This window comes from Phreatobacter sp., assembly GCF_027532945.1.
Lineage (GTDB): Bacteria > Pseudomonadota > Alphaproteobacteria > Rhizobiales > Phreatobacteraceae > Phreatobacter.
Map to the genome: position 1 here is coordinate 52,677 of NZ_JAPZTZ010000005.1, position 110,886 is coordinate 163,562.

Annotated in this window: 112 protein-coding genes, 1 tRNA gene and 1 pseudogene (2 of these 114 running past the window's edge); 44 read left to right on the forward strand and 70 right to left on the reverse strand. The window is 68.9% G+C overall.

Features of this window, described 5'->3' with window-relative positions:
- Positions 1–74: the 5' end (the start) of a beta-ketoacyl-ACP reductase gene (locus O9344_RS04710; protein WP_298473445.1), read on the reverse strand. It extends 652 nt beyond the left edge of the window; only the first 74 of its 726 coding nucleotides appear in the window; its start codon is at positions 72–74; its stop codon lies off the left edge, out of view.
- Positions 75–267: 193 nt separating this feature from the next.
- Positions 268–1,443 carry an acetyl-CoA C-acetyltransferase gene (locus O9344_RS04715; RefSeq protein WP_298473448.1) on the reverse strand — a complete coding sequence of 392 codons (1,176 nt, stop codon included), beginning with the start codon at positions 1,441–1,443 and terminating at the stop codon, positions 268–270.
- A gap of 230 nt (positions 1,444–1,673) precedes the next feature.
- Between O9344_RS04715 and phaR the strand changes: the two genes are divergently transcribed.
- Entirely contained in the window at positions 1,674–2,279 is a 606-nt protein-coding gene (gene phaR / locus O9344_RS04720; RefSeq protein WP_298473451.1) for a polyhydroxyalkanoate synthesis repressor PhaR, read from the forward strand.
- Positions 2,280–2,297: 18 nt separating this feature from the next.
- Here phaR and O9344_RS04725 read toward each other — a convergent pair whose 3' ends face one another.
- Positions 2,298–4,061, reverse strand: coding sequence for an EAL domain-containing protein (locus O9344_RS04725; protein WP_298473456.1), 1,764 nt, complete (start codon positions 4,059–4,061; stop codon positions 2,298–2,300).
- Positions 4,062–4,258: 197 nt separating this feature from the next.
- Here O9344_RS04725 and O9344_RS04730 point away from each other — a divergent pair, with 197 nt between their 5' ends.
- Entirely contained in the window at positions 4,259–4,600 is a 342-nt protein-coding gene (locus O9344_RS04730) for a hypothetical protein (RefSeq protein WP_298473459.1), read from the forward strand.
- A gap of 19 nt (positions 4,601–4,619) precedes the next feature.
- Here the strand turns inward: O9344_RS04730 and ggt are convergent, their stop codons facing one another.
- Entirely contained in the window at positions 4,620–6,209 is a 1,590-nt protein-coding gene (gene ggt, locus O9344_RS04735) for a gamma-glutamyltransferase (RefSeq protein ID WP_363321920.1), read from the reverse strand.
- Positions 6,210–6,431: 222 nt separating this feature from the next.
- On the opposite strand from ggt, the gene O9344_RS04740 reads away from it, so the two are divergent.
- Positions 6,432–6,863: a heme-binding protein gene (locus O9344_RS04740; RefSeq protein WP_298473462.1), complete on the forward strand. Its 432-nt coding sequence runs from the start codon at positions 6,432–6,434 to the stop codon at positions 6,861–6,863.
- A 91-nt stretch (positions 6,864–6,954) separates the two neighbouring features.
- Here O9344_RS04740 and rpmF read toward each other — a convergent pair whose 3' ends face one another.
- The 6 genes from rpmF to O9344_RS04770 form a co-directional block, all read right to left on the reverse strand.
- Entirely contained in the window at positions 6,955–7,146 is a 192-nt protein-coding gene (gene rpmF / locus O9344_RS04745; RefSeq protein WP_106750512.1) for a 50S ribosomal protein L32, read from the reverse strand.
- Positions 7,147–7,288: 142 nt separating this feature from the next.
- Entirely contained in the window at positions 7,289–8,320 is a 1,032-nt protein-coding gene (locus O9344_RS04750) for an esterase-like activity of phytase family protein (RefSeq protein ID WP_298473465.1), read from the reverse strand.
- Positions 8,320–10,218, reverse strand: coding sequence for a cobaltochelatase subunit CobT (gene cobT / locus O9344_RS04755; RefSeq protein WP_298473472.1), 1,899 nt, complete (start codon positions 10,216–10,218; stop codon positions 8,320–8,322). The genes O9344_RS04750 and cobT overlap by 1 nt, the downstream gene beginning before the upstream one ends.
- On the reverse strand, positions 10,215–10,658 hold the full coding sequence (locus tag O9344_RS04760; RefSeq protein ID WP_298473474.1) for a GNAT family N-acetyltransferase: 444 nt from the start codon (positions 10,656–10,658) through the stop codon (positions 10,215–10,217). Before O9344_RS04760 ends, cobT begins: the two co-directional genes overlap by 4 nt.
- A gap of 20 nt (positions 10,659–10,678) precedes the next feature.
- Positions 10,679–11,668, reverse strand: coding sequence for a cobaltochelatase subunit CobS (gene cobS / locus O9344_RS04765; RefSeq protein ID WP_108178884.1), 990 nt, complete (start codon positions 11,666–11,668; stop codon positions 10,679–10,681).
- Between the two features lie 151 nt (positions 11,669–11,819).
- Complete coding sequence (locus O9344_RS04770) at positions 11,820–12,470, reverse strand: DnaJ domain-containing protein (RefSeq protein WP_298473480.1); 651 nt, start codon at positions 12,468–12,470, stop codon at positions 11,820–11,822.
- Between the two features lie 157 nt (positions 12,471–12,627).
- On the opposite strand from O9344_RS04770, the gene O9344_RS04775 reads away from it, so the two are divergent.
- Positions 12,628–13,236: a glutathione S-transferase N-terminal domain-containing protein gene (locus tag O9344_RS04775; protein WP_298473484.1), complete on the forward strand. Its 609-nt coding sequence runs from the start codon at positions 12,628–12,630 to the stop codon at positions 13,234–13,236.
- Between the two features lie 35 nt (positions 13,237–13,271).
- Here O9344_RS04775 and ccmB read toward each other — a convergent pair whose 3' ends face one another.
- A complete protein-coding gene (ccmB, locus tag O9344_RS04780; RefSeq protein WP_298473487.1) occupies positions 13,272–13,943 on the reverse strand; it encodes a heme exporter protein CcmB in 672 nt (223 codons plus the stop codon).
- Entirely contained in the window at positions 13,940–14,566 is a 627-nt protein-coding gene (gene ccmA, locus O9344_RS04785) for a heme ABC exporter ATP-binding protein CcmA (protein ID WP_298473490.1), read from the reverse strand. Before ccmA ends, ccmB begins: the two co-directional genes overlap by 4 nt.
- 178 nt (positions 14,567–14,744) lie before the next feature.
- Here ccmA and acnA point away from each other — a divergent pair, with 178 nt between their 5' ends.
- Positions 14,745–17,465 carry an aconitate hydratase AcnA gene (acnA, locus tag O9344_RS04790; RefSeq protein WP_298473491.1) on the forward strand — a complete coding sequence of 907 codons (2,721 nt, stop codon included), beginning with the start codon at positions 14,745–14,747 and terminating at the stop codon, positions 17,463–17,465.
- A gap of 185 nt (positions 17,466–17,650) precedes the next feature.
- The gene (locus tag O9344_RS04795) at positions 17,651–18,418 is read left to right on the forward strand and encodes a DUF1223 domain-containing protein (RefSeq protein ID WP_298473495.1); all 768 of its coding nucleotides are present in this window, start codon (positions 17,651–17,653) and stop codon (positions 18,416–18,418) included.
- A gap of 48 nt (positions 18,419–18,466) precedes the next feature.
- Here the strand turns inward: O9344_RS04795 and O9344_RS04800 are convergent, their stop codons facing one another.
- Positions 18,467–18,805, reverse strand: coding sequence for a hypothetical protein (locus O9344_RS04800; RefSeq protein ID WP_298473499.1), 339 nt, complete (start codon positions 18,803–18,805; stop codon positions 18,467–18,469).
- Positions 18,806–18,861: 56 nt separating this feature from the next.
- On the opposite strand from O9344_RS04800, the gene O9344_RS04805 reads away from it, so the two are divergent.
- Entirely contained in the window at positions 18,862–19,410 is a 549-nt protein-coding gene (locus O9344_RS04805; protein ID WP_298473502.1) for a CAP domain-containing protein, read from the forward strand.
- A gap of 6 nt (positions 19,411–19,416) precedes the next feature.
- Here the strand turns inward: O9344_RS04805 and O9344_RS04810 are convergent, their stop codons facing one another.
- From O9344_RS04810 to O9344_RS04845, 8 genes are all read right to left on the reverse strand, one after another.
- Positions 19,417–20,193, reverse strand: coding sequence for an SDR family oxidoreductase (locus tag O9344_RS04810; RefSeq protein ID WP_298473505.1), 777 nt, complete (start codon positions 20,191–20,193; stop codon positions 19,417–19,419).
- Between the two features lie 96 nt (positions 20,194–20,289).
- Positions 20,290–21,069 (reverse strand): ABC transporter ATP-binding protein, encoded by a 780-nt coding sequence (locus tag O9344_RS04815; RefSeq protein WP_298473507.1) that lies wholly within the window; start codon positions 21,067–21,069, stop codon positions 20,290–20,292.
- The gene (locus O9344_RS04820; RefSeq protein WP_298473510.1) at positions 21,062–21,913 is read right to left on the reverse strand and encodes an ABC transporter permease; all 852 of its coding nucleotides are present in this window, start codon (positions 21,911–21,913) and stop codon (positions 21,062–21,064) included. The genes O9344_RS04815 and O9344_RS04820 overlap by 8 nt, the downstream gene beginning before the upstream one ends.
- Positions 21,914–21,980: 67 nt before the next feature.
- Entirely contained in the window at positions 21,981–22,937 is a 957-nt protein-coding gene (locus tag O9344_RS04825; protein WP_298473513.1) for an NrtA/SsuA/CpmA family ABC transporter substrate-binding protein, read from the reverse strand.
- Between the two features lie 85 nt (positions 22,938–23,022).
- Positions 23,023–23,433 carry a hypothetical protein gene (locus tag O9344_RS04830; RefSeq protein ID WP_298473516.1) on the reverse strand — a complete coding sequence of 137 codons (411 nt, stop codon included), beginning with the start codon at positions 23,431–23,433 and terminating at the stop codon, positions 23,023–23,025.
- A 40-nt stretch (positions 23,434–23,473) separates the two neighbouring features.
- On the reverse strand, positions 23,474–24,853 hold the full coding sequence (gene atzF, locus O9344_RS04835; RefSeq protein WP_298473519.1) for an allophanate hydrolase: 1,380 nt from the start codon (positions 24,851–24,853) through the stop codon (positions 23,474–23,476).
- A 228-nt stretch (positions 24,854–25,081) separates the two neighbouring features.
- The gene (locus O9344_RS04840; RefSeq protein ID WP_298473522.1) at positions 25,082–25,777 is read right to left on the reverse strand and encodes a GntR family transcriptional regulator; all 696 of its coding nucleotides are present in this window, start codon (positions 25,775–25,777) and stop codon (positions 25,082–25,084) included.
- Between the two features lie 8 nt (positions 25,778–25,785).
- Positions 25,786–26,775: a DUF2125 domain-containing protein gene (locus O9344_RS04845; RefSeq protein WP_298473525.1), complete on the reverse strand. Its 990-nt coding sequence runs from the start codon at positions 26,773–26,775 to the stop codon at positions 25,786–25,788.
- Between the two features lie 84 nt (positions 26,776–26,859).
- Between O9344_RS04845 and O9344_RS04850 the strand changes: the two genes are divergently transcribed.
- The gene (locus O9344_RS04850) at positions 26,860–27,393 is read left to right on the forward strand and encodes a gamma-glutamylcyclotransferase (protein ID WP_298473528.1); all 534 of its coding nucleotides are present in this window, start codon (positions 26,860–26,862) and stop codon (positions 27,391–27,393) included.
- Here the strand turns inward: O9344_RS04850 and O9344_RS04855 are convergent, their stop codons facing one another.
- From O9344_RS04855 to ubiG, 3 genes are all read right to left on the reverse strand, one after another.
- Positions 27,394–28,632, reverse strand: a complete 1,239-nt coding sequence (locus O9344_RS04855; RefSeq protein ID WP_298473530.1) for a ubiquinone biosynthesis hydroxylase — start codon at positions 28,630–28,632, stop codon at positions 27,394–27,396.
- A gap of 219 nt (positions 28,633–28,851) precedes the next feature.
- On the reverse strand, positions 28,852–29,067 hold the full coding sequence (locus O9344_RS04860; protein ID WP_108178899.1) for a cold-shock protein: 216 nt from the start codon (positions 29,065–29,067) through the stop codon (positions 28,852–28,854).
- Positions 29,068–29,627: 560 nt separating this feature from the next.
- Positions 29,628–30,443 carry a bifunctional 2-polyprenyl-6-hydroxyphenol methylase/3-demethylubiquinol 3-O-methyltransferase UbiG gene (gene ubiG / locus O9344_RS04865; protein ID WP_298473533.1) on the reverse strand — a complete coding sequence of 272 codons (816 nt, stop codon included), beginning with the start codon at positions 30,441–30,443 and terminating at the stop codon, positions 29,628–29,630.
- Between the two features lie 126 nt (positions 30,444–30,569).
- Between ubiG and O9344_RS04870 the strand changes: the two genes are divergently transcribed.
- The 4 genes from O9344_RS04870 (at position 30,570) to prmC (ending at position 36,169) form a co-directional block, all read left to right on the forward strand.
- Positions 30,570–31,808, forward strand: a complete 1,239-nt coding sequence (locus tag O9344_RS04870; protein WP_298473536.1) for an aspartate kinase — start codon at positions 30,570–30,572, stop codon at positions 31,806–31,808.
- Between the two features lie 169 nt (positions 31,809–31,977).
- Positions 31,978–34,242 (forward strand): phosphoenolpyruvate--protein phosphotransferase, encoded by a 2,265-nt coding sequence (ptsP, locus tag O9344_RS04875; protein ID WP_298473539.1) that lies wholly within the window; start codon positions 31,978–31,980, stop codon positions 34,240–34,242.
- Positions 34,242–35,315 (forward strand): peptide chain release factor 1, encoded by a 1,074-nt coding sequence (gene prfA, locus O9344_RS04880; protein WP_298473542.1) that lies wholly within the window; start codon positions 34,242–34,244, stop codon positions 35,313–35,315. The genes ptsP and prfA overlap by 1 nt, the downstream gene beginning before the upstream one ends.
- Entirely contained in the window at positions 35,312–36,169 is an 858-nt protein-coding gene (gene prmC / locus O9344_RS04885; protein ID WP_298473545.1) for a peptide chain release factor N(5)-glutamine methyltransferase, read from the forward strand. The genes prfA and prmC overlap by 4 nt, the downstream gene beginning before the upstream one ends.
- 89 nt (positions 36,170–36,258) lie before the next feature.
- Here the strand turns inward: prmC and O9344_RS04890 are convergent, their stop codons facing one another.
- The 3 genes from O9344_RS04890 to O9344_RS04900 all read right to left on the reverse strand — a co-directional run bounded on the left by O9344_RS04890 (position 36,259) and on the right by O9344_RS04900 (position 40,579).
- Entirely contained in the window at positions 36,259–37,104 is an 846-nt protein-coding gene (locus O9344_RS04890; protein WP_298473547.1) for a Bax inhibitor-1/YccA family protein, read from the reverse strand.
- A 176-nt stretch (positions 37,105–37,280) separates the two neighbouring features.
- Positions 37,281–39,860, reverse strand: coding sequence for an FtsX-like permease family protein (locus O9344_RS04895; protein ID WP_298473549.1), 2,580 nt, complete (start codon positions 39,858–39,860; stop codon positions 37,281–37,283).
- Positions 39,857–40,579 (reverse strand): ABC transporter ATP-binding protein, encoded by a 723-nt coding sequence (locus O9344_RS04900; RefSeq protein WP_298473552.1) that lies wholly within the window; start codon positions 40,577–40,579, stop codon positions 39,857–39,859. Before O9344_RS04900 ends, O9344_RS04895 begins: the two co-directional genes overlap by 4 nt.
- Positions 40,580–40,730: 151 nt before the next feature.
- Between O9344_RS04900 and O9344_RS04905 the strand changes: the two genes are divergently transcribed.
- From O9344_RS04905 to leuB, 4 genes are all read left to right on the forward strand, one after another.
- Entirely contained in the window at positions 40,731–41,327 is a 597-nt protein-coding gene (locus O9344_RS04905; protein ID WP_298473888.1) for an arylesterase, read from the forward strand.
- Positions 41,328–41,380: 53 nt separating this feature from the next.
- A complete protein-coding gene (locus tag O9344_RS04910; protein WP_298473555.1) occupies positions 41,381–42,436 on the forward strand; it encodes an aldo/keto reductase in 1,056 nt (351 codons plus the stop codon).
- 381 nt (positions 42,437–42,817) lie between these two features.
- Complete coding sequence (locus O9344_RS04915; protein ID WP_298473558.1) at positions 42,818–43,915, forward strand: DUF4167 domain-containing protein; 1,098 nt, start codon at positions 42,818–42,820, stop codon at positions 43,913–43,915.
- Positions 43,916–44,037: 122 nt separating this feature from the next.
- A complete protein-coding gene (gene leuB, locus O9344_RS04920) occupies positions 44,038–45,150 on the forward strand; it encodes a 3-isopropylmalate dehydrogenase (protein ID WP_298473561.1) in 1,113 nt (370 codons plus the stop codon).
- Positions 45,151–45,193: 43 nt separating this feature from the next.
- Here the strand turns inward: leuB and O9344_RS04925 are convergent, their stop codons facing one another.
- On the reverse strand, positions 45,194–45,451 hold the full coding sequence (locus O9344_RS04925) for a hypothetical protein (protein WP_298473564.1): 258 nt from the start codon (positions 45,449–45,451) through the stop codon (positions 45,194–45,196).
- A gap of 103 nt (positions 45,452–45,554) precedes the next feature.
- A complete protein-coding gene (locus tag O9344_RS04930; protein ID WP_298473567.1) occupies positions 45,555–46,367 on the reverse strand; it encodes a hypothetical protein in 813 nt (270 codons plus the stop codon).
- Positions 46,368–46,662: 295 nt separating this feature from the next.
- Between O9344_RS04930 and O9344_RS04935 the strand changes: the two genes are divergently transcribed.
- Positions 46,663–47,193 (forward strand): L,D-transpeptidase, encoded by a 531-nt coding sequence (locus tag O9344_RS04935; RefSeq protein WP_298473570.1) that lies wholly within the window; start codon positions 46,663–46,665, stop codon positions 47,191–47,193.
- 55 nt (positions 47,194–47,248) lie between these two features.
- Here the strand turns inward: O9344_RS04935 and O9344_RS04940 are convergent, their stop codons facing one another.
- The 3 genes from O9344_RS04940 to O9344_RS04950 form a co-directional block, all read right to left on the reverse strand.
- Positions 47,249–47,845, reverse strand: coding sequence for an alpha/beta hydrolase (locus tag O9344_RS04940; RefSeq protein WP_298473891.1), 597 nt, complete (start codon positions 47,843–47,845; stop codon positions 47,249–47,251).
- Between the two features lie 72 nt (positions 47,846–47,917).
- A complete protein-coding gene (locus tag O9344_RS04945) occupies positions 47,918–48,847 on the reverse strand; it encodes a ring-cleaving dioxygenase (RefSeq protein WP_298473573.1) in 930 nt (309 codons plus the stop codon).
- Between the two features lie 109 nt (positions 48,848–48,956).
- Positions 48,957–49,988, reverse strand: coding sequence for a LysR family transcriptional regulator (locus O9344_RS04950; RefSeq protein WP_298473576.1), 1,032 nt, complete (start codon positions 49,986–49,988; stop codon positions 48,957–48,959).
- A gap of 198 nt (positions 49,989–50,186) precedes the next feature.
- Here O9344_RS04950 and O9344_RS04955 point away from each other — a divergent pair, with 198 nt between their 5' ends.
- Positions 50,187–51,242, forward strand: a complete 1,056-nt coding sequence (locus O9344_RS04955) for a GNAT family N-acetyltransferase (RefSeq protein ID WP_298473578.1) — start codon at positions 50,187–50,189, stop codon at positions 51,240–51,242.
- Positions 51,239–51,475, forward strand: a complete 237-nt coding sequence (locus tag O9344_RS04960) for a hypothetical protein (RefSeq protein WP_298473581.1) — start codon at positions 51,239–51,241, stop codon at positions 51,473–51,475. The genes O9344_RS04955 and O9344_RS04960 overlap by 4 nt, the downstream gene beginning before the upstream one ends.
- Positions 51,476–51,531: 56 nt before the next feature.
- Here the strand turns inward: O9344_RS04960 and O9344_RS04965 are convergent, their stop codons facing one another.
- Positions 51,532–52,386 carry a GyrI-like domain-containing protein gene (locus O9344_RS04965; protein ID WP_298473584.1) on the reverse strand — a complete coding sequence of 285 codons (855 nt, stop codon included), beginning with the start codon at positions 52,384–52,386 and terminating at the stop codon, positions 51,532–51,534.
- A gap of 129 nt (positions 52,387–52,515) precedes the next feature.
- Between O9344_RS04965 and dapF the strand changes: the two genes are divergently transcribed.
- The gene (gene dapF, locus O9344_RS04970) at positions 52,516–53,382 is read left to right on the forward strand and encodes a diaminopimelate epimerase (RefSeq protein WP_298473587.1); all 867 of its coding nucleotides are present in this window, start codon (positions 52,516–52,518) and stop codon (positions 53,380–53,382) included.
- Positions 53,383–53,387: 5 nt separating this feature from the next.
- Positions 53,388–54,677, forward strand: coding sequence for a tRNA (N(6)-L-threonylcarbamoyladenosine(37)-C(2))-methylthiotransferase MtaB (gene mtaB / locus O9344_RS04975; protein ID WP_298473590.1), 1,290 nt, complete (start codon positions 53,388–53,390; stop codon positions 54,675–54,677).
- Positions 54,678–54,865: 188 nt separating this feature from the next.
- On the opposite strand, the gene O9344_RS04980 is transcribed toward mtaB, so the two are convergent.
- The 6 genes from O9344_RS04980 to O9344_RS05005 all read right to left on the reverse strand — a co-directional run bounded on the left by O9344_RS04980 (position 54,866) and on the right by O9344_RS05005 (position 58,541).
- Positions 54,866–55,060 carry a hypothetical protein gene (locus O9344_RS04980; RefSeq protein WP_298473593.1) on the reverse strand — a complete coding sequence of 65 codons (195 nt, stop codon included), beginning with the start codon at positions 55,058–55,060 and terminating at the stop codon, positions 54,866–54,868.
- Positions 55,057–56,091 carry a DUF4118 domain-containing protein gene (locus O9344_RS04985; protein WP_298473596.1) on the reverse strand — a complete coding sequence of 345 codons (1,035 nt, stop codon included), beginning with the start codon at positions 56,089–56,091 and terminating at the stop codon, positions 55,057–55,059. The genes O9344_RS04980 and O9344_RS04985 overlap by 4 nt, the downstream gene beginning before the upstream one ends.
- Before the next feature lie 116 nt (positions 56,092–56,207).
- On the reverse strand, positions 56,208–56,381 hold the full coding sequence (locus tag O9344_RS04990) for a DUF1328 domain-containing protein (protein WP_298473599.1): 174 nt from the start codon (positions 56,379–56,381) through the stop codon (positions 56,208–56,210).
- Positions 56,382–56,605: 224 nt separating this feature from the next.
- Positions 56,606–57,232: a PRC-barrel domain-containing protein gene (locus O9344_RS04995; protein ID WP_298473602.1), complete on the reverse strand. Its 627-nt coding sequence runs from the start codon at positions 57,230–57,232 to the stop codon at positions 56,606–56,608.
- A gap of 126 nt (positions 57,233–57,358) precedes the next feature.
- A complete protein-coding gene (locus O9344_RS05000) occupies positions 57,359–58,255 on the reverse strand; it encodes a transglutaminase family protein (RefSeq protein WP_298473605.1) in 897 nt (298 codons plus the stop codon).
- 100 nt (positions 58,256–58,355) lie between these two features.
- Positions 58,356–58,541, reverse strand: a complete 186-nt coding sequence (locus O9344_RS05005) for a hypothetical protein (RefSeq protein WP_298473608.1) — start codon at positions 58,539–58,541, stop codon at positions 58,356–58,358.
- Positions 58,542–58,698: 157 nt separating this feature from the next.
- Here O9344_RS05005 and O9344_RS05010 point away from each other — a divergent pair, with 157 nt between their 5' ends.
- Together O9344_RS05010 and O9344_RS05015 are read left to right on the forward strand one after the other, a co-directional pair.
- Entirely contained in the window at positions 58,699–60,528 is a 1,830-nt protein-coding gene (locus O9344_RS05010; protein ID WP_298473611.1) for an ABC transporter ATP-binding protein/permease, read from the forward strand.
- Between the two features lie 182 nt (positions 60,529–60,710).
- Positions 60,711–61,589 carry a transglutaminase family protein gene (locus O9344_RS05015; RefSeq protein ID WP_298473613.1) on the forward strand — a complete coding sequence of 293 codons (879 nt, stop codon included), beginning with the start codon at positions 60,711–60,713 and terminating at the stop codon, positions 61,587–61,589.
- Between the two features lie 9 nt (positions 61,590–61,598).
- On the opposite strand, the gene O9344_RS05020 is transcribed toward O9344_RS05015, so the two are convergent.
- The 3 genes from O9344_RS05020 to O9344_RS05030 are packed head-to-tail and all read right to left on the reverse strand — an operon-like array spanning position 61,599 to position 63,997.
- Positions 61,599–63,245: a sensor histidine kinase gene (locus tag O9344_RS05020; RefSeq protein ID WP_298473616.1), complete on the reverse strand. Its 1,647-nt coding sequence runs from the start codon at positions 63,243–63,245 to the stop codon at positions 61,599–61,601.
- Between the two features lie 4 nt (positions 63,246–63,249).
- On the reverse strand, positions 63,250–63,810 hold the full coding sequence (locus O9344_RS05025; protein WP_298473619.1) for a sigma-70 family RNA polymerase sigma factor: 561 nt from the start codon (positions 63,808–63,810) through the stop codon (positions 63,250–63,252).
- Entirely contained in the window at positions 63,800–63,997 is a 198-nt protein-coding gene (locus O9344_RS05030; protein WP_298473622.1) for a NepR family anti-sigma factor, read from the reverse strand. Before O9344_RS05030 ends, O9344_RS05025 begins: the two co-directional genes overlap by 11 nt.
- A gap of 152 nt (positions 63,998–64,149) precedes the next feature.
- Here O9344_RS05030 and O9344_RS05035 point away from each other — a divergent pair, with 152 nt between their 5' ends.
- From O9344_RS05035 to O9344_RS05045, 3 genes are all read left to right on the forward strand, one after another.
- Positions 64,150–64,947 (forward strand): response regulator, encoded by a 798-nt coding sequence (locus O9344_RS05035; protein ID WP_298473624.1) that lies wholly within the window; start codon positions 64,150–64,152, stop codon positions 64,945–64,947.
- 113 nt (positions 64,948–65,060) lie between these two features.
- Complete coding sequence (locus O9344_RS05040) at positions 65,061–65,219, forward strand: hypothetical protein (RefSeq protein WP_298473626.1); 159 nt, start codon at positions 65,061–65,063, stop codon at positions 65,217–65,219.
- Positions 65,220–65,367: 148 nt separating this feature from the next.
- Positions 65,368–65,754 (forward strand): response regulator, encoded by a 387-nt coding sequence (locus O9344_RS05045; RefSeq protein ID WP_298473629.1) that lies wholly within the window; start codon positions 65,368–65,370, stop codon positions 65,752–65,754.
- 18 nt (positions 65,755–65,772) lie between these two features.
- On the opposite strand, the gene O9344_RS05050 is transcribed toward O9344_RS05045, so the two are convergent.
- Entirely contained in the window at positions 65,773–66,432 is a 660-nt protein-coding gene (locus tag O9344_RS05050; RefSeq protein WP_298473632.1) for an aspartate/glutamate racemase family protein, read from the reverse strand.
- A 5-nt stretch (positions 66,433–66,437) separates the two neighbouring features.
- Complete coding sequence (locus O9344_RS05055) at positions 66,438–67,379, reverse strand: polysaccharide deacetylase family protein (protein WP_298473635.1); 942 nt, start codon at positions 67,377–67,379, stop codon at positions 66,438–66,440.
- A gap of 332 nt (positions 67,380–67,711) precedes the next feature.
- Between O9344_RS05055 and O9344_RS05060 the strand changes: the two genes are divergently transcribed.
- The 7 genes from O9344_RS05060 to O9344_RS05090 all read left to right on the forward strand — a co-directional run bounded on the left by O9344_RS05060 (position 67,712) and on the right by O9344_RS05090 (position 73,508).
- On the forward strand, positions 67,712–68,815 hold the full coding sequence (locus O9344_RS05060) for an ABC transporter ATP-binding protein (protein ID WP_298473638.1): 1,104 nt from the start codon (positions 67,712–67,714) through the stop codon (positions 68,813–68,815).
- Positions 68,816–68,837: 22 nt separating this feature from the next.
- Complete coding sequence (locus O9344_RS05065) at positions 68,838–69,866, forward strand: extracellular solute-binding protein (RefSeq protein WP_298473641.1); 1,029 nt, start codon at positions 68,838–68,840, stop codon at positions 69,864–69,866.
- Between the two features lie 10 nt (positions 69,867–69,876).
- A complete protein-coding gene (locus O9344_RS05070; RefSeq protein ID WP_298473644.1) occupies positions 69,877–70,743 on the forward strand; it encodes an ABC transporter permease in 867 nt (288 codons plus the stop codon).
- A gap of 8 nt (positions 70,744–70,751) precedes the next feature.
- A complete protein-coding gene (locus O9344_RS05075) occupies positions 70,752–71,573 on the forward strand; it encodes an ABC transporter permease (protein ID WP_298473647.1) in 822 nt (273 codons plus the stop codon).
- A 21-nt stretch (positions 71,574–71,594) separates the two neighbouring features.
- Positions 71,595–72,506: an allantoinase PuuE gene (locus O9344_RS05080; protein WP_298473650.1), complete on the forward strand. Its 912-nt coding sequence runs from the start codon at positions 71,595–71,597 to the stop codon at positions 72,504–72,506.
- A 24-nt stretch (positions 72,507–72,530) separates the two neighbouring features.
- A complete protein-coding gene (locus O9344_RS05085) occupies positions 72,531–73,379 on the forward strand; it encodes a hypothetical protein (RefSeq protein ID WP_298473653.1) in 849 nt (282 codons plus the stop codon).
- Positions 73,380–73,432: 53 nt separating this feature from the next.
- Positions 73,433–73,508 (forward strand) — tRNA-Thr (locus O9344_RS05090).
- Between the two features lie 35 nt (positions 73,509–73,543).
- On the opposite strand, the gene O9344_RS05095 is transcribed toward O9344_RS05090, so the two are convergent.
- The 8 genes from O9344_RS05095 to O9344_RS05130 form a co-directional block, all read right to left on the reverse strand.
- On the reverse strand, positions 73,544–74,464 hold the full coding sequence (locus O9344_RS05095) for an MBL fold metallo-hydrolase (protein ID WP_298473656.1): 921 nt from the start codon (positions 74,462–74,464) through the stop codon (positions 73,544–73,546).
- A 76-nt stretch (positions 74,465–74,540) separates the two neighbouring features.
- Positions 74,541–75,470: a dihydrodipicolinate synthase family protein gene (locus tag O9344_RS05100; protein ID WP_298473659.1), complete on the reverse strand. Its 930-nt coding sequence runs from the start codon at positions 75,468–75,470 to the stop codon at positions 74,541–74,543.
- A complete protein-coding gene (locus tag O9344_RS05105) occupies positions 75,467–76,591 on the reverse strand; it encodes an FAD-binding oxidoreductase (protein ID WP_298473661.1) in 1,125 nt (374 codons plus the stop codon). The genes O9344_RS05100 and O9344_RS05105 overlap by 4 nt, the downstream gene beginning before the upstream one ends.
- Positions 76,588–78,000: an FAD-dependent oxidoreductase gene (locus O9344_RS05110; protein ID WP_298473663.1), complete on the reverse strand. Its 1,413-nt coding sequence runs from the start codon at positions 77,998–78,000 to the stop codon at positions 76,588–76,590. The genes O9344_RS05105 and O9344_RS05110 overlap by 4 nt, the downstream gene beginning before the upstream one ends.
- Complete coding sequence (locus O9344_RS05115; RefSeq protein ID WP_298473665.1) at positions 77,997–78,275, reverse strand: (2Fe-2S)-binding protein; 279 nt, start codon at positions 78,273–78,275, stop codon at positions 77,997–77,999. The genes O9344_RS05110 and O9344_RS05115 overlap by 4 nt, the downstream gene beginning before the upstream one ends.
- Positions 78,272–78,991, reverse strand: a complete 720-nt coding sequence (locus O9344_RS05120; protein ID WP_298473668.1) for an amino acid ABC transporter permease — start codon at positions 78,989–78,991, stop codon at positions 78,272–78,274. The genes O9344_RS05115 and O9344_RS05120 overlap by 4 nt, the downstream gene beginning before the upstream one ends.
- Entirely contained in the window at positions 78,991–79,659 is a 669-nt protein-coding gene (locus O9344_RS05125) for an amino acid ABC transporter permease (protein ID WP_298473670.1), read from the reverse strand. The genes O9344_RS05120 and O9344_RS05125 overlap by 1 nt, the downstream gene beginning before the upstream one ends.
- An 89-nt stretch (positions 79,660–79,748) precedes the next feature.
- Complete coding sequence (locus O9344_RS05130) at positions 79,749–80,606, reverse strand: transporter substrate-binding domain-containing protein (RefSeq protein WP_298473673.1); 858 nt, start codon at positions 80,604–80,606, stop codon at positions 79,749–79,751.
- A 103-nt stretch (positions 80,607–80,709) separates the two neighbouring features.
- Here O9344_RS05130 and O9344_RS05135 point away from each other — a divergent pair, with 103 nt between their 5' ends.
- Both O9344_RS05135 and O9344_RS05140 read left to right on the forward strand, forming a co-directional pair.
- Positions 80,710–81,447 (forward strand): amino acid ABC transporter ATP-binding protein, encoded by a 738-nt coding sequence (locus O9344_RS05135; protein ID WP_298473676.1) that lies wholly within the window; start codon positions 80,710–80,712, stop codon positions 81,445–81,447.
- Between the two features lie 30 nt (positions 81,448–81,477).
- Positions 81,478–82,410 (forward strand): DUF6282 family protein, encoded by a 933-nt coding sequence (locus O9344_RS05140; RefSeq protein WP_298473679.1) that lies wholly within the window; start codon positions 81,478–81,480, stop codon positions 82,408–82,410.
- Here the strand turns inward: O9344_RS05140 and O9344_RS05145 are convergent.
- From O9344_RS05145 to O9344_RS05155, 3 genes are all read right to left on the reverse strand, one after another.
- Positions 82,379–83,062: a GntR family transcriptional regulator gene (locus O9344_RS05145; protein ID WP_298473683.1), complete on the reverse strand. Its 684-nt coding sequence runs from the start codon at positions 83,060–83,062 to the stop codon at positions 82,379–82,381. The two genes, O9344_RS05140 and O9344_RS05145, sit on opposite strands and share 32 nt — an antisense overlap.
- Before the next feature lie 21 nt (positions 83,063–83,083).
- The gene (locus O9344_RS05150; RefSeq protein ID WP_298473685.1) at positions 83,084–83,791 is read right to left on the reverse strand and encodes an amino acid ABC transporter permease; all 708 of its coding nucleotides are present in this window, start codon (positions 83,789–83,791) and stop codon (positions 83,084–83,086) included.
- 67 nt (positions 83,792–83,858) lie between these two features.
- Positions 83,859–84,719, reverse strand: a complete 861-nt coding sequence (locus tag O9344_RS05155; protein ID WP_298473688.1) for an ABC transporter substrate-binding protein — start codon at positions 84,717–84,719, stop codon at positions 83,859–83,861.
- Between the two features lie 186 nt (positions 84,720–84,905).
- On the opposite strand from O9344_RS05155, the gene O9344_RS05160 reads away from it, so the two are divergent.
- Positions 84,906–85,922 carry a hypothetical protein gene (locus tag O9344_RS05160; RefSeq protein WP_298473693.1) on the forward strand — a complete coding sequence of 339 codons (1,017 nt, stop codon included), beginning with the start codon at positions 84,906–84,908 and terminating at the stop codon, positions 85,920–85,922.
- Here O9344_RS05160 and dapA read toward each other — a convergent pair whose 3' ends face one another.
- Positions 85,923–86,828 carry a 4-hydroxy-tetrahydrodipicolinate synthase gene (gene dapA / locus O9344_RS05165; RefSeq protein WP_298473696.1) on the reverse strand — a complete coding sequence of 302 codons (906 nt, stop codon included), beginning with the start codon at positions 86,826–86,828 and terminating at the stop codon, positions 85,923–85,925.
- A gap of 73 nt (positions 86,829–86,901) precedes the next feature.
- On the opposite strand from dapA, the gene O9344_RS05170 reads away from it, so the two are divergent.
- On the forward strand, positions 86,902–89,808 hold the full coding sequence (locus tag O9344_RS05170; protein ID WP_298473699.1) for an FAD-dependent oxidoreductase: 2,907 nt from the start codon (positions 86,902–86,904) through the stop codon (positions 89,806–89,808).
- Here O9344_RS05170 and O9344_RS05175 read toward each other — a convergent pair.
- The 5 genes from O9344_RS05175 to O9344_RS05195 all read right to left on the reverse strand — a co-directional run bounded on the left by O9344_RS05175 (position 89,805) and on the right by O9344_RS05195 (position 95,483).
- A complete protein-coding gene (locus O9344_RS05175) occupies positions 89,805–91,064 on the reverse strand; it encodes a M20/M25/M40 family metallo-hydrolase (protein WP_298473702.1) in 1,260 nt (419 codons plus the stop codon). The genes O9344_RS05170 and O9344_RS05175 overlap by 4 nt on opposite strands.
- A gap of 7 nt (positions 91,065–91,071) precedes the next feature.
- Entirely contained in the window at positions 91,072–92,019 is a 948-nt protein-coding gene (locus O9344_RS05180) for a hypothetical protein (protein ID WP_298473705.1), read from the reverse strand.
- A 77-nt stretch (positions 92,020–92,096) separates the two neighbouring features.
- On the reverse strand, positions 92,097–93,821 hold the full coding sequence (gene araD / locus O9344_RS05185) for an L-arabinonate dehydratase (RefSeq protein ID WP_298473707.1): 1,725 nt from the start codon (positions 93,819–93,821) through the stop codon (positions 92,097–92,099).
- A 47-nt stretch (positions 93,822–93,868) separates the two neighbouring features.
- Positions 93,869–94,789: a dihydrodipicolinate synthase family protein gene (locus tag O9344_RS05190; protein WP_298473710.1), complete on the reverse strand. Its 921-nt coding sequence runs from the start codon at positions 94,787–94,789 to the stop codon at positions 93,869–93,871.
- Complete coding sequence (locus O9344_RS05195) at positions 94,776–95,483, reverse strand: GntR family transcriptional regulator (RefSeq protein WP_298473713.1); 708 nt, start codon at positions 95,481–95,483, stop codon at positions 94,776–94,778. The genes O9344_RS05190 and O9344_RS05195 overlap by 14 nt, the downstream gene beginning before the upstream one ends.
- A gap of 146 nt (positions 95,484–95,629) precedes the next feature.
- Between O9344_RS05195 and O9344_RS05200 the strand changes: the two genes are divergently transcribed.
- Positions 95,630–96,361, forward strand: coding sequence for a ribonuclease activity regulator RraA (locus tag O9344_RS05200; RefSeq protein ID WP_298473716.1), 732 nt, complete (start codon positions 95,630–95,632; stop codon positions 96,359–96,361).
- 18 nt (positions 96,362–96,379) lie between these two features.
- On the opposite strand, the gene O9344_RS05205 is transcribed toward O9344_RS05200, so the two are convergent.
- Together O9344_RS05205 and O9344_RS05210 are read right to left on the reverse strand one after the other, a co-directional pair.
- Positions 96,380–97,945 (reverse strand): DHA2 family efflux MFS transporter permease subunit, encoded by a 1,566-nt coding sequence (locus O9344_RS05205; RefSeq protein ID WP_298473894.1) that lies wholly within the window; start codon positions 97,943–97,945, stop codon positions 96,380–96,382.
- A 17-nt stretch (positions 97,946–97,962) separates the two neighbouring features.
- On the reverse strand, positions 97,963–99,147 hold the full coding sequence (locus O9344_RS05210) for an HlyD family secretion protein (protein WP_298473719.1): 1,185 nt from the start codon (positions 99,145–99,147) through the stop codon (positions 97,963–97,965).
- A gap of 107 nt (positions 99,148–99,254) precedes the next feature.
- Here O9344_RS05210 and O9344_RS05215 point away from each other — a divergent pair, with 107 nt between their 5' ends.
- Both O9344_RS05215 and denD read left to right on the forward strand, forming a co-directional pair.
- Positions 99,255–99,911: a TetR/AcrR family transcriptional regulator gene (locus tag O9344_RS05215; protein ID WP_298473722.1), complete on the forward strand. Its 657-nt coding sequence runs from the start codon at positions 99,255–99,257 to the stop codon at positions 99,909–99,911.
- A 120-nt stretch (positions 99,912–100,031) separates the two neighbouring features.
- Complete coding sequence (denD, locus tag O9344_RS05220; RefSeq protein WP_298473725.1) at positions 100,032–101,018, forward strand: D-erythronate dehydrogenase; 987 nt, start codon at positions 100,032–100,034, stop codon at positions 101,016–101,018.
- Here the strand turns inward: denD and O9344_RS05225 are convergent, their stop codons facing one another.
- A complete protein-coding gene (locus O9344_RS05225; protein ID WP_298473728.1) occupies positions 101,019–101,798 on the reverse strand; it encodes a hypothetical protein in 780 nt (259 codons plus the stop codon).
- 62 nt (positions 101,799–101,860) lie between these two features.
- Here O9344_RS05225 and sfsA point away from each other — a divergent pair, with 62 nt between their 5' ends.
- Positions 101,861–102,574, forward strand: a complete 714-nt coding sequence (gene sfsA, locus O9344_RS05230) for a DNA/RNA nuclease SfsA (RefSeq protein WP_298473731.1) — start codon at positions 101,861–101,863, stop codon at positions 102,572–102,574.
- Positions 102,575–102,648: 74 nt separating this feature from the next.
- Positions 102,649–103,152: a MaoC family dehydratase gene (locus O9344_RS05235; protein ID WP_298473734.1), complete on the forward strand. Its 504-nt coding sequence runs from the start codon at positions 102,649–102,651 to the stop codon at positions 103,150–103,152.
- A 12-nt stretch (positions 103,153–103,164) separates the two neighbouring features.
- Here O9344_RS05235 and O9344_RS05240 read toward each other — a convergent pair whose 3' ends face one another.
- Together O9344_RS05240 and O9344_RS05245 are read right to left on the reverse strand one after the other, a co-directional pair.
- Positions 103,165–103,377: an alkylphosphonate utilization protein gene (locus O9344_RS05240; protein WP_298473737.1), complete on the reverse strand. Its 213-nt coding sequence runs from the start codon at positions 103,375–103,377 to the stop codon at positions 103,165–103,167.
- A 3-nt stretch (positions 103,378–103,380) separates the two neighbouring features.
- Positions 103,381–104,466 carry a lysine-2,3-aminomutase-like protein gene (locus tag O9344_RS05245; protein ID WP_298473740.1) on the reverse strand — a complete coding sequence of 362 codons (1,086 nt, stop codon included), beginning with the start codon at positions 104,464–104,466 and terminating at the stop codon, positions 103,381–103,383.
- A gap of 260 nt (positions 104,467–104,726) precedes the next feature.
- Between O9344_RS05245 and O9344_RS05250 the strand changes: the two genes are divergently transcribed.
- Entirely contained in the window at positions 104,727–106,340 is a 1,614-nt protein-coding gene (locus O9344_RS05250) for a phosphoenolpyruvate carboxykinase (RefSeq protein WP_108178977.1), read from the forward strand.
- Between the two features lie 154 nt (positions 106,341–106,494).
- Here O9344_RS05250 and O9344_RS05255 read toward each other — a convergent pair whose 3' ends face one another.
- Entirely contained in the window at positions 106,495–107,340 is an 846-nt protein-coding gene (locus O9344_RS05255) for a tetratricopeptide repeat protein (RefSeq protein ID WP_298473746.1), read from the reverse strand.
- A gap of 72 nt (positions 107,341–107,412) precedes the next feature.
- Positions 107,413–108,753 carry an NAD(P)/FAD-dependent oxidoreductase gene (locus O9344_RS05260; RefSeq protein ID WP_298473749.1) on the reverse strand — a complete coding sequence of 447 codons (1,341 nt, stop codon included), beginning with the start codon at positions 108,751–108,753 and terminating at the stop codon, positions 107,413–107,415.
- A gap of 166 nt (positions 108,754–108,919) precedes the next feature.
- Between O9344_RS05260 and O9344_RS05265 the strand changes: the two are divergent.
- Positions 108,920–109,696: pseudogene (locus O9344_RS05265) on the forward strand (YiiX/YebB-like N1pC/P60 family cysteine hydrolase); the annotation flags it as partial.
- Between the two features lie 40 nt (positions 109,697–109,736).
- On the opposite strand, the gene O9344_RS05270 reads toward O9344_RS05265, so the two are convergent.
- Positions 109,737–110,399, reverse strand: coding sequence for an RraA family protein (locus O9344_RS05270; RefSeq protein WP_298473752.1), 663 nt, complete (start codon positions 110,397–110,399; stop codon positions 109,737–109,739).
- A gap of 50 nt (positions 110,400–110,449) precedes the next feature.
- A protein-coding gene (locus tag O9344_RS05275) for an enoyl-CoA hydratase-related protein (RefSeq protein ID WP_298473754.1) crosses the window boundary here: on the reverse strand, positions 110,450–110,886 show its 3' portion. It continues 340 nt past the right edge of the window; only the last 437 of its 777 coding nucleotides appear in the window; the start codon falls outside the window, past its right edge — the gene reads right to left on this strand; the stop codon is at positions 110,450–110,452.

Sequence of the window (110,886 nt, forward strand, 5' to 3'; positions counted from 1 at the left end):
GCATCCTTCAGCGCCTTCGAGATCGCCGCGCCAATGCCGCGCGTGCCCCCCGTGACCAACGCCACCCTCGCCATCATCATGCTCCTTGCTCTGCGTTCCCGTGGATAGACGATTCTCGTGTCCCGGCCTCTTGTGTGCCAGGTTGTATGATCACTTCATCGCGGGGGGAGATGAAGCCCCCGCCGGGAATGTCGGCCATTCCCGGCGAAGCGCATGTCGCAGTGGCGCCGGTCCCGGCGCCAGGCGTGAACTCCGTCGAACGCCGGCTCAGCGCTCGATGCACATGGCGACGCCCATGCCGCCGCCGATGCAGAGGGTGGCGAGGCCCTTCTTGGCGTCGCGCTTCTGCATCTCGTGCAGCAGGGTGACGAGGACGCGGGCGCCCGAGGCACCAATCGGGTGGCCGATGGCGATAGCGCCGCCATTGACGTTCACCTTGGACGTGTCCCAGCCCATGTCCTTGTTGACGGCGATGGCCTGGGCGGCGAAGGCCTCATTGGCCTCGATCAGGTCGAGATCCTTTGGCGTCCAGCCGGCCTTTTCCAGCGCCTTGCGCGAGGCCGGGATGGGGCCGGTGCCCATGATCGCCGGATCGACGCCGGCGGTCGCCCAGGAGCGGATGGTGGCGAGCGGCTTCAGGCCGCGCTTCTCCGCCTCCGAGCGCGTCATCAGCACGATGGCGGCGGCGCCGTCATTGATGCCTGAGGCATTGCCGGCGGTCACCGTGCCGTCCTTCTTGAAGGCCGGCTTCAGCTTGCCCATGGCGTCGATCGTCGCGCCGTCGCGGATATACTCGTCGGTGTCGACGACGATGTCGCCCTTGCGGGTGCTGATCGTCACCGGGACGATCTCGTCCTTGAAGCGACCGGCCTTCTTCGCGGCCTCTGCCTTGTTCTGCGAGGCGACGGCGAACTGGTCCTGCTCGTCCTTGGTGATCTGCCACTTCTCGGCGACGTTCTCGGCGGTGATGCCCATGTGGTAACCGTGGAAGGCGTCGATCAGGCCGTCCTTGAGCATGGTGTCGACCATCTCGAGCGAGCCCATCTTGGTGCCGTTGCGCAGATGCGCCACGTGCTGCGCCTGGCTCATGCTCTCCTGGCCGCCGGCGACGATGATCTTGGCGTCGCCATTGGCGATCTGCTGCATTCCGACCGCGACGGTGCGCAGGCCCGAGCCGCAGAGCTGGTTCAGCGCCCACGCGGTCTTCTCGGCGGGAATGCCGGCCTTCATCGCGGCCTGGCGGGCAGAGTTCTGCCCCTGGCCGGCAGTGAGGATCTGGCCGAAGACAACCTCGTCGACATCGGCGGGATCAACCTTGGCGCGCGACAGCGCCTCCTTGATTGCGATGGCCCCGAGATCATGAGCCGGCAGAGAGGCCAGGGCTCCGTTGAACGAACCGACCGGCGTACGGGCGGCACCGACGATGACGACGTCCTCGGACATGAATTCCTCCTGGTGGATGGCGCCGGAACCTCGCCCGGCCGGGTCGCGGCTGACCTTGTGCGGGGCAGGGAGCCCATGTCAACCGCGCCCATTTGCTGATGCCGCGGGCTTTCGCCGGTAAAGGCAGAGCGGCATTGCACAAAAGCTTGGCAGCAGCTGCAAAATACTCCTATCGTGACAGTCTCATGGCGTCGCGGGGAGACGGCGCCGGCAAGGGACCAGGGGGAACGATGGCCAAGAAAGATCCGGTCACCATCAAGAAATACGCGAACCGCCGGCTCTACAACACGGGGACATCCACCTACGTGACGCTGGAGGACCTCGCATCGATGGTGAAGGCGGGCGACGACTTCCTCGTCTATGACGCCAAGACGGGCGACGACATCACCCGCTCCGTCCTGACCCAGATCATCTTCGAGCAGGAGAACAAGGACGGGCAGAACCTCCTGCCGGTGTCGTTCCTGCGCCAGCTGATCCGCTTCTACGGCGATTCCATGCAGCTGCTCGTGCCGCGCTACCTGGAACTCTCGATCGACACGCTGTCACGCGAGCAGGACAAGCTGCGCAACCAGCTCTCCTCGGCCCTCGGGGTCAATCCGCTGGTGGCCCCCTTCGAGCAGCACATCCGCCGCAACATGGACCTGTTCGAGAAGGCCTTCGCCATGTTCTCGCCCTTTGCCCGGCGCGAGGACGGCGAGCCCGTCACCGATGTGAAGCCTGCGGGCGACACTCCGGTCCCGGTTCCCGCCGCGGCTCCGGCAGCCGGCGATCTCGACGAGCTGAAGACCCAGCTCGCGGCGATGCAGAAGAAGATCGACAGCCTGTCGCGCAAGTGACCGCGGTCTGAAGCCGGCTCAGGCGCTCTTCGCCAGGGCCGGCGCAACCGTGACCCAGGGCCGCTCCTCGCTGGCCGGGCCGGTATGGTCGCCCTGCAGATAGTGGCAGCCGAGATCGGCCAGCACCTGGGCCACCGACTCGCTCGGCACCCACTCCGCGATGGTCGTCAGCTCCATGTGCCCGGCGAGATCCAGCAGCGTCTGGACGAAATGGCGATCGTCGGCGCTCGACTGGAAGGTCGCAACGAAGGCGCCGTCGATCTTCACGCAATCGATGCCGAGCTTGCGCAAGTTGCGGAACGACGTGTGGCCGGCACCGAAATCGTCAATGGCGACGCGGCAGCCGAGGCTCTGCACCCGCGCCACGAAGCGGCGCGTGTCCTCCACGTCGGCGATGGCCGAGGTCTCGGTGATCTCCACCATGAGCCGCTCGACCGCCCCGGCATGGGTGCGCTGATAGGCTTCCAGCGTGCGCAGCCAGCTCAGATCCATGGTGGTCGCCGGAGACACGTTCACCGACAGCCTGAGATCCGGCGCGGCGATGAGCTCGGCCATGGTGAGTTCCAGCACGCGCACGTCCACGAGGCGGACGAGACCGAGCTTCTCGGCGAGTGGCACCACGGCGCTGGCCGGCAGGAGGGAGCCGTCGGCGCGGCGGATGCGCAACAGGCACTCGTAATAGGCCGTGCGCCGCTCCGGTCCGGCCGTGACGATGGGCTGGAAGGCGAGGCTGATCCGCCGGTCGTTCAGGGCGGAGACGATCTCGTCGGTGATGCGCAGGTTCTCGCGGCGGGCGCGTTCGCGCTCGAGGCTCGGCGCATAGATCTGGAAGGCCCCGCGGCGGCGCGCTTTGATGCTGTCCAGCGCCTCCTGGGCACGGCCCATCATCGCCGGCAGCGTCTCGGCATGGCGCGGGGCGACGATGCCGCCGAGGGTCACGGTGATCGCCACCGGTCCCGCGCGGGTGAGGAAGATGTCGTCGCGCACGGCGGTCAGGATGCGCTCGGCGGCGGTCTCCATTTCCTCCGGCTGGCAGGAGCGCATGAGGATGCCGAACTTGTTGCCGGAGAGGCGGCCAAGCAGGTCGCCGCCGCGCAGGCGCGACCGGATCCGCTTGCCCACCGCCGCGATGATCTCGTCGGCGACGTCGAAGCCATAGGCCTCGTTGATATGGGCGAGGCTGTCGATGGCGGCGATGATGAGGCCCATCGAGCCGCGCACCTTCACCGCGTCCTGGAGCGCGTCCTCCAGCACTTCACAGAAGCGGTGGCGCGACAGCTGGCCGGTCAGCGGATCGAACTCGCTCGCCTCGATCAGGCGGCGGCGCGTCTCGTAGCTCTCGGTGATGATGCGCACGGCACCGTGGGCGTGCAGCGGGCGGCCGTCGCTGGAGGCGAACCAGCGACCCGCATCCTCCACCCAGTGCACGGCGCCGGCGGCGGTGCGGATGGCATATTCGATCGAGTAGGCGACGCCCTCGCCGCGGTCGACATGGGGCGAGTTCACCACCGCCTCGTAGCGCCCGGCGGGCGAGTCGGGCGTCATGAGCTGGGCATAGGCGCGGCCGCTGCCGATCTGGCGCGCCTCGACGCCGAGCACGCTCGCCGCATTGTCGCTCCAGGTCAGCCGGTCCGCCGGGATCGCCCACTCATAGGTGGCCGTTCCGACCGAGGACAGGATGTCCTGGGCCGGGGTGCCGGAGGCGTTCGGTTCAACGCTGTCGGAGGGGGGCATGTCCTGGGCGGGCACGGGCTTGGCCTTCTGCGAACCGTTGAATGCCATCTGGCCGCAAAAGGGTGAAGGAAACCTTTTGAAACGGCGGTTCGATAGCGCGCGGCTGCTGATATTCCCATGCGGAAGGTCGAAACCTTCCGAAAGGCTTGCAAGTGTCTCGATCCGGAACAACCGCGCCGGCACGCGGGTTGCGACCTTGTCACCATCGGCAGGCCACACGGCCGCCGGTTGACCGGGAGTGGCACATGACGACGATCCGGCCCGCCTCTTCGAGCGACAGCCTGCGCTGGCAGCGCCGCGACGAGCGCCATGCGCCGCACCGCGCCGCCAACGGTCCTGCCGCTTTCGCATCGCCTCAGGAGCGACTGCCCGTGCCGACCGAGAGCCAGCAGGTTCTGCCCGAAGACCGGCCGACCATCCGGCCGACCGCCTCCTTCATCGCCCAGCTTCTCGCCAACCGGCTCAAGCTTGCCGACATGCCGCGCCGCCGCCGGGCCGAGCGCGAGGCGGTCGAGGCGCGCTATCTCGCTGCCGATCCCTCCGCCCAGCCGACCGCCGCCGGCGCCATCCTGCGCCGCGACGCCTGACGGCCGGCGATCACCGCGCTCAGTAGCCGAGCGCCATGCCGTCCTTGCGGGCGTCCGAGCCGCCGACGAGGAAGCCGGACTTCTCGATACGGATCATCTGGCCGCCGCCGATCGGCTTCACGGTAACGTCCACGTCGTGGCCCATGGCGCGGACCTTCTCGATGGTCGCGGCCGGCCAGGTCGGCTCCACCGTGGTCTTCTCACCCTCGAAGAAGGCGCGCGGCGAGTCGATCGCCTGCTGCGGGTCCATGCCGTAGTCGACGGTGTTGCAGACGACATGGGCATGGCCGGACGACTGGTAGCTGCCGCCCATCACGCCGAAGGAGCAGGTGACCTCGCCCCTTTCCAGCATCATCGCCGGGATGATCGTGTGCATCGGACGCTTGCCGGGCCCGATGCAGTTCGGGTGATCGTCGTTGAGGTTGAAGCTGGCGCCGCGGTTCTGCAGCAGGATGCCGGTCTCGGGCGTGCAGATCTTCGAGCCGAAATGGTGGAAGATCGAGTTGATGAACGACACCGCCATGCGGTCGCGATCGACGATGGTGCAGTAGATCGTGTTGGTGCCGGGCGGCGGCGGGATGAGGCGCGGGGTCCGCTTCGCCGGGTCGATCATCTTGGCGAGGACCTTGGCGAAGTCCTTGGAGATGAGCTGCTCGACCGTCACCTTCATCGCGGCGGGATCGGCAATGTGGCTGTCGCGCAGCGAATAGGCGAGGCGGGCCGCCTCGATGCCGATATGGAGCCGCTCCGGCGAGGTCGGGTCCATGCCCTTCACGTCGAACTGCTCGAGGATGTTGAGGATGATCAGGGCGGTGATGCCCTGGCCGTTCGGCGGCAACTCGGCGACGCCGACGCCCTTGTAGTCGCCGATGACCGGATTCTCCACCGTGCCGCGATGGCCGGCGAGGTCCTCCAGTTCCAGGAAGCCGCCCTTCGCCTTCATGGTGCGGACGATGTCCTCGGCGACGCGGCCCTCATAGAAGCCCTTGGCGCCCTTGGCGGCGATCTCCTCCAGGGTCGCGCCCAGCGCCGCGCTGGTCATGCGCTCGCCGGCGGTCGGCGCGCGGCCGTCCTTGAGGTAGTGGCGGGCAGCGCCGGCGTCCTTGGCAAGGGCGGCCGCATCGGTCGGCCAGTCGAAAGCGACGCGCGGCGTCACCGGCCAGCCTTCCTTGGCGTAGCGGATGGCGTGCTGCAGCACGCGGCCGAGGTCGAACCGGCCGTGGGTCTTGAGGATCGTCTCCCAGGCCTCGACCGCGCCGGGCACGGTGATGGCATGAACGGAATCGGTGGGCACCGAAGTGAGGCCGGCGGAGCGCAGCTTTTCGGCGGTCACAGCCTTGGCGGCACGGCCGGAGCCGTTATAGCCCCAGATCGGCTTGCCGGGCTTGGAAATGAGGGTGAAGCAGTCGCCGCCGATACCGGTCATGTGCGGCTCGACCACGGCCATGACGCCGACCGCAGCGATAGCGGCATCCGCCGCGGTACCGCCGGCCTTGAGGATGTCGATGGCGGCGGCGGTGGCGAGCGGATGGGAGGTGGCCGCCATGGCCTCGGTCGCATAGGCGGAGGAGCGGGCGGGGCCGTGGAAGTCGCGCATCGGATAGGTCAAGGGATGTTCCTCCTGCCTCGGGTCTTTCGCCCGGAGCCAAAAACTGTCATCACCGGCGGCATGGCCGCATTCTTGTTCTACCGGTAACACAAAACCCGGGCGGCCTGCCACGACCCCGGCGGGTCGTGCTTGTGCACGGGATGCAGGGCTTGTCGCAAGCCCACAGCGCCTGGGCGCGAGTCGCACCGTCCGCCGGATAGGAGAAACCTTCCGGAGACGCCGATGAGCCTCACCCTCGCCACCTGCCGTACCATTGCCGATACCGCCCTCGCCACCGGCCGCGAGAAGGGCATGAAGCCCCTCGGCATCGTCATCGTCGATGCGCGCGGCTCCGTCCGCCTGACCCTCGTCGAGGACGGCAACGCCCTCATGCGTCCGGACATTGCCCACGGCAAGGCCTTCGGCTGCGTTGCGGTCGGCGTCGGCGGCCGCACGCTCGAGCGCATGGCCAAGGAGCGCCCGCACTTCATCGGCGCCCTCGGCGGCCTGTCGCGCGACCGCCTGACCCCGGTGCCGGGCGGCGTGCTGATCCGCAATGCCGATGGCGTGCTGCTCGGCGCGGTCGGTGTCTCCGGCGACACCTCGGACAATGACGAGGTCTGCGCGCTGGCTGGCATCGCCGCCGCCGGCCTCAAGGCCGATACCGGCGAGTGAGCCTCGCCTGCCGAGCGCAAAACAAAAGGCCGGTCGCTGGACCGGCCTTTTTCATTCCCGACGATCGGATGCGATCAGTCGTTGGTCGTGGTCAGTCGTTGGTCGTGGTCTTCGGCTTCAGGATCTGCTTGCCGCGATACATGCCGGTCTTGAGGTCGACATGGTGGGGGCGGCGCAGGTTGCCGGAGTCCTTGTCCTCGACATAGGTCGGGGCAACGAGGGCATCGTGCGAGCGGCGCATGCCGCGACGCGAGGGCGACGTCTTTCTTCTCGGAACGGCCATGGAACTCTCTTCTGGCGGGCCGCAGGAGGAGGCCCCCCGGGCGATAGTCGAAATCGTAAGACGCGGGCCTATACACGCTTTCGGGACGCCATGCCAGTGCCCGCCGCCCATTTTGTGAATCGGATGTGACGGGAAGCTGCCTTCACCCCCGATAGGCGAACTGCAGCAGCAGCGTCCGCTGCAGGAACGAGAAGTTGTTGTCCGAGCAGAGCGTGACGAGGGTCTCGCCCTCCGGGCCGCGGTGGGTGGCGATGCCTTCCATATTGTCGACCTGAGCTGACATGTCACCCGACAGCACGATCGGACCGTCCACCGTCGCCCCGGTACGGATGGTGGTGAGGTCGATGCGGCGGATGCGGAAGGCCACCCCGCGCCAGGCCGAGAACCAGCGTTCCAGCAGCAGCATGTCCCCGCCCGGCAGGAAGGCGAGGTCGGTGACGTCGAAATCATTGGTGCGCTTCACAAGGAACTCACGCGCCGGGCCGGTGCCGATCAGGAAGCCGCGGATGTCACCCGCCGCGTTCAGCGCCCGCTCCGAGATGGCGCAAAGCGTGCCAGCAAGGGCTGAGGGCCGCGGCAGGATGCCTATGGCTTCGATGCCGCGGTTGCCCGGCATGCGCTCCGACCCCATCGGCACGGGCTGCGGCACGCCGCGGGCGAGCACGCCCTCGCGGCCGAACGTCTCGAAGCGGAAGATGCGGTGGGTGCGCTCGACGCCGATATAGGCCGTGCCGCCCTCGATCCACAGGCTCTCGGTGTCCCAGTTCCCCGATTGCGCCAGCGGACGGCCGCCTGGCCCGAGGATCGCCGCCATGCGCGCCTGTGACAGGCCGGAGGGGCGCGTGCCCTCCATGTCCAGGGTCGCGGTGAGCCACTGGCCCTGGTCGGAAATGGCGGTGAGGCGCCGCCCCGTGCCGTCCATCCGCAGCGACGACAGGCCGCCGAAGCCGGCATAGTCGGACTGCAGCTCCAGCCCGCCGCGATAGGTGAAGGCGCCGAACTCGGTTTTGGCGGGGTCGCGCGGCAGGAAGGCGTTGATGGGGAAGGAGCGGATCGTGATGTCGACCGGCGCCGATGGCACCGGCGAGCGCGCCGCCCCCGGCCGCGCCATGGCCGGCAGCGCCAGGGCACCGCCGGCAAGGCCAAGGATGTGACGCCGCGAGGCGAGGCGCATCACGCCGCCCGGCCGCGCAGGGCCGCGGCGGTGCCGGCACCGGTGGCATCGTCGTCGAAGAGCTCGGCGAGCTTCTCGGTCATGGCGCCGCCGAGCTCCTCGGCATCGACGATGGTGACGGCGCGGCGATAGTAGCGCGTCACGTCGTGGCCGATGCCGATGGCGATGAGCTCCACCGGCGAGCGGGTCTCGATTTCCTCGATGACCCAGCGCAGGTGGCGCTCCAGGTAGTTGCCGGGGTTCACCGACAGGGTGGAATCGTCGACCGGCGCGCCGTCCGAGATCATCATCAGGATCTTGCGCTGCTCGGAGCGGCCGAGCAGGCGCTTGTGCGCCCAGTCCAGCGCCTCGCCGTCGATGTTCTCCTTGAGGAGCCCTTCGCGCATCATCAGGCCGAGATTCTTGCGCGCGCGCCGCCAGGGCGCGTCCGCAGCCTTGTAGATGATGTGGCGCAGGTCGTTGAGGCGGCCGGGATTGGCCGGCTTGCCGTTCTGCAGCCAATGCTCGCGCGACTGGCCGCCCTTCCAGGCGCGGGTGGTGAAGCCGAGGATCTCGACCTTCACGCCGCAGCGCTCCAGCGTGCGGGCGAGGATGTCTGCGCAGGTTGCCGCCACGGTGATCGGACGGCCGCGCATCGAGCCGGAATTATCGAGCAGCAGCGTGACGACGGTGTCGCGGAAATTGGTGTCGCTCTCCTGCTTGAAGGAGAGCGCCGCCATCGGGTCCATGATGACGCGCGGCAGGCGGGCCGGATCGAGGATGCCCTCCTCGAGGTCGAAGTTCCACGAGCGGTTCTGCTGCGCCATCAGGCGGCGCTGCAGGCGGTTCGCGAGGCGCGCCACGACAGGGCCGAGATGCGAGAGCTGCTTGTCGAGATAGGCGCGCAGCCGGTCGAGCTCTTCCGCGTCGCAGAGGTCAGGCGCGTCGATGATCTCGTCGAACTTGGCGGTGAAGGGCTTGTAGTCCGGTCCCTTGCGCTCCGCCGGCTGGCTTTTCGGCCGCCACGGCTCGCTGGCATCGTCGGCATCGCCGAGGTCGTTCTCGTCGGGCAGTTCGGCGGTCTCGGCCTCGGAGGCCTCCTGGGCGCCGTCGGGCGCCTCGTCGGCCATCTCCTCGGCCTCGTCCATCTGCATGCCTTCGGAGGATTCCTCGTCCTGGCTGTCAGGGCTCTCGCCGGATTCCGGGCTCTCCTGCTCCTGGCTCTCGGAATTGTCGTCGTCCTGGTCGTCGTCGGAGCGGCCCTGCTCGTCGCCCATGTCGAGCGAGGTCAGGAGGTCGCGCACCGCCTTGCCGAAGGCGCGCTGGTTGTGCTCCAGCCCGACCAGGGCCTCGAGGTTCTTGCCGGCCTTGGCCTCGATCGTGTCGCGCCACAGATCGACGATTTTCGCCGCCTGGGCCGGCGCCGCCTGTCCCGTCAGCCTCTCGCGCACCATCAGGGCGAGGGCATCCTCCAGCGGCGCATCGGCCTTGTCGGTGATCTCCTCGTACTTGCCCATGCGGTGGTAGTGGTCTTCGAGCCGCGCCGTGAGGTTCTGCGCGACGCCAGTCATGCGGTTCGAGCCGATGGCCTCGATGCGGGCATTCTCCACCGCCTCGAAGACGGCGCGGGCCGCCTGGCCGTCCGGCACGAGGGCGCGGTGGACCTTGGAATTGTGCACGGCGAGGCGCAGCGCCATGGCGTCGCCATGGCCGCGCACGATGGCAGCGTCCTTCGGCGAGAGCTTGCGCGGCGGCTCCGGCAGGCGCGCCTTGTCGCCGGCGAGGCCCGGCTTGTCCGGCGCATAGGTGACCTCGATGTCGCGGCGGGCGATGGCGCGCATGCAGGAGGCGACCGACCGCTTGAACGGCTCGGTCGGGCTCTCCTTGGTGTTTGGCTTCGCCTTGGAATTGGAGCTCACGGGAGGTCCTTTTTCAGCCAGATGCGGCGATGGCCCGGCGGAAAGTCGCCAAGCTCGCCGTAAGTCTCGTATCCCAGCTTCTGGTAGAAGCCGTCTCCCTGGAAGGAGAAGGTGTCGACATAGATGTGGCGTGCCCCGCGCTTGGCCGCCAGCGCCTCGGCCTTGGCCATCAGCTCGGTGCCGATCCTGGTGCCGCGCAGCGCCTCGTCGATCCACAGGAGCTCGATGAAGCACCAGTTCCACATGGTCGAGCCGACGATGCCGCCGCGGACGACCCCGTCCTTGCGGACCGACACGGCGAAGCGCTTCCACTTCGACGGCCCGGCCTTCACCGTGTTGTAGGCGGTGAGGCCGCGAACGACCGCGCGGGCCGTTTCGGCCACGCGGGTTTCAGCGGTGACGACGAGGCCGGCCTGCGATGGGATCGTCGGGCCGGCCATGTCGTTGCCTCCGCGTGGCCTTAGCTCAGCGCCACGTTGACGGCGCTCTCCGGCAGCTCCTGGCCGAAGCAGCGCTGGTAGAACTCGGCGACCAGCGCCCGCTCGAGCTCGTCGCACTTGTTCAGGAACGTGAGCCGGAAGGCGAAGCCGATATCCTTGAAGATGTCGGCGTTCTCGGCCCAGGTCAGCACGGTGCGCGGGCTCATAACGGTCGACAGGTCGCCGTTCATGAAGGCGTTGCGGGTGAGGTCCGCCACGCGCACCATCTTGTTCACCTGGTCGCGGCCCTCGGCCGTCTTGGCGAAGCTCTTCGCCTTGGCGAGGATGATGCCGACCTCGTTGTCATGCGGCAGGTAGTTCAGCGTGGTGACGATGGACCAGCGGTCCATCTGCGCCTGGTTGATCTGCTGCGTGCCGTGATAGAGGCCCGTCGTGTCGCCGAGGCCGACCGTGTTGGCGGTGGCGAAGAGGCGGAAAGCGGGATGAGGACGGATGACCCGGCTCTGGTCGAGCAGGGTGAGGCGGCCCGAGGATTCCAGCACGCGCTGGATGACGAACATCACGTCCGGGCGGCCAGCATCGTACTCGTCGAAGACCAGCGCGACATTGTGCTGGTAGGCCCAGGGCAGGATCCCGTCGCGGAACTCGGTGACCTGCTTGCCCTCCTTCAGCACGATCGCGTCCTTGCCGACGAGGTCGATGCGCGAGACGTGGCTGTCGAGGTTGACGCGGATGCAGGGCCAGTTGAGGCGGGCGGCGACCTGCTCGATATGGGTCGACTTGCCCGTGCCGTGATAGCCCGAGACCATGACGCGGCGGTTGTGGGCGAAGCCCGCGAGGATCGCCAGCGTCGTCGGCTTGTCGAACAGGTAGTCGGGATCGAGGTCCGGCACATGGTCGCCGCCGGCCGCGAAGGCCGGCACCTGCATGTCGGAATCGATGCCGAACGTCTGGCGCACGGAAAGGGTCGTATCCGGGACGCCGGACACCTTGTCGGTCTGCACTGTCACGAAAGAACCTCCGATGCCGCGCGCTGCGCAGCGTGACTTGTCTTGACGATCGGCGTCGACCTTACCAGATCGTCGCGCGCGCCCGGAAGGGTGCCCTTTGCGGGAATGCCATTCGAAATTCTGATGCGTCCGATCGATTAACCGGTCCGTATCAGCAGAACCCGACGGATTTCAGGTAGTTGTAGGCCTGGATGATCTCGCGCAGCTTGTCCTCGTGCGAACGGTCGCCGCCGTTGGAATCCGGGTGCAGCCGCTTCGCCAGTTCCTTGAACCGCGCCTTGATCTCCGCCGGGCTGGCCTGAATGTCGAGGTTGAGCGTGCTCAGCGCCTTGCGCTCGGCATTGCGGATCATCCGCCCCTCGGGCTCCGGCGCGCGCGCGCCGGGCTGGCGCCATTCCGCATCCTCGAACAGGCCGAAGGGGTCGGCGCCCTTGCGCGGGTCGAATCCCGCCCCCGGGCCGGTTGAGGCGCGGGGATCCGGGCGGCGGCCCTCCTTCGTCCAGGAATTGACGCCCATGTTCCAGGTCGGCCGGTGGCCGGTCAGCGCGTCCTTCTGATAGGCGGCAACCGCAGCGTCGTTCATGCCGGCGAAGTAGTTGTAGCTGGCGTTGTATTCCTTCACGTGGTCTAGGCAGAACCAGACGAACTCCCCCTCGCGATCGCGGCCAAGCGGCGCACGGTGGGTTGCCTCGAGATCGCAGTTCGGATGGGCGCAGACCCGCGTTCCGGGCCGCGCACGGGCGCGCCGGTCGTCCTCGGGCTTGACCCGGATGCGGTCGAAATAGGGTGAGTCGGTCTTCATGGAGCCATGCGAAGCGAAGCGCCGATTATGGGGTCCAGGGTGCGTCGCGGCAAGGCGAGCGGCTGCGCTGGGGTCCTCCGCCACCGCCTCTTGACCGCCATGCGAGGGCCTGTGCAGGGTCCGCGCCGCACAAGAACCGGAACCGGGAAACGCCTCCATGGCCCTGACGCTGCACTCCTCGCCCTTCTCCCCCTTCGGCCGCAAGGTGAAGCTGGCGCTCCTCCATCTCGGGCTGATGGACAAGGTCACCGTCGTCGGCACCGACACGATGAACCCGGAGGATCCGATCCGCCGCGCCAACCCGCTCGGCAAGATCCCGGCCCTCGTCCAGGAGGACGGCTCGGTCGTCTATGACAGCCGCGTCATCCTCGAGGCGCTCGATCTCCTCGCCGGCGGCGGCCGCATCATCCCCGCCGAGGCCAAGGCGCGCATCGCCGCGCTGACGCTGCAGTCGTTGGCCGATGGCATCATGGATGCGCTGATCCTCACTCGCTACGAGGCGATGTTCCACGACGAGGCGGCCCGGTCGGAGAAGTGGGTCGCCCATCAGCGCGGCAAGGTCGAGCGCGCCATGGCGGCGCTGGAGGCCGCACCGCCCGCGCTCGCCGTCAATGTCGGCACCATCACGCTGGCCTGCGCGCTTGGCTACCAGGACATCCGCTTCGAGGGCGCCTGGCGCAAGACCCATCCGCGCCTTGTCGCCTGGCTCGACGGCTTCATCGCCCAGATGCCGGCGGCCTGGGAGCAGACGACCCCGAAGAGCTGAGTCGAACAGGAGGAACGGGCCGGACCTGTCCGGCCCTATTCCAGCCCGAAGCGCAGGGCGGCCGCCGCCGCGACCGGCCCGAGCACCAGGCTCATCAGAGACAGCGCCAGAAGGATGGCGAAGGGCTGGCCGAAGGGCAGTGGCCCGACGATGACCGATGTCGTCGCCGCGACGCCGAAGATCAGCACGGGAATGGTGAGCGGCAGGACGAGGATGGCCATGAGCAGGCCGCCGCGCCTGAGGCTGACCGCCAGCGCCGCCCCGACCGCGCCGATGAGGCTCAGCGCCGGCGTGCCGGCGGCAAGGGTGAGCGCCACCGCGCCCATCGCCTCCGGCGGCACGTTGAGGAAAAGGCCGAGAAGCGGTGCCGCCGCCACCAGCGGCAGGCCGGTGGCGAGCCAATGCGCCGCGGCCTTGGCGGCGATGACGAGCGGCAGGGGCGTCTCCGCCATCATCATGATGTCGAGCGAGCCGTCATCGGCATCGGCCTGGAAGATGCGGTCGAGGCCGAGCAGCGTCGCCAGCAGCGCCCCGATCCACAGGATCGCAGGCCCGATGCGGGCGAGCAGGTTCATGTCCGGACCGACGCCGAAGGGCACGATGGTCACCACCGCCAGGAAAAAGACGACGCCGACCATGGCGCCGCCACCGATTCGGGTGGCGAGCATGAGGTCGCGGCGGAAGATGGCGGCGAGCGGCGATCTCATGCGGCGACCGGAGCTGTGGCAACGGTGCGGGCGAGCGACAGGTCGCGCACCGGCAGGCCGAGCGGTCCGTGGGTCGCGGCGAGGATGATGCCGCCGGCCGCCACATGCTCGGCCATGATGCCGGTGAGGACGCCCTGGCTGGCGACGTCGAGGGCTGCTGTCGGCTCGTCGAGCAGCCAGACCGGCCGGCTGACAGTGAGAAGGCGGGCGAGCGCCAGGCGCCGCCGCTGGCCGGCGGAAAGGTACCCGGCCGGCAGATCCGCGAGATGGCCGATGCCGAGCCGCTCCATGGCGTCCGGAGCGGCGATGCCGCCGCCGCCGAGGAAATCGGTCCAGAAAGACAGGTTTTCGGCCACAGTCAGCGAGCCCTTGAACGCGTCCTGATGGCCGCAATAGTGGCATTGCTCGCTTAACCGAGCCTCGGGATCGCCCCCTTCGAGGGCGAGGTGGCCGGATTCGGCGCGCACCAATCCCGCAATCAGGCGCAGGAGGCTCGACTTGCCGGCGCCGTTCGGCCCGGTGACCTGGACCGCCTCGCCGGCGGTCACGGTGAAGCTGAGATCGGAGAAGACGACGCGGCCGCCGCGCTGGCAGGTCAGGGCATCGGCGATGAGGCGCAACATGCCGCATTCCTACGCGACGAAAGGGTGATCTGCGAGAGGCGATATGCGCTTCTAACCATATGGCGGGCTGATTGGAATCCCTCTATAACGCCGCCGAACGGCCGCCGCGTCTTCCGCATCGTCCGACAGTCCCTGTCCGGGCGCGTCGACGGCCTCATATCGAGGGGATCACCGCTTCATGTCGCTCGACAGCTTCAAGGCCCGCAAGACGCTCAAGGTCGGCACCAAGTCCTACGTCTATTACAGCCTGAAGGAGGCCGAGAAGAACGGCCTCGCCGGCATTTCGGCCCTGCCCTTCTCGATGAAGGTGCTGCTCGAGAACCTGCTGCGCGCCGAGGACGGCCGCTCCGTCACCAAGGCCGACATCGAGGCGGTCGCCGCCTGGATCAAGGACAAGGGCAAGGCCGGCAAGGAGATCGCCTTCCGCCCGGCCCGCGTGCTGATGCAGGACTTCACCGGCGTGCCGGCGGTCGTTGACCTCGCCGCCATGCGCGATGCCATGAAGGCGCTCGGCGGTGACCCGCAGAAGATCAACCCGCTCGTGCCCGTCGACCTCGTCATCGACCACTCGGTCATCGTCGACGAGTTCGGCTCGCCCAAGGCCTTCAAGAAGAACGTCGACCTCGAATATGCCCGCAACGGTGAGCGCTACCGCTTCCTGAAGTGGGGCCAGCAGGCCTTCAAGAACTTCTCCGTCGTGCCGCCCGGCACCGGCATCTGCCACCAGGTGAACCTCGAATATCTCGCCCAGACCGTCTGGACGAAGAAGGAGAAGGTGAAGAAGACCGTCCGTGGCAAGACCGTCACCGAGACCGTCGAGATCGCCTATCCCGACACGCTGGTGGGCACCGACAGCCACACCACCATGGTCAACGGCCTTGCCGTTCTCGGCTGGGGCGTCGGCGGCATCGAGGCCGAGGCCGCCATGCTCGGCCAGCCGCAGTCCATGCTGCTGCCCGAGGTCATCGGCTTCAAGCTCACGGGTAAGCTGAAGGAGGGCGTCACCGCCACCGACCTCGTGCTGACCGTCACCCAGATGCTCCGCAAGAAGGGCGTCGTCGGCAAGTTCGTCGAGTTCTACGGCCCCGGCCTCAACAACATGACGCTGGCCGACCGCGCCACCATCGCCAACATGGCCCCGGAATACGGCGCCACCTGCGGCTTCTTCCCCGTCGATGACGAGACGCTGAACTACCTCACCACCTCGGGCCGCAAGTCCGCCCGCATCGCGCTGGTGGAGAAGTATGCGAAGGCGCAGGGCCTCTTCCGCACCAAGGGCTCGGCCGATCCGGTCTTCACCGACACGCTCTCGCTGGAGCTCGGCGAGGTCGTCCCCTCGATGGCCGGCCCGAAGCGTCCCGAGGGCCGCGTCGCCCTCGAGGCGGTGGGCGCCGGCTTCGCCGATGCCATGGAGAAGGACTACAAGAAGGCCGCCGAGATGAGCCGCCGCGTCAAGGTCGAGGGCAAGGACTTCACCCTCGGCCATGGTGACGTGGTCATCGCCGCCATCACCTCCTGCACCAACACCTCGAACCCGGCCGTGCTCTTCGCCGCGGGCCTGCTCGCCCGCAACGCCATCGCCAAGGGCCTGAAGACCAAGCCCTGGGTGAAGACCTCGCTCGCCCCCGGCAGTCAGGTCGTCGCGGAGTACCTGTCGAATTCCGGCCTGCAGAAGGATCTCGACAAGCTCGGCTTCAACCTGGTCGGCTTCGGCTGCACCACCTGCATCGGCAATTCCGGCCCGCTGCCGGCCGAGATCTCCAAGGCCATCAACGACAGCGGCCTGATCGCCTCGGCCGTGCTCTCCGGCAACCGCAACTTCGAGGGCCGCGTCTCCCCCGACGTGCAGGCGAACTATCTCGCCTCGCCCCCCCTCGTCGTCGCCTATGCGCTGGCCGGTTCGGTCACCATGGACCTCACCAAGGAGCCGATCGGCACCGACAAGAAGGGCAACCCCGTCTATCTGCGCGACATCTGGCCGTCCTCGCAGGAGATCAACGCCTTCATCGCCAAGAACGTCACCAAGAAGCTCTTCAAGGAGCGCTATGCCGACGTGTTCAAGGGCGACGCCAACTGGGCCAAGGTGAAGGCCCCGACCGGCCAGACCTATGCCTGGGACGACAAGTCGACCTATGTGCAGAACCCGCCCTACTTCGTCGGCATGGGCATGAAGCCGAACGCCATCAGCAACATCGAGGGCGCCCGCATCCTCGGCCTGTTCGGCGACAAGATCACCACCGACCACATCTCGCCGGCCGGTTCGATCAAGGCGGCGAGCCCGGCGGGCAAGTACCTCATCGACAACAAGGTCGACGTCGCCGACTTCAACCAGTACGGCACCCGCCGCGGCAACCATGAAGTGATGATGCGTGGCACCTTCGCCAACATTCGCATTCGCAACCACATGATGGGCCCGAACGGCAAGGAAGGCGGCTACACGATCCACTATCCCTCGAAGGATGAGATGTCGATCTACGACGCCGCCATGAAGTACCGCGGCGAGAAGGTGCCGCTGGTTGTCTTCGCCGGCGTCGAATACGGCAACGGTTCGTCGCGTGACTGGGCCGCCAAGGGCACCAACCTGCTTGGCGTCCGCGCCGTCATCGCCCAGTCCTTCGAGCGCATCCACCGCTCGAACCTCGTCGGCATGGGTATCGTCCCCTTCACCCTCGAGGAGGGCACCACCTGGGCCACCCTCGGCCTGAAGGGCGACGAGTCCGTCACCATCAAGGGCCTCGAGAAGGTCAAGCCGCGCCAGAAGATGGAGGCCGAGGTCACCTTCGCCGACGGCAAGGTGAAGAAGGTGCCGATCCTCTGCCGCATCGATACGCTGGACGAGATCGAGTACTTCAAGAACGGCGGCATCCTCCAGTACGTGCTGCGCGACCTCGCCGCCTGATCCTGATCAAGAACCCGCGACGGCGGCTTGGCTTTTTCGCCAGGCCGCCATTATCTTTTGGGGATGGGGCGGTGCTCACGGCCGTTTGCGGGACATTCACCCAACCGTGAGTAGCCTTGGCGGTGCCGGCGGGCCTAAAGACGGGCCGCGGGACCGGCAAGGTCACGATATCGGGGCGGATTCCGATGGGTGTTGTGAAATGGAGCGTGGGGCTCGTGCTGGCCATGGTCGCCTTTGTTGGCGGCCCGGCTTCGGCACAGCAGCGTCCCACGGCAGTGCTCGAACTCTTTACCAGCCAGGGCTGCTCGTCCTGCCCTCCGGCCGACCGCTTCATCGCCGAGGTCGCCGACCGGCCTGATGTCATCGCCCTGACGCTGGCCGTCGACTATTGGGACTATCTGGGCTGGCGCGACACGCTGGCCAACCCGATCCACGCCAAGCGCCAGAAGGCCTATGCCTATATGCGCGGCGACCGGCAGATCTACACGCCGCAGATGATCGTCAACGGTGTCGGCCACGCCATCGGTTCCGACCGTGCTGCCGTCGAGCGCGTGATGGAGCAGAGCCGCGGCCAGCCGGGCGCGCTGTCGGTGCCGGTGAGCCTGCGCGTTGCCGGCGACACGATCACCCTCGTCCTGCCGCCGAGCATTAATGGCGTCAGCCCGGAGAACCCGGCGACCATCTTCCTCTTCGGTGTGTCGTCCCGCCAGCCGGTGGACATCACTCGCGGCGAGAACCGCGGCCAGACCATGGTCTATCGCAATGTCGTGCGCTCCCACGCCAATCTCGGCGAGTGGGGCGGCGGGCCGCGCACCGTGACCATCTCCCGCCGCGAACTCGTGGCGCCCGACTGCGAGAAGCTGGCGATCATCGTCCAGACCGGCTCGCCCCGTCGTCCGGGTGTCATCCTCGGCGCGGCGATGATCGACCTGCCGGGCCTCGCCGTTCACTGACGGCGTGAGCGCGGGGCTTCAAAGCCCCACGCCGCGCTCAGGTAACCATCAGGCCGGCTGCAGCCACACCATGTCGGGAGCGACGATGCCGGGCACGTCCTCCTCGTCGATGCGCCGGACGGTCTCCACCGCCACATGCTTTTCCGCCTCGAGCGGCGACACACCGAAGCGCACCAGCTCGCGGCCGAGGCTCTGGCGCGCCTTCAGCGCAGCCGTTTCAGCCATGTCGGCCTCGATGAAGCGCGTGGCCGCGAAACGCGGTCCGGCGTTGTCGGTCTCCCCGCGGGCGTCGCAACGATACCAGGGCATGATCCCGTCCCATTTCCTGTCCAAACCTTTTTCAACCATGCCGAGGTTGAGAGAAGGTTGAGATGTTTGCTTAACCATTGGCGCGCATCCATGCGCGTCTGGGCATGGGTGGCGATGACAGAGGAAATGGTTCGATGGCTGAACGGTATCTGAATGGCGAGGCAGCGGTTCTCGGGCGCAGGACGATCCTCGTCGGTGGCGGCGCCGCTCTCCTTGCCGCCTGTTCCGCCCCGCCGGTCCAGGCGCCGAGCCAGCCGAGCTTCTATCGCAACCTCGCCCAGACCGGCGCGCGCGTGGACGCCGCCATGGCCGCCGAGATGATCTCCGGCTTCCGCCGCAACAATGGCCGCGGTTCCCTCAGCGTCGATCCGGTTCTGATGGCGGTGGCTGAGGCGCAGGCGGCCGCCATGGCCCAGGCCGACCAGGTCGGCGTGCGGACCGGCACGGTGGGTGCCCGCCTCACCACCGCCGGCTATCGTCACCGCGCCGCGGTGGAGAACACTTCGGCCGGTTATCTCACCCTCGCCGAGGCCTTTTCCGGCTGGCGCGATTCGCCGCCCCACCGCGCCAACATGCTCAACCCCGGCGTGACGCGCCTTGGCATCGCCACAGGCTTTCGGCCGGGCTCGCGCTACCGGGTGTTCTGGGCGCTGGTGCTGGCGGAGCCGGTGGCCACCGCCTGAGGGCTATCAGACGGCGCACATGCCGCCGTCGACGCTGTAGATGCCGCCGTGGCAATAGCCGGCGGCATCCGATGACAGGAAGGCCACGAGCTCGGCCACCTCCTCCACGCGCCCGTAGCGCTGCTGCGGCACCATGGCCGCGACGGCGGCATGGGCCGCCGCCGCATCGGGGCTCTGCCCGGCATTGATCGAATCCATCATCCGGCTCTCGATCGGCCCGGGATTGACCGAGAGGACGCGCACGCCGCGTGGGCCGGCCTCCGCCGCCACCGAACGGGTGATGCCGATGACCGCATGTTTCGACGCGGTATAGGCGGACAGGCCCGGCGTGCCCTTGAGGCCGGCGATGCTCGACATGTTGACGATGCAGCCCGAGCCTTGGGCGTACATCACCGGCAGCACGTGCTTCAGCCCGAGGAAGACGCCGATCACATTGATGTCGATGACGGCCCGGAAGGCGTCGAGCGGATAGTCCTCGACCGGCTTCACCATTCCCTCGACCCCCGCATTGTTGACGAAGATGTCGATGCGCCCGAAGGCCTTCACCGCCGCCGCTGCATAGGCCGCGACGTCGCGCTCCGTGCGGACATCCGCGGTGACGGGTGCGCATCGCGCGTCGGGAGGGAGGGCGGCGGCGAGCCCCGTGAGGTCCGATCCGTCCCGATCGACGGCAACGATCGCCGCGCCGCGATCGGCCATCAGGATGGCGGTGGCGCGGCCAATGGCACCGGCGGCGCCGGTGATGAGCGCGACCTTGCCCTGCAATGACGTGCGTTCGGCCATGGAACCCTCCAGCGTGCCGGCGTGATGATGCCGGAACGCTAGGGGGTCTCGGGGCTCTCCGCCTTGCGCGAGAGCAAGGCCGGCGTCACACCTCTGTCACGCCGCCTTCTTGCCGTGGTGGCTGTGCAGCTTGGCGCCGAGCACGCGGCGGACCTCGTTGAACTCCGGGCTCGCGACATCGCGCGGCCGCGGCAGGATCAGCGGGTTGTCGCTCTCGATCCGCCCGGGTCCCGGCGTCATCACCACCACGCGGTCGGCGAGGAAGATCGCCTCCTCGATGGAATGGGTCACGAACACCACCGTCAGCCCGGTGCGCTGCCAGATGTCGAGGAGCTCGTCCTGCAGGCGCTCACGCGTCATGGCATCGAGCGCGCCGAAGGGCTCGTCCATCAGCACGATCTCGGCGTCATTGGCCAGCACCCGCGCGATGGCGACGCGCTGCTTCATGCCGCCGGAGAGCTGGTGCGGATAGGCATTGGCGAATTTGGTGAGGCCGACGAGCTCGATGAACTTGTCGACCGTCTCCTTCACCACCGGCTTCGCAAGGCCGCGGGAGGCGGGGCCGAAGCCGATATTGTCGCGCACCGACAGCCAGGGAAACAGCGCATAGTCCTGGAAGACCATGCCGCGGGTCGGGTCGGGCCCGGCGATCGGCGTGCCCCACATCAGCGCTTTGCCGCTGGTCGGCTGCTCGAAGCCGGCGATGATGCGGAGCAATGTGGACTTGCCGCAGCCCGACGCGCCGATCAGGCAGACGAACTCGCCCTTGCGGATGGTGATGTTGGCATCGTGCAGGGCGTTGATCGTCTGGTCCTGCAGTTTGAAGACCTTGGAGACCTGCTTGATCTCGATGATCGGCGTTTTCGACTCAGCCATGGTGGGTCGGGCTCCACTTGAGCATGCGGTTGCCGATCATCACGACGATGCGGTCTGAGATGTAGCCGGCAATGCCGATGATGATCATGCCGCAGATGACGAGTTCGGTGCGGGAGAGCGTCCGTCCATCCATGATGACGGCGCCGAGGCCCTGCGGCACGCCGGTCATCTCGCCGACGACGATGACGAACCAGGCGAGGCCGAGGCCAAGGCGAAGGCCGGTGAAGATGGAGGGCAGGGCAGCCGGCAGCACCACCTTGTAGAACTGGGCATTGCCCTGGCAGCCCAGCATCGAGGCGGCCTCGAACAGCTTGGGGTCCACCGAGCGCACGCCGAAGATCGTGTTGAGCAGGATCGGATAAAAGGCGCCGAGGCAGACGAGGGCGAAGGCCGAGCGCGGCCCGAGCCCGAACAGGATCATCGACAGCGGCAGCCAGGCGGTGACCGGAATGGGGCGCATCACCTGGAGGAAGGGGTCGAGCACCATCCGCGCGGTGGGGATGCGTCCGATCATCAGCCCGAGCGGCAGGGCGAAGAGCGCGGCAAGGGCGAAGCCGCCATAGACACGGCCCATCGAGGCGAGGAGATGGGTGACGAGGGTTGCCGAGAAGGCGTCGTCATAAATGCCGCCGACGGCGAAATCGATCATGTACTCGCCGACCTCGTAGGGGGTCGGGATCAGCCGCGTCCAGCGACGCGTCGTGGCGATGTGCCAGAACAGCAGCAACAGGCCCGGCACGATGAGCGCCAGGACCGTCGGCTTCAGCCGCTCCCAGGGCGATTTCCCCACCGGCTTGTCCAGCGTCACCGCCGCCGGTGGCGGCGCGGTCTCGACCATCGCCATGTCGTTGGTCCTCCTGTCGGAAAGCGGTGGCCGTCCGCTCAGGAGCGGACGGCCGGGTTCAGCGCCGTCAGGCGGTGGCGACCTGGTTCGAGAAGGTCGGGTTCAGGAACTTGTCGAAGTCCGGCAGCTGGCGGATCTGGCGCAGCGACAGCATCTGCTCGGCATAGGTCTTGGCCTGCTTGAGCACCGTGTCGTCGAGCTTCCAGGCATACTCGACATTGTTGGCGCCGAGCGCATGATCGACGGCTGCGCGGTTGGCGCCGAGGCGCTGCACCGTCATCTCCGCCACGGCAGGCTTGTTGGCGAGCATGAACTCGACCGCCTTGCGATGGATCGTCAGCGCGTCGCGCACCAGGGCCGGCCTGCCGGACACCGTGTCCTCATGGGTGGCGAAGACCATGTTCAGGCCGCCCATGGCAGTGCCATAGGGATACTCGACCAGCTGGCCGACGCCCGAGGAGATGGACAGGCCCGGGCCCGGCTCGGCGCCGACATAGGCGTCGATGTCGCCGCGCGACAGCATGGCGTGCATCTCGCCGAAGGGCACGCGCACCGCGGTCACGTCGCGGATCGACAGGCCCTCCATGCGCAGGCGCTCCATGATGAAGACCTCCTGGGTGGAGCCCGGCCAGATGCCGACGCGCTTGCCCTTGAGATCCTTCACCGTCTTGACGTCGGAGCCGGCCTTCGAGACGACGCCCATGCCCTTGTTGGAGAAGGCGCCGACCACCACGACGGGCTCGCCCGCCGCCCGGCCGAGCGTCGCCGCGGCGATGCCGAAGGCGCCGAAATCGACCGACTTGGTGACGACGGCGTTCTTGCCGTCGGTGGGTGAGTCGAAGGTGATGATCTCGATCTTGGTCCCGGCCGGCGCGAAGCGCTCATAGAAATGCGGCGGCATGGAATGGATGAGCCTCAGCGAGCCCATCTTGATGGTGCGCTCCTGGGCGCGCAGCACGGAAGGGGCCGAGAGCGCGCCGGCGGCAAGGCCTGCGCCCATGAGGAAGTGGCGACGAAGGATCATGACATTGCTCCTGTGGAAGGGGTGCGGGTTGGCTCCCGGTCGTGTGTGTGGGCCGCCGGCCACCCGGGCCGCCGGCCGTGAATGCTCATGCGGCCCGGCCGGCGAGCGCCGCCATATAGGCGCGCCAGCCGCCATGGGCGGTGATCTCCTCGGCCCCGGAGAGGCCCTCGGGCTCAACGAGAAAGCCCTTGGGACGCGTGCCGTCGGCAAGGCGCAGCGTGCCAATACCGAGGGGCGAGGGGATGCCGTCGACGAAGGTGCCGAAGCCTTCCGCAGGAAGGGCCCAGACCTCGCAGGCAATGGCCGCGCCGGTGCCGTCGGCGACGCGGATGAGGCCCGGCCGCTTCGGCGGTCCGCCGGCAAGCGCGTAGAAGCGGTAGTCCGCCGTCGTCATCGACGCCCGGCGGAAGACGCCGCCGCGGCTCGTCAGCTCGCCGTTGAGCGGCATGCCGGACAGGTGGGCGCCGACAACGACGATCTCGATCAGGTCGCTCAAGGCTGCCTCCGGTGATGGGCGGGACGGATCATGGCGTGGCTCATGCAGCGGCCGTCGCGGGCTGACGGCGGCGGTCTCCCGCCGATGCCATGAAGGCAGCGCCGAGCCTGGCCAGCGCCGCATCGGCGCCGCGCGGGCCGATCAGCGTGATGCCGGCGGGCAGGCCGTCGGCGCGGAACGGGCCGGGCACGGCGAGGGCCGAAAGGTCCAGCAGGTTGACGAAATTGGTGTAGGTGCCGAGCCGGCTGTTCGGGCCGATCGGATCGGCGGCGAGATCCGCGAGGCTGGGGAAGATGGGGGCTGTCGGCACGGCGATGACGTCGACACTGTCCCACACCGTGTCGCAGACCCGCCGGAGCTCGGCGAGCCGGTAGAGCCCCTCGAAAGCGTCGGTGGCGGAGAAGCGCTCGGCAGCGCCGACGATCTGCCGCGTCACCGGATGGACGTCGCCCGCGTTGGTGGCGAGGAAGGCGCGCATGGCGGCGTGCCGCTCGGCAACCCAGGGGCCTTCATAGAGCAGCTTCGCCACCGCGAAGAAGGGCGTCAGGTCGACGTCCACGGTCGCGCTGGCGAGCGGCCTGACGAGGCCGAGCGCCGCGTCATAGGCGCCTGCCATGGCGCCGTCGCCGAAGAACAGCCGGTCGGCCATGCGCGGCAGGCCGAGCCGGGTGAGCGGCGCCGCGGTCGCGGGATCGTCGGCGACGATGGGCCGTGAGAAGGCGTCTTCGGCGTCGTAGCCGCGCATCACCGCATAGGCGAGAAAGGCATCGGCGGTGTCATGGGCGAAGACCGAGACGCAGTCGAGCGTCCGGCAGGCCGGCAGCACGCCGCGCGTCGAGATCGCCCCGACCGAGGGCTTCAGGCCGACGAGATCGTTGAGCCCGGCCGGCACGCGGCCCGATCCCGCCGTGTCGGTGCCGAGTGACAGCGGCACGATGCCCTGGGCGACGGCAACCGCCGAGCCCGAACTCGAGCCGCCGGGTACGCGGGCGGGATCGAAGGCGTTGCGCGGCACCGGATAGGGCGAGCGCACGCCGACAAGGCCGGTGGCGAACTGGTCGAGATTGGTCTTGCCGATGACGATGGCACCCGCGGCCACCAGCTTCTCCACCGCCGTCGCCGAACGCTGCGGGACGAAGGCAAAGGCCGGGCAGGCGGCGGTGGTCGGCAGGCCGGCCACGTCGATATTGTCCTTCACTGCGACCGGGATGCCCCAGAGCGGATAGCGGACCGGATCGAAGGCCGGCAGGCGCGACGCCTCCGCCACCACGTCGGCTTCAGGTCGCAGATGGATGAAGATGCCGGGATCGTCGACGGCGGCGATGCGCGCGTAAACGCTGCCCATGACCGCGGCGACGGAAGTGCCACGGCGATAGGCGTCATGAAGGGAGGCGACCGTCGGTGCTGCTGGCGAAGGCATGATCCTGCTCGTGCTGGACCCTGTCTCGCAACGCTCGTGCCAAGGCGCGCGGGCCGGCGCCTCAGGCCGCTTCGGCCAGAGTGCCAGCGAGCGTCATCCTTGCAGGTCATTGAAAATGCGGAGAAAAGACTGCCCCGTCGTGGCGGCAAGCATCAGAGCCACAAGCCGAGAGATTGTATGCAATACGTCAGATAGTCCACAAGAATGCTCACAAAATAGGCAAATGCCTCAGGCTGGGCCTTGGGCGACGATCGTCTCCCAGGCGCGGGCGGACAGGCCGATATGGTCGCGCATGGCGGCGGCGGCGCGCTCCGCGTCCCCCCGCTGGATCGCCTGCACCACCTGGTCGTGCTCGTGGTGCGAGCGGGCCAGCCGGTCGCGCCCCTCGAACTGTGCGCGCCGGAACGGTGCCAGGCGCCGCCGCGTCGCCGAGGCCATCTCGGCGAGATAGCTGTTGTGCGAGCCGCGATAGATGGTGACGTGGAAGGTGATATTGGCAGCGCTATAGGCGTCGAGGTCGCCGTCATGGACGAGCCGCGCCATGGACCGGTGCAACTCGTCCAGGCCGGCGCGTTCGGCGCGGTCCATCTTCACCGCGCAGAGTCCGGCCGCGACGCTCTCGAGCTCGCCCATCACCGCGAACATGTCGCGCAACTGGGCATGGTCGGGCTTGGCGACCACGGCGCCACGATGCGGCCGGATGTCGACGAGCCCGGAGGAGGAGAGCTGCCGCAGCGCCTCGCGGACCGGCGTGCGCGATACCGAAAATTCCGCCGCGATCTGCGCCTCGTCGAGCGGCGCGCCGGGCAGCAGACGGCCGGAGACGATGGCCTCGGCGAGCCGGGTTTGCAGCTCTTCGGAGCGCGTGTTGCGGCCATTGCCGGTGGCGCGGCGGCTGGCCATGTCGCGCGACGGTGCGGTCATCGGTGCCATCAGGGCAACAGCGAGGGCAGGCCGATGCGCAGCGGCCCGATCTGCAGCCGCCCGTCGGTGGCGCGCAGGGTGAAGAGCCGGCCCTGGCGGCCTTCGACCTCGGACGGTCGGCTGGCCATGGTGATGGCGCCGGCGGCGAGGGGCCCGAGATTGGCGGTCAGGCCCGTCGCCTGCAGCACCTGTTCGAGATTGGCGGCGCGCAGCTCGATCTCGCCCTCGGGCCGGCCCTCCGGCGTCAGCCGCACAGTACCCTTGGCCACGGCGAGGGCCTGGCCCTGGACGAGGCGCAGCAGCACGAGTTCGACCGCGCCGCCCGCCGCCACCCACTGGCGCAGCGGCAGGGGCTGCGGCCGGCTGGCATTGCGCAGCAGCTTGCGGGCGACGAACTGGATCTCGGCATCGACCGGCGCCATGGGGCGCAGCCCGAAACTCGCGGCGTTGAACTTCGCCACCACGTCGACGCTGACGGGATCGCCGCGGTTCGGGCGGGTGTGGAATTCGGCCCGCGGGGTCTTCACCAGCACCGTGCCGTCGCGCACCACTTCGAGGTCGTCGATGACGACGCTGGAACTGTCATAGCCGCCGATGGCGAGCTGGGCCGAGGCCTGGGCGAGGCGCCAGGTGGCCTGGGTGACGGAGGGGTCGCCCTCGGTCACCACCGTCATCGGGCCGGTCCATTCGGAAATGACGTGTCCGGGGCTCCAGATCTGCGAGACCACCTTCAGCCGCTCGAAGCGATAGGTCTGGTAGGGCCTCGCCTCGTCGCGCAGCTCCACCGTCGGCTTCGTGCAGGTGATCTCCATGCGGAACGGATAGCCGCCGCCGCTGCGCTCGCCGCAGGTGATGACGCGGCCATTGGCGGCCTCGGCGGTGAGCCAGCGCTGGATGGCGTCCTCGGCGCGTCCGGCACCCCAGGACCACACGGCGCTCCAGGCACCGATGGCGAGGGCGACGATGACCACGGGAATCGCGAAGGTCCTGAAACGCATGGGGCTCCGTCCGGAAGGCTGCTTGCGCGGGCAGGGCCGCGTCTATAGCAGAACCGCTGCGCCCCGTCCCTCCTGGCACATGGCATGGAACAGCAATCCGGCGATCTCTGGGTGTTCGGCTACGGCTCGCTGATGTGGCGACCGGGCTTCGATTGCGTCGAGCGCTGGCCCGCCCGCCTGATCGGCCTGCACCGCTCGCTCTGCGTCTATTCGCACCATCACCGCGGCACGCCGGAAAAGCCGGGCCTGGTTCTCGGCCTCGACCGCGGCGGGGCCTGCCGCGGCATGGCCTTCCGCGTCGCGGCGGCGTACGCCGAGGCGACCATCGCCTATCTGCGCGAGCGCGAGCAGGTGACCTCGGTCTACATCGAAGCCTGGCGCAACGTGACGCTGGAGCGGCCCGACGGCGCGCGTGTCCGGGCGCTGACCTATCTCGTCGACCGCGGCCATCCCCAATATGCCGGCCGCCTCGACCGCGAACGGCAATTGCACATGGTCCGCCAGGGCCACGGCCATTCCGGCGCCAATCCGGATTATGTCGTCAACACGGTGAAGGCCATTGAGGAGCTCGGCTTCCGCGACGCCGACCTCCACTGGCTCGCCGCACAGCTCCGCTGATCAGGGCAGCTGGCCGCGCAGCAGCTTCGGCACGTCGCCGACGATGCCGGCCGCCTGGCGCATGAAGAAGCCCTTGAGGGCCGGCATGCGGTCGACGAGGCCGAGGCCGAGATCGCGCACGACGCGCAGCGGCTGCGAGCCGTTGGAGAACAGGCGGTTGAGCCCGTCCGTCGTCGCGCCCATCAGCGTCGTGTCAAAGCGCCGCCAGCGCTGGTAGCGGGCGAGCACATCCGCGGCACCATGGTCGAGGCCGAGCCGGGCCGCATCGGCGACGCATTCGACCAGGGCCGCCACGTCGCGGAAACCCATATTGATGCCCTGGCCGGCAATGGGGTGGATGACGTGGGCGGCATCGCCCACCAGCGCGAGGCGCGGGCCCACGAAGTCGCGCGCCACCTGCAGCTTCAGCGGATAGGCGGCGGGCCTGTCGAGGACGGTGACCGTGCCGAGCTTGTGGCCGAAGCGGCTTTCCAGCTCGTCCTGGAAGAGTTCGCGTGGCAGGCGGCAGAGCCGCTCCGCGCGGCCGGTCTCCTCGGTCCAGACGATGGAGGACCGGCGGCCGGTCAGCGGCAGCACGGCGAAGGGGCCGGCGGGGAGGAAATGCTCCTCTGCCCGGCCCTCATGGTCGTTTTCGTGGGACACGGTGCAGACGACGCCGGACTGGCCATAGTCCCAGCCGACCGTTCGGATGCCCGCCATCTCGCGAATGCGGGAGCGGCCTCCATCGCAGGCGACGAGCAGCGGCGTCTCGATCACCGCGCCATTGGCAAGCGTGACGCGGGTGGTGCCAGCCTCTGCCTCGAAGCCGGTCACCGTCGAGGCGATCATGCCGACGCCGAGGTCGCGGGCGCGTTCCCACAGCGCGACGGTGACGGTGGCGTTCGGCGCCATGTGGGCGAAGGGTTCGCCCGGTGCGATCTCTCCGGCGAAGGTGAGGAACACGGGCCGGACCACGTCCATGGTGCGGCTGTCGGTGACGACCATGTCGAGGATCGGCTGGGCCTCGGGGGCGATGGCGTCCCAGACGCCGGTCGCCTCGAACATCCGGCGCGCCGCGGCGGCGAAGGCCGATGCCCGGCCCTGGTCGGCGGGCGGCGCGGCGATGGCGGGATCGACGATATGGACGGCAAAGCCGCGCCCCAGCGCCGTCTTGAAGGCGACGGCCAGCGACAGACCGGCGAGGCCTCCGCCGGCGATCAGGACGGAGGTGCGCTCAGCGGCGGAAACGGGTTCGGTCATGGCGGCAATCTAGCCCAGCCGGCGTCAACAGGGAAATCGGACGCGGCGGGCGCGCCGCGCATCCTGTCAACGCGCCGGCGGCCCGGCTGGATCGCATCGGGCAGGGCGCGGCGAGGCCGGATCGGCGAGGACGCATGGATCGGCGGGCTTCAGGCAACGCGAGAGGCTGCCCGGACGGGATCGGTCGGGCGGTATCAGGTGGCCGTCTGGAGAGAACGATCAACCGCGAACGGCGAGGTTCACGGCCTTGGGTCCCTTGCCCCGCTTGTCGGGCTCCAGTTCGAACGACAGCTTCTGCCCTTCGGCGAGGCTCGCCAGTCCCGATCGCTGGACAGCAGAGATATGGACGAAGATGTCCTTGCCGCCGTCATCGGGTTTGATGAAGCCATAGCCTTTCTCGGTGTTGAAGAACTTGACGGTCCCCGTCATCGACATGCCGGTCAGCCTTTCCGAATGCACTGCCGGTTCCGCACGATTGCGAACCTGCTCGGGCTCCTGATCAGGAATATCCGCGATGGTTCGCCTCCCTTGCGGGACGCTGGCCGCCGCCAGATCCTTGCCGCCCGGATCTGAGAGCCGCAAGAAGCGTAGTACGGAATTTTCTGGCTGCACAGTCCCCTTCTGCTTGATTAGCAGCGGTTTCCCTGCGTCATGAAGGCCGTTCTGTTGCGCTGCAAAGAAGAGGTGGCGCAAGGCACCGGAGATATACGCCACGTTGTAACGTTTTCATCGGTCGTACAGATTGCAATCCGCTCGCCGCCGGGCGTCTTGAGGCAAATTGTCTCGCCCACGAGCCAGCTTTTCCCAGCCGCCCGGCACGTGCAGGGCGGCAGGCTGACCGGCGGTCCGGGGGTAAAGGGCTGGCGTTGCGGCGCGGCCGGGTCCTGCGCGGCCAGGGGCTGGCCCACGCTGACGACGGCGAGAAGAACGAGGGCCGCGCGACGCATGGAAGAAGGCTAGCAGGGCGGCGCGCCCTGTCCAGCGTCAGCTCGGCCTCAGCCGGCCCGGTTCGCCGTCACCATGTAATTGACCTGGAGGTCCGAAGTCTCAACCCAGCGGTCGCGCAGCACGTCGTAGCGGACGCCCTTGCGGTCGACGACGGCGAGGCCATTATCCGCCATGGCATCCGCCAGTTCTTCGGGAGTGACGAACTTGTCCCATTCGTGGGTTCCGCGCGGCAGCCAGCGCAGGATGTATTCGGCCCCGACGATGGCGAGCGCGTAGCTCTTCATGGTGCGGTTGATCGTGGCCATGACGAGAAGGCCGCCGGGCTTCACCAGCTTTGAGCAGGCGCCGACGAAGAGCGGCACGTCCGCCACGTGCTCCACCACCTCCATGGCGAGGACCACGTCGAAGCTCTCGCCGGCCGCGGCGAGTTCCTCGGCCGTTGTACAGCGATAATCAATGGTGAGCCCGGAGGTCTTGGCGTGGAGCCGCGCCGTCTCGACATTGGTGCGGGCCGGGTCGATGCCGGTGACGGTCGCGCCCATGCGCGCCAGCGGCTCGCAGAGCAGCCCGCCGCCGCAGCCGATGTCGAGGACCGACAGGCCCGAGAGGGCATCGACCGCTTCGCGCGACCGGCCGAAGGTCAGGCAGGCCTGTTCGCGGATGTGGGCGAGGCGGACGGGATTGAACTTGTGCAGGATCCCCATCTTGCCCGAGGGGTTCCACCATTCGCTGGCGAGGCGCGAGAACTTGTCGACCTCGATCGGGTCGAGCGTCGAGGTGCCGGCGGCTCCCGGCTGGGGGCCGTTCTGGCGCGTGTCCGTCTTCAGGTCGGCGTCGGTCGGTCGGGTGTCGGTCGCGGTCATCGGTGCCATGTCCCGGGGCCATCGGAAATGCCGGCGGCCTGTCCGTTGCCTTACATGCCTTCGGCCGTTATGCATACGCGCCTTTTTGACCCAAGGGGGCGCCACAGGCGCCGGATCGCTCTCACCATGCCTCGCCTCGTGATGAAGTTCGGCGGCACCTCCGTCGCCACTGTCGACCGCATCAAGAATGTCGCGCGCCATGTGAAACGCGAGGTCGAGGCCGGCTATCAGGTGGCGGTCGTCGTCTCTGCCATGTCCGGCAAGACCAATGAGCTGGTCGCCTGGTGCAAGGAAGCCGCCCCCCTCTATGACCTCGCCGAATATGACACCGTGGTCGCCTCAGGCGAGCAGGTGACGTCGGGGCTTCTTGCCGTTGTGCTCAACGCCATGGGTATCAAGGCGCGCTCCTGGCAGGGCTGGCAGATCCCGATCCTGACCGACGAGGCCCATTCGGTCGCGCGGATCGCCGAGATTCCCTCGGCCAATCTCGACGCTGCCTTCGATCAGGGCGAGGTGGCTGTCATTTCCGGCTTCCAGGGCGTCACCCGCGAGACCGGCCGCATCGCGACTCTCGGTCGCGGCGGCTCGGACACCTCGGCTGTCGCCATTGCCGCCGCCATCCGCGCCGAGCGCTGCGACATCTACACCGACGTCGACGGCGTCTACACCACCGACCCCCGCATCGTTCCGAAAGCCCGCCGCCTCGACAAGGTCGGCTTCGAGGAGATGCTGGAGATGGCGTCCCTCGGCTCCAAGGTGCTGCAGGTCCGCTCGGTCGAACTCTCGATGATCCACGGGGTGCGCACCTATGTGCGCTCGTCCTTCGACGACCCCGAGACCCCGCAACTTGGCACTCTCATCTGCGACGAGGAGGAAATCGTGGAAAAGCAGGTCGTGACCGGCATCGCCTTCTCCAAGGACGAGGCGCAGGTGAGCGTGCGCGCCGTCGCCGACAAGCCGGGCGTCGCGGCCGCCATCTTCGGTCCCCTCGCGGAGGCCAATATCAATGTCGACATGATCGTGCAGAACGTCTCGGCGGACGGCGCGACCACCGACATCACCTTCACGTGTCCTGGTGCCGATCTTGAGCGCGCCCGCCACGTCCTCATGGATGCGCGCGAGGCTGTCGGCTTCAAGTCGATCGAGACCGCGTCCGACGTGGTGAAAGTGTCCTGCATCGGCGTCGGCATGCGCTCCCATGCGGGCGTCGCTGCGCGCGCCTTCAAGGCGCTGGCGGAAAAGGGCATCAACATCCGCGCCATCACCACCTCCGAGATCAAGTTCTCTGTGCTGATCGATGCGGCCTATACCGAGCTCGCCGCCCGCACGCTCCACACGCTCTACGGCCTCGACAAGCCGAACTGAGGCAGGAGCCGCCGCCGTCCCGTGTGGCGGGCGGCGGCTGCAACCACAGGCTGCTTCATCGTCGCCTTTGCAAACCGGTAGCGGCACCCTTAATGGTGGTTCTGCGGCGGAGGCCCGCCGCATTGTCGCCCAACCGGGGCTTGATCGCCCCAGACCCTGACCCATGCCGATGCGCCCCGCATTCGGCGGACCCCGCCTCCTGCTCCGTCGCCTCCGCGAGGTGATGGCGGAGCAGATCTCGGCGCAGGAACGCCTCGACAAGATCGTGGTGCTGATCGCGGCCAACATGGTGGCCGAGGTCTGCTCGGTCTATGTGCTGCGCGTCGACGGGACTCTCGAGCTCTACGCGACCCAGGGCCTCAACCGCGAGGCGGTCCACCTCACCGTCATGCGCGCCGGCGAGGGCCTCGTCGGCCTCGTCGCCCAGACGGCCGAGGCGCTGAACCTGTCCGACGCCCAGGAGCACCCGTCCTTCTCCTTCAAGCCGGAGACGGGCGAGGAGATCTTCCACTCCTTCCTCGGCGTGCCGATCCTGCGCGGCGGCAACACGCTTGGCGTCCTCGTCGTCCAGAACCGGGCGCACCGGAAATACGAGGAGGACGAGGTCGAGGCGCTGCAGACGACCTCGATGGTGCTCGCCGAGATGATCGCCTCGGGTGAGCTGTCGGCGCTCGCCCCGCCCGGCCAGGAGCCGGTCGCCCGCCGCCCCCTGCACCTTCCCGGCGAGGGCCTCGCCGATGGCGTCGGCCTCGGTCACGTCGTGCTGCACGAGCCGCGCATCCATGTCGCCAAGCTCATCGCCGACGATCCGGCCCGCGAACTGGTGCGGATGGAAACGGCGATCGAGGCGCTGCGGGCCGAGATCGACGACATGCTGGACGATGAGGCGGTGGCCCGCGGCGGCGAGCATCGCGACATCCTCGAAGCCTATCGCATGTTCGCCCATGACCGCGGCTTCGTCCGCCGGCTCAAGGAGGCGGTCGGCACCGGCATCACGGCGGAAGCTGCGGTGGAGCGCGTCCAGTCGGACAACCGCGCCCGCATGATGCGCCAGACCGATCCCTATCTGCGCGAGCGGATGCACGATCTCGACGACATCGCCAACCGGCTGATGCGCCAGCTCACCGGCGACAAGGGTGTCGTCCCCGCCGAGCTGCCCGACAATGCCATCGTCGTTGCCCGCCATATGGGCCCGGCCGCCCTGCTCGACTATGACCGCACCAAGCTGCGCGGCCTCGTGCTGGAGGAGGCGGGCTCCACCAGCCATGTGGCCATCGTCGCCCGCGCGCTGGGTATCCCGACCGTCGGCCAGGCGGAGAACGCCACCAGCCTCGCCGATCCGGGCGATGCCATCATCATCGACGGCGCCACCGGCGAGGTGCATCTGCGCCCCACCAGCGACGTCGAGAACGCCTATGCCGAGAAGGTGCGCTTCCGCGCCCGCCGGCAGGCCCAGTACGCCGCCATCCGCCACCTGCCCGCGGTGACCCGCGACGGTGTCGAGGTGAAGCTGCACCTGAACGCCGGCCTGATGGTGGACCTGCCCTTCCTCGAGGAGACCGGCGCCTCCGGCATCGGCCTGTTCCGCACCGAGCTGCAGTTCATGGTGGCCAACGCCCTGCCGCGCACCGCCGAGCAGCTCGACCTCTACCGCAAGGTGCTGGACGCCGCCGGCGAGCGGCCGGTGACCTTCCGCACCCTCGACATCGGCGGCGACAAGGTCCTGCCCTACATGGAGGTGATCCAGGAGGAGAACCCGGCCATGGGCTGGCGGGCCATCCGCCTCGGCCTCGACCGGCCCGGCCTGCTGCGCAGCCAGGTCCGCGCCATGCTGCGCGCCGCCGCGGGCCGCGAGATCCGCATCATGTTCCCGATGATCGCCGCGGTGGAGGAGTTCGACGCTGCCAAGGCCATCGTGGAGCGCGAGCTGACCCATCTGCGCCGCCATGACCACCGGATGCCCGACCGTGTCCAGGTCGGCGCCATGGTCGAGGTGCCGGCGCTTCTCTTCCAGCTGGACGAGCTGCTGCCGCGCGTCGACTTCCTGTCGGTCGGGTCGAACGACCTCGTCCAGTTCATGTTCGCCGTCGATCGCGGCAACAGCCGCGTCGCCAACCGCTTCGACACCATGTCGCCGCCGATCCTGCGCGCCCTGCGCCTGCTCGCCCGCAAGGGCCACGAGCACGGCAAGCTCGTCACGCTCTGCGGCGAGCTCGCCTCGCGGCCGCTGGAGGCGATGATCCTCGCGGCCCTCGGCTTCCGCTCGCTGTCGCTCTCGCCCGCGGCCGTCGGTCCGGTGAAGTCGGTGATCCGCGACCTCGACCTCGCCCGCGTCTCCGCCCTCGTCGACGATCTCATCGACAAGCCGAAGCCCGGTCCCTCCATCCGCCAGCGCCTGCGCGACTTCGCCGAGGCGGAGGGCGTGAGCCTCTGATGCTGCCCGTCGCCAAGCTGGATGCCCTCGTGGTTCGCCGCGATCTCGTCGAGGCGGAGCTCTCTGCCGGCGTCGAGGGCGAGCGCTACATCGCCTTGTCGCGGGAATTCTCCGAGCTCTCGCCGGTGGTGGAGGCCATCCGCGCCTTTCGCACGGCGGAGGCGGAACTCGCCGACATCGCCCAGCTGCTCGCCGACCCTGCGACTGACCGCGAAATGGCGGCCCTCGCCCACGAGGAAAAGCCGGCGCTGGAGGAGCGTCTCGCGACCCTCGAGCACCAGCTCCGCCTCGCCCTGCTCCCGAAGGACGCTGCCGACGCCAAGAACGCCATCCTGGAGATCCGCGCCGGCACGGGCGGCGACGAGGCCTCCCTCTTCGCCGGCGACCTCTACCGCATGTACGAGCGCTTTGCGGCGCTGCAGGGCTGGCAGGTCGAGCTGATTTCCGCCAGCGAGGGCACTGTCGGCGGCTTCAAGGAGATCGTCGCGGAGGTGCGGGGGCCCGGCGCCTATGCGCGCCTCAAGTTCGAGAGCGGCGTGCACCGGGTACAGCGCGTGCCGGCGACTGAATCGGGCGGCCGCATCCACACCTCGGCGGCCACCGTCGCAGTCCTGCCCGAGGCTGAGGAGGTCGACCTCGCCATCGACGAGGGCGACCTCAGGATCGACACGATGCGGGCGGGCGGCGCCGGCGGCCAGCACGTCAACAAGACGGAATCGGCCGTCCGCATCACCCACGTGCCCACCGGCACGGTGGTGGTGGTCCAGGACGAGCGCTCCCAGCACAAGAACCGCGCCCGCGCCATGGCGATCCTGCGCTCGCGTCTCTACGACGACGAGCGCCGCCGCCTCGCCGCGACCCGCGCCGAGGACCGCAAGCTTCAGGTCGGCTCCGGCGACCGGTCCGAGCGGATCCGCACCTATAACTTCCCGCAGGGGCGCGTCACCGACCACCGCATCGAGCTGACGCTCTACAAGCTTCCCGAAATCATCGCCGGCACCGCGCTGGGCGAGATCATCGACGCGCTGGTGGCAGACCACCAGGCGGGCCTCCTGGCCGCGGAAGCGGCGTGAGCGCCGCCGGCGCAACCATCGCCAGCGCCCGCCGCGCTGCGGCCGAGCGGCTCGCCGCCGCAGGTCTCCCCGAGGCTTCGCTGGACGCGCGGCTGCTGTTGATGAGCGTTTGCGGCATCGATCCCGCCCATCCCGGCGCGGCCGCGCAACGGGCGCTCGATCCGGCGGAGGCGGCGCGCTTCGAGGCGCTGCTGCATCGGCGTCTGGCGCGCCAGCCCATCGCGCGCATTCTTGGCACGGCGGAATTCCACGGGCTGGCGCTCACCCTCAACCCCGACTGCCTTATCCCGCGGGGTGACACCGAGGCGCTGGTCGATGTGTCATTGGCGCTGCTCCCCGTCGACGCACCCCGCCGCATCCTCGACCTCGGCACCGGCCCGGGCACGATCCTCCTGGCATTGCTGGTCGAGCGGCCGCTGGCAACCGGCCTCGGCATCGACATCTCAGCCCACGCGGTCGCGGCGGCTGAAGCCAATGCGAGCGCCCTCGGTCTCGCCCCCCGCGCCCGCTTCCAGGCCGGCTCCTGGGGCGAGGGCCTCGCCGGGACCTTCGACCTCGTCGTCTCCAATCCGCCCTACATTCCCTCCGCCACCTGTGAGGCGCTGGAGCCGGAAGTGGCGCTCCATGACCCCCGCCGGGCGCTGGATGGTGGCGCTGATGGGCTCGACGCCTATCGCGCCATCCTCGCCGATGCCCTGCGCCTCCTCGCGCCCGGGGGCCGGCTGGGTCTCGAGATCGGCATCGGCCAGGCGCCGGATGTGGTGGCCATCGCCCGCCGCCATGGCCTCGTTCTCGACGGGCTCCGCTCGGATCTTGGCGCGGTGCCGCGGGCGCTGGTCTTCAGGCCGGCCTGACGCCGCCTGCACCCCCCCATAAAAGCAAAACCCCCGGCGCGGTGGCCGGGGGTTCCGTCAGGTCGGGAAGGCCTGTGAGGCGTGGACGATCACTCGTCGCGCGAACCCAGCAGGGACATCAGGAACTGGAACATGCCCACGAAGTCCATGTAGAGCTGGAGGGCGCCGAAGATGGCGGCCTTCTGCACGATCGAGCCGTCCTGCGCATAGGACAGGCTGTAGATGTACTCGTTCTTGATGTTCTGCGTGTCGTAGGCGGTGAGGCCAGCGAAGATCAGCACGCCGACCACCGAGATGATCCACTGCAGCATGGACGAGGCCTGACCGGTGAAGGCGGCGATGCCGATGTTCACCAGAGAGGCGATGATCAGGCCGAAGAGGCCCATCATCAGGAACGTGCCCATGCCCGAGAGGTCACGCTTGGTCGTGTAGCCCCACAGCGACAGGGCGCCGAAGGAGGCCGCGGTGATGAAGAACACGCGGGCGACCGAGGTGTGGGCGTAGACGAGCAGGATGGTCGTCATCGAGACGCCGACCAGCGCGGCATAGACCCAGAAGGTCATCTGCGCGGCCGGGGCGCTCAGGCGATCGGCGCGGAACGACAGCAGCAGCACCACGCCGAGCGGCGCGAGGATGACGACGAACTTGAACCAGCTGGCGAACAGGAAGGCGCCGAAGGGCGTCAGGTACTGACCGCCCGAGACCGCCATCGCGCGGCCGGCATTCTTGTAGGCGAGGCTGGCATCGCCGGTCACCGAGAGCATGTAGATGCCGAGCGCGGCGAGGCCGGTGATGGCCAGGCCAATCATCATGTAGTTGTACACGCCCAGCATGTAGGAGCGGAGCCCCTGGTCGATCTGAGCCTGCTGAATGGCCGTCGGCTGGCCGTAGCCATAGCCGCCATAGGCCTGAGCATTCGGATCGTAATAGGACATGGAAGAACCTCTGGCTTTCCCCGTGAGCGTCCCATCGTCTGGTCCGCCCTTCGTCCGGAATATGGCTGATGCCGCCGGGGATACAAGCTCCCTCATTGCCGCAGGCCTATGCCGCCCTATGTGTGCGGTTCTTTGTCGCAAGGGTCTGCGAAGCGCGGCGACAACCCCATGCCGGCTCACATGTTGCGCAGCACCGGCGCCGGTTTTTCGCCAAGCGCCCGCCAGGTACCGACGAGGCCGAATCCGACCGTCAGCAGGATGGCCAGCACGATGATGAGGGCAGCCTCCAGCGGCGCGAAGGCGAAGGGAATGTTCATGACGCGGGTGGTGATGACCCAGGCGGTCACCGATCCCGCGGCGAGCCCGAACAGCGCCGTCACCGTGCCGAGCAGGGCATATTCGGTGGCGTAGGTGCGGATCAGCATGGCGCGCGGCGCGCCGAGCGTCTTGAGGATCACCGCGTCGTAGACCCTGGCGCGGTGCCCGGCGGCGAGCGCCCCGGCCAGCACGAGGATCGCCGCGACCAGCGTGACGATGCTCGCCCCGCGGATGCCGGTGCCGATCTGGGTGGCGAGCTGGCCGACGGCCTCCAGAGCGTCCTTGACGCGGACCGTCGTCACCGCCGGGAAGGCGGCCGCCACCTGCTGCAGCAGCGCTACCTCCTCCGCCGCACTAGTGGCATGGCGGTAGGTCAGCGTCGCAAGATGCGCGTGCGGCGCCCCGCGGAAGGTGTTCGGCGAGAAGACGACAATGAAGTTGATGCCGAGATTGTCCCACTGGATGGCGCGGAAATTGGCGATCCGCGCGGTGATGTTGCGGCCGAGGACGTTGACCGTCACCTCGTCGCCGATCTTCAGGCCGAAACCCTGGCCCATGCGCTCGTCGAAGGAGACGAGCGGCGGGCCATTGTAGTCGGCGGGCCACCAGGAGCCCTCCACCACGCGGGAGTTCTGCGGCACGCTCGCGGCATAGGTGATGCCGCGATCGCCGCGCAGCGCCCAGGCGATGTCGTCGCGGGCGCGGATCTCCTCCACGGGCCGGCCGCCGAGGCGGACGAAACGACCACGCAGCATCGGCACGCGGTAAAGATCAGCGTCCGGCGCCTTCTCGGCGATGAAGGCGTCGAAGCGCGGCGCCTCGGCATTGACGATGTCGACGAAGAAGAACGAGGGCGCGCGCGCCGGCAGGGCATCCTCGAGCTGCCGGCGGAAGCTGGCATCGACCAGCGCGATGACCGCGAGCAGCGTCAGGCCGAGCCCGAGCGACAGCACCACCGAGGGCGTAAGCGCGCCGGGGCGGTGGAGATTGGCCACGGCGAGGCGCAGGCTGGTATCGCGGGCGCGCGGCATCCGCGCCGCAATGGCCATGATCGCCGCGGCGACCAGCCGGAGCGCCACGAAGATGCCGGCGGCGCCCGCCATGAAGCCCATGGCGAGGCGCGGGTTGAACGAGGTCGCCACCGACAGGCCGACAAGGATCGCCAGCGTGGCGGCGACGAGGGCGAGGTAGCGCGGCCGCGGCCAGCGCCGCGTGCCGTCGACCGTGTCGCGGAACAGGGCGGAGACCGGGATGTCGTGGGCCCGGCCGAGCGGCCAGAGGGCGAAGGCGAGGGCGACCAGCAGGCCGTAGGCGGCGGCGGTTGCCAGTTCCACCGGCTGCACCGTGGTCGAGACGGGGATGGGGATGGCACTGCCGAAGGCGCCGACCACGAGGCTCGGCAGCGCCGCGCCGGCGGCAAGGCCAATGGCGGTGCCGACCAGGGCCAGCAGGCCAACCTGGGTCAGCGTCGCGGCGAAGACGAGGCCGCCGGTGGCCCCGAGCGCCTTCAGCGTTGCGATGTCGTCGCGCTTGCGGTCGACAAGGCTCGCCACCGCATTGGCGACGCCGACGCCGCCCACCAGCAGGGCGGTGAGGCCGACCAGCGTCAGGAACTGCGAGAAGCGCTCGATCTGGCTGGCGAGCTGCGGCGAGGCGTTCATCCGCGTCCGGACCTCGAAGCCGGCATCGGGGAAGCGGGCGCGCATGTCGGCGACGACGCGGCGGATCTCCGCCTCGGTGGTCTGTGAGGAGCCGAGGTCGAGCTGGTACATCCAGCGGATCAGCGAGCCCGGCTGGATGAGGCCCGAAGCGCGGAAAGCATCGAGCGACAGGATGAGGCGCGGACCGAAGCCGAGGCCGCCGGCCAGGCGGTCGGGCTCGGAGCGAATGACGCCGGCGATGCGCAGCGGCCGGTCGCCGAGGATCAGGCTGTCGCCGACCTTGAGGTCGAGGCGGGCAAGGAGGGCTGCCTCCACCAGCGCGCCGGGCAGTCCGTCCCGCGGGGCGAGTGCGGCAGCCGTGGTCGCGCCCGGATCGGTCTCGAGTTTACCCACCAGCGGATAGAGGCCGGGATCGACGGCTTTCAACTCGACCAGGGACGATTTGACGGCGTCGCCCGTCCCGGTGGTGCGCGCCATGGCGCGGGTCGTCGCCATGGTGGCGACCGTGCCGCGTTCGGCAAGCGCCGCCACGACGGCGGCGGGCAATTCGGTGTGCAGCAGTTGGAACGAGGCATCGGCGCCGAGGATCACCCGGCCCTCGCGCTCCAGCCCCTCGACGAGGCCGCGCGCGAAGGAGCCGACGCCGGCAATGGCCGCGACGCCCAGCGCGATACAGGCGATGAAAGTGCCGAAGCCGCGGATGCCGCCGCGCAGGTCACGCAGGCCGAGGCGGACAGCGGTCGGGAGCCGCGCCGGGCGGGCGACGAAACTGCTCACGCCACCGCCTCCGGAGCGCGACTATCCTCGACGATGACGCCGGAGCGCAGGCGCACGACGCGATCGCAGCTCTCGGCAAGGCTCCGGTCATGGGTGACCAGGACGAGGGTCGCGCCGCGCTCGGCCTGCTTGGCGAACATCAGGTCGATGATGGTGCGGCCGGTGGTCTCATCGAGATTGCCGGTGGGCTCGTCGGCAAAAAGGATGTCCGGGCGGACGGAGAGGGCCCGGGCCAGCGCCGTGCGCTGCTGCTCGCCGCCCGACATCTGCGTCGGGTAGTGATCGAGGCGCGAGCCGAGGCCGACGGCGGCGAGTTCGTCCGCTGCCCGCTCGAAGGCATGGGCCTCGCCGGCGAGTTCCAGTGGCACGGCGACGTTCTCCAGCGCCGTCATGGTCGGGATGAGGTGGAAGGACTGGAAGACGATGCCGGCATGGCGGCCGCGAAAGCGGGCGAGCCCGTCCTCGTCGAGCCTGGTGATCTCGGTGCCGGCGACCGTCACCGTGCCGGAATCGGGTTTCTCCAGCCCCGCCATGACCATCAGCAGCGTCGACTTGCCCGAGCCTGACGGTCCAACGAGGCCCACCGACTGACCCTGTGCGATGGTCAGCGACAATCCTTTCAGGATGTGGACGCGCGAGGCGCCGCGGCCGAGCGACAGCTCGACCCTGTCGACCACGATGGCCGGTCGGGAGGCGGAAGAGGCGGCGGCGGGCTGCATCGGTGCGTCGGGTCCATCGAAGAGGCCGCACGTTGCGGCGGTGCACTTGGGACCCTAGATGGCGGGAATGGCCTTGTTTGGGAAGGGACCGCCTGTGCGACAGTTCGTGATCGGCCTCGCCGCCGCCTGCGCCGCCCTTCTGAGCGTGCCCATGCCGGCCGGTGCACAGGCGCCCCGGCCCGTCACCATCGTGGCGCTCGGCGACAGCCTGACCGCCGGTTACCAGTTGCCCCCCGCCGACGCCTTCCCGGTCAAGCTCCAGGCAGCGTTGCGCGCCAAAGGCCTTGCCGTCACCGTCGAGAATGCCGGCGTCTCCGGCGACACCTCGACCGGCGGCCTCGAGCGTCTCGACTGGGCGGTGGGCGACGGCGTCGACGCGGTGATCCTTGAGCTCGGCGCCAACGACGCCCTGCGCGGCATCGATCCGGCCATCACCCGCCGCAACCTCGAGGCCATCATCGCCCGGCTGAAGGAGCGCAATATCCCGATCCTCCTCACCGGCATGATCGCCCCGCCGAACATGGGCTCCACCTATGGCGCCGCCTTCAACCCGATCTTCCCCGAGCTTGCGGCGAAGCACGGCCTCATCTTCGATCCGTTCTTCCTCGAAGGGGTCGCGGCCGAGCGGGATCTCAACCTCGCCGATGGCATGCATCCCAACGGCCGCGGCGTCGATGTCATCGTCCGCCGCATTCTGCCGAAGGTGGAGGAGCTCATCGCACAGGTGCGATCCCGCCGTGGCGGTTGACGGCTGGCGGCCCCCCACCTAACCACCGTCGGACCTCCCGCGAGAACCGTCCCATGCAGACCCGTCCCCTCGGCCGATCCGGCCTGACTGTGCCTGTCATCTGCCTCGGCACCATGACCTTTGGCGAGCAGAACACCGAGGCCGAGGGTCATCAGCAGATGGACTATGCCGTCTCGCGCGGCATCACCTTCTTCGACACGGCGGAGATGTATTCCGTGCCGCCCAAGGCCGAGACCTTCGGTTCGACCGAGCGGATCATCGGCTCCTGGCTGAAGACGCGGGGAAAACGCGACGACATCGTGCTCGCCACCAAGGTGGCCGGCGCTGGCGCCATGACCTGGCTGCGACCGGACGGCGCGCCGACGCGCCTCACCCGCCAGCAGATGCAGGTCGCCCTCGACCAGAGCCTGACGCGGCTCGGCACCGACTATGTCGACCTCTACCAGATCCACTGGCCGGAGCGCCCGGCGCCCTTCGGCGCCAATCCCTCCCGCTTCGATCCCGAGCTCTGGGCGCCGCGCGCCGACGAGACCGCCATCGCCGAGCAGCTCGACGTGCTGGGTGACTTCGTCAGGGCGGGCAAGGTGCGCTTCATCGGCCTGTCGAACGAGAGCGCCTGGGGCACCATGACCTTCCTCAAGGAGGCCGAGGCCAGGGGCCTGCCGCGCGTCCAGACGGTGCAGAACGCCTATCACCTCATGAACCGCACCTATGAGACCGCCATGGCCGAGGTGTCGATGCGCGAGGGGATCGGCCTGCTGGCCTATTCGCCGCTGGCCCAGGGCTTCCTCACCGGCAAATATCTCGACGGCGCGCGGCCCGCCGGCGCCCGCGTCACGCTTTTCGACCGGCAGCAGCGCTACCAGAAGCCGGGCTCGGAAGAGGCCGTGCGCGACTATGTGGAGATCGCCCGCGACGCCGGCCTCGACCCGGCGACGCTCGCCATCGCCTTCGTCGTGAGCCGGCCCTTCGTCGCCTCCGCCATCATCGGCGCCACCGGCATGGCGCAGCTCAAGACCGCCATCGATGCCGGCGAGGTCCTGCTGTCGCCGGCCGTGCTGGAGGCCATCGACCGCGTTCATCAGCTGCGCGGCAACCCGGCCCCTTGAGCGGGCCGGCGCGGCCGGACGCCCGAGAAAGCGCTTGGAATTCCGCGGCGGACGGGCTAAGGGTTTTCAAGACAAGATTCGACGCGGGCCGGGGTCATATCCGCGCGTCGATCCCAACATCAAACAGGTCTGGCGGGCTAGAAACGTCGGAGGGGCGCGAAGGGCGCCGTGATCCGCACCCGGAAGTAGGACGTCGGCGCCCGAGGCGCGCCGCAGGGCCTGGTCGAGGACCGTGGCCCCGAACCCTGAAGATCACTGGACTGCCGAGGGCCGCGAGGCCGGGCTCATTGCCCGTGACACCCGCAAAGCCCGGCCCGATGGATCCGGACGCTCCGCGCGACAGTGGCGGGCTCCGCTTGAGGAGGTCGACAAAGGACCGACATGAGGAACAGCAACAACAAGCGCATGCGCGGCCGCAACAATCGCGGCGGCAAGGGTCCGAACCCGCTGTCGCGCAGCTACGAGTCGAACGGCCCGGACGTGAAGATCCGGGGCACGGCGCAGCATATCGGCGAGAAGTATCTGCAGCTCGCGCGTGACGCGCACTCCTCCGGCGACCCGGTCGCCGCCGAGAGCTACCTGCAGCACGCCGAGCATTATTTCCGTCTGATCGCCGCCGCGCAGGAGCAGCTGCGCCAGCAGCAGATGCCGCGCCAGGAAGGCCAGGTCGAGGACGAGGGCGATGACGGCGACGAGGACGACGATTTCGCCTCGCTCTTCGACAAGCGCTTCGAATCCCCCATTGCCAAGCCCGAGCCCCAGCCGCAGCCGCCGCGCGACTTCGGCGGCCAGCCCCGCGATTTCCAGGGCCAGCGCGACTATCAGGGCGGCCAGAACCGCGACTTCCAGGGTCAGCGCGACTTCCAGGGCCAGAACCGCGACCGGGATCGTGACCGCGATCGCGACCGCGGCGACCGGGGGGATCGTTTCCCCGGCCAGCAGCGCTTCCAGGATCGCCCGCGTCCCCAGCCTGACCAGGCTGTCGGTGAGCAGCCCGAGCCGGGCGCCGAGGGCGAAGAGGGTTTCCGCGACGGCCAGCGTGCCGATGGCCGTCCCTACGAGTCCCGCCGCGAGCGCTTCGAGCGTCGTCGCGCCGAGCGCTTCGCTGAGCGCCAGGCCCGCCGCGACTCCGGTGGCTTCGAAGGCGAGGGCGGTGGTGCTCCGGCTGGAGATGCGCCGCGCCAGGATTTCCGTCCCGATCGCCCCGAGCGTCAGGATCGCCAGGACTTCCGCGGTGATCGTCCGGACCGGCCCGAGCGCCCGGAGCGCGCCGAGCGGCCCGAGCGTCAGGATCGCGCCGAGCGTGACGAGCCGGTCGGCCTCGGCCTGCCTTCTTTCATCACCGGCGGCGCCCCGGCAGCCGTTGCGGCCTCCGACGAGGTGGCGGCGCCCAAGGCGCCCCGCGCCCGCCGCCGCACCCCCCGCGTCGAGGACGATCCGGCCGGCGGCCCCAACGAGAAACCCTCCGCCGCCGAGTGACGGCGAGGCCATCGCATCATCGAGGGGCGCTCCCACCGGGGCGCCCTTCTGCTTTTCAGGTGCTTGCCCTTGGGCAGGCGGGGCGCTAGAGCCGCGCGACGTTCACGCGAGGACTAAACCCCATGGCCACCCACAAGCTCCTGATCCTGCCCGGCGACGGCATCGGCCCCGAGGTCATGGCGGAGGTCGAGAAGGTCGTCGCCTGGTTCGGCCGCCAGGGCGTCGCCTCTTTCGAGACCGAGCACGGCCTCGTCGGCGGCACCGCCTATGACGCCCATGGCGAGGCGATCTCCAACGGCGATATGGCGCTGGCCCAGGCTGCCGACGCCGTGCTGTTTGGCGCCGTCGGCGGCCCGAAGTGGGCGGATGTGCCCTATTCAAAGCGTCCCGAGGCGGGGCTTCTGCGCCTGCGCAAGGATCTCGGCCTCTTCGCCAACCTGCGTCCGGCCATCTGCTTCCCGGCGCTCGCCGCCGCCTCCTCGCTGAAGCCCGAGGTGGTCGAGGGCCTCGACATCCTCATCGTCCGCGAGCTCACCGGCGGCGTCTATTTCGGCGAGCCGAAGGAGATCGTCACCCTGGAGGACGGCCAGCAGCGCGCCGTCGACACCCAGCTCTACACAACCTCGGAGATCGAGCGGATCACCCGAGTCGCCTTCGAACTCGCCAAGACCCGCCGCAACAAGGTCTCCTCGGCCGAGAAGCACAATGTCATGCGCTCCGGCGTGCTGTGGAAGCAGGTCGTCACCCGCATCCACAAGGCGGAGTTCCCCGAGGTCGAGCTCGAGCACGTGCTGGCCGACAACTGCGCCATGCAGCTGGTGCGCTGGCCGAAGCAGTACGATGTCATCGTCTGCGACAACCTCTTCGGCGACATTCTCTCCGACGTTGCGGCCATGCTAACCGGCTCGCTGGGCATGCTGCCCTCGGCCTCGCTCGGCGCCGAGGACGCAGTCACCGGCCAGCGCAAGGCGCTCTATGAGCCGGTCCATGGCTCGGCCCCCGACATTGCCGGCAAGGGCGCGGCGAACCCCATCGCCACCATTTCGTCCTTCTCGATGGCGCTGCGCTATTCGTTCAAGGCCATCGAAGCCGCCGACATGCTCGACAAGGCGGTGACCAATGTGCTGGCCAGCGGCCTGCGCACGGCGGACATCAAGTCCGACAACACCCATGTGGTGGGCACGGCCCAGATGGGCGACGCCATCATCAAGGAACTGCAGCACCTCGCCGGCTGAGGCGGGTCCCGGTCGCGGGCGGCTGTCGCCCGCGGCCTTCCGCTCAGGTGCGGAAGTCGATGTTGATGCCCGGCTTGGCCATCTGCTTCGGCTGCTTCGACGTGCCGATGGTGGCCGCAAAGCCTTCCAGCCGCGACAGATGCTGGCGTGCCTCCGGCGACAGTGTCACGGTGACATTGGCGACGCGCGTCTTCGGAGCGGTCTCCGCCGGGCGCACGGCGCTCGCGTTGGAGCCGCCGGCGCGGTCGCCCGCGGCACCCGTCGTGCCCGTCGCTGCAGTTCCGATCGGTCCGACCGCCATCGCCGCCTCCTCGTGTCGCGTTGGCGGTAATCCTGCATTTTCATGGTTAAGGAGCGGTTAACGGTGAGCGAATCGTTAACGCGCTGGCTTGTCGCGAAACGGCTCAGAGCCGGTTGAGGCGCAGCGGCGTCGGCCGTCCATTGCGCTCGGACACGGGCGCCGGCTGGGCTCCGGTCGGCGGCGCCGGGCAGGGCTGGCGGGCAAGTTCCGCCCGGGCAAAGATCGTGGCCACCTGCTGGTCGCGGACGCCGACGGAGAAGACGCGGTCGACGAAGCAGCTCGCCTCCTGGCGGCTGACCAGTTCTGGCCCGCCATTGCAGACCCATCCGGCAATGGCGATGCCGGCCTCCGCCTCGCGCAGCGCGAAGGCGAGGCAGGCCTTGCCGTTCTCCTCCGTCTCGATCGCCATGTCGACGGTCGCCATGGGGCCGAACTTGGTGACCAGCGGCAGCGGATTGGCGGTAACGCGGGTTGCCGGCACGCCGAGATCGGCGATCATGGCCGTTAGGCCGGCGAGCGGGCTCACCGCATCGATCTCGCCGCGGTCGATGATGATGGCGGCGTGGCGGCGGAAGTCGCTGGCATTGCCGAACTGGAACACTTCACGGGAGAGGCCGTCCGAGCGCCGCTGAAGGGTCGTCTCCTGGCCGAGCGATCGCCAGCGCGGCGCATCGACATCAAAGCCGGCATGGCGGTTCGCCACGGTGCGCCAGGTCGGCTCCAGAGGCTCGCTCGCGACGGGCTGCGGAGCGAGCGTCGGGCGGATCGCGGCGGAGGGGGTGACATCGCCCGCGGCAAGCGACCAGAGCAGCGCGATGGGCAGGCAGGCGAGGACCACGAAGCCGCAAAGCGCCAGCAGGGCGGATGTCGTCCGCCTGTCCTGGATCTTCAGTCTCGGCTCTGCCGCGCTGTACACCGACCCGTCCTCCGGCCTGACGGGCAGGATGGCGGGCCGGCCTTCAGCAGGCGGTTGAGGGACATGGTTGATCGCTGGTGAATCTGTCGTGTGGTGAATGGTTTATGACCGTTCACACGATCCGCCGGCAAAGCGTTGCGGCTGTGCAACAGACTCTCCTCCACGGCGTTCCAGCACAGCAAGGACTCGTTGACTCTCGCCGCGATTTTTCCTCTCTCGACAAGGGAAGAGAAACCGATCGCCCGTCTTCCTCGGCGCGTGCCGCCGGGTGGAAAGGGCGGCTTGGGAGTGGGTCATGGGAACTGTCTGGAAGCGGCCTGTGCTGGCCGCTGCTTTCTCCTTGTGCGCGATGGTCGGTATCTCCACACCGCATCAGGCCGAGGCGCGCGAAATCGTCCGGGTCAATTTCAACGCCGAGCCCGGCACCATCATCATCCGCAATTCCGAGCGGCGCCTGTATCTCATCAAGGAGAACGGCATGGCGATCCGCTACCGTGTCGCCGTCGGCCGCGCCTCTGAGCAGTGGGAAGGCCGGACCGTCGTCAACGGCCGGCACGTGCGCCCCGCCTGGTCGCCGCCCGCCGTCGTCCGGCGCGCCAACCCGAATCTGCCGGACGTCATTCCCGGCGGTGCGCCGAACAATCCGATGGGTGAGGGCGCCCTGACGCTTGCCGGCGGCGAATATGCCATCCATGGCACGACCGAGGGCATGCGCCGCTCCGTCGGCACCGCCGCGTCCTTCGGTTGCTTCCGGATGCTCAACGAGGATGTGGTCGACCTGATGAACCGCGTCAGCGTCGGCACCCAGGTGGTCGTCACCCGCTGAGCCTCCACCCATCTTGACGTGAGGGGCCGTCCCGCCGGGGCGGCCCTTCGTCGTTTCAGCGGCCTGCGAGGAAGTCGCGCGCCAGGGTGATGTCGCACTGGGTCAGCTGGTGACCGGCGGGCAGAACCTCGTGGGTCACCGCCGCTCCGGCGGCTGACAATTGCCGGGCGAGTTCAGCGGCATTGGCCTCGGGGATGATCGGGTCCATGGCGCCCGACAGGATCAGCACCGGCTTGGCCGTCAGATCCGCGGCCGGCGGCGCGGGCAGCGGCACCATGGCGCGGATCAATACGGCGCCGGCCAGAACCTCGGGCCTCAGCTGCAGGATCGCCGCGGCGATGTTGGCGCCGTTGGAGAAGCCGACCGCAACCGGCCTGGCGAGGCCGTGGCGCTCGCTGGTGGCAGTCACGAAATCGGCGAGCTCATGGGCGCGCCGCACGACGTCCTCGTGGTCGAAGACACCTTCTGCGAGCCGGCGAAAGAAGCGCGGCATGCCGTGCTCCAGCACTTTGCCGCGCGGCGACAGCAGGGCTGCGCCCGGCGCGATCATCTGGCCGAGGGGCAACAGGTCGGTCTCGTCGCCGCCGGTGCCGTGCAGCAGCAGGAGCGGCGCCGTACCGGCGGCGGTGCCGGGCACGAAGCGGTGGACGATGTCGGTGGCGGTGGTGGTAATGAGGGTCTCTCCGGGGTAGCGGGGCCGCACCGGTGCGGCCCCGCAGGGGTTTCAGGTGAGGGCGGGGAGCACCGCCTCGATGCGGGCGCGCATGGGCTCGAGGCCTGCCGGCAGCTTCAGGGCCTCGCCGAGGGTCGCCGCCGGCTCGTCCACGGCGAAGCCGGGAACATCCGTGGCGATCTCGAACAGCACGCCGCCCGGTTCGCGGAAATAGACGGAGCGGAAATAGTTCCGGTCCCGCTGCTCCGTCACCCGCTGGCCATGCGCCTCGCGCAGGCGCTTCACCATGGCCTCCTGGGCCGCATCATCAGCGGCGCGGAAGGCAATGTGATGCACCGAACCCGCACCCTCGCGGCCGGGCAGGAAGCCGCCGGCAACGCGGATGTCGACGATGCCGCCCATGGCGACGCCGGGCGCGACATAGCGCGTCGTGTTGCCCTCGGTGCCGGCCGTCTCGAAGCCGAAGACATCGGTGAGGATCGCCGCCGTCTTCTCGCCCTTCTCGACCAGCAGCGAGACGCCGTCGAAGCCACGGATCGCCGCCTCGGCCGGCACGGGGCCGGCGGCCCAGGCCGGCTCGCTCGCCGCATCGGTGACGCCGACAAGGGCGAGGCGCATGCCGTCCGGATCGCGGAAGGCGAGGGTGGAACGGCCGAAGCGCTTCTCGATGGCCTCGTGCAGGACGCCCTTCTCGACGAAGCGATGCGTCCACCAGCCCAGCGACTCCGCGGGCACGCGGAACGCCGTCTCCTGGGTCTGGCCGATGCCAAGCCGGCCAGGACCGGCATTCTCCCAGGGGAAGAAGGTCAGGATCGTGCCGGGGCTGCCGGCCTCGTCGCCGAAATAGAGGTGATAGGTGCCGGGATCGTCGAAGTTGACGGTCTGCTTGACCAGGCGCAGCCCGAGAATGTCGCCATAGAAGGCGAGGGTGCGGCGCGCCGGGCCGGAAATGGCGGTGACGTGGTGAATGCCGAGGGACATGGTGGCCTCCTTGTGACGCGGTGTCCGCGTATCATGAGGCCAAGATAGGTGGCGGGCCCGGCGCCGCCACCGCAATCGGCTTGCAGCGCCGCAAGCGGGACGTGCGGCCTTAGCGGAAGGCCTCGGCTGCCTGGAAGTCGGAGAAGAGCTGGCCGCGCTCCTGCGCCATCAGCTGCATCTTGTCCGGCTCGACATAGGCCTCGCCGAACCAGGGATAGCGCTGCGGATCGAAGGAGCGCTTCACCCAGTCGATCGCTTTGCGTACATGCGGCAGGTCGGCGGCGCGCGGGTGGTAGACGAGCCAGATATCCCGGCGGATGTGGTAGTCGCGGGCGACGTGGACGAGGCTCGGCGCCAGTGCGCGGGCATAGGTCGGCAGCGCGGTCACCCCGGCACCGCTGGTCACCGCCAGCACCTGCGCCGAGCTGGTGTTGACGCGCAGGCCCACGAAGGCGCGGTGGTCTTCCCGCGTCACGTCAGCCTGCAGCTTCTGGCTGGGAATCTGGTTGGCGACGAGTTCGATGAAGGGATGGGCGGCGATGTCCGCCCGCGTCTCCGGCGCGCCATAGCCGCGCACATAGCGTTCGGAGGCAAAGAAGGCGATATGCAGCCAGCCGAGCCGGGTGACGATGAGGTCGCCGGCCGCCGGTGGCTCCAGCTGCACGGCGAAGTCGACCTCCAGGCCCTCGATGTCCGTAGGCCGCATGTCGCACTTGATGCTGACCTGCACGGTCGGTTCGGCGAGCGAGAAGTCGAGAATGCGCGGCACCAGCCAGAAGGTCCCGAGCCCTTCGGTGATCCCGAGCTTCACGGTCGAGCGCAACCCGGGTTTGGCCCTTTGCGAGACGTGGCTCAGCAGCCGCGCCTGTTGCAACATGGCCTCGCCGGCCGTGCGAACCTTCTCGCCCTCCTCGGTCAGCACCATGCCCTGCTTGGTGCGGCGGAAGAGGACGCAATTGGTCCGCTGCTCCAGGTGAACGATGTGGCGCATCAAGGCGCTGCGCGACATTGCGGCCTCTGCGGCGGCCCGCCGGAGGCTCCCGGTCCGCGCGAGGATCAGGAAGAGGCGGACATCGTCCCAGTTGAAGGCCGTGTCGATGTGGTCTCCTTCATGGGCCACGTCGGCGCGTTTTGAGGACATGCAGCTACAACCTCATTTGCGAACATCCCTGTGTTGTTCCCGCGTAACCCAGGGGTATCTGCCATGTTCCAGAGTAAAGAGCCTATCTCATCTAGCCGCAATCGCAACCGCAGCAGGAATGCTCGCAGTCTCCAGCCGGCTGTTTACGCTCGCTCCATCGTCGCATTCACCCCCACTCCCGCCATCATCGAAGAATTGATGGCCAAGGCGAGAACCAGCATCGAGGGTCTCGCCAGTACCGAGAAGGTCATCGAGATCTTCCGGCACAATCCGGAATGCATCTCGGTCTTCGCCCGCGGTGGCTACACCGACGATACCACCGGCAATGCGATGGGCTTCCTCGCCTTCCTGCCGCTGACCGAGGACGGTCACGCCGCGCTGTTTGACGGGCGTCTGGATACGGGTGATCCGGACCTGCGGTTCATCTGCCGGCAGCACGAGCGGCCGGCCGCCGTCTACCATTGGGGCGTCATGAACGGTCCCGAGACGGCCGGCGGCATCGCCCATGTCTTCGAGCGCATGACCTCGGCCAAGTACCGTGGGCTGCCGATGTATTGCCGCGCCGCCAACGAGCGCGCGCTGCAGTTCTTCCTCAACATCGGTTTCGTCCAGGGCGCCACCTTCAAGCGCCATTATCTCAAGGACCTCATGCACCTGCCGATGCAGGCGCCGCCGGTGGCAAGCTACGACAGCTACGTGCCGGGGGTCGAGGCCGGGAGCTGCGGCATCAAGGTGGTGCACGACATGTCCGAGCTCACCATGGTGCTCGCCATGCGCGCCGCCGCCTATATCGGCGAGCAGGGCATCCCCTATCGCGAGGATGTGGACGGCAACGACCTCAGCGCCACCCATCTCATCGGCTATGTCGGCGACGAGCCGGCGGGATGCGTGCGCATCAGGTGGTTTGCCGGCTTCGCCAAGGTCGAGCGCCTCGCCGTGCTGCCGCGCTCCCGCCGTACCCGCCTCGCCTTCAAGCTGGTACAGGCGGCCATCGATCTCGGCCGGGCCAAGGGCTACACCCATTTCTATGGCCATGCCGCCGCTGACGTGGCGCCGCTCTGGGAGCGTTTCGGCTTCGTCCGCCGCTCCGGCGAGGGCATCCGCTACCTCACCGACACCACCTATTTCGAGGGCGACCTGATCGTCCCCGCGAAAGCTGACGCCCTGACGCCGCAGTCCGGCCCCGCCGTGCTGATCCGGCCGGAGGGGCGCTGGCACGAACCGTCACATCTGGAAGGGAGGATCGACACGTGAGAACGAACCGCAAGCCCGTCACGCCCCTCAATGGCGACGCGACCACGCCGGATGACGCGCTGCTGGCGCTCATCGGCGCGGCGCGGGCTGTCGCCTATGAGGCGAAAGGCTTCAGCGCCACCGCCACCTTCTGCCTGGAGATGGGGGTGCTGGAGCTGGAGAAGGAGTGGCAGGCGCGCAATGGCAATGTCGTGAAGATCTTCCCGGCGCGTCCGACGCAAGATCAGGCCTGACACGCCTGCGCTGAACACTGGGCCGGTGCCGTGTCCGCGGCGCCGGCCCTCTTGCGTCAGCGGGCCGGCGCGGTCTTCGGGAAGACGTAGATGAAGATCGCCATGGCCGTCTCCGGCGTGGTGTCGGGGTCGCGCACATATTCCTCGACGAAGGCGTCCTCGGCGATGATGTTGCGCTCGTCGAGATGGTTGGCGATCTCGTCGTAGGTCTGCTCCATCGTGTCGTAGCCGCCATGATGGACGAAGCGCAGCGTCTTGCCGGACGGCGTCGTGCCCGGCGCGGCCGGCGCATAGGCACTGGCAGGCTTGCCCGCCTCCTTCACCGGCAGGATCGCCTCGAAATCCACCGCGTCGTCGGAGGACGACAGGAAACGCACCATCGGTGGCCCGGTCATCTCGGCGCCCTCGCGCGCGGCGATCGCCTTCAACTCGGCGATCGCGGTTCGGAAGGCGCCGTAGAGGTCGTCCCAGCTCGTCTTGCCCTTGCGCACCAGGGCGGGCCGCGCCTCCAGCGTCACCTCGTCGGCAAAGCCCGCCGCCGCGATGGCCTCGTCGGTCGGCAGGACCGAGGCGGCGGGGGCCGTGGGCGCAGGTGCTGCCGGCGTCGCCGTGGCAGGTGGTGTCTGGGCAGATGGTGTCTGGGCAGGCGGTGTCGGGGCCGCGGCCGCCGGAGCGGTGGGTGTGGTCGGCGCCGCCTCGGCGCTCGGAGGGGCGACCGGTGCAGGTGTGGTGGGAGCAGGCGTGGCGGGAGCCGGCGTCGTGGTCGCGGGAGTGGCCGGGGGTGGAGTCGTGGGCGCCGGCTGCGCCATCGCCGCAGCGAGGCCGAGCGCCAGCCACGCCGCAACCCCCGCCGAGGCGCGGCCGCCTATCGATCCCCCAACGCCCGTCGTGATGATCGCCCTGGTCCTCATCGCACCCCTCGGCGGGGCCTCGCGCCCCGGGCATTTCGACAAGCGCGAGGATAGCCTATATAGGCGCGAGGCATTGTGTCCCCGCCGTCACAGGCCCCCGTCAACGCCACCCCGACCGGTCCTTCAGGCATGAGCCCGCTCGCCCACCATCCGTTCTGGAAGATGAACGGCGCCGGCAACGAGATCGTCGTGGTCGACCTGCGCGCCTCCGCGCATGTCGTCACGGCGGCGGAAGCGCGTGCCATTGCCGCCGACGAGCGTTCGCGCTTCGACCAGATGATGGTGCTGCACAAGCCGCGCACGCCGGGCACCCGCTGCTTCATCCGCATCTACAACACCGACGGTTCGCTGGCGGGCGCCTGCGGCAATGGGACGCGCTGTGTCGCCTGGGTGCTGGCCGAGGAGGACGGATCGAACAGTTTCCTCGTCGAGACGGTCGCCGGAATCCTCGCCTGCCGCCGCGTCGGGCCGGCTGCCTTCTCCGTCGACATGGGCGAGCCGAAGTTCGGCTGGCAGGACATCCCGCTCGCCGAGGAATTCCGCGACACCCGCGCCATCGAGTTGCAGATCGGGCCCATCGACGCGCCCATCCTGCATTCGCCTTCCGTCGTCTCGATGGGCAATCCGCACGCCATCTTCTGGGTCGACGATCCCTATGCCTTCGACCTGACGAAGATCGGGCCGATGCTGGAGAACCACCCGATCTTTCCCGAGCGCGCCAACATCTCGCTCGCCGGCGTCAAGAGCCGCGACCACATCGTGCTCTGGGTCTGGGAGCGCGGCGTCGGCATCACCCGGGCCTGCGGCTCGGCCGCCTGCGCCGCCCTCGTCTCCGCCGCCCGCACCAAGCGCACGGAGCGCGCCGCCACCGTCTCGCTGCCCGGCGGCGACCTCTTCATCGAATGGCGCGACGACAACCACGTCGTCATGACCGGTCCGACCGAGGTCGAGCACGAGGGCCGCTTCGCGCCGGCGCTCTTCGCCACGGCCGCCTGACGCCCATGTCCGCCGCCCGCCCCTCCGTCGAGGTCGTGACCTTCGGCTGCCGGCTGAACACGTCGGAATCCGAAGTCATGCAGCGCCTCGCCGCCGAGTCCGGCCTGTCGGACGCCATCGTCGTCAATACCTGCGCCGTCACCGGCGAAGCGACGCGCCAGGCGCGGCAGGCCATCCGCCGGCTGAAGCGCGAGAACCCGGCCGCCCGCATCATCGTCACCGGCTGCGCCGCCCAGACCGAGCCCGAGGTCTTCGCCGAGATGGCGGAGGTCGATCGCGTCATCGGCAACGACGAGAAGATGAAGGCCGAGGCCTGGGGCGAGACGCGTCGCGTGCTGGCGCAGGGGCCTGATTTCGGTGTCGCCGCATCGGAGAAGGTCGCGGTCAACGACATCATGGCGGTGCGCGAACAGGCCCTCCACCTCGTCGATGGCCTCACCGGACGCTCGCGCGCCTTCGTCCAGGTGCAGAATGGCTGTGACCACCGCTGCACCTTCTGCATCATCCCGTTCGGGCGTGGAAACAGCCGCTCCGTGCCCATGGGCGAGGTGGTGGCGCAGGTCAGGAAGCTGGTCGAGAACGGCTATCGCGAGGTCGTGCTCACCGGCGTCGACATCACCAGCTACGGCCAGGGCCTGCCCGGCGAGCCGAAGCTCGGGGCGCTCTGCAAGGCCATCCTGCGCCATGTGCCCGAGCTCGAGCGCCTGCGCATCTCCTCCATCGATTCCGTCGAGGCCGACCCGGATCTCATGGCGGTGATCGCCGGAGAGGAACGGTTCATGCCGCATCTCCACCTCTCGCTTCAGGCGGGTGACGACATGGTGCTGAAGCGCATGAAGCGCCGGCACCTCAGGGACGATGCCATCCGCTTCTGCGACGAGGTGCGCCGGCTGCGCCCCGACATGGTCTTCGGCGCCGACATCATCGCCGGCTTCCCGACCGAGACCGAGGACATGTTCGCCCGGTCGCTGGCCATCGTCGACGAGTGCGGGCTCACCCACCTCCATGTCTTCCCCTTCTCGCCCCGGCCGGGCACTCCGGCGGCGCGCATGCCGCAGGTGGCGCGCGATGTGGTGAAGGAGCGGGCGAAGCGGCTGCGGGCCAAGGGCGAGGCGGCGCTTGCCACCCATCTCGACGGCATGGTGGGCCGCGCCTTCTCCGTGCTGGCCGAGACCGACCGCATCGCCCGCACCGGCCATTTCACGCCGGTCCGCCTCGCGGGCGACGTGGCGCCCGGCTCGATCCTCACCGTGACGGTGACCGGCCATGACGGCCGCGAGGCGCTCGCCGCCTGAGCCTCTCCGTCGGAACCTGGCCCGCGGAACCCCGCTACACCCCCGGCGTTATCCGGTTCGAACGCGAACACAGGAGACGCATCATGGGACTGGGACGCGGCGCATTGCTCTGGCTTGTCGGCGTACCGCTGCCGATCATCATTCTCCTCGCGCTGTTCTGGCGCTGAGGCTTTCGGCCCTGGGGCGTATCAGCGGGCGAGGTGGTCCGCCGGCACGACCAGCACGGCAGTGAGGCCGCCACCGCTCCAGTCATGGGTCAGCGCCCCCTTCAGCTGGCGCTGCACGCTCATCTCGATGAGCTGGCTGCCGAAGCCGCGATGGCGCGGTGCCGCGACGGCGCCGCGGCTCGCCAGTCGCCCGGCCCAGTCGCTGGAAGGGGTCATGTGTTCTGCGCTGCTTTCAATCCCGAGGCCGACCAGGCGACTTCCAGGCGGTCCTCGATGACCGGGGCGCGGAACGTCAGCCGGCACAGCGTTCCGCCGTCGGACGCCATGGTGAAGCGCCCTTCGAGCTGACCGGCGAAGGCGCGCAGCACCGTCATGCCGATGCTCCGCGCTGTCGCGACATCGAAGCCGGCGGGAAGTCCGGGGCCGTCATCGCGCACCGTCAGCTCGCAATCGGCCCCGACGCGGGTGAGCGTCACCTGGATGCTGGCGTGCTCGCGCGCGCCGAGCCCGTGCTCCAGCGCGTTGTTGATGCATTCGGTCATGATCAGCGCCACGGGAAGGAACTTGTCCTGCGGCAGGGCGATGGGCGTGATCGAGGTCGCCAGCGAGACCTTCCCGCCCGCACCAGCCGTGGCGAGGCAGCGTTCCGCCAGCTCACGGGTGAAGTCCTCGTCGATCCGGCCATCGGCGTGGGCGGGATCGTGGAACATGCGGTGGATGTCGGCGATGATGCCGACACGTTGCACGGCGTCGGCGAGGGCCCGTTTGGCGGCGGGATCGGTGACGGCACGCATCTGCACGTTGAGCAGCGCCGAGACGGATTGGAGATTGTTGCCGATCCGGTGCTGCAGCTCCTTGAACAGCGTGTCCCGCTGCCCGGCATGGTGCAGCGCCTTTTCCCTCTCGGTCCGCAAGGCAGCGAGCGTCGTCGTCAGCCGGTCGATGATCAGGATGTCCACCGCGCAGATGATGGCGAAGAAGGCGATGGCGACCGCCGAGGGCAGGTCGAGCTGGAAGCTGCGCTCGGGCTGGATGAAGAAATAGAGCGCCGCCAGGCCGCTCAGCCCGGCGCACAGGATGGCCGGCCCGGCGCCCGCGACGAAGGCGGTGATGATCACCGCCGGGAAAAAGGTCAGGAAGGGAAAGCCGGGAGGCAGAAAGGGTTCAGCCGCCAAGCGCAGGCCGAGAGCCGCGGCGAACAGTCCGATCCCCCAAGCAAACCGCTGCAACACTTGACCATGCGTCATGACATTCCGGTCACGCTACCCCGGCCCTCTGTACCATCAGACCGCCGGGAGGACATGTCAAAAGACGCAGGGCGGAACCCGCGGCGAACCGCGGGCCCCGGTAGGCCCCTCGTCGGTCAGGCGCGCCGTATCAGGCTCGCGACCACGGACACCACGAAGAGCACGATGGCGACCCAGAACAGCAGTTGCGCGCCGCTCATGGCCGTGCCGGCAACGCCGCCGAAGCCGAGGAACGCGGCGACTACCGCCACGATGAGGAAAACGACGGCCCAGTAGAGAAGATTACCCATGGTTGGCTCCTGAACATTGGTGCTTGGGCCCGCGCGGGCCGGCGACATCGAGATGTCAACCAACAAACCGGCGATCGGCCTTCGGGTTCCGCAGAACCAGTACGATGGTAGCGGCTGCGCCCCGCTCTTCTTCTCGTCGGCATCACCGTGCCGCCGATGCCCCTCGCGAAAAGCCCCGCACCATCCGGTGCGGGGCTCGATCGCGTCTTGAAGGGAGCGTCTCGTCAGATGCGCGAGCGCTCGAAGGTCGGCATGTCCTGCAGCTGCTTCTTGGTGCTGCTGACGAAGCCGACGAGCGTGCCGTCTGCCATCCGCATGAACCGGACATCCGCCAGCGCGATGGCGACGTTCTTCTCGCCCATCCCGAGGAACCCGCCGACGCCGAGCACGGCGTGGGTAATGCGCCCGTCATTGCCGATCACCAGGTCGTCGATCTTGCCGATGGAATCGTGGCCATCGCGCATCGTACGCCACTGCGCGTCGCTCACCGGCGTGATGCGCAGGACGGCGGGCCCGGTCGCCGCGGTGCTGCCCGAACCCGGCAGGGGCTGGGTGGCTGCCGCACCGCTCGAGTTGCTCATCGTGCCGCTCGTGTCGGTCGATGGGCGCGTCACAGTCGATCCCGTGGTGGCGGGAGCGTCCGGCTTCGGCGCATAGATGGTGATGCCGACGAGCTTGCTGGAGGTCAGCTGCTCGTTGGCCATCTGCTGGGCTCGGGTGGTGGCCGCCGGGGCGGTCTGGGTCTGCGGCTGGGCAGTGGGGCTGGTGGTGCCGGGTGCGTTGGTCTGGGCCAGCGCGCCGGTGGCCAGAAGGGTGGCGACGGAGGCGGTGACGAGGTGTTTGCTGAACATGGCGTTCCTCACTGTGGCTCTTCGGAAAAGCAGCGGCGCGAAACGGTTGCCGCGCGCTGTCGAAGTCCCAACCGCAGCCGGAGTCCTTTGTTCCCATCACCGGACGATTGCGTCGTCCAAAGAAACTTAGCCGGCGTTCCGGAACCGGCTCATCGCCTGCCAGTGATCGCGCCGCTCGCCCGCGGTCTGCGGGAAGCGGTCGCCTTCAACCTCCTCGGTGATCACCGCGAAGCTCTCCAGCCGATGCGCGCCGAAGGTCGAGATCATCGCGACATCGGCGGCGTCGCGGCCGCGCGCCACCGGGGTGCGGCCGATGCGCGGGCGATTGTGGCGGGCGTCGAAGGCATGCCAGCGCCCCTCCAGCAGCACCTCGAACCAGGCGCTGAAATCCATCGGCTCGGGCACGGCCGGCAGGCCGATGTCGCCGAGATAACCGGTGACGTAGCGCGCGGGAATGTTGAGGCAGCGGCACAGCGTCAGTGCCAGATGGGCGAAGTCGCGGCACACGCCGGTGCGCTCGTCCCAGGCCTCGGCGGCGGTGCGGGTGCTGCGCGCCGCCATGTAGTCGAAGCGCAGGTGGCCATGGACGAGGTCGCAGACCGCCTGGACCTGGCGGCCGCCGGCCGGAACTGTGCCGAACCGCTCCCAGGCGAGCGCCATCAGCCGGTCGGTCTCGCAATACCGGCTCCCCGCGAGGAAGGGCAGGGCCTCCTTGGGCAGGTCCTGCGGCAGCGTCGCGGCCGCGTCCAGCGGCAGCACCTCCGGGAAGCCCGGATCGTGGATCATGCCCGCGGCGGTGAGCCGCGCGCCACCGGCCGGCACCAGCAGCCGGCGGGCGATATTGCCGAAGGGATCGATGAAGGGCTCGGTTGAAAGGCTCGCCCCGTCGGCAAGCGCGGTGACCTCGGGCGTGTCCGGCTGCACCAGGTCGCCCCTGCGGTCGGGATGAACGTCGAGCATGAGGATGGCGGGGGTCGCCTGCTCGCAGGAAATGGTGATGTCGTAGCCGTAGCGGATATGCATGAAGGCTCCCGGCGTTGCCGGCCGCGTCCGTGGCGGACCCGTCGCCGATGCCTGTGGAGGCCAACGCCGCGCCTGCCGTGCCGGTTCCCGCACCACCCTGTCAGAGGATGGGCCGCTCCACCAGATCCCGCTCGAAATAGGCGGCGATGCGGCGGTGGTCGGTCTTGAACTCGGCCGTGAAGGCGATCTCGGCTTCGGTCTTGGGGTGGAAGGCCCGTTTCCGGCGCAACGGGCAGGTGTGGCACCAGGGGTGCAGCGACTGCCGGGTGACAGGATGGGAGAGCATGGGTCCTCGTGGTCTCGGGGGCGCGTGGCAGCCCGACCGAACCCGCATGGAACCCGGTACCATCGAAGGCGTTCCCGGCTCGACCCTTCGATCACGGGGCCGCCCCCTTGAAGGATCGGGAGACGGCGGGAGGGCCTCACGATCCGCCGGACCATTCATGACCGACACCGCCGCCCGTTCAGCCGACGTCCTTCCGGCCCGCTCCCGATCGCGCTGCTTCTTCCGCATGGCCAATGGCTTCTGGAAGGGCCCTTCCGCCGGCCGGGCCTGGTTGCTGACCGTCGTCGTGCTGGTCTTCGCCTTCGCCCAGATCGGCGCGCAGGTCGGCATCAACGGCTGGAACCGGCTGTTCTTCGACGCACTCGAATCCAAGGACATCGGCGCCGTCATCAAAGCCATCAGCCTGCTGCCGCTGCTGCTCGGCGCGGCCGCTCTCACCGTGTCCGGCCTCGTGGTCTCGCGCATGCTGCTGCAGGTGCGCTGGCGCGAATGGGTCACCGGGCGCCTTGCCGGCTGGTGGATCGCCGACCAGCGCTATTATCGCCTCGGCTTCCTCGACACCGAGCACAAGGCTCCCGAATTCCGCATCGCCGAGGATGTCCGCATTGCCACCGAGCCGCTGGTCGAGTTCGCCATCGGCCTTCTGAGCGCCGCCGTCACGGCCCTGACCTTCGCCACCATCCTGTGGACGGTGGCCGGCTCCATCACCTTCGAGATCGCCGGCCGCACCGTCTTCATCCCCGCCTACATGGCCATCGCCGCGGTGGCCTATGCCACCGTCGCCTCCCTCGCCGCCTACTATGTGGGCCGCGCCCTGGTGGGCAAGGTCTCGACCAAGAACGAGATGGAGGCCCAGTTCCGCGCCGAGATGACCCGTCTGCGCGAGAATGCCGAGAGCATTGCGCTGATCAAGGGCGATGCCGACGAGCGCTCCACCGTCATTGCGAGCTATGGGCACGTCGTCGCCGCCTGGCTGGCGGTGGTGCGCCGCCAGGGTTTCCTCGCCCTCGTCCTCAACACCAATGGCGCGCTCTTCCCCGTCGTGCCGCTGCTGCTGGCTGCGCCGAAATTCCTTTCTGGCGAGCTCACCCTCGGCGGTGTGATGCAGGTCGCCGCCGCCTTCTCCGCCGTGCAGGCGGCCCTCATCTGGTTCGTCGATAACTTCGTCCGGCTCTCCGAGTGGTATGCCTCGGTCGTCCGGGTCGATGAACTCTCCGAGACCCTGGAGGAGCTCGACATCGGCACCATCATGGAGGAGGACCAGCAGATCAGCCTCGAGGAAAGCGACGACGACGCCATCCAGATCGAAAACCTCTCGCTCGCCCACCGCAACGGCCGCGTTGTCATCGATGACGCCTCCATCCGCATCGAGCCCGGCGAGAAGGTGCTCATCGTTGGCGAGAGCGGCACCGGCAAGAGCACGTTCATCCGCGCCCTCGCAGGACTGTGGCCCTGGGGTTCGGGCCGCATCGCCTTCCCCCGCGGCCTCCGTTACGCCTTCCTGCCGCAGAAGCCCTACATGCCGCGCGGCACGCTGAAGGACCTGATGCTCTATCCCGACGGCGAGGTTGCGGTCGCCGACAACATCATCCGCGCGGCGATGGAGCGCTGCGGCCTCGGCTACATGGTCAAGCGCCTGAACGAGGAGGACGACTGGGATCGTGTGCTCTCCGGCGGCGAGCGCCAGCGCATCGGCTTCTGCCGGCTGCTCATCCAGAAGCCGGCGATCATCGTCATGGACGAGGCGACCGCCGCGCTCGACGAGGGCAGCCAGGACTCGCTCCTCTCCTTGCTCGACGACGAACTCGCCGCCTCCACGGTCATCAGCGTCGGCCACCGGCCGGGGCTCGAGGAGTTCCACGGCCGCAAGATCACCCTGACCCGCCGTCCCGCCGGCGCCCATATGAGCTCCGCACCCATCCGCCACTCCTTGTGGCGCGTCGCGCACAGCGCTGAACGCCGCAATGCGCTGGCCGACAGACGGTGAGGCAGGCAGTCATGATGGCGGACAGAAATCGCGGCACGCGACGGAACTGTCACCACCTCCACGCGTTCATGGCATGATCATCGCCATTTCCCTTCCCGCGATGTAGACCTCTTTCCTGAAGCCGCCTCGTGCGGCTTCTTTTTTGTCCGGATCTCGCGGGGGATCAGCCGGGGCCGTCAGCCATGGACCTCCATCTGCGTCACGTCACGCGCTATCACTATTCTCAGCCGGTCATGTTCGGCCCGCACAAGCTGATGATCCGCCCGCGGGACAGTTTCGACCTGCGCATCCTCGAGACCGAACTCGACATCTTCCCCGCCGCCGCGCTCGCCTGGTCGCACGATGTCTATGGCAACCCGGTGGCCCTCGCGACCTTCGCGGACGCCGCCGATCGGCTGGAGATCACCTCCTCGCTCGTCCTGCGCCGCTACGGCTCTGCCCTGTTCCGCAAGCCCGGCCCGGCGACCGCCGCCTTCGTGCCGCATTATTCCGATGGCGAGCGCATCGTCCTCCAGCCCTTCATCACCCCCGCCAGCGCCGATGCCGACGGTGCGCTTGCCGCCTGGCTCGCCGGCGTGCTGCAGGACCCGGTCGGCGGCGATTCCCTGTCGCGGCTCGCCGAGGCGATCCATGCCGGCTTCGGCTATTCGGTCCGCTACGAGGAGGGCACGCAGGCGCCCTCCCAGACACTGGCGCTTGGCGCCGGCTCCTGCCGCGACCTCGCCTGGCTCTTCATCGAGGCCGTTCGCCGCCTCGGCTATGCCGCCCGTTTCGTCACCGGCTATCTCCACAACGCCACAGGCGAGGCAGGCTCCAACCGCGCCGCCGTGGGGCTCACCCATGCCTGGGCCGAGGTCTTCGTGCCGGGGGACGGCTGGGTGGAGTTCGACCCGACCAATGCCCTTGTCGCCGACCCCCATCTCATCCGGGTGGCGGTGGCGCGCGTCCCCACGGATGCCTCGCCGGTGTCGGGCAGCTTCACCGGACCCTTCGGGGCGCAGATCGGGCTGTGGGTCGGCGTCGAGATCACCCCGATTCAGGGCTTTGCCGCCGTCGCCTGACGCCCGGCGTCAGAGCGGGATGTCCCAGCGTCCGGTCCCGTCCTCGATGGCACCGCTCCGCCGTGTGGCGCCGATCTGGCGCAGCAGTCCGTGGACGATCTTGGTGTCGATGGCGCCGGTGCGGCGATCGTCGGTGGCCACCGACAGGGCGAGATGGTCGCCCCCGCCGCAGCTGACCTCCACCATCAGGTGGTCCGTGTGGGCCTCCTCGATGGCGTGGCAGGCGATCTCGACCACCAGGAGGCCGAGCGGAATGGCGCGGTCCACCACCAGCGCCAGATCCGCCTCCGCCCTCGCCGTGACCCAGGGCCGGCCCGCCTGCAACAGCCCGTTGAGCATCACCGCCACCTCGTCGAGGAAGGGTTGCAGCTCGACCGGGCGCATCTCGCCCTGGGCGAGGGCATGGCGATAGGCGATGGAGAGGACCTGCACCTTCGCCTCGATGGCGGCGAGCACCGGCCGATGCTCCGGCCCATGTTGGCGGCGGGCGAGGCTGATATAGCTCTGCGCGACCTGGAGGCTGTTCTTCACCCGGTGGTGCAGCTCGCGCACCAGGTGGCGGTTCGCGCCGATCGTGACGTTGAGCCGATCGACGCGCTCCGCCTGGTCGGACATCAGCGCATTGAAGGCCTCCGATACCCGCCGGATGTCGTCGGGCATCGCCGGATCGACCGGGGCCTCCTGCGGCTGCTGCGAGGCGCGCGCCACAGCCGCCGCCTCGATGCCGCGGATCCAGCGGACGATATTGGTGTCGATCGCCAGCGAATAGACAGCGAAGAGCAGCATCAGCGTCACCAGCGGCGTCAGCAGCAGGGCGATGAACTGGAGGAAGGCGGCGCGCTCGGCCTGCTGGTCGAAGCGGGCCAGGACATAGAGGTCGGGCTCGGCCACCTGCTGCATACCGAAGGTCGCCGTCGTACCGGTGCGGGTCAGCGCCTCCCAGCGTGTCAGCTGCGTCGTCGCAGGCAGCTCGGCCGGCAGCCAGCTCATATCGTCGTCGGCCGCGCCGCGGGTGATGACCACGTCGGCGGGGGCGCGCACGAGCCCGACGATGGTGCCGCCGCCAAGGGCGCCGAGATCGAAGGTGCGGTCCATGATCGTGGCGTTGACCAGCAGCACCCCCTCCATGCCGGTGATGCCGCTGTCGCCGCGCCGGGCGTAAATGACCATATAGCGCTGGTCGCCAACCATGGTGACGCCGTAGCTCGTGTCGGCGATCTCGGCGCCGATCCAGGTCGGACTGCGCGCCCGCGACCGGTAATTCTCGACCAGCGCCCCGAGCGCGTCCTCGGTGATGCGGGCATCATTGCCGGAGAAGCAGCGCGAGCCGCCGCCGATCCGCATGGTGATGCCGCTGACGCCGATATTGTCGGCGATCAGCCGCTCGGCCACCGCCCGGCACTGGCCATCCGTCCCGCCGATCGCCGCCACGCTGGTGCTGGCGGTCAGCAGCGTGCGCAGCGACTCCCGGTACCAGATGCGGGTGCGGACGGAGAAATTGCCCACCGTCTGCAATTGCGAGGCCTCGATGGACGTCAGCACAGACCGATAGGTCGCGACCGCCGTCACCGCCGTGATGATGGCGATGGGCAGGATCACGAGCACGATCAGGGCCAGGAGCCGGCCCCGAACCGTTCGGAAGGCGGTGACGTTCATCGCTTCATGTACGGGCCATGTCGGCCGGGCTTTGGTGGATGACGGCTGAGGTGCTGCGCTCCGGGCCGATGTCGTCGACGCTGGAAATGCCCAGGAGGTCGGCGAGCTTGACGCGGGCACGGTTGACGCGGCTCTTGATGGTGCCCACGGCGACACCGCAGATCTCCGCGGCCTCCTCGTAGGACAGCCCGGAGGCGCCGACCATGATCAGCACCTCGCGATGTTCCTCGGAGAGCTTGGCGAGGGCAATGCGGAAATCCGCGAGGTCGAGGGCGCTCTCCTGCTCGCCCGACACGGTCAGGCGCTGGGCATAGGTGCCGTCGCTGTCCTGAACCTCGCGGCCGCGCTTCCGATAGAGCGAGTAGTAGGTGTTGCGCAGGATGGTGAAGAGCCAGGCGCGCAGGCTGGTGCCCGGCTGGAATTTCTCGGAATTGCCCCAGGCCTTGAGCATCGTATCCTGCACCAGGTCGTCAGCCTGCTGCACCGAGCCGCACAGTGACACGGCGAAGGCGCGCAGGTTCGACAACTCGGCGATGAGGCCCTCGCGGAACTCGTCACTGGCCATTCTTGCGCTCCTTGGCCTCGAGTTCGGCCAGGAGGACGAGGAACCGGTCCGGCACGGGGGCCTTGATCAGGTCGTCGTAATGGGCCTTCAGCGATCTGCCGATGGCGTCCTGGATGCGGGGGTCGAGCACGATGTCGCGTTCCACCTCGGGTTCCTCCGCCTCGCGTTTGTCCGCTTTTTCGCGCATCGATATCTCCTCGACATCCCCGCGGGATGTGACGCCGATCCAACCCAAAACGCATCAGGCGATGGGCGGTTCCGTCGTAGAAAAAAAATAAAAAGCTTGCCAAACCAACGGCTTCCGGGCTGCCTTTAGCGCTATTCGAGCAGGAGTTCGGCATGACCATCGCTGCGGAAATCGCACCGCATCTCCCGTATCTGCGTCGCTTCGCCCGCGCCCTCAACGGCTCGCAGGCGGGCGGCGATTCCTATGTCGTGGCGACCCTCGAGGCGCTGGTCGCGGATCCGTCGACCTTCCCGCGGGACGTCCCGGCCCGCATCGCACTCTACCGCACCTTCCTGAAGCTGTGGTCGTCGATGCCCGTCAACATGGTGCATCCGAACACGGCGGTCATCCGGGCCGGCGCGGTCGAACGGAACATCGAAGCTTTGACGCCCCGGCCCCGCCAGGCGTTCCTATTGCGCACCGTCGAGGGCTTCGCGCCCGACGATGTCGCCGCCATTCTCGACATTCCGGTCGATGAGGCGAGCGGCCTCATCGAGCAGGCTGGCCGCGAGATCGCCGAGCAGGTGGCGACCGACGTGCTCATCATCGAGGACGAGCCGATCATCGCCCTCGACATCGAGACCCTTGTCCAGGAGCTCGGCCATTCCGTCACCGGCATCGCCCGCACCCACAAGGAGGCGGTGGCCCTTGTCGCCCGCAAGCGGCCCGGCCTTGTGCTCGCCGACATCCAGCTCGCCGACGGGTCGTCGGGTCTTGAGGCCGTGGCGGAGATCCTCCAGTCCATCGACCTGCCGGTGATCTTCATCACCGCCTACCCTGAGCGCCTGCTGACCGGCGACCGGCCCGAGCCGGCCTTCCTCATCACCAAGCCCTTCCAGCCGGAGGCGGTGAAGGCGGCGATCAGCCAGGCCCTGTTCTTCGATCGGCGCTCCGAGCGGAAGGTCGCCTGACGGCGCGCGCGATGCAGTCGGATGAAATGTCGAGGGCCGGCGGGAACTCCCGTCGGCCCTCGACCGTTTCAGGAGAGATGGCGGAAGGTCCCTCGCTTATCCCGGAGAGCCTCATGGTGTCGGCAGTCTCGGCGATCGTGGTCGCAACGGCGGCCGGCCTTGTGGTCGCAGGCATCGTGGACGTCGGTCCCGTTGCCATCGATGCAGGCCTCCTGGTCGCGGCTTTTGCCGGGGCCGGTCTCGTCCCCCGTTTCGCGGAGGCCGGCCATTGACTGTGCCCAGTGCCGCGGGCCGGTTGCTCATCGCATGCTCGTGCCCGGGTGGCATGGCGGATGACGGGGCGTTCATGGATTCGTGGTACCAGGAGGCTTCTTGGGGACCATTGGGGTCGCCGCGCGGTGCGGCCCGGGTTGGTTGAGGATGGACAGGCAGCGCATACTCATCGTCGAGGATGATCCGTTCATCGCCATGGATATCGAGGCCGCTGTCCTCGACGACCTCGGCGACGCGACGGAGGTCATCGTCGTCGACAGTCTTCGCGAGGCGCAGAGCCTTGCCGAGGCTGATCTCGACTGCGCCCTCCTCGACGTCGACGTGGTCGGCGGCAAGACCTTCGACGTGGCCCTGAAGCTGCGCGCCCGCGGCACGCCCTTCGCATTCGTCTCGGGATCGCTGCCGTCGGACCTGCCGGAGGAACTGGCCGGGACGGTCTTCGTCCCCAAGCCTTTCCATTCCCGCGACATCATCGGCTTCGTCACGCGTGCCCTGAAGGCCGGTTCCGTCGGCTCGTCGGGCAGTGCCAGCTGAGGCTTAAGGCTCTCGCCGTCAGCCCAGCAGCGTTGACCGGTGTGCCCGCTCGGCGGCGAGCCTGATGGCGGCCGGCACCGGCTCGATCACCGGAACCCCCACCTGACCCGCGATCTCACGCGCCGCCACGGCGAGCGGTCCGCCACCGATGACGATGGCCTTGGCGCCGTTGTCGTGGACGGCCCGGCGGCAGGCGGCGAGCAGCGCCGTCACCAGCCCCTTGCGGTCGGCCATGACCTGGTGCGCGTCGCCGGGGGTGAGCACCGTGCCGAGGAAGCGGTCGGCATGGCCATAGGCCATGGCCCGCTCGGCGATGCTGTCCACGAGGTCGGCGGTGGTGGTGACCACAGCGAAATCGCCATGGGCGGCCGCCTCCGCCATGCCCGCCTCGGCGATGCCGGTGACGGGGATGGCGACACTGCGCCGGAGCTCGGACACAGCCGGGTCGCCGAAGGCGGCGACGATGAGGCCGTGATAGCCGAAGGGGGGCCGCGCCGCCATCAGCGCCAGCACCGCGTCATGGGCGATGGCGAGCTCGGTCGGCCCTGTGATGAGCGGCACGCCGAAGGGCGCCGAGATTCCGTCGATCTGCGCCTCGGGCATGGCCTCGCGCGCGATGCCGACCATCGCGGCGGTCGTCGCCTGGCTGGTGTTGGGATTGACGAGGAGGAAGCGCATGGGGGTCAGGCCGGGACGGAGGCGGCGAAGGAGCGGGCGATATCGGCGCGGGTGCCGACATAGATGCGGTCGCCGAGGGCGCGCAGCCGGTCGAGGGTCCGCGTCAGGGCGGCGAAGCGGCCGGGACGGCCGACGATGCGGAGGTGGAAGCCGAGATTGAGGAGCCGCGGGCGGCCGCGCTCGGCCTCGGCCAGCAGCACCTCCAGCGAATCTGCCACATAGGCAACCATGGCGTCGGCGGTGACGAAGCCGTTGGGGTGGAAGAACTTCATGTCATTGGCGTCGAGCGCATAGGGCACCACCAGCAGCGGCCGCTCGCCCGACCGGTCCCAATAGGGCAGGTCGTCGTCGAAGGCGTTGGAGGTGTAGAGGAAGCCGCGTTCGACCAGCAGCCCGCGCGTCCAGTCGCTCTCTGCGCCCCGGCAGAAAAAGCCAACGGGGCGCGGCGCGCCGGCCGCCTGCATGACCGCGACGCAGCGGTCGAGGTCAGCGGCTTCGGCCTCGCGGCTGCGGTAGTCCGCATGGGGACGCCAGCGCCAGCCGTGGACAGCCGCCTCATGGCCATCGGCGACGAGGGCGGCGAGCAGCGCCGGCGAGCGCTCCACGGCCCGGCCGCAGCACAGCCAGGTGGCGGGGATGCCGCGCTCGCGCAGCGCCTCCAGGATGCGCCAGAAGCCGGCGCGGGTGCCATAGGCGAAGATCTGCTCCTGGCCCATGTCGCGGGTGCCGGGCTCGACGACGCTGACGACCTCGCCAATGCGCTCGCTCGCCGGGTCGCCGTCCCCGACCTGCCACTCCGCGCCTTCCTCGAGGTTGATATTCACGCTCACCGCAAGGCGCGCCCCGTTCGGCCAGGCAAGGCGCGGCCAGGCGCCACCATAGCCGACGAGGTCGCGCGCCGCGCCCGCGCCCCCGCTTTCCGCGGCGACCGTCATCTCCCCCGTCATGCCTGCCTCCCTGGGGCCGTCCCCGCCAGGCGGCCAACCTGACGGCAGCAAGACATGTGCCGTTGGCCGGGCCCGCGGCGCCGCTGCGATGACAATTTAAGCAAGGGGAAAGTCTGTGCAAGGTCCTGACGTAAAAATAGGCAGAGTCCCTCCAGCGTGCGGCCATCTGGTCCAGGGGTCTTGGGCGCAGTCGGGAGGTCGCGTAGCAATTTTCACCTAGAGAGCCCCCCAAACGCCAGGGCACTGGGCGTTTCGGCCAAGGAGCGGGCAAGGCGACGCTTGGCATGGGCGTTGCTCACAAGAGCCCGACACATGCCGGAGCTCCTGCATACATGGCCTCGCCATCCACCCCCGCCGTGCCCGCAGCCCAGCCGCTGACGCTGGATGGCGTGACGCACAGCTACGGCACGGGCCTCGCCGTCGACAACGTCACGCTTGAGGTGAAGGGCGGCGAGCTCGTGGCGCTGCTCGGTCCGTCGGGCTGCGGCAAGACCACGCTTCTGCGCATCGTCGCCGGCTTCATCCAGCAGACCAACGGCAAGGTGGTGATTGGCGACCGTCCGATCGACGAGCTGCCGCCGAACCGCCGCGAGATCGGCATCGTCTTCCAGAACTACGCGCTCTTCCCCCACATGACCGTGGCGGAGAACATCGCCTATGGCCTCGCCGCCCGCGGAGAGAGCCGGGCCGTGCAGGCCGAGCGGGTGAAGGAAATGCTGGCGACGGTCCGCATGGAGGGCTTTGCCGAGCGCAAGCCGCGCCAGCTCTCCGGTGGTCAACAGCAGCGCGTGGCGCTGGCCCGCGCGCTGGCCATTCGCCCGCGCATCCTCCTTCTCGACGAGCCTTTCGCGGCCCTCGACAAGAACCTGCGCCTCGACATGCAGATCGAGATCAAGCGCCTGCAGCGGCAGTTCGCGCTCACCGCCATCATGGTCACCCATGACCAGGACGAGGCCATGTCGATTGCCGACCGCATCGCGGTCATGAGTCACGGTCATATCGAGCAGCTCGGCGCGCCGGCCGAGATCTACGACGATCCGGCGACGCTCTTCGTCAACAACTTCATCGGCTCCAGCAACCTCTTGAAGGGGGCTGTCGAGGCCGTGGACGGCAGCGAGGCGCGCATCGCGCTGGCCTGCGGCGCCACCTGGACCGTCCCCGCCCGCGGCCGCTTCGAACCCGGCGCCCCGGTCCTCGTTTCGGTGCGTCCCGAGCAGATGATGCTGGCCGATGCGGCAGCGCCCGATCGCATTCCCGTCGACCTCAAGCTCAGCCTGCCCATCGGCGGCGCCCTCATCTACGATGTGGCGGCCCCCGGCGGCGAGCAGCTCAAGATCGCCGTGCCGCGCCGCCCCGGCATGGCCGCCAGCGCCCCCGGGACGGCCCATGCCGCCCTCGCGCCCCATGCGCGTCCCGCCCTTTTTCCCGTAGCCTGATCCCCGTTCCAAGGAGCCCCGCATGACCAAGCTCACCCGTCGTGACGTCCTCGCCGGCGCCTCCGCCCTCGGCCTCGCGGGCCTCGCGCCCCGCGGCGCCAGCGCTTCCGGCAGCATGACCGCCGCCATCTATCCCGGCACCTGGGAGGAGGCCTATCGCGCCGTCGTCGCTCCCGCTCTGAAGAAGGCGTCCGGTGTCGATGTCGCCTTCGACTCGCTCTTCGCCGTCGACCAGGTGGCCAAGGTCCGCGCCGCCCGCGGCGTGCCGCCCTTCGATTGCTTCGTGCTCGATCCGGGCCCGGCCGCCGCCGCCCGCGCGGCGGGTCTGTTCGAGCCCGTCGACTCCTCCAAGCTGACCAACGCGCCGAAGGTGCCGGCCGGCCTCATCACCCGCGATGGCGTCACCTGCAACGCCCAGGTCGTCGGTATCGCCTACAATCCGAAGAAGTTCCCGACCGCCCCGAAGAGCTGGACCGACCTGTTCCAGTCGCCCTTCGTCGAGCGCCTCGGCCTCACCGGTTTCCAGACCACCTTCGGTACGGTCTCGCTCATCGAGATGTGCAAGGCCTTCGGCGGGTCCGAGGCCAATATGGAGCCGATCTTCACCGAGCTGAAGAAGGCGGTGTCCAAGGTGGCCGCGGTTGCCGCGCCGGCCGCCATGCCCGGCCTGTTCCAGCAGGGCCAGATCGACGTGATGTATACCAACACCAACACGGTCGCGATCCTGAAGGGCCGCGGCGTCGACATCGCCTTCGCCGCTCCCGCTTCCGGCGCCATCACCTTCCAGACGAAGCTGCACATCGTGAAGGGCGCGGAGAACGTCGCCAACGCCCACAAGTACATCGATGTCGCGATCTCGGCCGAGGTGCAGAACGCCCTGCAGCGCAGCCCCTACAACATGATCCCGATCAACAAGGACGTGACCTACGTCGACACGCTGGACATCAAGTCCATCGACGAGCTCGCCAAGATGGTCACCCACGACTGGACCCGGATCAATCCGCAGCGTGCGGCCTGGATCGAGCGGTTCAACAAGGAAATCACGAAGTAAGGCGCCGCACGTGGCCGCAGCCGCTGCAACGACGGGCGCCGCGCCCGCGGGGGACAAGGTCGACTGGCGTCTGGCGACGCCGCTCGGCCTGACCTATCTCGTCTTCTTCGCGGCGCCCTTCCTCATCCTGCTCGGCATCAGCTTCTATGCCGATGCCGAGCAGACGCGGCTGGGATTGGATAGCTGGCTCAAGTTCTACACCGACCGCTTCTACCTGAAGGTCATCTGGGACACGCTGAAGCTCGGCATCTTCGCCGTCATCGCCACGACCCTGCTCGCCTATCCGCTGGCTCTGGTCTATCGCGCCGCCTCGCCCACCTGGCAGCGGGTGCTGCTCTTCATCATCCTGATGCCGCTGCTCACCTCGGTGGTCATCCGCACCTTCGCCTGGATCGTCATCCTGGCGCGCGAGGGCGTGGTGAACCAGACGCTGATGGGCCTCGGCCTCACCGCCACCCCGCTCAACCTGCTGCAGACCGAACTCGGCCTCGTCATCGCGCTCACCCAGATCGAGATGCCGCTGATGCTGCTGCCGCTGCTCACCATCATGAACCAGATGGACCAGAACCTGGTCGATGCGTCCCGGGCCCTCGGCGCGTCCAAGTGGCGGACCTTCTTCCGGGTCATCCTGCCTCTGACCCTTCCCGGCTGGATCGCCGGCGCGACCCTGGTCTTCGCCTCCGCCACCACCGCCTTCATCTCGCAGTCGGTGATCGGCGGCGCGCGGCTCGTCTACCTGCCCTCGCTGATCTGGCAGCAGTCCATGGTGGTCTATAACTGGCCCTTCGCCGCGGTCGCCTCGCTGACGCTGCTCTTCACCGTGCTCGCCGGCATCATGGCGCTGAGCTGGCTCGGCCGCTTCGCCCGGACCACCTGAGGCCCATCATGTCGCAGCGCTCCACTCCGGCCGACGTCTCCTTCAACCTCACGGTCGGCGCCATCGCGATCGTTGCGATCCTCATCCTCATCGGCCCCGTGCTCATCGTCATCGCCACCTCCTTCACCACGACGCAGGCGCTGCGCTTCCCGCCGCCCGGCCTGTCGCTGCGCTGGTATGGCGAGCTCTTCGATCCCGTCCGCTCGGCGCCCATCCACACTGCCGCGCTCAACAGCGTCTGGGTCGCAGGCTGGGCGACCGTGATCGGCTCGGTGCTCTCCGTCCTTGCGGCCCTCGCCATCACCCGTGTCGCCCGGCCCTCGGCACGGGCGCTGGAGGCGAGCTTCCTGTCGCCCCTCGTCCTGCCGACGCTGTCCTATGGCCTTGCCGCGCTGATGTTTTTCTCGGTCATGGGCATTCGGCCCTCGCTGAACCTGCTCATCGCCGGCCACCTCGTGGTCATCGCGCCCTTCGTCTTCCGCACCACGCTGGCGAGCCTCACCCAGCTCGACCCGGCCCTGCTGGAAGCCTCGGCCAATCTTGGCGCCAGCCGCTTCTATTCCTTCCGCCGCATCACCCTGCCGCTCATCGCGCCGGGCATTGCCGCGGGCGCCTTCCTCGCCTTCATCGCCTCCATGGACAATGTGCCCGTCTCGCTCTTCCTCTCGACGGCGCGCACCTCCATGCTGCCCATCCGCATGTGGGGCATGATGGAATCGACGCTCGACGTGCGCATCGCGGCAATCGCCGGCGTGCTGATCGTCGCCACCCTCGTGCTCATGGTGGTGATGGACCGGCTCACCGGCCTGACCCGCCGCATGAGCGCCTGACGCAGTCCCCGGAGCCCTGCCATGACCGTTCCCTACGACCGCGACCTCATCGGCTACGGCGCCAACCCGCCCGATCCGAAATGGCCGAATGGCGCCCGCATCGCCATCAACTTCGTCATGAACTACGAGGAGGGATCGGAGCCCTCCGTGCAGGATGGCGAGGGCTTCACCGAGACGGCGCTGACCGAGTCGAGCAGCCTCAACATGCCGGTGAAGGGCCGCGACCTCGCGGGCGAGGGCATGTTCGCCTATGGCAGCCGCGTCGGCTTCTGGCGGCTGATGCGCCTGTTCCAGGAGCGCGGCCTGCCGATGACCGTCTTCGGCTGCGCGCTCGCCATCGAGCGGAATCCAGAGGCTGCCCGCGCCATCCGCGACTCCGGCTTCGACGTCTGCTGCCACGGCTGGCGCTGGATCAAGCATTACGAGCTCGATGAGGCCGAGGAGCGCGAGCACATCCGCAAGGCCGTCGCCTCCCTCAAGGCCACCGTCGGCGACCGCCCGCTCGGCTGGTACTGCCGCTATGGGCCGAGCGTGAACACCCGCAAGCTCGTGGTGGAGGAGGGCGGCTTCCTCTACGATTCCGACGCCTATGACGACGAACTGCCCTACTGGACGAAAGTCGACGGCAAGCCGCACCTCGTCGTGCCCTATTCGCTCGTCAACAATGACGGCAAGTTCGGCACCGGCTTCTTCGCCACCTCCGGCGACTATTTCGAATGGCACAAGGACGCCTTCGACATGCTCTATGCCGAGGGGCGCACCCAGCCGAAGATGATGTCGGTGGGCCTGCACATGCGGCTCATCGGTCATCCCGCCCGCGCCGCCGGTCTTGCCCGCTTCCTCGACTATGTGCAGTCCCACGAGGGAGTGTGGGTGACAAGGCGCCTCGACATCGCGCAGCATTGGGCGAAGACCCATCCCTTCCAGGGGTGAGTCTCCCGCCCACGAGGATCACCGATGCCCCATGAGCTCATCGTCGCGCTCGGCGACCGGACCTACCGCGTCGAGCGCCCCTTCGGCTCGTGGCCGACCAATACCGGCTTCGTCACCGACGTAACCGTCGATCCGCGCGGCCATGTCTTCGTCATGCTGCGCCATGATCCCCTCGTGCACCCCGCCGATCCACGCGTCATCGAGCTCGATCCGGAGGGCCGCTACATCGCGGGATGGGGCGGCGAGGCCATTGCCGATTCCCACATGCTGACCGCGACGCCCTCGGGTCATCTCATCGCGGTGGACCGCGACATGCACGAGGTCATCTGGTTCACCGCCTCCGGCGAGCGCGTCGGCCAGCTCGGCACCCGCGGCCGGCCGAACAGCCCCTTCAACCACCCGACCGATGTGGCCGTGGCCCCCTGGGGCGACATCTATGTCTCCGACGGCTATGGCGCGCCCCATGTCCACCGCTTCGGCTCGGACGGCCGCCACATCCAGACCTGGGGCGGCCACGGCTCGAATGACGGCGAGTTTGTCTGGCTCCATTCCATCTGGGCCTTCGCCGATGGCCGGGTCGTGGTCATCGATCGCACCTGGAACCGCGTCCAGGTCTTCGATGGTGAGGGCCGCTGGCTCGACAGCTGGTACGATTTCTACCAGCCGGTCGGCATCTGGGGCGATCCGGAAGGCAATGCCTATATCACCGATATGGTGCCGAGCCTCACCAAGGTCGCGCCCGATGGCACCCGCATCGGCCGCTGCCGGCCGATGCTCAACGGCGCCCATGGCCTCTGCGGCACGCCCACCGGCGACATCCTGCTCGCAGAGGGCAATCCCAGCCGCATCACCCGGCTGAAACTCATCGGCTGAGGCGCCTTGCCTGTTGCCAAACGCCCCACCCGCGGCTAAAAGCCAGCCCGATTGCCGCCTTAGCTCAGCTGGTAGAGCACCTCATTCGTAATGAGGGGGTCGTAGGTTCGAATCCTATAGGCGGCACCACTCCTTCCGAGTCTGACGAAGCCCTCAACGCCCGCTCAGGCGCGCGACCAGAGGCCGTTCTCCGCGACGACCCGCCCCTCAGCCGCCAGCGCCGCGAGGTGCTGCTCGATGGTGCGCCGCTCGACGTCCTCCACCCACAGCTCCTCGTAGTCGGGCGGATAGATCAGCCGCTCCGCCACCAGCGAGGCCATGCTGCGCGGTCCGTCCGCCAGCATGGCGAGGAGCTTGTCGTCCCGTGCGTCGAGCTTGTCGCGATAGGCCTTGAGATCCGCGAGGAAGCGCGCCCGGTCGGTGTAGATCCCGCGATGATGGCCGGTGACGATGGTGCGGGCATCGAGGCTCTCGAGCCGCTCCAGACTGGAGCGGAAATCCTGGAGCGACGAGGTCGCGTCGCCGTAATAGGGGCCGAAGCCCGAGAGATCGATGTCGGCGATGAAGGCGAGGCCTTGGGTTTCCTCGATCAGGGCGCAATGCCCGGCCGTGTGGCCCGGCAGCAGCATAGCGGTGAGGCGGACGCCGCCGAGGTCGAAAACATGGCCGTCCTCATAAGGGGCCGCATCCGCGCGCGGCGTGAAGGCGAACTCCGCCGCCAGTTTTTTCCGCATGGCCGGCCAGACGGCCTCGCTGAGGCCGAGCGCGTCGCGATAGCCCTCCCAGCTCGCCGCCGCCGGCCAGTCGAGCCGGTGGACCGCTACGGCCGCCTGGGGCAGCCGGTGGAGCCCGGCCATATGGTCCTCATGGACATGGCTGAGGATGACCAGGTCGCAGCCGTCGAAATCCGCCCCCACCCGGTTGGAGCAGAGCGGCGCGTCCACCGCCGCGCGGCTGTCGCGGCCGGTGACCACCATCATGTTGGCGTCCGGGTACTTGCCGCTCTTGTGGCCGAGAATGACGGTGATCGGCCCGAAGACGTGGCGGGTCGGCGGCGGCAGGTCTTGGGCAAGCGGCTGGGCCATGATGGGCAGAGACTGCGCGGCGGCTCGCCTGCCGGTCAATCGCGCCCGCCTCGGCCTCTCGGCCGATGGAGCGCCGTCAGGCGACGCCGGCGGCAGCGAGCGCCTTCGTCAGCGTCGCGATCTCCGTTGCCGTCGCGGGTGGCTGGGGCGGCCGCACCACCGCATTCGGCAGGCGGCCGAGAAGCTGCAGGCAGGCCTTGAGCCGGGCCGTCGCCCGGCCGCCCGGCGCGTCGCGATAGATCGCCACCGCCAGCGGATAGATGCGCTCGTGCAGCAGCCGGGCCTCCGCCCAGTCGCCCGCATCGGCGGCGGCGAAGAAGGCGGCGCAGAGTTCGGGGGCCACCGCCGCGAGGCTCACCTGGCTGCCGGCGCTGCCGATGATGTAGCTGGTGAGCAGGTGCTCGTCGCCCGAGCCCATTACCACGAAATCGGGCCGCGCAGCCTTGAGCAGGCGCAGGTTCTGCTCGTAGGTCGCGACCTCCCAGCTGCCCTCCTTGACCCCGACGAAGCGTGGGTTCGCCGCGAGCGCGGTCAACACCTCCGGGCGATAGGCCATGTGCCCGGCCCCCACCGGCGCGCCATAGACGAGCAGGGGCAGCGAGCAGCCCCCGGCGATGATCTCGTGATGCAGCAGCACGGCCGCCGGATCATGCGACAGGGCGAAGGCATTGGGCGGGAAGACGAGGAGGATGTCGGCGCCCGCGTCCTCTGCCGCGCGGGCATCCTCCGCCGCCATGAGGCTCGACTCGGCATTGACGCCGGAGCAGATCAGGCAGTCAGCCGGCGCGACCTTGCGGGCGATCTCCACCACCCGCCGCTTCTCCGCCGAACTCAGCACGAAGTTCTCCCCGGCATGGCCGTTGACCAGCAGGCCACGGATGCCCGGCACATGGCTGACCGCCGCGATATGCTCGGAGAGCCGCGCCTCGTCGACGGCGAAGCCTGTCGTCATCGGCACGATGGTGGCGGCGTGGATTCCCCGGAGGCGGTCGGCGATGATGGTCATGAGGCGGCCCTCCCGGCCTGCGGGGGAAGCAGCCGGTCAATGGGAAAGAGCGGCAGCGCGGGCTCGCGCTCCAGGATGAGGTCGGCGAGCAGGCGGGCGAGATAGGGCCCGCTCGTATAGCCGGAATGGACCGAGCCGCAGACATAGGCGTCGGGGATGCCGGGAATGGGCCCGACGGCAGGCAGCGCGTCGGCGGTCTCGGCCTCCAGCCCCGCCCAGGCGCGGGCGAGCCGCGCCTCCTTGAGGGCAGGAATGGCATGGCAGGCGAGGCGCACATTGCCGATGAGCCGCTCCGGCATCAGCGCCACGCCGCCGCGCTCGCGGTCGCCGACGCCCTGCCAGCCGCCGCCGATGACGGTCGTGCCGTGCGGATATTGCTTCAGCGAGAGGAGGCCGCTGGCGATGCCGATGACGGTGCGCATCACCGGCCGCTGGCGCTCCGTGACTGCCAGCTGGTTGATGAGGACCTTGATCGGCAGGGACACACCGAGCCAGGCCATCATCGGCTCGATCCAGACCCCGCCGGCGATCACCAGGCGCGTGCCCCGCACCACGCCTTGCGCGGTCTGCACCGCGAAGCCGCCCTCCTCACGGTCGATGCCGGTGGCGGCGCGATGCTCCATGAGCGTCACGCCCGCATCGGTCAGCGCCCGGTGGAACGCGAGGCCGGTGAGATAGGCATTGGCATAGCCGTCCACCTTGCAATGGCCGGCAAGCCTCACGCCCTCGCCGAGGCCGGGCTCCACCTCGCGCGCCGCATTGGCGCCGATGAGGTCGATGGGCGCGCCAGCCTCGCGGCGCTTCCCCGCCCGGTAGCTCAGCAACTCCTCCTCGCGCTCGGTGAAGGCGAGGGAGAGGCCGTCGCAGACGACGACCCCGACATCGTGGCCGAGCCAGCTCCGCGCATCGGCCCACATGGCATGGGCGCGCAGCGCATAGGGGATGAGCGCGACGCGCGTCATCTGCATGGTGAGGGTGCCCGCATTGACGCCCGAGGCCTCGCGGCACAATGCGCCGCGCTCGATGAGGGCGACCGACAGGCCGCCGCGCGCTGCCATCAGGGCGACCGTGCAGCCATGGATGCCGCCGCCAACCACCACGAGATCTTGACGCGCGCTCATAGCGGCGCCGGTGTTGGAATGGGGATGTCGTCATAGGAGAAGGCACCGATGACCTCTCCCAGCGGGACGGGGCGGAGCGGCGGCCGCCCCGTCCACTGGCCGACCGCCTCGCGCGTCGTGCCGAGCCGCGCCGCCATCAGTTCCTGCACCGTGTCGGCGCAGGAGCGCCCCTGGCAGGGCCCCATGCCGCAGCGGGTGAAATGCTTGAGCTGGTCGATCTGCGTCGCGCCCGCCGCGACTGCCGCGTCGATCTCGGCGCGCGTGACATCCTCGCAGCGGCAGACGACGGTGTCGGGCGCGATGGCGCGGACCTGCGCCGGGCGCTCGGCCATCAGCCCGGCCATGGCATCGGAGAAGGGCGTCGCGGCGGCCATGCGCCCCCGCGCGGCCTCGGCTTCCGCGCGGCGGCCGGCGAGATGCCAGCCGAGGGCCTCGCCGGAGAGGCTCGCCATGGCCTGGCCGCGAATGCCGGCGCCGTCGCCGATGGCGTAGAGGCCGGCAAGGCTCGTCTGGAACGCGCCGTCGATGACGGGAATCCAGCCGCCGCGCAGCCGGTCGAAGCGATGCTCGGCGCGCAAGAGCCGCGTGACCTCCGAGGCCGTGGTAAGGCCATGGCCGACGATCAGGCCATCGGCCTCGAACACCCTCTCGGGGCCGTCCGCCGGCGCGCCCTCCGCATCCACCGGGCCGACAACGACGCGGGCGACGGCCGCGCCGCCCTCGACGCGGCGGACGCCATGGCCGGAGAGCATGGGAACGCCTGCCTTCGCTACTGCCAAGGCCCACGAGAGGCCGCGCGCCGCGAGCCGGGGCTGGCCGAGGATGGCGGGAAGCCGCGCCAGCCAGGCGCTGCGCGGCGCGATATCGACGACAGCTGCCACCTCCGCGCCGGCCTTGACGAGGCCGGCGGCGACCACCGCCAGCAGCGGGCCGCAGCCCGCGACGACGAGCCTCCGGCCTGGCACGACCCCGTGGGATTTGAGCAGCACTGTCGCGGCGGCAAGACCGATGACGCCCGGCATCGTCCAGCCGGGAAAGGGCACGACGCGCTCATGTGCGCCGGTGGCGACGACGAGGGAGGGCGCCTCGAGCGCGGTCGGACCGTCCGGCCCCAGCGTGTCGACGCGGTAGCCTGTCTCCGTCCGCACCACCGACCAGACGCGGTGGCCAAGGAGCCGCGTTGCGGACGAGGTGACGAGGCGCTGCCGCAGCGCGTCGCCCGACGCCTGGTCCGCATCGCCCTTGCCGGGGAAGCCGCCCATCGGCGCACGCCAGACCTGGCCGCCGGCCTGTGGCTGTTCATCGACGACGGCAACCCTCCGTCCGGCCTCGGCCGCCGTGGCGGCGCAGGTCGCGCCAGCCGGGCCGGCGCCGAGCACGATGATGTCGAAGGGCAGGGGAGCGGTCATGACGCCCCCTTGAGGGCGATAGCCATGCCGGCTGCGACCGGCGTCAGGCAGGCCTGCCGCACGATGCCATCGACGAGGATGGCGCATTCCTGGCAGGCGCCCATGAAGCAGAAGGCGCCGCGCGGGGTCCCGTCACGCGGGCTGTGCCGCAGCAAGACGTGGCCCTCGCAGAGCAGCGCCGTCGCAAGGCTCTCGCCCACCGGCAGCATGGCGGGCGCGCCGTCGATGGTGACGGCGACGCGCGGCGACGCGGCATGGAGGCGACGGGCGCTCATCGCGGGCCAGCCTCGCGGCGAACCCCGCGCGCTTCATGAACGAGCTTGCGTTCCAGCCTTCGGCCGACCGCCGCGAAGCTCCAGGAAATGACGAAATAGGCGACCAGGATCGTGCCGAAGCAGATCAGCGCCGAGAAGCCGCGCTGGTTCAACGCCCGGGCGGCGAAGGTCAGTTCGAGGAAGCCGATCTGCGAGACGAGCGAGGTCTCCTTGATCATGCTCACCGTGTGGATGGTCGAGGGCGGCAGGATGATCCGCCAGGCCTGCGGCAGGATGATGCGGAACAGCGCCTGGATCGGCGGAATGTTGAGGGCCGCCGCCGCCTCCCACTGGCGCTGGTGAACCGCCTCGTAGCCGGCGCGGATGTTTTCCGCGGCCAGCGCCGACATGCGCATCGCCACCGCCGTCACGGCGATGACGAAGAGGCTCTGGTTGGCGCCCGACAGCTGGAAGCCGAAGAACACGCACATCAGCAGCACGAGGAAGGGAATGCGCCTGACAGCCTCCACCAGGGTGATGAGCAAGCCGCGCACCGGCGCAACCGGCATGATGGCCGCGAGGCGCAGCGTCGCCACAACGAAGCCGACGACATAGCCGAGCAGGCAGCCGATCAGCGAGACGAGGATGGTGTTGAGCGCAGCCTGCCCGAGGAACAGCATGTTCCAGTAGGTGTAGAAGCGCGGCGCCTCCGCCAGGAACTGCTGGATCGCCGTCATCAGAAGGCCCTCGCCTTCACCCGGAAGGCGAGCCGCCCGAACGTGTAGAGAATGGCCGAGGCGATGATGGTCAGGCCGATATAGATGAGGGCGACGAGCGAGAAGATCTCGATGGAGCGGAAGCTCGTGGCATTGGCGTTGAGGGCGCGGGCGGTCAGCTCCTCGACGCCGAAAATGGCGGCCATCGACGTGCCGAGCGTCATGATGATGTACTGGTTGGACAGCGACGGGTAGAGCGCCTTGACGATGTGCGGGGCGATGACGTGGCGCACTGTCTGGACGCGGGTGAAGCCGAGCGTCTCGGCGGCGTCGATCTCCGCCTGCGGCAGCGACTGGAAGCCGGCGCGCTGGATCTCCGTGAGATAGGCCCCCGCGTTCAGCGTCATGCCGATCAGCACCGCCTGCACCGGCGATAGCAGGATGCCGAACTCCGGCAGGGCGAAGAACAGGAAGAAGATCTGGACGAGCTGCGGCGTGTTGGTGAAGAAGCTGACATAGGCGCGCACGGCCCAGCGGGCGAGGCGCGGGCCATAGGTCAGCACCGACGCACAGACGAGCCCGATGAGCAGCCCCAGCGCGAAGGCGACCAGGGCGATGACGAGCGAGATCGCCGCGCCGATCAGGAAGTCGGGCAGGTAGCGAAGGACCTGGCCGTATTGAAGGGTCATGCGGATCTCCTGGAGGCCCGGCCATGGCCGGGCCCCGGACGATGCGCCGGCTCAAGGCCGGCGCGGCAGGCGTCAGATGATCGGGCTGATTAGAACATCGGGTTCATCGGAACCGGCGTCTTCATCGGCACGCCGAACCACTTTTCCCAGGTCTTGCCGACGAAGCCGGAGCGATGCATCTCGAACAGCACGACGTTCAGCACGTCCTTGAGCGTGGTATTGCCCTTCTGCACGCCGATGCCGACCCAGGTGCTGGCGAGCACCTCGTCCAGCACCTTCCACGGCACGCCCGCGACGTTCTTCATCGGCACGACAATGGACTCCAGCACGTCGACCATCGCGTCGGCGCGGCCCTGCTGCAGGGCGCGGAACGTGTCGGGGTAATTGTCGAGCAGCGTCACCTGGGCCTTCGGCGCATTGGCCTGGATCCACGGGATGCCGACCGTGCCGCGCACCTGGACGAGGCGGACGGCCGGATTGTCGAGATCGGCCGGCTTGGCGATCGGCACGGCGGTGCCGCTCTGCTTGGTCAGCACCACGACGCTCTGGGTATGCAGCGGGATCGTGTAGTCGATGACCAGCGCACGCTCGACCGTGCGGGTGATGGCGCCGAGCACGATGTCGATGCGGTCGGCCTGCAGGAAGGGGATGCGGTCAGGCGAGCCGACCTGGACGATTTCCAGCTCGACACGCATCTGCCGGGCGATCTCGCGGGCGATGTCGGCGTCGAAGCCGTCGATCTGGTTCTGCTGGTTGAACACGCCGAAGGGCACGAGGGTCGGGTTGATGCCGGCGCGCAGCTTCTTGGTCGAGAGCACCTCCGCCAGCGGCTTGGCGAGCGCCGACTTCGTCAGCCCCAGGCCGGCGAGGCTCGCCGCTCCGATAAGGGCGCCGCGCCTCGACAGCCCGCCTGTTCCCGTCCCGCCCTTGGTGCGATCCGCGCTCATGAGTGACCCCTCTCGTTTGGCCAGGATTGTATACCGATCTTGTGCAATCTTCCGTATCGGTGCAAGCTGAATCATCGGGCAGTCGATGGAACGTGAGGCAGCGTTGGCTTTTCTGGAGTTGCAGGGCGTGAGCGCCAATTACGGGGCGCTGGAAGTGCTCACCGACGTCTCGGTGAGCATCGCCAAGGGCGAGGTGGTGGCGCTGATCGGGCCGTCCGGCTCGGGCAAGAGCACGCTGCTCCGCACGCTCATCGGCCTCACCAAGCCGACCCGCGGCACAGTGCGCCTTGCCGGCGAGACCATCGGCTATGATCAGGCGAAGTCGCTCCGCCGCGCCCGCGAGCAGTTCGCCATCGTCTTCCAGCAGTACAATCTGTTCCAGAACATGACGGCTTTGCGCAATGTCGCCATCGCCCCGCAGATCGTGAAGAAGCGGCCGAAAGCGGAGGTCGAGGCGGAGGCGGCGAAGCTCCTGGAGCGCGTCGGCCTCGGCGCCAAGCTCGGCGCCTATCCGGACGAGCTCTCCGGCGGCCAGCAGCAGCGCGTCGCCATCGCCCGGGCGCTGGCCCAGCACCCCGCCATCCTGCTCCTCGACGAGGTGACCGCCGCCCTCGATCCCGAACTCGTCACCGAGGTGCTCGACACGATCCGCGGCCTCGCGGCGGAGGGCATGACCATGCTCGTCGTCAGCCACGAGATGGCCTTCGTGCGCGAAGTCGCGACGCGGGTGATCTTCATGGATCGCGGCCGGATCGTCGAGACCGGCAGCCCCGCCGAGATCTTCGAGAACCCGCAGACGGAGCGCCTGCGCGACTTCACGGCCAAGATCCTTCGCCACTGAAATGTCCCTGCGGTACTGAGGAGACATGTGATGCGTCCGCCGCCGCCCGGTCTCGACCTCCTCGCCGGCGCCGTCGACGGCCATGTCCATGCCTGCCCGCACATCAACCGCCGCCGCCTCGACGTCTTCGAGGCGGTGCGCGAGGCCGCCGCCGCCGGCATGGCGGGCCTCGGCCTCATGGATAACTTCGCCAATTCCTCGGGGCTTGCGGCGCTGGCCATGCGCGAGCTCGGCCATCTCGGCGTCGAGGTCTTCGGCGGCCTCATCATGGAGCCGCCCGCCGGTGGCGTGTCCGCGGAGGCCGCGCGCATCGCGCTGGCCTATGGCTATGGCGAGGGGACCGGCGCGCGCTTCCTGTCGCTGCCGACCCACCACACCCGCCATGTCGCGCGGCAGGAAAGCCGATCACCCCTGCATGTCGAGGCCTGCTTTGCCGTGCCGGAGACCGGCCCACTGCCCGACCCGCTGCCGGAAATCCTCGACCTCTGTGCCGCCCATGACGTGGTCTTCAACCTCGGCCATGTCTCCGACGCCGAGGCTGTCCGCCTCGCGGAGGAGGCCAAAGCCCGCGGCGTGACGCGCATCCTCTTTCCCGCCAACCATTCCGCGCCCGAGGCCATCGCCGCCGTGGTCGCGGCGGGCGGCCATGCCGAGTTCTCGTTCTTCTTCGTCAGCCACGCCACCGCCGTCGGCCTCACCCATGTGGATGCGGAGAAGCACACGATTCCCGCTTCCGGCGTGGCCGACATGGTCGCGCGCATCGCGGTGTTGCCGCCGGAGCGCGTCATCCTGTCGAGCGATTGCGGGGTCTATCTGCTGCCGCCCCCCGTCGAGGGCCTGCGCTGCTTCCTCATGCTGCTGGAGGCGGCCGGCGTCCCTCGTGACACGCTCGCGCAGGCGCTGCGCGACAATCCGCGCCGGCTCTTCAGGGTCAGCGCACCGTCGCCAGCGCGAAATCCCTGAGGCTGCGGCAATGGACCTGCACGGTGGTGCGGGCGGCGCGGCGGTCGCCGGCTTCCAGTGCCGAGAGAATGGCGAGATGCTCGGTTGAATCGGGCTCCAGCCGGTCCTTCAGCTTGGCGATCTCGAAGAGCCGTGTCGTCACCCTGAGCGCGCGGATCATCTCGGCCATGACCGGATTGCCGCAATGGTCGATATAGAGCCCGTGCAGGCGGTCGTCGGACTGCCAGTGCGCCTGGGTGTGGTAGGAGGTCGAGGCCATCAGCGTCTCGATCTCGTGGCGCGTCGCCGCCAGCTCCTCGCCGGGAATGGCGCCGATGGAGAGCGCCGCGGCCTCGCCTTCGAGGATCTCGCGCACCTTCAGGCTGTGGAGATATTCGCCGAGATCGACGAGGCGGACGACGTAGGAGCGGTTGGCGACCTTGCGCACCAGCCCCTCGCCTTCGAGCCGCTGCAGGGCCTCGCGCAGCGGCGTGCGGGAAATGCCGAGCGCGTCGGCGAGCCGCGCCTCGACAATGGTGTCGCCGCCCTTCAGCCGGCGGTCGCGGATCATCTCGGAAACCGCCTTGTGGGCGAGCGACGACAGGTTCACGCCGGTGCCCGACGTCAGGTGGTCCGCCGTTGGATCCAGGTCAGCCTTGAGGACAGAGGTCATTCCGCCTCCCTACACGCATCGTCAGCGGTCGTCACGGACGAGTTGTGTGTTGTTCATTCCACCATAGGCCTTGCCGAAATGGGCCTCGATCCGCCGCTGGATGAAATCCCACCCCGTGGTCATCACCAGATAGATGATCGCCACGACGCAGAAGATCTCCAGCACCTCGAAGCGCTGCTGCATCAGGATCTGCCCGCGCCGCAGCAGCTCTTCCATGGAGATGACCGAGGCGATGGACGTGGTTTTCAGAAGGCCGTTCACCGAATTGCCGAGCGGCGGGATGATGACGCGCAGCGCCTGCGGCATGGTGATGAGCACGAAGGCGAGGCGGCGGTTGAGGCCGAGGGCCTTGGCCGCGTCCTTCTGCCCCGGCCCCACCGACAGGATGCCGCCGCGCAGGATTTCGGAGAGGTAGGCCGCCTCGTTGAGGGCGAGGCCCAGCACCGCCGATTCGAACACCGACAGCCGCACCAGGCCGAGCTGCGGCAGGCCGGTATAGATGATGATGAGCTGGACCAGCAGCGGCGTGCCGCGGAACACCCAGACATAGAACTTTGAGATGCCCGACAGGATGCGCGACGAGGACATGCGCATCAGCGTGATGGCGAGGCCGAGCACGAAGCCGAGGACCAGCGTCGACAGCGTCAGGAACAGGGTGACGAGGGCGCCTTCCAGCAGATAGGGGTTGGTGAAGTAGCTGAAAAAGCCTTCCCAGTTCCACACGCGCATCGGCGGGGCTCCTCGGGGGTATGGACGGCCGGGAGTGCCCGGCCGCCGGGATGCGGATGCGGGATGATCAGGCCGGGCCGGGGCCGTCGATCTTGAACGTGTCGCTCTCGATCTTCAGCACGCCGAAGCGGTCGAAGAGCTGGTCGTAGTAGCCGGACTTCTTGAGGTCGTTCAGCGAGCCCACCACCGCCTCGGCCAGCGTCTTGTTGGCGAAGGCGAAGGTCGCGGTCTGCGGGAAGAGGCCGGCGACGGCGCGGGTGAAATCGCCGCGGCCCTGCCAGAACATCGCCGTGGCATCGATGGAGGTCGAGGCCTGGACCTGGCCGGCGCGCAGCGCCTGGAAGGCCTCGGCGAAATTGTTGAAGGTGCGGATGGTGATGCCGGCGAGGCCCTTGGCCTTCAGCATGGTGTCGACCTCGCGGGTGCGCCGCTCCTCGATGCCGCCGAGCTCGACCGAGACCGCCTTGCCGGCGAGGTCTTCCCACTTCTCGATCTTCAGCGGGTTGCCGCGCGCCACGAGGAAACTGATCGCCGCCCGCTCATAGGGCACCATGTACATGAGCTTAGAGCGCTCTTCGGTCCAGAAGATGCCGGTGTTGATCATGTCCCAGCGCTTGGCGGCGAGGCCCGGCACCATGGCGGCGAATTCGATGCGCACATATTCCGGGGTCAGGCCAAGGCTCTTGGCGATCTCGTTGCCGAGTTCGACGCGCATGCCCTGGAGCTGGCCGCGGTCGTCGACGAACTGCAGCGGCGGCAGGGTCGGGTTGATCGACATGACCAGCGTGCCGGGCTTGATGATGTTGGGCGCGGCGATCTTCGCCTGGGCGTTGGCGCGGCCGGGCAGGGCCGCGGCGAGGCCGACAGCAGCCGTGCCGGCCAGCAGCGTCCGGCGGTCGGTCAGGGTCAGGGACGGATCACGACTCATGGTGCGACACTCCTTCATCGCGCCGCCCGGTTCGCAGGGCGGCTTCATCCCGATTGTATGCACAGCGTATGCCAGCATAAGCTCGGACCGCAAGCGGCGAGCCGCTGTGAATCGGCAGGTCCGGTGTGGTCCTGACGCGCGCCTGCGAGAGCGCGAGGACGCTCCCGACATGATGAGGACGAGCGCATGAGCGGCACGATCATCACGGTGACAGGACCGATCCCGGCGGAGGCGCTGGGGCCGACGCTGATGCACGAGCATGTGCTCTGCGACCTCACCCGCCCGGACTGGCGCGGGCAGGGCGGCGATTTCGCCATCACTCTCGCCAACCGCCACGACCTCGACTACCGCCCGATGGTCCCCGGCCACCACATCCTTGCCGATAAAGGCATCGCCGCGCACGATCTTGCAGCATTCCGCGCCGCCGGCGGCAGCGCCATCGTCGACCTCACAACCGGCGGCATCGGCCCCGACCCGATCGGCCTCAGCGACCTTTCCCGCGAAACCGGCGTGCACATGGTGCTCGGCGCCGGCTTCTACACCGAGGCCTATATGGATGAGGCGACGCGCGAGGCTCCGGCCGAGGCTCTCGCCGAGACCATGGTGGGCCAGATCGAAGAGGGCGCCTGGGGCACCGACGTGCGCTGCGGCGTCATCGGCGAGATCGGCGTCTCCTGGCCGATGACGCCCTTCGAGCGGCGTTCGCTGATCGCCGGGGCCATGGCGCAGCGGCGAACGGGCGCGATGATCAACGTCCATCCCGGCCGCCACCCCCTGGCCTGCACCGAGATCTGCGACGTGCTGGAGGCAGCCGGCGCCGATCTCTCCCGCGTCGTCATGAGCCACATGGACCGCACGCATCCGGAAGATGTCGAGGCGGTGGTGGCGCTCGCCCGCCGCTGCATCGTCGAATACGACTTCTTCGGCATCGAGACGTCGAACTACTGGATGGGCGTGGTCGACCTGCCCAACGACTGGATGCGCCTGCGCGCCCTGCGCCGCCTCTTCGAGGCAGGCCTCGGCGAGCGCGTCGTCATCAGCCACGACATCTGCACCCGCACCCGCCTCCTGGCCGAAGGCGGCCACGGCTACCGGCACATCCTCGCCAATGTCCGCCCGCTCATGCGCGACCGCGGCTGGAGCGAGGCCGAGATCGAGACGCTGCTCGTCACGACGCCGCGCCGGCTCCTGGCGATCGGCTGATCACTCCGCCGCGACGGCGCTCGTCGGCAGGAGGCCCATGCCCGCCAGCACCTTGCGCAGCGCCGGCTTGTCGGCCTCGGGAAGCGGCAGGCGAGGCGGGCGCGGCGGCCCCATGGACATGCCCATCATCTCGAAGGCCGCCTTGGTGCCGGAGACATAGCGCGGGCCGCCGACGAAGGGCAGCAGCGGAATCAGCTTGCGGTGGATGGCCGTGCCCTCGTCGAGGTCGCGGCGGTCCACCGAGGCGTTGAAGAGCTCGGCCGACAGGTGCGGCGCCACGTTCGAGCAGACCGCGACCCAGCCCTCGGCGCCGAGCCAGAAGGATTCGAAACCGAGCACGCCGGCAAAGACCGTCATGCGGTCGCCGCAGATCCGCACGATGTCGCGCACGCGGGTGACGTCCAGAGTCGATTCCTTGATGTAGCAGCAGGCGTCGATGGTCGAGAGCCGCGCCACCGTCTCCGGCAGCAGGTCGACATTGGCGGTGGCCGGGTTGTTGTAGACCATGATCGGAATGGAGATGGCGTCCGCCACCGTCTTGTAGTGGACGTAGAGTTCGTCCTCGGTCGGCACGCTGTAGAAGGGCGGGATGATCATCACGCCGTCGGCGCCCTGGGCCTCCGCCTCGCGCGACATGGCGACCACATCGCGGGTCCATTCGCCACCCGTGCCGATCAGCACCGGCACGCGGCCGGCGGCGGTCTTCACCACCGTCTCGACGATGGCGTGGCGCTCGTCCGGCGTCACCGACAGGAACTCGCCGGTGGAGCCCAGCGGGATGAGCCCGTGAATGCCCTCGGCGATCTGGAACTCGACCAGCCGCGCCAGCGCCGCAAGGTCCACCGCCGACCCATCGGCCGTAAAGGGGGTGACCAGCACCGTGTAGGTTCCACGAAACGGGCGCATGGCCTTCTCCTGCGATGGCTTCCGGTCAGATGATCGAAATAGTATATGCCTTGTATGCAAAGCGATAGGCAACATGACCCCGGCACCGCGTCCTGACCTCGCGCCGGAGGAGGCCCTCCGCTTCACCTTCGATGGACAGGCCTTTCTCGCCCGCCGCGGCGAGACGATCGGCGCCGCGCTCGCCGCACAGGGCATGGCGGCCCTGCGGCAGACGCGGAACGACCGGCCGCGCGGGATCCATTGCGGCATGGGCGCCTGTTTCGACTGCCTCGTCACGGTGGACGGCCGCACCGGGCTGCGCGCCTGCCTCGAGAAGGTGAGCGAGGGCATGGCCGTCGCCTCGGCCTCCGGCTCCGCCGAAACCCTCGGCGATCTCGCCCCGCTCGCCGCCGGCCCGCTGCCGCGCCGCGCGGTCGATGTGCTGGTGGTCGGCGCGGGTCCTGCCGGCGCCACAGCTGCTGCGCTCCTGGCCGAGGCCGGCGCCAGCGTCGTGGTCTGCGACGAGCGGGCGGCGACCGGCGGCCAATATTTCAAGCCGCGGCAGGTTGGCGATCCCGCAGCGCCTCCGGCCGACGCGCAATTCGCCGAGGGGCGGGCGCTGGAAGAGCGCCTCCGCCGCTCGGGTGCCGAACTCTGGGCCTCCTCGACCGTCTGGTACGCCTCGGCCGGCGAGGGCGTCGGCGTGCTGCGGCCCGAGGGCGCCTGCGTGGTCGAGCCGCGCTTCACCATCATCGCCACGGGCGCGAGCGAGCGACCCGTGCCGCTGCCGGGCTGGACCCTGCCGGGGGTGATGACGACAGGCGGCCTGCAGGGCCTCGTCCGCGCGCAAGAGGCGATCCCGGTGGGCCCCATCGTCATTGCGGGCTCCGGCCCCCTCAACATCCAGATGGCGCTGGAGCTGGTGAAGGCCGGGCACAGGCCCGCCGCCGTCATCGACATTGGTCCCGGCCCCTCGCTCGCCGCGCTCGCACCCCTCGCGCGGATGCTCACCGCCGACTGGCGGCTGACCCTCGCCGGCATGGCCCAGCTCGTGGCCCAGCGCCGCGCCGGCGTGCCCATGCTCTGGGGCAGCGCCATCACGGCGATCCATGGCGCCGACCGTGTCGAGGCGGTGGAGGTGCGAAAGGCCGATGGTGCCATCCTCCGCTTCGCTTGCCGCACCGTCGCGCTCAACATGGGTTTCCAGCCGCAGGCGGAGCTGGCCCGCCAGCTCGGTTGCCGGCTCACCTATGTCGACGCCGCTGCCGGCCATGTGGCGGTTGAGGCGGCCGACGATGGCGCCACAAGCGTGACCGGCATCCACGCCATTGGCGATGGCGCGGCCATCGGCGGCTCGCGCGTCGCTCTGGCGCAGGGTGCGCTGGCGGCGGGTTCCATCGCGGTGAAGCTTGGCCTCACGCCTCCCGCCGAGACCGCCACGGCGCCCGGCGACCTGGCGAAGGCCCGCCGCTTCCAGGCGGCGCTCTGGTCGCTCTTTACCCAGCCGAAATTCGACGCTGCGTTCATCGCCGACACGACCCATGTCTGCCGCTGCGAGGAAGTCACCGCCGGTGCCGTGCGCGAGGCCTGCCGCACGGCAAGTCCGACCCTCGCCGCCGTGAAGCGCCTGACCCGCGCCGGCATGGGCCGCTGCCAGGGACGGTTCTGCGCCGGTCCGCTCACCCGTCTTGTCGCGGCCGAGGGCGGCCCCGCGCCCGATGTCGGCGCCTTCTTCGCGCCGCGCCCGCCGGCCCGTCCCGTGCCGCTCGGCGCCATCGCGGTGGAGAAGGCGGAATGGGGCGGTCACCGCCAGTCCGCGCCGCCCGCCGTCTCGCCGCGCGTCGCGCTCGCGCGCGAGCCCTTCGGCCGCATCGACACCGATGTCGTGGTGATCGGCGCTGGCGTGGTCGGTTCCACCGTCGCCTGGGAGCTTGCCCGCTCGGGCGTCTCGGTCACCGTCGTCGACCGGCACGAGCCCAACGTTCAGGCCTCGGGCGCCAATGCCGGCAGCCTGCACGTCCAGCTCCTCTCCTTCGATTTCGGCGCCAAGGCCCAGGCCGGCGGACGGCCTGCGGCAGAGGTGCTGCGCATTGCCCCCGTCTCCATCCGCCTGTGGAAGGAGATCGAGGCCCTCTCCGGAGCCGACTTCGAAATGGCGACGCCGGGCGGCGTCATGGTCGGCGAGAGCGAGGCGGACATGGCCTTCCTCGCCCAGAAGACGGCGCTGGAGAAGAGCTACGGCATCGATTCCGAGCTGATCGGCGCCAACGAGCTGCGCAGCCTCGAACCGCTCATCGCGCCGCATTTCACCGGCGCCGCGCTCTGCCGTGACGAGGGCAAGATCAACCCTCTCAGAGCGACCCCCGCCATCGTCGCCATGGCGAAGGCCGCCGGCGCGCGGTTCGAGACCTTTGCCGGCGTCACGTCGATCGAACGCGATGGCACGGGTTGGCGCGTCGAGACCGAGGCTGGAACAGTGTTCGCCCGCCGCGTCGTGAATTGCGCCGGCGGCTGGGCCTCGCGCGTCGCGGCCATGGCGGCGCGGCCGATCCCCGTCCAGGGCGCGCCGCTGCAGATGATCGTCACCGAGCCTGGCCCCAAGATGGTCAAGCATCTCGTCGCCCATGCGAGCCGGCACCTGAGCCTCAAGCAGGCGGATACGGGCGGCCTCGTCATCGGCGGCGCCTGGCCGGCCTCGCTCGACCCGGCAACCGGCGCGAGCCATGTCGAGATGGCGAGCATCGAGGGCAATGCCTGGGTCGCCGCCCATGTCCTGCCGGCAGCGGCGCGGCTGCGTATCGTCCGGGTCTGGGCGGCGATGAACATCAATATCGACGGTGCGCCGATCCTCGGCGAGATGCCCGGCGCCCCCGGTTTCTTCAACTGCGTGACGTCGAACGGCTATTCTCTGGCGCCCGTCGTCGCGCGCATCACCCGCGACCTCATGGTTGACGGCCGCTCCGACCTCCCGCACGCCATGTTCGGGCTCGATCGCTTCTAGCCGCACCAGGCTTTCAGGATGTCGGCGACCACGGCCACGCAGCGCTCATGGTCGGCGGCATCCACCCATTCGTCGGCAAAGCCATTCTGGGTGAGATTGCCGCCGAGCGGCCCGAGCCCGATGCAGGGAATGCCCGCCTGCAGGATCGGCACGCGGATGTCGCTCGCCGTATGCACCGGATTGACGAAAGCCGGCTTGCCGACCACCGCGGTGATGGCGGCATCGGCTGCGCGGAACAGCGGATGATCCGCCGGCACCTCGGCGCCCGCGACGCCCGCGAGGAAGGCGATCTCGGGCTTCGGCAGGATGTCGAAGGGGGCTCGCGCGAAGACCGCTTCCACCGTCGCGGTGATCTCACCCTGCATGTCGGCGAGGCGCTCGCCGGGCGGCATGGACACCGCGCCCTCGATCTCGCCAGTGACCGCGATCGTGTTGCGCTTGCCCTCCACGCCCAGCCGGACATGGGAGACATGGAGATTGGTGGCGCGGCCGACGAAGTCGGCGATGCGGGCGTGGCGGATGCGCGCGCCACGGGCTGCGTCCAGCTCCGCGAGGGCCGCCAGAAGCACCGCCTGCACCGTTGCAGCGCTGACCGCGCGATGGGCAAAGGCGGTCTGGCCGGGTTCCACCGTCTCCGGCGCCTTGCCGGCAAAGGCGATCCGGAATTCGAGAAGCCCCGGCGTGCAGGCCTTCACCTCCGCCATGCCCATGCCGGACTCGGCGGGGTGCAGATAGAGCGCCGCGTCGGGCGGGGCCATGCGGGCGAGAAGGGCGGCGACGCCGCGCGCATGGCGCTTGCTCGGCGTCGAGGCGATGATGACGTCACCGGCCGGCCGCCAGCCATCGGCCTTGGCCAGCGCCAGGGAAGAGACCATCGCCGCCACGCCACTGAGGTCGTCAGCGACGCCGAAACCAACGATGCGCCCGTTACGCTCGACGCCGGCAAAGGGATCGATGCTCCAGCGGGAGAGGTCGCCCTGCGGCTCGCCGTCGGGATGGGCGAAGAGGATGAGGCTGCGTCCGCCGCCGCTGCCCTTGAGCCGTCCGACGACAGCGCGGCGCTGGCCTGGCTGAAGCGTCTGGCCGGTGGCGAATTCTTCTCTGAGCACGACGCCCGCCGGATCGTAGTCCATCGTTTCGACAGCGCAGCCGATCTCCGCCAGCGCCTGCCCGACGCGCTCCTGCACGGGACCCTCGCCGTCGCGGCCGAGGCGAGTGAGCTCTTGCAGGAAGGCTTTTGGCTTTGGGACCGGCATGGACATCTCAGGGCAGGGAAAGGCCGCGTCCGCTCAGGCGGGCGGCGGCAAGGATCTGGCGCGCGGCGACATTGTCCTCGAAGGCGCGGCCATCGGAGAGGACGATGCGCCGGCCTGCGGCGGGCGCGCTCAACCGCCCGGCGGCGAGATCGTCGATCCCGACAAGCGGCCGGGCGGCGACGGCATGGCCGGCCCATTGCCGGCGCAGCCGCTCGGGATGGTCGGAGATGACCGTCGCGGCCGATGTGACGAGGGCCGGGTCGAGCTCGTGAGCCTCTGGGTAGAAGGGTCCGACGCCGACCAGAATGCCATCGGCGGCGAGCGGCCCGAGCGGCAGCGGCGTCGCGGCCAGCGACAGCGTCACCAGCGCTTCGGCACGGGTGCCGATCCAATCGAGGTCAACGGCCTCGCAGCAGGCCGCGACAGGAGGTGGCAGGCCCGTCACGAAGGCTTCTGCCGCGCCTCGTCCGCGCGAGGCTGATGCGACGAGGATCCGCGCGGCGATGCCGGTCTCGATGAGAACCCGCGCATGGGTCATGGCCTGCAGCCCCGTGCCGGCCAGCGCGACCGTTGCGCTCCTAACCCCGAGCAGGCGCAGCGCCAGCGCCGTCACCGCCGCCGTGCGATAGGCCGTCAGCCTGCGGGCCGAAAGAATGGCGGCGATCTGTCCGGTGGCGGGCTCCGCCAGCACCACCACGGCGTCGATCTCGGGCCGCCCCTCCGCCGCATTGGCCGGTCGTCCCGCCAGAACCTTGGCCGAGGCTGGGCCATCGGCGAGATCCACCGCCGGGAAGACCGAGAGATAGCCGGTCGCGCCATCCGTGCCGTCGATGCGCGCCGCGTCATGCTCGGTGAAGCGGGCGAGCCCGGCAAAGGCCTTGGCCAACCCGTCGACCAGCGCCGCCGGGTCGACGAGCGCCTCGACATCCGCTTCGCCAAGCCAGAGAACCGCCATGGCGCGGAGACTGTCACGCGCCCCGGCGGCCGTCCATGCCGGGGCGGCTTCTGCCACCCCCGCGCGCGGCGCGGGGTTTAGTGGATCTCAGGCTCGGGGATCTTCGCCGTGCCTTCGAGGAAGTCGAAGTCACAGCCCTGGTCGGCCTGGCGGATATGCTCCGCCGACATCTTGCCCCAGCCGCGCGGATAGTCGCGGTCGGGCGGCGTCCAGGCGGCGATGCGCGCGGCGATCTCGGCCTCGGTGAGGTTGACCGAGATGGAGCGCGCCTCCACATCGACGCTGATGAGGTCGCCGGTCCTGACCGCCGCGAGCGGCCCGCGCACATAGGCTTCCGGCGCCACATGCAGCACGCAGGCGCCATAGCTGGTGCCGGACATGCGCGCGTCCGAGATGCGCAGCATGTCGCGCACGCCCTGCTTCAGCAGCTTCTTCGGGATGGGCAGCATCCCCCATTCCGGCATGCCCGGTCCGCCGACCGGGCCGGCATTCTTCAGCACCATGACATGGTCGGCGGTGACGTCGAGATTCTCGTCGCTCACGGCTTTCGACATCTCGTCATAGGTCTCGAAGACCAGGGCTGGGCCGGTATGCTTGAGGAGGCGCGGCTCGGCCGCCGACGGCTTGATGACGCAGCCGCCGGGAGCAAGGTTGCCGCGCAGGACGGCAAGGCCGTTCTCGGTCGAGACGGGCTTGTCCAGCGGGCGGATGATGTCCGCGTCATAGACCTGCGCGAGGTCGATCATTTGCGAGAGCGGCTTGCCCGACACCGTCATGGCGTCGGTGTGCAGGAGGCTCTTCAGCTGCTTCAGCAGGGCCGGCAGGCCACCCGCATAGTAGAAATCCTCCATCAGGAAGCCGCCGGAGGGCCGGATATTGGCGATGACCGGCACCTTGCGGGAGAAGGCGTCGAAATCGTCCGGGGTCAGCGGCACGCCGGCGCGGCCCGCCATGGCGATGAGGTGGATAATGGCATTGGTGGAGCCCGCCACGGCCATGTGAACCACCAGGGCGTTCTCGAAGCTTTGCCGGGTGAGGATCTTGTCCGGCGTCAGGTCGTCCCAGACCATCTCGACGATCCGCTTGCCGGCCATGGCGGCCATGCGGGGATGGGCTGAATCCGCTGCCGGAATGGCCGAGGCGCCCGGCAGGGTCAGGCCGAGCACCTCGGCATGGCTCATCATGGTGGCGGCGGTGCCCATCACCATGCAGGTGCCGAAGGAGCGGGCGATGCCCGTCTCCATGTCGTTCCACTGCGCTTCCGTGATGTTGCCGGCTTCCTTTTCTGCCCAGTACTTCCACACATCCGAGCCCGAGCCGAGGGTCTTGCCCGCCCAGTTGCCGCGCAGCATGGGCCCGGCCGGCACGAAGATGAAGGGCAGGCCGGCGCTGGTCGCGCCCATGACGAGCGCAGGCGTGGACTTGTCGCAGCCGCCGAGCAGCACCACGCCGTCGAGCGGGTGGGAGCGGATCGATTCCTCCGTCTCCATGGCGAGGAAGTTGCGGTAGAGCATGGTCGTCGGCTTCTGGTACTGCTCCGACACCGACATGACCGGGATCTCCACGGGGAAGCCGCCCGCCGCCCAGACGCCGCGCTTCACGGCTTCCGCGCGGTCGCGCAGATGCAGGTGGCAGGGGTTCACGTCGGACCAGGTGTTGATGATGCCGATGACCGGCTTGCCCATGAACTCGTCGCGGCCATAGCCCATCTGCAGCGTGCGGGAGCGATGGCCGAACGAGCGCATGTCGCTGGTCCCGAACCAGCGGTAGCTGCGCAGATCCTTCGGCGACTTCTTCGACATGGGACGTTCCTCAGGCTTGTTGTTCTGGAGATGTCAGGCGTTCGGGGTCACTCAGCGGCGGCGGCCGGCAGCACGCCCCAGCCGGTCATGATGCGGGTCAGCTCCGCCTTCTCCTGCGCGTTGAGCGCGGGCAGGCCGGGCAGGCGCACCGGGCCCATCGGCAGGCACATCAGCGCCATCGCCTCCTTCACCACCGTGACATTGGCGCCGTTGCCGTACTTCGTGCGCATGTGCTCGAAGCCGGCAATGGCCGTAACGCCGGCGCGGGCCGTGGCGAAGTCGCCGGCCTCGAGCGCCTGCCAGATCGCGAGCGAGCGCTCCGGCACGACATTGACGAGGCCGGAGGTGAAGCCACGGCCGCCCAGCGCGTAGAAGGGCGCTGCCCAGCCCTCGGCGAGGCCGCAGATCCACACCGCCGAGGTGCCGGCGGTGGTGCGCACGCAATCGGCGAAGAGCATGAGGTTTGCGCTGGCGAACTTCACGCCGGCGACATTCGGATGGGTCGCGACGCGCGACAGGTCGGCGACGCCCATGGCGTCGGAGCGGATATAGGCGACGACCGGCACGGTCAGCGCCTCGGCGATCGCGACGATGTAGTCGGCCTGCGATTGCGGCGCGGCGAAGGGGTCGAGCGGGTGATGCACCATCACCGCGTTGCAGCCGGCGCTGGCTGCGGCGCGGCCGGCCTCGATCGCTTCCTTCAGCGAGCGGCCGATGCCGGCGGTCACCATGGCCTTGCCGGCAGCCGCCTCTGCCGCCACCGCATGGGTGCGGGCGATCTCGGCCGGGGTCATCGGATAGAACTCGCCGGTATTGCCGGCGGCGACGATGTTGTGGATGCCGGCCTCGGCAATGGTGCGGACGATGCGCGCCATGGTCGGCCAATGCGGATTGCCGTCCGCGTCATAGGGCGTGGCATGGACGCCGGAAATGCCGGTCAGGGCGGCCTTCACGTCAATCGCAGTCATAGTCGAGATCCTTCAGGACATCGCCGAAAACGAGGTGAACATGCTCCCGGGCGGAGCGGAGGATGTGCCGCTTCATGCGCGTCTCGGCGAGGCGAGGGTCGCGCCCCGCCAGCGCCGCGTAGATGTCGCGGTGCTCGGCGAAGCCCGCCTGCCGCTGGCCGGGCTCGGAGAGCAGCGAGAGGCGCTGCGCCGTGTCGTACATGCGCTGGCCGTCGAGGCGGCGCTCGAGATAGTGGCAGCCCGAGGCCTGGTGGATGGCGCCGTGGAAGCTCTCGTTGAGGCGCACGAGATCCTCCAGCGCGCCATGGGCGGTGGCATGTTCCATCTCCTCCACGAGCCCTGAGAGGTTGGCCAGCCCCTCCGCCGAAATGGTCTTGGCGGCGATATGGGCCATGACGCTTTCGAGCGAGGCGCGCCCCAGAGCCATCTCGAAGGCCTGCCGCGCCGAGAACAGCACAAAGACGCCGCGCCGCGCCTCGATGCGCACGAGGCCCTCGCCCTCCAGCATGCGGATGGCGTCCTTCACCGGCGTGGTCGAGACCCCCAGCATGTCGGCGAGCTGGCGCTCGTTGAGCCGCTCTCCCGTCGCAAATCGCCCGGCGACGATCGAGGCCCGCAGGCGCTCATGGACGTGTTCGCGCAGGCTGCGGGTCAGGATCGGATCGACGGGGGGAAGGGCGGTGGCGGTGGTCATGGTCGGGTCCGGCGGCGGCGACGCCGCGGCATCGGGCGCTTTCTGATCACAGAACGCAAGCATCTGCAATCTGAAATTTCAGATTTCATGTCTCAGGCCAACATGGTACGGAACGGCCTCCACTGGACCTCTGCGGGACGGATGTCATGACCACAAAGACCGGGCCCACTGCCCTCACCGACGAGAACCGCTTGAAGCTCAGGCGCGTCTCCACCGCGACGCTCACCACCGCATTGTTCAAGCGCGGCTTCCGCAACCAGTTCATCCAGGACGTTCGGCCGCTGAACCCCGCCGCCCCGCGCATGGTCGGCGAGGCCTACACGCTGCGCTACATCCCCGCGCGCGAGGACCTCGACCATCTCGGCGTCTTCGAGGACTGGGAGCATCCCCAGCGCAAGGCGGTGGAGGAATGCCCGCCCGGCCATGTCATGGTCATCGACAGCCGCAAGGACGCCCGCGCCGCCTCGGCCGGCGGCATCCTCATCTCCCGCCTGCACCAGCGCGGCGTCGCCGGCATCGTCACCGATGGCGGCTTCCGCGACAGCCCGGAGATCGCCGGCATGGACTTCGCCGTCTATCACAACCGGCCGAGCGCCCCGACCAACCTCATCCGCCACCACGCCACCGACATCAACGTGCCGATCGGCTGCGGCGACGTGCCGGTCTTCCCCGGCGACATCGTGGTGGGCGATGGCGAGGGCGTCGTGGTGATCCCCGCCCATCTCGCCAACGAGATTGCCGCCGAGACCTACGAGCAGACGGCCTTCGAGGACTTCGTCGAGGAGAAGGTGCGCGAGGGCCGCACCATCTTCGGGCTCTACCCCGCCAACGAGGCGACCAAGGCCGAATTCAAGGCCTGGCGCCCCACCTGGACGTGAGACCAGGACGGCCCGGGCTCAATGCGCCCCGGCCGCTCCCGCTGGCTGGGGCTTCCGCATCACCGGGATGAGCAGCAGCATCATCAGGAACAGCACGGTCAGCGCCAGGAACACATCGCCGAGCGCCATGACGAAGGCCTCGCGGCGCACCATGGCCGCCATCTGCTTGATCGCCGCCAGCTCGGCGTCGGAGCCGAGCGACTGATATTGCTGGGTAAGGCCGGCGAGGGTTTCTTCCGCCGTGGTGCGCCCCCAGGCGACGGAGTCGTGCAGCCGCTGCAGGTGCAGGTCGGTGCGGTTGTTCATCAGCGTGTTGATGAGTGCGAGGCCCACCGCGCCGCCGAGGTTGCGGGTGAGGTTGTAGAGGCCGGCGGCGTTCTTCATCCGCGCCGGCGGCATGGTGCCGAGCGACAGGTTGTTGATCGGCACCATGCAGAGCATCAGCGCCGAACCGCGCAGCACCTGTGGGATGACGAGATCGCCGAAGGTCCAGTCCTTGGTGATGAAGCTCGCCTGCCAGGTGCCGGCGGCGAAGAGGACGAAGCCGCAGGCCATCATCAGCCGGAGGTCGACGGTCCGCGACAGCCGCCCGACAATGGGGGCCGAGATGAACATGACGATGCCGGTGAGGAACATGGTCTCGCCGATCATCAGCGCCGAGAAGCCGCGCACCCGGCTGAGATAGACGGGGTAGAGATAGGTCAGGCCGTAGAGGCCGATGCCGCAGATGAAGGAGGCAAGGCACCCGCTCCAGAAATTGCGGTTGCCGAAGGCCGTCAGGTCGACGATCGGCACCTCCTGGGTGAAGGCGCGCCAGAAGAAGGCCACCGCCCCGGTGACGCAGAGCACCGCGCAGATGAGCACCAGATGGTCCTGGAACCAGTCCTTGTTCGGCCCTTCCTCCAGCACGAATTCCAGGCAGCCGAGGAAGACCGCCATCCCGGCGAGGCCGATCCAGTCGAAGCGCTTCAGCAGGGCAGGCTCCGGCCTGTCGAAATCGACCAGCCGCCAGACCATCAGGCAGACGATGATGCCGGCCGGCACGTTGATGAGGAACAGCCAGTGCCAGGAGAAGAGGTCGGTGAGATAGCCGCCGACGGTGGGGCCGATGGTCGGGGCGAGCGTTGCCACCATGCCGATCATCGGCGAGATCACCGCCCGCTTCGACGGCGGGAAGGCGGTGAAGGCCGTGGCGAAAACGGTCGGGATCATCGCCCCGCCGAGAAAACCCTGCAGCGCCCGCCAGATGATCATCTCGGTGATCGAGCTGGACATGGCGCACATCAGGCTCATCAGCGTGAACCCGGCGCAGGAGACGGTGAAGATCACCCGCGTCGACAGGGCCCGCGACAGCAGGCCCGATAGCGGGATCATGATGACCTCGGCGATGAGATAGGAGGTCTGGACCCAGGAGATCTCGTCGGCGCTGGCGGACAGCCCCGCCTGGATCTCGGCCAGCGAGGCCGAGACGATCTGGATGTCCAGGATCGCCATGAACATGCCGAAGACCATGGCGAGGAAGGCGAAGACCCGGGACAGCGGCACCTTGTCCGCCGGCGCGGCCGCCGGTGGCGCCGCGGTCATGGTGCCCGCCGCGGCGCTCACGGCTGCGACCGTGCGGTCAGCGCCTGGCCGCCTTCGGTTGGCTGGGCGCGACGGTCGACCGCCCCGACCTTCGAGGGGGCCGCGCCGCCATCGGTGCGAATGGAGACCACCACCGACATGCCGGGGCGAAGCCGCCCCTCCGCCAGGGTCTCCGCGGTGAGGCGGATGCGCACGGGAATGCGCTGGACGATCTTGGTGAAGTTGCCGGTGGCGTTCTCCGGGGGCAGCAGCGAGAACTGCGATCCGGAGGCCGGCGAAATGCTGTCGACGCGCCCCGCCACCACCCTCCCGGCGAAGGCGTCCACGGCCACCGTCGCCGGCTCGCCGATGGCGATACGGGCGAGCTGCGTTTCCTTCAGGTTCGCCTCGACATAGGTCGTGCTGGTGTCGACGAGGGCAAGCAGACGCGTGCCGGCCTGCACATACTGGCCGACCTGCACCGCCCGGTTGCCGACGACGCCGTCGATGGGGGCGCGGATCTCGCTGAAGGCGAGGTCGCGGCGGGCGCGGTCGAGGGCGGCCTCGAGCTCCACCCTGGTGCGCTGGGCCTCGGCGAGCTGCGCCTTCAGCACCGCGGTCTGGGCTTCCGCACCGAGGATGGCGGCCTTGGCCTGGGCGATCTGCGCGCGGTTGCGCTCACGGTCGGCCTTGGCGGTGTCCAGCGCCGCCTGGCTGGTGAATTCCTGGCTGAGCAGCCGCTGGGCGCGGGCGAGCGCGGCCTCGACGCGCGGCGTATCGGCTTCCACCGCCGAGAGCTGGGCGCGGGCCTGCGCCACCGCAGCGCCCTGCGCCTCGACCTGCGTCTCGATCCGCTGGATCGTCGCGTCCTGAGTGGCGATGCGGGCCGCGGCGGAGTCCACGCCAAGCCGGTAGTCGCCGTCGTCGATCTTCGCCAGCAGGTCGCCGGCCTCCACCGCCGCATTGTCGCGCGCCACGACCTGCGTGACATAGCCGGCGATCTTGGCGGCCAGCACTGTCGTGTCGGCCTTCACATAGGCATCGTCCGTCGAGACCGTGAAGCGGCCATTCACCCACCAGTCCCAGCCGAACCAGCCGCCGACCGACAGGGCCGCCAGCGCGAAGAGCACGAGGATGCGGGCGGGGCGGCGGCTCTTCGGGGCGGGGATTGGCGGCACCGGCGCCGCACCGGCGGCGGGGGACGAAACGGGGGTCTCGGCCATGACGGCCTCCGGTGAACTGAACAGTTTAGTTTTATCTTGACTTAGCCCGCTACCTCGGCGAGGACAAGGGCCGACGCCGGGCGATCCGGCATGGGAGATGGGCACAAATGGGTGATCGGCTGGCCGAGCCCGCTGTCGCGACGGCCCCTGACCTCGACTCCGCCAAGCGGCGGCAGATCCTCGACGGCGCGCGCCGGGTGTTCTTCGAGCGCGGCTTCGAGGCGGCGAGCATGGACGCCATCACCCGCGCTGCGGGCGTCTCCAAGGCGACGGTCTACGCCTATTTCCCCAGCAAGGAGGACCTGATCGTCGCGCTCGTCACCATCGAGAAGCGCGAGCAGGCCGAGCGTTTTGCACTCCCCTCCGATGACCATCGTCCTCTCGCCGAGGTTCTCGCCGAACTCGGCACCCGCACCCTCCTCGCCATGGCGCGACCCGAGGCCGTGCAGCGCCTGCGCCTTGCTGTCGGCGTGGCGGCGCGCATGCCGGAGATCGGCCGCGCCTTCTTCGAGGACGGCCCGCAATTCTCCACCCGCCGGCTCGGCGACTATTTCGCGCGGCTCGTCGCCGAAGGCCGCCTCACCGCGGCCGATCCCTACCGCGCCGCCCGCCAGTTCCTCGACCTCTGCCTCGCCGATACCAGCCGCGCCATCATCTTCGGCATGGACCCGACCGTGACTGCCGAAGACGCCGCAGCCCATGCCCGCATGGCGACCGAGACCTTCCTGCGCGCCTATCCGGCGGCCGACCCCACCGCCCGCTGACCGGCCCCAGCCGCCGCTTCCCGTTCCGCGCACGGCGCCCCTTCGCGCAAGCACCATTCCCCGCCGTCGCATGCCGCGCTAGCGTGCCGTTCAAATCGATTCAAAAACGAGGACACGCCCATGCATATCCTGATCATCGGCGCCGCCGGCATGATCGGCCGCAAGCTCACGGAACGCCTGGTGAAGGACGGCGGGCTCGGCGGCAAGCCGGTCACCGCATTGTCGCTGGTCGACGTGGTCGCGCCCGAGGCACCCGCCGGCTTTTCCGGCAAGGTGACGAGCTGGGCGGTCGACATCTCCTTTCCCAACACCGCCGGCCCCATGGTCGCCGGCCGCCCGGACGTGATCTTCCACCTCGCCGCCATCGTCTCCGGCGAGGCCGAGGTCGATTTCGACAAGGGCTACCGCATCAATCTCGATGGCACCCGCCAGCTCTTCGAGGCGATCCGCCAGGAAGGCGTCAAGGCGCCCTATCACCCGCGCGTCGTCTTCACCTCCTCCATCGCCGTCTATGGCGCGCCCTTCCCCGACGCCATCCATGACGAGTTCTTCCTCACCCCGCTGACCAGCTACGGCACGCAGAAGGCCATCGGCGAACTGCTGCTCGCCGACTATTCCCGAAAGGGCTTCTTCGACGGCGTCGGCATCCGCCTGCCGACCATCTGCGTGCGCCCCGGCAAGCCCAACAAGGCGGCTTCGGGCTTCTTCTCCAACATCATCCGTGAGCCGCTGGTCGGCCAGGAAGCGATCCTGCCCGTCGGCGAGGACGTGGTGCACACCCATGCGAGCCCGCGCTCGGCGGTGGGCTTCCTCATCCATGCCGCGACCATGGACACCGCCCAGCTCGGCTGGCGGCGCAGCCTCGCCATGCCCGGCGTCGCAGCCTCGGTCGGCGAGCAGCTTGAGGCGTTGCGCAAGATCGGCGGCGACAAGGCACTGAAGCTCGTCCGTCGCGAGCCGGACGAGCTCATCATCCGCATCGTCTCCGGCTGGTCGCGCCGCTTCGACGCCAAGCGCGCAGCCTCCCTCGGCTTCAAGGCGGAGACGAGTTTCGAGGAGATCGTCCGCGCCCATGTCGAGGACGAGCTCGGGGGGAAGGTGGGGTGATCAGTCGCCACTGATCCAGATTTCGGGCCGGTCAGGGCGGACGGCCGACACAACTTTGACAATGATGGGCCGGCGGAGGGCGGCGGAGACGTCGTCCGCCAGCTGCTTCGCTACGTCCTTGTCCATGGTCGGATTGACGCGGATCTCATTCCAGGATCCGGTCGTCTTGCCGGTCATGTTCTCCGCTGCTTCCACCCGCCACCCATTGTTTCGAAGGCTGTTCTCAAGCGTTGACAGCTTGGCGGGAGCGACGCCGAGATATTGCGGGAAGACGCGGTAGTTCGCGAGCAAGGACGCCGCCGCCCGAGGGTTGTTCGCCGGTATGCCTGCTGGAGAAACGGGAGCAGGTGGGGCCGGAGGCACCTGGACACCGGCGACTTGGCAAGAGGACCGCGGCGACAGATTGAGGAGGCATGCCGCCGGCCTCGGCCAGTCCGTTAGCCAGGCGATCAGCGGAATAACCAGAACCATGCCGAAGACAGTGAGCATGAACCGAACGAACCACACCACGGTGGCAGCCATCCCGGGAATGCTGAGCAGATTGGCGGCTACGGTGGAGATTACGGCGAGGACGACGAGCAGCACGATTGCCCCGACGAGGATGATGAAGGCCATCGCCGGGTCATTTCCGAGATAGTTCATGGCGGCTGCCGCTGCTGCGGCGAGGATAGGCAGCATGACGGCGAGGCGGGCGAAGCCCGGATTGAGCTTGCCCATCTGGGCGAGCAGGTCGATCTGTGGCTTCAGGATCTGCATGTTCGTGCTAGGAGGCTGGGTCATCGCGATATCCTCTGGTCCGGCCGCTTCCCCCCGATCTCGCGTGGCTATTTGAGGTTCTGTCTGTGATATTCCTCACGCCGCTTGTCTCCGGCCGCCTGGTGAAGCGCTACAAGCGCTTCCTGGCGGACGTGATCCTCGACAGCGGCGAGGCGATCACGGCCCATTGCGCCAATCCCGGCTCGATGATGGGGCTGGCTGGCGAAGGTAATCGCGTCTGGTTGTCGAAATCCGACAACCCAGCCCGCAAGCTTAAGCATTCCTGGGAACTGGTGGAGTCCGATGTCGGCCGCGGGCCGGAGATGATCGGCATCAACACCGCCCATCCCAACACGCTGGTCGACGAGGCGATCCGCGACGGCACGATTGCCGAGCTCACTGGCTATCCGGACCTCAGGCGCGAGGTCGCCTATGGCAAGGCGAGCCGCGTCGACATGATGTTGAGCGGCGGCGATCGGCCGCCCTGCTATGTCGAGGTGAAGAACGTCCACCTCATGCGCCAGCCCGGCCTTGCCGAGTTCCCCGATTCGGTGACGGCGCGCGGCGCCAAGCATCTCGACGAGCTCGGCGACATGGTCGAGGCCGGGCACCGGGCGGTGATGGTGTTCCTCATCCAGTATGGCGGCGCAGACAGTTTCGCGCTGGCCCGCGACATCGACCGCGCCTATGGCGAGGCCTTCGACCGGGCGCGGACCCGCGGCGTCGAAATGCTGGCCTATCGCTGCCGCCTCACGCCCGAGGCGATCACGGTCGAGCGTCGCGTGCCGATCGACGCCTGAGCCGCCGGATGGCGGGCTTGCCGCAGGCCGAGCGCTTCGGCATCAAGGCGGCACGAACAGGCAGGAGTGAAGCGATGAGCGTGAAGCCGGGCTGGCAGGGCCGCTTCTTCGAGGATTTCGAGATCGGCGACGTCTACAAGCACCCGCTCGGGCGCACCGTCACCCAGGCCGACAACATCTGGTTCACGCTGCTGACCCAGAACACCGCCCATCCGCATTTCGACGCGAACTATGCCGAGCACACCGGTTTCGGCCGGCCGCTGGTCAATTCCTGCTTCACCATCGCGCTGGTGACCGGCCAGTCCGTCACCGACATCAGCCAGAACGTCTTCGCCAATCTCGGCTGGGACGAGGTGCGCCTGCCGCACCCGGTCTATGAGGGCGACACGATCTATTCGGAGACGGAGGTGCTGGAGAAGCGCGATTCCGGCTCGCGGCCGGAGGTCGGGATCCTGACGGTGCGCACCAAGGGCTACAGCCAGGCCGGCGACGTGGTGATCACCTTCAAGCGCACCGTCATGGTCTATCGCCGCGGCCAGGGGCCGGGCGGCAAGCACCGGCCCGAGCCGAAGGGGTGAGGGGCTGCCCCCTCACGCCTTCTTCAGGAACTCCGTCCGCAGCACCAGGCCCTTCACCTTGTCGACGCTGCATTCGACCTCGTCCGGATCGTCGGTGAGGCGGATGGACTTCACCCGCGTGCCGCGCTTCAGCGTCACCGAGGTGCCGCGCACCTTGAGGTCCTTGATCAGCGTGACGCTGTCGCCGTCCGTGAGGAGGGCCCCGTTCGAATCCCTGACGTCCATGGTTCAGCCCTCGGTGTCGTGCGGGGGATAGGGGTGGCGGCGGCCCTGCCAGTCCGCAACGTCGCCGTCGCCGAGATAGGCGGGCCCGACGGGGACCTTGCCCTCGCCGCCGGGAATGTCGAGCACATAGGTCGGCTGGGCGAGGCCCGAGAGCCGGCCGCGCAGCTGCGCCATCAGCGCCTGCCCCTCCGCGACCGACAGGCGGAAATGGGCGGTGCCCGGCGCCATATCGGGATGGTGCAGGTAATAGGGCTTCACCCGGTTGGCGACGAAGGCGCGCATGAGGCCGGCGAGCGTCTCGGCATCGTCATTGACGCCGCGCAGCAGCACGGACTGGCTGACCAGCGCGATGCCGGCATCGGCGAGGAGGCCAAGCGCCCGCTCGGCATCTGCCGTGAACTCGCGGGCATGGTTGGCGTGGACGGCGACATAGACCGCCTTTCCCGGCGCGCGGAGCGCCCGGGCATAGTCGGGCGTGATGCGCTCCGGCGCGACCACCGGCACGCGCGTGTGCCAGCGGATCACCTTCACATGGGGGATGGCGGCGATGGCCCGCGTCACCTCGCGCACCCGCCTGGCCGAGAGCACCATCGGGTCGCCGCCGGTGAGGATCACCTCGAAGATGGCCGGCCGCGCCGCGACATAGGCGAGCGCTGCGGACAATTCGCCTGCGTCCAATGCGCCCAGGCCCTCCGGCCCGACCATCTCGCGGCGGAAGCAGAAGCGGCAATAGACCGGGCAGGCATGGACGATCTTCAGGAGCACCCGGTCGGGATAGCGATGGACGATGCCCTTCACCGGCGAATGGGCCGCATCGCCGATCGGATCGGCGCGCTCCTCCGGCCGGATGTCGAGTTCGCGTGGATCGGGCAGGAACTGGCGCGCGATCGGGTCATCGGTGCCGCGCCCCGCCATCAACTCCGCCATGGCCGGGCTGACGGCAATCGCATAGCGGGTCCCGACTTTGGTCGCAGCCGCCACCGCCTCCGGCGCGACGAGCCCGGCGGCCGCGAGGTCGGCGCCGCTGCGCAGGGTGGGCGCCGCGCGGCGCGTTGGGGAAGGTGTCCCGGCATCCATGGCCCGCCTCATGGGCGGTCCGGCGGCCGATGGCAAGGGCATGTGCGCCATCCGGCCCAGCCGGGAGCCCCCGCACGGACCTTCCCGCCGTTCACCGCGTTCCCCAAAAACCCACGATTTCCCGCCTTGTACGCCGAGCGGTGGGCTTGCCGGCAAACAGCCTTTGGATTAGGGGGATCGCCTCCGCCGCGGCCCCCGTCCCCGGCGCCGACATCATGGCAGTGCACAGGCGCTCGCCGCGCCCTGACGAGGACCCGTAGGGGAGGACTTCCTTGGCCGAGACCGGAACCTGGAACAAGGCGCATGGGGCCGACGCGTTCGGCTTTTCGGGGCTCAAAGCCCTGCACTGGAACTATCTGGAGCCGAAGCTCGTCGAGGAATCGATCGCTCGCGGCGAGGCGAAGCTCTCCGCCGGCGGCCCGCTCGTCGCCGAGACCGGCCAGCACACCGGCCGTTCGCCCAAGGACAAGTTCGTCGTCCGTGACGCCACGACGGAAAACACGGTCTGGTGGGACAACAATGGCGCCATCACGCCCGAGGCCTTCGAACTCCTGAAGGCCGACATGCTGGAACATGCCAAGGGCCGCGAGCTCTTCGTGCAGGACTTGCATGGCGGTGCCGATCCGGCGACGCGCATCAAGACGCGCGTCTTTACCGAATATGCCTGGCACAACCTCTTCATCCGCAACCTGCTGATCCGTCCGAAGCACGAGGAGCTCGCCTCCTTCGTGCCGGATATGACCATTGTCGACCTTCCCTCGTTCAAGGCCGACCCGAAGAAGTACGGCGTGCGCACCGAGACGGTGATCGCCTGCGACTTCACCCGCAAGATCGTGCTGATCGGCGGCACCTCCTATGCCGGCGAGATGAAGAAGAGCGTCTTCACCATGCTCAACTTCCTCCTGCCGCCGCAGAAGGTCATGCCGATGCACTGCTCGGCCAATGTCGGCCCGAACGGCGACGTCGCCGTGTTCTTCGGCCTCTCCGGCACCGGCAAGACCACGCTGTCGGCTGATGCCTCGCGTACCCTCATCGGTGACGACGAGCATGGCTGGGGCAAGGACGGCATCTTCAACTTCGAGGGCGGCTGCTACGCCAAGGCGATCAAGCTGTCGCGTGAGGCGGAGCCCGAGATCTACGCCACCACCGAGCGCTTCGGCTCGGTGATGGAGAACGTGGTGATCGACCCCGTCACCCGCATCCCGGATTTCGACGACGGCTCGAAGACCGAGAACACCCGCGTCGCCTATCCGCTGCACTTCATCGCCAATGCCTCGGAGACCGGCCGCGCCGGCCATCCGAAGAACATCGTGATGCTGACTGCCGATGCCTTCGGCGTCATGCCGCCCATCGCCAAGCTGACCCCAGCGGAAGCGATGTACCACTTCCTCTCCGGCTTCACCGCGAAGGTCGCCGGCACGGAGAAGGGCGTCACCGAGCCGCAGCCGACCTTCTCGACCTGCTTCGGCGCACCCTTCATGCCGCGCCACCCGTCGGAATATGGCAACCTGCTGCGCGAGCTGATCGGCAAGCACCATGTCGATTGCTGGCTGGTGAACACCGGCTGGACCGGCGGCAAGCACGGCGTCGGCCGCCGCATGCCGATCTCGATCACCCGCCTGCTGCTGCGCTCGGCCCTCGACGGCTCGCTCAACCGCGCCGACTTCCGCCGCGATCCCTATTTCGGCTTCGCGGTGCCGACCTCGGTGCCGGGCGTGCCGCCGCACATGCTCTATCCGATCAAGACCTGGCGCGACAAAGCCGAGTTCGATGCGACCGCGCGCAAGCTCGTGCAGATGTTCCAGGACAATTTCGCCAAGTTCGAGCCCTATGTGGACGCCGACGTGAAGGCGGCGGCCCCCTCGGTGCAGCTCGCCGCCGAGTGAGCCTTGGTACCGACCTGAATGGAAAAGCCCGGCCTCGTGCCGGGCTTTTTCGTTGGCCAGTGACTGAGGTCATGGGCGCCGCCTTCACCGCTCCCCGCCGGGAAGAGGTAAAGCGCACCGCCCGTCTCCCGTCATGCCCAATGGCTGGGGTGCCTCAGCCCCGCGGAGCCGGCGGGGAAGTGGGCGCCGCCGGCGGCGTCTGTCCCGCCCGCTGCGCCGTGCCACGCCGCTCCGCCTGCCGGATCTGCGCCCAGGAATTGGGCTGCGCCACCATGGCGCGGAGATAGGCCATGTTCTCCTCCGCCTCGGCGGGGGGAAGGTCCTTGCGGGCGATCTCCTCGGCCTCGGCGAAACGGCCCTGCAGCCCCACCACAAGGGCGAGGTTCTGCCGCGCCCGCTTGTCGGCCTGCGGATGGGCGGCGGCCTGGCGCAGGGTCTGTTCGGCCTGCGGCAGCTGGCGCGAGAGCGCATAGGACAGGCCGAGATTGGTGAGGATGGCGGGCTCGCCCGGCGCGATCTTCAGCGCGTCGTTGTAGAGGGTCTGCGCCTCCTGCGGCCGGCCCATCTGGTCGTAGATCGAGCCCTGCACATTGTAGATGCGCCAGTCCGGCTGGTCGGGGCGGTGGGCGCGCTGCAGCACCTGGAGCGCCTGGTCGTAGCGTCCGGCATCGGCCAGCGCCCGGCCGAACTCGCCGAGCAGGGCCATGTTGCGGCCGTCACGGATGGCGACGCGCTCCAGCACCGCGACCGCCTGCACGGCCTGTCCCGTGGCGCGCAGCGCCCGGCCGTAGCGGATGGCATTGGCGGTATCGCCGGGATTCGTACGGTAGCGCTCGGCGAGGCTCTCAAGCTGGGCGCGGGCGGCCTGTTCGGTCATCGGCGCCGAGCCGACGGATCCGGTGATGTCGCCGCCGCGGCGGGCGGTGAGCGAGCAGCCGCCGCACAGGAGGGCGGCCGAGACGAGCAGGGCGGCGAAGCGCAGGCGAGGGGCGACGGACATGACGAACTCCACGGGAGGTCCCGATGTCGTCCGGTCATAATCCGTTAACGTTAACGAGCCGCTAAGACGCCCTCAGCGGCGCCGGCCCTGCGACACCGGCGCCACCCAGCGCAACGCCTGGTCTGCCGCCCGCTCGCCCGAGGCGAAGGCCCCGCCCACCGTGCCCCACAGGCCCTCGTCGGTCGCTTCGCCGGCGATCAGCAGCCGCTGGCCGATGGGCTCGCCGAGGCGCAGGCGCTGCGGCGTCGCGCCGGGCCCTGCGACCGACCAGGCGCCGCGGATGAAGGGATCGGTCACCCAGGAGGTCACGTGGATCTCGCCGAGAGCGCGCCGCGCCTGCGGCCCGAACTCATTGCCTATGAACTCGGCGGCGAAGGCCTTCATCGCGGTTTCGCCGGCCGCCGCGAGGTCGCGGGCGAAGCGCCCGCCAATGTCGAGATACCACCAGTCCGAGCCGCCGATGCGGGCGAGCGGCTTGGCGGTGGCGGCGGTGTCGGCCTTCACCACGAAGGGCTCGTCCGGCTTGGCATCCATCGGATTGCCCGACAGGCGCACGATCAGGTGCTCATAGGTGCCGCAGGTGAGCGCTGCCACGGCGTCGAGCTGGCGCTTCGGCAGGGCGGGCGTGAAGCGGATGGACCCCGAGGCCAAAACCGAGGTGGAGACGGTGAGGATGACGGCGCGGGCGCGAAGCGTCCCCGCCGGCGTCTCGACCGCGACGCCGCGGCTGGACCAGTCGACCCTGGTCACCGGCGTCGACAGCCGGATGGGCAGGCCCTCGGCCAGCTTCGCGAGGATGGCGCCATAGCCCTGGCGGCAGAACAGGTCGCGGGTCTCGATGGCGTTGTAGAAGTCGACGCAGGAGATTTCCGAAGTCTCCTTGCCGGAATCCCAGGCGCCCTTGAGGAAGTCGATGGTGGCCGCCCAGTCGCGCAGGTTGGTCGGCATGGCCGCTGACAGCGGCACCTCGCGGCCCGCCTCGCCGGCCTCGAGGATCGCCCGCTGCGCCCGGACGAGAGCCGCCGCAAAGGTCTCCCACTCGCCCTCGCGGGGCGACCGGCCCTTGATCATCAGGCGCGGTCGGTCCGGGTCGTCGTAGAGGGTGAAGCCGGCGGCCCGCGCCAGCGGCACCACGGGATTGTCGGCGGGGGCATGGATCCAGTGGGCGCCGAGGTCCATCGGCATGCCGAAATTGACCGTGTCGACGATGCAGCGGCCCCCGGCCTGCGCCTTCGCCTCCAGCACGATCACCGAGCGGCCGGCGGCGGTCAGCTTGCGCGCCGCGGCGATGCCGGCCGCGCCCGCCCCGATGACGATGACGTCCACCTCGCTTGCCGGCTGGCGCGCGGTCTGGGCGAGCGCAGGGGCTGCGGGAAGGGCGGCGGAGGCGGCGAGCAGGCGGCGCCGGGTCATCAACGGTCCGTTCATCGTGCTTGGCGAATCCCGATCATCGGCTCGCCCTATAACACGCATTAGACGGCTTCATGGCGGTTCGGGTGCCGCGACGTGAACCCCTTGTCAACATGCTGCGACCCACACTCAGACCACAAGAAACGGACGTCCCTGGGGAGGGACCACCATGGGAGACCGCATTCTCGACGCCCTCGGGCGGCGGCTCGCCGCCATTCTCGACAAGCGCTCGCCCGGCTACGAGCCGACGACGCCGAGCGATCCACACGCGCTCGCCGCGACGCTGCGGCCCGGCGACATCCTCCTGGTGGAGGGCGACACCCGCATCTCCGCCGTCATCAAATACCTGACCCAGTCCACCTGGTCGCACGCCGCCATGTATGTCGGCCCGATCGCCGGCCGCACCGAGCCCGACGGCGAACCGCATGTGCTGGTGGAGGCCTATCTCGGCGAGGGCGTCATCTCGGCGCCGCTGTCGAAGTACCGCGACTTCCATACCCGCGTCTGCCGGCCGGTCGGCCTCACCGAGGAGGACCAGTGCCGGGCCTGCGGCTTCATGATCGAGCGCATCGGCCTCGACTACGACCTGAAGAACATCCTCGACATGCTGCGCTTCCTCATCCCGCTGCCCATCCCGGTGCGCTGGCGGCGGCGGATGATCGCCTTCGGCTCCGGCGACCCGACGCGGGCGATCTGCTCGACGCTGATCGCCCAGGCCTTCGAACAGGTGCGCTATCCGATCCTGCCGAAGATCGAGCGTTGCGCGAAAGAGGGGGAGCAGCGCGTGCGCGGCAAGGCGGCGCGGCGGGAGATCCTGCATATCCGCCACCATTCGCTCTATGCGCCGCGCGACTTCGACATCTCGCCCTACTTTGCCATCGTCAAGCCGACCATCCAGCGCGGCTTCAACTACAAGAAGCTGCAATGGGGCGACCGGCAGCACCCTGCCGCCCCGCCCCCGACGCTGGAGAGCGTTGCCTAAGGGTTTAGAGCAGTCCGTGCTTGGCAAAGGCCTCGGCGAGAGACATGCCGGCCTCGAGATCGGCGCGCATCCGCCGCTCGCCGGTGATCTTGCCCATCGCCGTGGAAAGCACCGCCAGCGCCGCCGCCCGCGGCACCACCACCACGCCGTCAACATCGCCGACGATGATGTCGCCGGGGGCGATGGCCACCTCGCCGATGCGGATAGCCGTGTCCTTCTCCACCATCATGCCGCGATATTGCGTGTCGGCCGGCGACAGCGCCCCGGTGAAGACCGGAAAGCCCATGGCGCGGATGGCCACCACGTCGCGCGCCGCGCCGTCGGTGAGGAACCCGGCAGCTTCGAGATAGCGGGCGCGGGTGGAGAGGAGTTCGCCCCAGGGGCCGATGGCGGTGTTGCCGCCGGTGGCCATGACGCAGACCTCGCCGGGCTTCAGGTCATCGACCAAAGCGATTTCGAGGTCGTAGATATTGGCGATGCGCTCGTGGATGACCTTGTAGGCGCCGGTGCGCGCCGGCCCGAACAGCACGGTGCCATCATCGACCGGGCGGATGGAGGCGGGCAGGATCTGGCGGTGGAAGCCGTGCTCGTCCAGCGCGTCGCAGACCGGCGCCGAGGCGATGAGCGGGCGCGCGGCTGCGATGATGTCGTCGAAGCTGTCGGTCATGGGCGTCCTCCTGATGATTTTGGATCAGGATAGGCGCCCCAGTGGTCCTGTCACCCCGCCTTCTTCGCAAGGAAGTTCTTCACCCCCTCCATGAAGGCCGGCTTCACGATGAGGCCGATCTGCGTTTCCCGCTCGGCGTCGAGTTGGGCGGCGAGGTCGCTCGTCTCGGCGCGGTCCATCAGCCGGCGGATCTCGAAGAACGCCTCCGCCGAGCCGCGGCCGAGGCGGGTGGCCAGCGCCCGGGCGGTCGGCAGGCAGTCCGCATCATCGACGCAGGTCCAGACGAGACCCCACTCCGCCGCCGTCTCGGCCGGCAGCTTGTCGCCGAGCAGGGCGAGTGCCCGGGCGCGGGCACGGCCGATGGCGCGCGGCAGGAACCACGTCACTCCGAGATCCGGCACGAGGCCGAGTTGCGGCCCGAAGGTCAGCACGAAGGAGGCCGAGCGTGCCGCGACCGCGATGTCGCAGACCAGCGCCAGACCGACGC

Coding starts and splice junctions, on each gene's coding strand:
- O9344_RS04980 (WP_298473593.1), bottom strand. CDS start 55,060: ATGACCCCTTCCAGCGACTGGGCCGGGCGACTGGCGAGCCGCGGCGCC.
- O9344_RS05145 (WP_298473683.1), bottom strand. CDS start 83,062: ATGACCTCTGTCCTCAAGGCTGACCTGGATCCAACGGCGGACCACCTG.
- O9344_RS04955 (WP_298473578.1), top strand. CDS start 50,187: ATGGCCAAGGCGAGAACCAGCATCGAGGGTCTCGCCAGTACCGAGAAG.
- O9344_RS05140 (WP_298473679.1), top strand. CDS start 81,478: ATGCGTCCGCCGCCGCCCGGTCTCGACCTCCTCGCCGGCGCCGTCGAC.
- O9344_RS05080 (WP_298473650.1), top strand. CDS start 71,595: ATGACCGTTCCCTACGACCGCGACCTCATCGGCTACGGCGCCAACCCG.
- O9344_RS04860 (WP_108178899.1), bottom strand. CDS start 29,067: ATGTCGATGACGGGGACCGTCAAGTTCTTCAACACCGAGAAAGGCTAT.
- O9344_RS05205 (WP_298473894.1), bottom strand. CDS start 97,945: ATGACCGCGGCGCCACCGGCGGCCGCGCCGGCGGACAAGGTGCCGCTG.
- O9344_RS05025 (WP_298473619.1), bottom strand. CDS start 63,810: ATGGCCAGTGACGAGTTCCGCGAGGGCCTCATCGCCGAGTTGTCGAAC.
- O9344_RS05155 (WP_298473688.1), bottom strand. CDS start 84,719: ATGAGTCGTGATCCGTCCCTGACCCTGACCGACCGCCGGACGCTGCTG.
- O9344_RS04820 (WP_298473510.1), bottom strand. CDS start 21,913: ATGGCGATGGTCGAGACCGCGCCGCCACCGGCGGCGGTGACGCTGGAC.
- O9344_RS04965 (WP_298473584.1), bottom strand. CDS start 52,386: ATGAGGACCAGGGCGATCATCACGACGGGCGTTGGGGGATCGATAGGC.
- O9344_RS05115 (WP_298473665.1), bottom strand. CDS start 78,275: ATGAGCGCCCGTCGCCTCCATGCCGCGTCGCCGCGCGTCGCCGTCACC.
- O9344_RS05150 (WP_298473685.1), bottom strand. CDS start 83,791: ATGCGCGTGTGGAACTGGGAAGGCTTTTTCAGCTACTTCACCAACCCC.
- prfA (WP_298473542.1), top strand. CDS start 34,242: ATGCTGCCCGTCGCCAAGCTGGATGCCCTCGTGGTTCGCCGCGATCTC.
- denD (WP_298473725.1), top strand. CDS start 100,032: ATGCATATCCTGATCATCGGCGCCGCCGGCATGATCGGCCGCAAGCTC.
- ccmA (WP_298473490.1), bottom strand. CDS start 14,566: ATGTTGCGCCTCATCGCCGATGCCCTGACCTGCCAGCGCGGCGGCCGC.
- O9344_RS04915 (WP_298473558.1), top strand. CDS start 42,818: ATGAGGAACAGCAACAACAAGCGCATGCGCGGCCGCAACAATCGCGGC.
- O9344_RS05225 (WP_298473728.1), bottom strand. CDS start 101,798: ATGACCCAGCCTCCTAGCACGAACATGCAGATCCTGAAGCCACAGATC.
- O9344_RS04795 (WP_298473495.1), top strand. CDS start 17,651: ATGGGTGTTGTGAAATGGAGCGTGGGGCTCGTGCTGGCCATGGTCGCC.
- dapF (WP_298473587.1), top strand. CDS start 52,516: ATGAGCCCGCTCGCCCACCATCCGTTCTGGAAGATGAACGGCGCCGGC.
- rpmF (WP_106750512.1), bottom strand. CDS start 7,146: ATGGCCGTTCCGAGAAGAAAGACGTCGCCCTCGCGTCGCGGCATGCGC.
- O9344_RS05245 (WP_298473740.1), bottom strand. CDS start 104,466: ATGAGGCGGGCCATGGATGCCGGGACACCTTCCCCAACGCGCCGCGCG.
- O9344_RS05050 (WP_298473632.1), bottom strand. CDS start 66,432: ATGCGCTTCCTCCTCGTCAATCCCAACACCAGCCAGGCGACGACCGCC.
- O9344_RS05045 (WP_298473629.1), top strand. CDS start 65,368: ATGGACAGGCAGCGCATACTCATCGTCGAGGATGATCCGTTCATCGCC.
- O9344_RS04910 (WP_298473555.1), top strand. CDS start 41,381: ATGCAGACCCGTCCCCTCGGCCGATCCGGCCTGACTGTGCCTGTCATC.
- O9344_RS04990 (WP_298473599.1), bottom strand. CDS start 56,381: ATGGGTAATCTTCTCTACTGGGCCGTCGTTTTCCTCATCGTGGCGGTA.
- O9344_RS05005 (WP_298473608.1), bottom strand. CDS start 58,541: ATGCTCTCCCATCCTGTCACCCGGCAGTCGCTGCACCCCTGGTGCCAC.
- O9344_RS04760 (WP_298473474.1), bottom strand. CDS start 10,658: ATGGCCGGCCCGACGATCCCATCGCAGGCCGGCCTCGTCGTCACCGCT.
- ptsP (WP_298473539.1), top strand. CDS start 31,978: ATGCGCCCCGCATTCGGCGGACCCCGCCTCCTGCTCCGTCGCCTCCGC.
- O9344_RS04715 (WP_298473448.1), bottom strand. CDS start 1,443: ATGTCCGAGGACGTCGTCATCGTCGGTGCCGCCCGTACGCCGGTCGGT.
- O9344_RS04740 (WP_298473462.1), top strand. CDS start 6,432: ATGAGCCTCACCCTCGCCACCTGCCGTACCATTGCCGATACCGCCCTC.
- O9344_RS04810 (WP_298473505.1), bottom strand. CDS start 20,193: ATGGCCGAACGCACGTCATTGCAGGGCAAGGTCGCGCTCATCACCGGC.
- phaR (WP_298473451.1), top strand. CDS start 1,674: ATGGCCAAGAAAGATCCGGTCACCATCAAGAAATACGCGAACCGCCGG.
- O9344_RS05075 (WP_298473647.1), top strand. CDS start 70,752: ATGTCGCAGCGCTCCACTCCGGCCGACGTCTCCTTCAACCTCACGGTC.
- leuB (WP_298473561.1), top strand. CDS start 44,038: ATGGCCACCCACAAGCTCCTGATCCTGCCCGGCGACGGCATCGGCCCC.
- O9344_RS05120 (WP_298473668.1), bottom strand. CDS start 78,991: ATGACGGCGATCCAGCAGTTCCTGGCGGAGGCGCCGCGCTTCTACACC.
- O9344_RS05105 (WP_298473661.1), bottom strand. CDS start 76,591: ATGAGCGCGCGTCAAGATCTCGTGGTGGTTGGCGGCGGCATCCATGGC.
- O9344_RS05270 (WP_298473752.1), bottom strand. CDS start 110,399: ATGACCGACAGCTTCGACGACATCATCGCAGCCGCGCGCCCGCTCATC.
- O9344_RS05200 (WP_298473716.1), top strand. CDS start 95,630: ATGACCACAAAGACCGGGCCCACTGCCCTCACCGACGAGAACCGCTTG.
- O9344_RS04995 (WP_298473602.1), bottom strand. CDS start 57,232: ATGTTCAGCAAACACCTCGTCACCGCCTCCGTCGCCACCCTTCTGGCC.
- O9344_RS05190 (WP_298473710.1), bottom strand. CDS start 94,789: ATGACTGCGATTGACGTGAAGGCCGCCCTGACCGGCATTTCCGGCGTC.
- atzF (WP_298473519.1), bottom strand. CDS start 24,853: ATGCCTTCGCCAGCAGCACCGACGGTCGCCTCCCTTCATGACGCCTAT.
- O9344_RS04725 (WP_298473456.1), bottom strand. CDS start 4,061: ATGGCATTCAACGGTTCGCAGAAGGCCAAGCCCGTGCCCGCCCAGGAC.
- O9344_RS04890 (WP_298473547.1), bottom strand. CDS start 37,104: ATGTCCTATTACGATCCGAATGCTCAGGCCTATGGCGGCTATGGCTAC.
- O9344_RS05195 (WP_298473713.1), bottom strand. CDS start 95,483: ATGACCACCGCCACCGCCCTTCCCCCCGTCGATCCGATCCTGACCCGC.
- O9344_RS05215 (WP_298473722.1), top strand. CDS start 99,255: ATGGGTGATCGGCTGGCCGAGCCCGCTGTCGCGACGGCCCCTGACCTC.
- O9344_RS04730 (WP_298473459.1), top strand. CDS start 4,259: ATGACGACGATCCGGCCCGCCTCTTCGAGCGACAGCCTGCGCTGGCAG.
- acnA (WP_298473491.1), top strand. CDS start 14,745: ATGTCGCTCGACAGCTTCAAGGCCCGCAAGACGCTCAAGGTCGGCACC.
- O9344_RS05125 (WP_298473670.1), bottom strand. CDS start 79,659: ATGACCCTTCAATACGGCCAGGTCCTTCGCTACCTGCCCGACTTCCTG.
- O9344_RS05210 (WP_298473719.1), bottom strand. CDS start 99,147: ATGGCCGAGACCCCCGTTTCGTCCCCCGCCGCCGGTGCGGCGCCGGTG.
- O9344_RS04815 (WP_298473507.1), bottom strand. CDS start 21,069: ATGGCTGAGTCGAAAACGCCGATCATCGAGATCAAGCAGGTCTCCAAG.
- O9344_RS05240 (WP_298473737.1), bottom strand. CDS start 103,377: ATGGACGTCAGGGATTCGAACGGGGCCCTCCTCACGGACGGCGACAGC.
- O9344_RS04985 (WP_298473596.1), bottom strand. CDS start 56,091: ATGACGCATGGTCAAGTGTTGCAGCGGTTTGCTTGGGGGATCGGACTG.
- O9344_RS04855 (WP_298473530.1), bottom strand. CDS start 28,632: ATGACCGAACCCGTTTCCGCCGCTGAGCGCACCTCCGTCCTGATCGCC.
- O9344_RS05175 (WP_298473702.1), bottom strand. CDS start 91,064: ATGCCGGTCCCAAAGCCAAAAGCCTTCCTGCAAGAGCTCACTCGCCTC.
- O9344_RS05100 (WP_298473659.1), bottom strand. CDS start 75,470: ATGACCATCATCGCCGACCGCCTCCGGGGAATCCACGCCGCCACCATC.
- O9344_RS05110 (WP_298473663.1), bottom strand. CDS start 78,000: ATGACCGCTCCCCTGCCCTTCGACATCATCGTGCTCGGCGCCGGCCCG.
- O9344_RS04840 (WP_298473522.1), bottom strand. CDS start 25,777: ATGACCGCACCGTCGCGCGACATGGCCAGCCGCCGCGCCACCGGCAAT.
- O9344_RS04770 (WP_298473480.1), bottom strand. CDS start 12,470: ATGAAGACCGACTCACCCTATTTCGACCGCATCCGGGTCAAGCCCGAG.
- O9344_RS04750 (WP_298473465.1), bottom strand. CDS start 8,320: ATGCGCCTCGCCTCGCGGCGTCACATCCTTGGCCTTGCCGGCGGTGCC.
- O9344_RS05235 (WP_298473734.1), top strand. CDS start 102,649: ATGAGCGTGAAGCCGGGCTGGCAGGGCCGCTTCTTCGAGGATTTCGAG.
- O9344_RS04850 (WP_298473528.1), top strand. CDS start 26,860: ATGGAACAGCAATCCGGCGATCTCTGGGTGTTCGGCTACGGCTCGCTG.
- O9344_RS05260 (WP_298473749.1), bottom strand. CDS start 108,753: ATGACCCGGCGCCGCCTGCTCGCCGCCTCCGCCGCCCTTCCCGCAGCC.
- O9344_RS05000 (WP_298473605.1), bottom strand. CDS start 58,255: ATGCATATCCGCTACGGCTACGACATCACCATTTCCTGCGAGCAGGCG.
- O9344_RS05030 (WP_298473622.1), bottom strand. CDS start 63,997: ATGCGCGAAAAAGCGGACAAACGCGAGGCGGAGGAACCCGAGGTGGAA.
- O9344_RS04925 (WP_298473564.1), bottom strand. CDS start 45,451: ATGGCGGTCGGACCGATCGGAACTGCAGCGACGGGCACGACGGGTGCC.
- O9344_RS05040 (WP_298473626.1), top strand. CDS start 65,061: ATGGTGTCGGCAGTCTCGGCGATCGTGGTCGCAACGGCGGCCGGCCTT.
- O9344_RS04935 (WP_298473570.1), top strand. CDS start 46,663: ATGGGAACTGTCTGGAAGCGGCCTGTGCTGGCCGCTGCTTTCTCCTTG.
- O9344_RS05255 (WP_298473746.1), bottom strand. CDS start 107,340: ATGTCCGTCGCCCCTCGCCTGCGCTTCGCCGCCCTGCTCGTCTCGGCC.
- O9344_RS05160 (WP_298473693.1), top strand. CDS start 84,906: ATGAGCGGCACGATCATCACGGTGACAGGACCGATCCCGGCGGAGGCG.
- O9344_RS04805 (WP_298473502.1), top strand. CDS start 18,862: ATGGCTGAACGGTATCTGAATGGCGAGGCAGCGGTTCTCGGGCGCAGG.
- O9344_RS04950 (WP_298473576.1), bottom strand. CDS start 49,988: ATGTCCTCAAAACGCGCCGACGTGGCCCATGAAGGAGACCACATCGAC.
- O9344_RS05015 (WP_298473613.1), top strand. CDS start 60,711: ATGGACCTCCATCTGCGTCACGTCACGCGCTATCACTATTCTCAGCCG.
- O9344_RS05065 (WP_298473641.1), top strand. CDS start 68,838: ATGACCAAGCTCACCCGTCGTGACGTCCTCGCCGGCGCCTCCGCCCTC.
- O9344_RS04900 (WP_298473552.1), bottom strand. CDS start 40,579: ATGCAGCCCGCCGCCGCCTCTTCCGCCTCCCGACCGGCCATCGTGGTC.
- O9344_RS04945 (WP_298473573.1), bottom strand. CDS start 48,847: ATGTCCCTCGGCATTCACCACGTCACCGCCATTTCCGGCCCGGCGCGC.
- O9344_RS05130 (WP_298473673.1), bottom strand. CDS start 80,606: ATGAGCGCGGATCGCACCAAGGGCGGGACGGGAACAGGCGGGCTGTCG.
- O9344_RS04775 (WP_298473484.1), top strand. CDS start 12,628: ATGGCCCTGACGCTGCACTCCTCGCCCTTCTCCCCCTTCGGCCGCAAG.
- O9344_RS04845 (WP_298473525.1), bottom strand. CDS start 26,775: ATGCGTTTCAGGACCTTCGCGATTCCCGTGGTCATCGTCGCCCTCGCC.
- O9344_RS05020 (WP_298473616.1), bottom strand. CDS start 63,245: ATGAACGTCACCGCCTTCCGAACGGTTCGGGGCCGGCTCCTGGCCCTG.
- O9344_RS04800 (WP_298473499.1), bottom strand. CDS start 18,805: ATGGTTAAGCAAACATCTCAACCTTCTCTCAACCTCGGCATGGTTGAA.
- O9344_RS04825 (WP_298473513.1), bottom strand. CDS start 22,937: ATGATCCTTCGTCGCCACTTCCTCATGGGCGCAGGCCTTGCCGCCGGC.
- O9344_RS05180 (WP_298473705.1), bottom strand. CDS start 92,019: ATGGCGGTTCTCTGGCTTGGCGAAGCGGATGTCGAGGCGCTCGTCGAC.
- O9344_RS04870 (WP_298473536.1), top strand. CDS start 30,570: ATGCCTCGCCTCGTGATGAAGTTCGGCGGCACCTCCGTCGCCACTGTC.
- mtaB (WP_298473590.1), top strand. CDS start 53,388: ATGTCCGCCGCCCGCCCCTCCGTCGAGGTCGTGACCTTCGGCTGCCGG.
- dapA (WP_298473696.1), bottom strand. CDS start 86,828: ATGCGCCCGTTTCGTGGAACCTACACGGTGCTGGTCACCCCCTTTACG.
- O9344_RS05035 (WP_298473624.1), top strand. CDS start 64,150: ATGACCATCGCTGCGGAAATCGCACCGCATCTCCCGTATCTGCGTCGC.
- O9344_RS05095 (WP_298473656.1), bottom strand. CDS start 74,464: ATGGCCCAGCCGCTTGCCCAAGACCTGCCGCCGCCGACCCGCCACGTC.
- ubiG (WP_298473533.1), bottom strand. CDS start 30,443: ATGACCGCGACCGACACCCGACCGACCGACGCCGACCTGAAGACGGAC.
- O9344_RS05085 (WP_298473653.1), top strand. CDS start 72,531: ATGCCCCATGAGCTCATCGTCGCGCTCGGCGACCGGACCTACCGCGTC.
- O9344_RS04905 (WP_298473888.1), top strand. CDS start 40,731: ATGCCGGCCGGTGCACAGGCGCCCCGGCCCGTCACCATCGTGGCGCTC.
- O9344_RS05170 (WP_298473699.1), top strand. CDS start 86,902: ATGACCCCGGCACCGCGTCCTGACCTCGCGCCGGAGGAGGCCCTCCGC.
- O9344_RS05055 (WP_298473635.1), bottom strand. CDS start 67,379: ATGACGGGGGAGATGACGGTCGCCGCGGAAAGCGGGGGCGCGGGCGCG.
- araD (WP_298473707.1), bottom strand. CDS start 93,821: ATGTCGAAGAAGTCGCCGAAGGATCTGCGCAGCTACCGCTGGTTCGGG.
- ccmB (WP_298473487.1), bottom strand. CDS start 13,943: ATGAGATCGCCGCTCGCCGCCATCTTCCGCCGCGACCTCATGCTCGCC.
- O9344_RS05010 (WP_298473611.1), top strand. CDS start 58,699: ATGACCGACACCGCCGCCCGTTCAGCCGACGTCCTTCCGGCCCGCTCC.
- O9344_RS05060 (WP_298473638.1), top strand. CDS start 67,712: ATGGCCTCGCCATCCACCCCCGCCGTGCCCGCAGCCCAGCCGCTGACG.